Annotated in this window: 101 protein-coding genes (2 of these 101 running past the window's edge); 35 read left to right on the top strand and 66 right to left on the bottom strand. The window is 73.9% G+C overall.

Features of this window, described 5'->3' with window-relative positions:
- The 4 genes from BSZ37_RS20915 to BSZ37_RS20900 form a co-directional block, all read right to left on the bottom strand.
- Positions 1 to 2,887: the 5' portion of an efflux RND transporter permease subunit gene (locus tag BSZ37_RS20915; RefSeq protein WP_095512621.1), read on the bottom strand. It extends 467 nt beyond the left edge of the window; only the first 2,887 of its 3,354 coding nucleotides appear in the window; its start codon is at positions 2,885 to 2,887; the stop codon falls past the left edge of the window.
- The gene (locus BSZ37_RS20910; protein ID WP_095512620.1) at positions 2,887 to 4,323 is read right to left on the bottom strand and encodes an efflux RND transporter periplasmic adaptor subunit; all 1,437 of its coding nucleotides are present in this window, start codon (positions 4,321 to 4,323) and stop codon (positions 2,887 to 2,889) included. Before BSZ37_RS20910 ends, BSZ37_RS20915 begins: the two co-directional genes overlap by 1 nt.
- The gene (locus tag BSZ37_RS20905; RefSeq protein ID WP_095512619.1) at positions 4,320 to 5,603 is read right to left on the bottom strand and encodes a TolC family protein; all 1,284 of its coding nucleotides are present in this window, start codon (positions 5,601 to 5,603) and stop codon (positions 4,320 to 4,322) included. Before BSZ37_RS20905 ends, BSZ37_RS20910 begins: the two co-directional genes overlap by 4 nt.
- A gap of 82 nt (positions 5,604 to 5,685) precedes the next feature.
- Complete coding sequence (locus tag BSZ37_RS20900) at positions 5,686 to 6,048, bottom strand: hypothetical protein (RefSeq protein WP_095512618.1); 363 nt, start codon at positions 6,046 to 6,048, stop codon at positions 5,686 to 5,688.
- A gap of 183 nt (positions 6,049 to 6,231) precedes the next feature.
- Between BSZ37_RS20900 and BSZ37_RS20895 the strand changes: the two genes are divergently transcribed.
- Together BSZ37_RS20895 and BSZ37_RS20890 are read left to right on the top strand one after the other, a co-directional pair.
- A complete protein-coding gene (locus BSZ37_RS20895; protein ID WP_281253053.1) occupies positions 6,232 to 8,817 on the top strand; it encodes a heavy metal translocating P-type ATPase in 2,586 nt (861 codons plus the stop codon).
- 46 nt (positions 8,818 to 8,863) lie between these two features.
- Positions 8,864 to 9,676, top strand: a complete 813-nt coding sequence (locus BSZ37_RS20890) for a sigma-70 family RNA polymerase sigma factor (protein WP_095512616.1) — start codon at positions 8,864 to 8,866, stop codon at positions 9,674 to 9,676.
- Between the two features lie 164 nt (positions 9,677 to 9,840).
- Here the strand turns inward: BSZ37_RS20890 and BSZ37_RS20885 are convergent, their stop codons facing one another.
- The 23 genes from BSZ37_RS20885 to BSZ37_RS20775 form a co-directional block, all read right to left on the bottom strand.
- Positions 9,841 to 10,203, bottom strand: a complete 363-nt coding sequence (locus BSZ37_RS20885) for a ferredoxin family protein (protein WP_095512615.1) — start codon at positions 10,201 to 10,203, stop codon at positions 9,841 to 9,843.
- 59 nt (positions 10,204 to 10,262) lie between these two features.
- Positions 10,263 to 11,321: a type II glyceraldehyde-3-phosphate dehydrogenase gene (locus BSZ37_RS20880; protein ID WP_095512614.1), complete on the bottom strand. Its 1,059-nt coding sequence runs from the start codon at positions 11,319 to 11,321 to the stop codon at positions 10,263 to 10,265.
- A 42-nt stretch (positions 11,322 to 11,363) separates the two neighbouring features.
- Positions 11,364 to 13,037, bottom strand: coding sequence for an ABC1 kinase family protein (locus tag BSZ37_RS20875; RefSeq protein WP_095512613.1), 1,674 nt, complete (start codon positions 13,035 to 13,037; stop codon positions 11,364 to 11,366).
- A 3-nt stretch (positions 13,038 to 13,040) separates the two neighbouring features.
- Complete coding sequence (locus BSZ37_RS20870; protein ID WP_095512612.1) at positions 13,041 to 15,449, bottom strand: phosphoketolase family protein; 2,409 nt, start codon at positions 15,447 to 15,449, stop codon at positions 13,041 to 13,043.
- A 37-nt stretch (positions 15,450 to 15,486) separates the two neighbouring features.
- Positions 15,487 to 16,488, bottom strand: coding sequence for a prolipoprotein diacylglyceryl transferase (locus BSZ37_RS20865; protein WP_095512611.1), 1,002 nt, complete (start codon positions 16,486 to 16,488; stop codon positions 15,487 to 15,489).
- Between the two features lie 48 nt (positions 16,489 to 16,536).
- A complete protein-coding gene (locus BSZ37_RS22265) occupies positions 16,537 to 16,710 on the bottom strand; it encodes a hypothetical protein (protein WP_179299811.1) in 174 nt (57 codons plus the stop codon).
- A gap of 16 nt (positions 16,711 to 16,726) precedes the next feature.
- The gene (locus BSZ37_RS20860; protein ID WP_095512610.1) at positions 16,727 to 17,002 is read right to left on the bottom strand and encodes a cold-shock protein; all 276 of its coding nucleotides are present in this window, start codon (positions 17,000 to 17,002) and stop codon (positions 16,727 to 16,729) included.
- 201 nt (positions 17,003 to 17,203) lie between these two features.
- Positions 17,204 to 18,289 carry a phospholipase D-like domain-containing protein gene (locus tag BSZ37_RS20855; RefSeq protein WP_179299810.1) on the bottom strand — a complete coding sequence of 362 codons (1,086 nt, stop codon included), beginning with the start codon at positions 18,287 to 18,289 and terminating at the stop codon, positions 17,204 to 17,206.
- Between the two features lie 121 nt (positions 18,290 to 18,410).
- Positions 18,411 to 19,688: an MFS transporter gene (locus tag BSZ37_RS20850; protein ID WP_095512608.1), complete on the bottom strand. Its 1,278-nt coding sequence runs from the start codon at positions 19,686 to 19,688 to the stop codon at positions 18,411 to 18,413.
- Positions 19,689 to 19,694: 6 nt separating this feature from the next.
- Positions 19,695 to 20,732: a cation diffusion facilitator family transporter gene (locus BSZ37_RS20845; protein WP_095512607.1), complete on the bottom strand. Its 1,038-nt coding sequence runs from the start codon at positions 20,730 to 20,732 to the stop codon at positions 19,695 to 19,697.
- A gap of 52 nt (positions 20,733 to 20,784) precedes the next feature.
- Entirely contained in the window at positions 20,785 to 21,099 is a 315-nt protein-coding gene (locus tag BSZ37_RS20840; RefSeq protein WP_095512606.1) for a DUF5676 family membrane protein, read from the bottom strand.
- Positions 21,100 to 21,311: 212 nt separating this feature from the next.
- Positions 21,312 to 22,262, bottom strand: coding sequence for a patatin-like phospholipase family protein (locus BSZ37_RS20830; RefSeq protein ID WP_095512604.1), 951 nt, complete (start codon positions 22,260 to 22,262; stop codon positions 21,312 to 21,314).
- 14 nt (positions 22,263 to 22,276) lie between these two features.
- Positions 22,277 to 23,668, bottom strand: coding sequence for a site-2 protease family protein (locus tag BSZ37_RS20825; protein ID WP_143537785.1), 1,392 nt, complete (start codon positions 23,666 to 23,668; stop codon positions 22,277 to 22,279).
- A 10-nt stretch (positions 23,669 to 23,678) separates the two neighbouring features.
- On the bottom strand, positions 23,679 to 24,317 hold the full coding sequence (locus BSZ37_RS20820) for an SLOG cluster 4 domain-containing protein (protein WP_218830616.1): 639 nt from the start codon (positions 24,315 to 24,317) through the stop codon (positions 23,679 to 23,681).
- A gap of 2 nt (positions 24,318 to 24,319) precedes the next feature.
- Complete coding sequence (locus BSZ37_RS21695) at positions 24,320 to 25,498, bottom strand: NAD(P)/FAD-dependent oxidoreductase (protein ID WP_143537784.1); 1,179 nt, start codon at positions 25,496 to 25,498, stop codon at positions 24,320 to 24,322.
- Between the two features lie 4 nt (positions 25,499 to 25,502).
- Positions 25,503 to 27,698, bottom strand: a complete 2,196-nt coding sequence (locus BSZ37_RS20810; RefSeq protein WP_218830615.1) for a copper-translocating P-type ATPase — start codon at positions 27,696 to 27,698, stop codon at positions 25,503 to 25,505.
- A 42-nt stretch (positions 27,699 to 27,740) separates the two neighbouring features.
- A complete protein-coding gene (gene cfa, locus BSZ37_RS20805) occupies positions 27,741 to 28,913 on the bottom strand; it encodes a cyclopropane fatty acyl phospholipid synthase (protein WP_095512628.1) in 1,173 nt (390 codons plus the stop codon).
- 95 nt (positions 28,914 to 29,008) lie between these two features.
- Positions 29,009 to 29,746: a hypothetical protein gene (locus BSZ37_RS20800; protein WP_143537783.1), complete on the bottom strand. Its 738-nt coding sequence runs from the start codon at positions 29,744 to 29,746 to the stop codon at positions 29,009 to 29,011.
- A 14-nt stretch (positions 29,747 to 29,760) separates the two neighbouring features.
- Complete coding sequence (locus tag BSZ37_RS20795; RefSeq protein WP_095512601.1) at positions 29,761 to 30,510, bottom strand: SDR family NAD(P)-dependent oxidoreductase; 750 nt, start codon at positions 30,508 to 30,510, stop codon at positions 29,761 to 29,763.
- Positions 30,500 to 31,141: a hypothetical protein gene (locus BSZ37_RS20790; RefSeq protein WP_095512600.1), complete on the bottom strand. Its 642-nt coding sequence runs from the start codon at positions 31,139 to 31,141 to the stop codon at positions 30,500 to 30,502. Before BSZ37_RS20790 ends, BSZ37_RS20795 begins: the two co-directional genes overlap by 11 nt.
- Positions 31,134 to 31,841 carry a methyltransferase family protein gene (locus tag BSZ37_RS20785; RefSeq protein WP_095512599.1) on the bottom strand — a complete coding sequence of 236 codons (708 nt, stop codon included), beginning with the start codon at positions 31,839 to 31,841 and terminating at the stop codon, positions 31,134 to 31,136. The genes BSZ37_RS20790 and BSZ37_RS20785 overlap by 8 nt, the downstream gene beginning before the upstream one ends.
- Before the next feature lie 81 nt (positions 31,842 to 31,922).
- A complete protein-coding gene (locus tag BSZ37_RS20780) occupies positions 31,923 to 32,543 on the bottom strand; it encodes an RNA polymerase sigma factor (RefSeq protein WP_095512598.1) in 621 nt (206 codons plus the stop codon).
- A gap of 236 nt (positions 32,544 to 32,779) precedes the next feature.
- Positions 32,780 to 33,193 (bottom strand): hypothetical protein, encoded by a 414-nt coding sequence (locus BSZ37_RS20775; RefSeq protein WP_095512597.1) that lies wholly within the window; start codon positions 33,191 to 33,193, stop codon positions 32,780 to 32,782.
- Positions 33,194 to 33,586: 393 nt separating this feature from the next.
- Between BSZ37_RS20775 and BSZ37_RS20770 the strand changes: the two genes are divergently transcribed.
- From BSZ37_RS20770 to BSZ37_RS20765, 3 genes are all read left to right on the top strand, one after another.
- On the top strand, positions 33,587 to 34,453 hold the full coding sequence (locus tag BSZ37_RS20770) for a DUF305 domain-containing protein (protein WP_095512596.1): 867 nt from the start codon (positions 33,587 to 33,589) through the stop codon (positions 34,451 to 34,453).
- A 156-nt stretch (positions 34,454 to 34,609) separates the two neighbouring features.
- Entirely contained in the window at positions 34,610 to 34,975 is a 366-nt protein-coding gene (locus tag BSZ37_RS22260; RefSeq protein WP_218830613.1) for a hypothetical protein, read from the top strand.
- A gap of 44 nt (positions 34,976 to 35,019) precedes the next feature.
- Positions 35,020 to 36,555: an FAD-dependent oxidoreductase gene (locus BSZ37_RS20765; RefSeq protein ID WP_179299808.1), complete on the top strand. Its 1,536-nt coding sequence runs from the start codon at positions 35,020 to 35,022 to the stop codon at positions 36,553 to 36,555.
- 49 nt (positions 36,556 to 36,604) lie between these two features.
- Here the strand turns inward: BSZ37_RS20765 and BSZ37_RS20760 are convergent, their stop codons facing one another.
- From BSZ37_RS20760 to BSZ37_RS20705, 12 genes are all read right to left on the bottom strand, one after another.
- On the bottom strand, positions 36,605 to 37,018 hold the full coding sequence (locus BSZ37_RS20760) for a four-helix bundle copper-binding protein (protein ID WP_179299807.1): 414 nt from the start codon (positions 37,016 to 37,018) through the stop codon (positions 36,605 to 36,607).
- 190 nt (positions 37,019 to 37,208) lie between these two features.
- Complete coding sequence (locus tag BSZ37_RS20755; protein WP_095512594.1) at positions 37,209 to 38,189, bottom strand: potassium channel family protein; 981 nt, start codon at positions 38,187 to 38,189, stop codon at positions 37,209 to 37,211.
- A 10-nt stretch (positions 38,190 to 38,199) separates the two neighbouring features.
- Positions 38,200 to 39,114, bottom strand: coding sequence for a patatin-like phospholipase family protein (locus BSZ37_RS20750; protein WP_095512593.1), 915 nt, complete (start codon positions 39,112 to 39,114; stop codon positions 38,200 to 38,202).
- Between the two features lie 9 nt (positions 39,115 to 39,123).
- Positions 39,124 to 40,011, bottom strand: coding sequence for a glucose 1-dehydrogenase (locus BSZ37_RS20745; protein ID WP_095512592.1), 888 nt, complete (start codon positions 40,009 to 40,011; stop codon positions 39,124 to 39,126).
- Between the two features lie 27 nt (positions 40,012 to 40,038).
- Positions 40,039 to 42,246: a copper-translocating P-type ATPase gene (locus tag BSZ37_RS20740; protein ID WP_218830612.1), complete on the bottom strand. Its 2,208-nt coding sequence runs from the start codon at positions 42,244 to 42,246 to the stop codon at positions 40,039 to 40,041.
- Between the two features lie 72 nt (positions 42,247 to 42,318).
- Positions 42,319 to 43,989, bottom strand: a complete 1,671-nt coding sequence (locus BSZ37_RS20735) for an FAD-dependent oxidoreductase (protein WP_218830611.1) — start codon at positions 43,987 to 43,989, stop codon at positions 42,319 to 42,321.
- 114 nt (positions 43,990 to 44,103) lie between these two features.
- Complete coding sequence (locus BSZ37_RS22255) at positions 44,104 to 45,153, bottom strand: DUF4440 domain-containing protein (RefSeq protein WP_179299806.1); 1,050 nt, start codon at positions 45,151 to 45,153, stop codon at positions 44,104 to 44,106.
- Positions 45,150 to 45,791: a hypothetical protein gene (locus tag BSZ37_RS20725; protein ID WP_095512590.1), complete on the bottom strand. Its 642-nt coding sequence runs from the start codon at positions 45,789 to 45,791 to the stop codon at positions 45,150 to 45,152. The genes BSZ37_RS22255 and BSZ37_RS20725 overlap by 4 nt, the downstream gene beginning before the upstream one ends.
- A gap of 3 nt (positions 45,792 to 45,794) precedes the next feature.
- Positions 45,795 to 46,574 carry a copper resistance protein B gene (locus tag BSZ37_RS20720; protein WP_095512589.1) on the bottom strand — a complete coding sequence of 260 codons (780 nt, stop codon included), beginning with the start codon at positions 46,572 to 46,574 and terminating at the stop codon, positions 45,795 to 45,797.
- 102 nt (positions 46,575 to 46,676) lie between these two features.
- Positions 46,677 to 48,599, bottom strand: coding sequence for a copper resistance system multicopper oxidase (locus BSZ37_RS20715; protein WP_095512588.1), 1,923 nt, complete (start codon positions 48,597 to 48,599; stop codon positions 46,677 to 46,679).
- Between the two features lie 121 nt (positions 48,600 to 48,720).
- Positions 48,721 to 49,107, bottom strand: a complete 387-nt coding sequence (locus BSZ37_RS20710; RefSeq protein WP_095512587.1) for a hypothetical protein — start codon at positions 49,105 to 49,107, stop codon at positions 48,721 to 48,723.
- Positions 49,108 to 49,154: 47 nt separating this feature from the next.
- Positions 49,155 to 50,189, bottom strand: a complete 1,035-nt coding sequence (locus tag BSZ37_RS20705; RefSeq protein ID WP_095512586.1) for a DUF2231 domain-containing protein — start codon at positions 50,187 to 50,189, stop codon at positions 49,155 to 49,157.
- Between the two features lie 230 nt (positions 50,190 to 50,419).
- On the opposite strand from BSZ37_RS20705, the gene BSZ37_RS20700 reads away from it, so the two are divergent.
- The 9 genes from BSZ37_RS20700 to BSZ37_RS20660 all read left to right on the top strand — a co-directional run bounded on the left by BSZ37_RS20700 (position 50,420) and on the right by BSZ37_RS20660 (position 59,386).
- Entirely contained in the window at positions 50,420 to 51,178 is a 759-nt protein-coding gene (locus BSZ37_RS20700; protein ID WP_218830610.1) for a response regulator transcription factor, read from the top strand.
- Between the two features lie 23 nt (positions 51,179 to 51,201).
- Positions 51,202 to 52,626, top strand: coding sequence for a sensor histidine kinase (locus BSZ37_RS20695; protein WP_095512584.1), 1,425 nt, complete (start codon positions 51,202 to 51,204; stop codon positions 52,624 to 52,626).
- Between the two features lie 327 nt (positions 52,627 to 52,953).
- Positions 52,954 to 53,691, top strand: coding sequence for a bacteriorhodopsin (locus BSZ37_RS20690; protein ID WP_095512583.1), 738 nt, complete (start codon positions 52,954 to 52,956; stop codon positions 53,689 to 53,691).
- 89 nt (positions 53,692 to 53,780) lie between these two features.
- Positions 53,781 to 54,494 carry a hypothetical protein gene (locus BSZ37_RS20685; protein WP_095512582.1) on the top strand — a complete coding sequence of 238 codons (714 nt, stop codon included), beginning with the start codon at positions 53,781 to 53,783 and terminating at the stop codon, positions 54,492 to 54,494.
- A gap of 4 nt (positions 54,495 to 54,498) precedes the next feature.
- The gene (locus BSZ37_RS20680; RefSeq protein WP_095512581.1) at positions 54,499 to 54,831 is read left to right on the top strand and encodes a hypothetical protein; all 333 of its coding nucleotides are present in this window, start codon (positions 54,499 to 54,501) and stop codon (positions 54,829 to 54,831) included.
- Positions 54,824 to 55,693, top strand: a complete 870-nt coding sequence (locus tag BSZ37_RS20675; RefSeq protein WP_218830609.1) for a gluconate 2-dehydrogenase subunit 3 family protein — start codon at positions 54,824 to 54,826, stop codon at positions 55,691 to 55,693. Before BSZ37_RS20680 ends, BSZ37_RS20675 begins: the two co-directional genes overlap by 8 nt.
- Before the next feature lie 39 nt (positions 55,694 to 55,732).
- Positions 55,733 to 57,490: a GMC family oxidoreductase gene (locus tag BSZ37_RS20670; RefSeq protein WP_095512579.1), complete on the top strand. Its 1,758-nt coding sequence runs from the start codon at positions 55,733 to 55,735 to the stop codon at positions 57,488 to 57,490.
- A gap of 25 nt (positions 57,491 to 57,515) precedes the next feature.
- On the top strand, positions 57,516 to 58,391 hold the full coding sequence (locus BSZ37_RS20665; protein WP_095512578.1) for a class I SAM-dependent methyltransferase: 876 nt from the start codon (positions 57,516 to 57,518) through the stop codon (positions 58,389 to 58,391).
- Positions 58,388 to 59,386: a hypothetical protein gene (locus tag BSZ37_RS20660; protein WP_095512577.1), complete on the top strand. Its 999-nt coding sequence runs from the start codon at positions 58,388 to 58,390 to the stop codon at positions 59,384 to 59,386. The genes BSZ37_RS20665 and BSZ37_RS20660 overlap by 4 nt, the downstream gene beginning before the upstream one ends.
- Positions 59,387 to 60,378: 992 nt before the next feature.
- Here the strand turns inward: BSZ37_RS20660 and BSZ37_RS22250 are convergent.
- Positions 60,379 to 61,410: a class I SAM-dependent methyltransferase gene (locus BSZ37_RS22250; RefSeq protein WP_095512576.1), complete on the bottom strand. Its 1,032-nt coding sequence runs from the start codon at positions 61,408 to 61,410 to the stop codon at positions 60,379 to 60,381.
- A gap of 367 nt (positions 61,411 to 61,777) precedes the next feature.
- On the opposite strand from BSZ37_RS22250, the gene BSZ37_RS20650 reads away from it, so the two are divergent.
- The 11 genes from BSZ37_RS20650 to BSZ37_RS20600 all read left to right on the top strand — a co-directional run bounded on the left by BSZ37_RS20650 (position 61,778) and on the right by BSZ37_RS20600 (position 73,577).
- Positions 61,778 to 62,596 (top strand): ParA family protein, encoded by an 819-nt coding sequence (locus BSZ37_RS20650; RefSeq protein ID WP_095512575.1) that lies wholly within the window; start codon positions 61,778 to 61,780, stop codon positions 62,594 to 62,596.
- Positions 62,597 to 62,627: 31 nt separating this feature from the next.
- Entirely contained in the window at positions 62,628 to 63,041 is a 414-nt protein-coding gene (locus BSZ37_RS20645) for a hypothetical protein (protein ID WP_095512574.1), read from the top strand.
- The gene (locus BSZ37_RS20640) at positions 63,038 to 63,568 is read left to right on the top strand and encodes a S26 family signal peptidase (protein ID WP_095512573.1); all 531 of its coding nucleotides are present in this window, start codon (positions 63,038 to 63,040) and stop codon (positions 63,566 to 63,568) included. Before BSZ37_RS20645 ends, BSZ37_RS20640 begins: the two co-directional genes overlap by 4 nt.
- Positions 63,569 to 63,714: 146 nt before the next feature.
- Positions 63,715 to 64,305, top strand: coding sequence for an ECF-type sigma factor (locus BSZ37_RS20635; protein WP_095512572.1), 591 nt, complete (start codon positions 63,715 to 63,717; stop codon positions 64,303 to 64,305).
- A gap of 464 nt (positions 64,306 to 64,769) precedes the next feature.
- Complete coding sequence (locus tag BSZ37_RS20630; protein WP_179299805.1) at positions 64,770 to 67,175, top strand: serine/threonine-protein kinase; 2,406 nt, start codon at positions 64,770 to 64,772, stop codon at positions 67,173 to 67,175.
- A gap of 205 nt (positions 67,176 to 67,380) precedes the next feature.
- Positions 67,381 to 68,382 (top strand): P-type conjugative transfer ATPase TrbB, encoded by a 1,002-nt coding sequence (gene trbB, locus BSZ37_RS20625; protein WP_179299804.1) that lies wholly within the window; start codon positions 67,381 to 67,383, stop codon positions 68,380 to 68,382.
- 121 nt (positions 68,383 to 68,503) lie between these two features.
- Positions 68,504 to 68,854: a TrbC/VirB2 family type IV secretion system protein gene (locus BSZ37_RS20620; protein ID WP_095512569.1), complete on the top strand. Its 351-nt coding sequence runs from the start codon at positions 68,504 to 68,506 to the stop codon at positions 68,852 to 68,854.
- Positions 68,855 to 68,944: 90 nt separating this feature from the next.
- Positions 68,945 to 69,316, top strand: a complete 372-nt coding sequence (locus tag BSZ37_RS20615; protein WP_095512568.1) for a VirB3 family type IV secretion system protein — start codon at positions 68,945 to 68,947, stop codon at positions 69,314 to 69,316.
- Between the two features lie 24 nt (positions 69,317 to 69,340).
- Positions 69,341 to 72,058, top strand: a complete 2,718-nt coding sequence (locus BSZ37_RS20610) for a VirB4 family type IV secretion/conjugal transfer ATPase (protein ID WP_095512567.1) — start codon at positions 69,341 to 69,343, stop codon at positions 72,056 to 72,058.
- 81 nt (positions 72,059 to 72,139) lie between these two features.
- Positions 72,140 to 72,946 (top strand): type IV secretion system protein, encoded by an 807-nt coding sequence (locus tag BSZ37_RS20605; protein ID WP_143537782.1) that lies wholly within the window; start codon positions 72,140 to 72,142, stop codon positions 72,944 to 72,946.
- A 136-nt stretch (positions 72,947 to 73,082) separates the two neighbouring features.
- Positions 73,083 to 73,577 (top strand): hypothetical protein, encoded by a 495-nt coding sequence (locus BSZ37_RS20600; RefSeq protein ID WP_095512565.1) that lies wholly within the window; start codon positions 73,083 to 73,085, stop codon positions 73,575 to 73,577.
- A 241-nt stretch (positions 73,578 to 73,818) separates the two neighbouring features.
- Here the strand turns inward: BSZ37_RS20600 and BSZ37_RS20595 are convergent, their stop codons facing one another.
- The 3 genes from BSZ37_RS20595 to BSZ37_RS20585 form a co-directional block, all read right to left on the bottom strand.
- Positions 73,819 to 74,106, bottom strand: coding sequence for a helix-turn-helix domain-containing protein (locus tag BSZ37_RS20595; protein ID WP_095512564.1), 288 nt, complete (start codon positions 74,104 to 74,106; stop codon positions 73,819 to 73,821).
- 39 nt (positions 74,107 to 74,145) lie between these two features.
- The gene (locus BSZ37_RS20590) at positions 74,146 to 74,508 is read right to left on the bottom strand and encodes a type II toxin-antitoxin system RelE/ParE family toxin (RefSeq protein WP_095512563.1); all 363 of its coding nucleotides are present in this window, start codon (positions 74,506 to 74,508) and stop codon (positions 74,146 to 74,148) included.
- Between the two features lie 129 nt (positions 74,509 to 74,637).
- A complete protein-coding gene (locus BSZ37_RS20585; protein ID WP_095512562.1) occupies positions 74,638 to 75,153 on the bottom strand; it encodes a DUF2306 domain-containing protein in 516 nt (171 codons plus the stop codon).
- A 283-nt stretch (positions 75,154 to 75,436) separates the two neighbouring features.
- Between BSZ37_RS20585 and BSZ37_RS20580 the strand changes: the two genes are divergently transcribed.
- The 5 genes from BSZ37_RS20580 to BSZ37_RS20560 are packed head-to-tail and all read left to right on the top strand — an operon-like array spanning position 75,437 to position 82,199.
- Positions 75,437 to 76,522 (top strand): TrbG/VirB9 family P-type conjugative transfer protein, encoded by a 1,086-nt coding sequence (locus BSZ37_RS20580; RefSeq protein WP_095512561.1) that lies wholly within the window; start codon positions 75,437 to 75,439, stop codon positions 76,520 to 76,522.
- Between the two features lie 48 nt (positions 76,523 to 76,570).
- Positions 76,571 to 78,154 carry a TraB/TrbI/VirB10 family type IV secretion system protein gene (locus BSZ37_RS20575; protein ID WP_095512560.1) on the top strand — a complete coding sequence of 528 codons (1,584 nt, stop codon included), beginning with the start codon at positions 76,571 to 76,573 and terminating at the stop codon, positions 78,152 to 78,154.
- Positions 78,155 to 78,172: 18 nt separating this feature from the next.
- Positions 78,173 to 79,129, top strand: coding sequence for a P-type conjugative transfer protein TrbL (gene trbL, locus BSZ37_RS20570; protein ID WP_095512559.1), 957 nt, complete (start codon positions 78,173 to 78,175; stop codon positions 79,127 to 79,129).
- A gap of 25 nt (positions 79,130 to 79,154) precedes the next feature.
- Positions 79,155 to 80,081, top strand: a complete 927-nt coding sequence (locus BSZ37_RS20565; protein WP_095512558.1) for a VirB8/TrbF family protein — start codon at positions 79,155 to 79,157, stop codon at positions 80,079 to 80,081.
- Positions 80,082 to 80,084: 3 nt separating this feature from the next.
- Positions 80,085 to 82,199, top strand: a complete 2,115-nt coding sequence (locus BSZ37_RS20560) for a type IV secretory system conjugative DNA transfer family protein (RefSeq protein WP_095512557.1) — start codon at positions 80,085 to 80,087, stop codon at positions 82,197 to 82,199.
- 9 nt (positions 82,200 to 82,208) lie between these two features.
- On the opposite strand, the gene BSZ37_RS20555 is transcribed toward BSZ37_RS20560, so the two are convergent.
- The 10 genes from BSZ37_RS20555 to BSZ37_RS20510 form a co-directional block, all read right to left on the bottom strand.
- The gene (locus BSZ37_RS20555; RefSeq protein ID WP_095512556.1) at positions 82,209 to 83,567 is read right to left on the bottom strand and encodes a dihydrolipoyl dehydrogenase family protein; all 1,359 of its coding nucleotides are present in this window, start codon (positions 83,565 to 83,567) and stop codon (positions 82,209 to 82,211) included.
- A gap of 4 nt (positions 83,568 to 83,571) precedes the next feature.
- Positions 83,572 to 85,383: a mercury(II) reductase gene (gene merA, locus BSZ37_RS20550; RefSeq protein ID WP_095512555.1), complete on the bottom strand. Its 1,812-nt coding sequence runs from the start codon at positions 85,381 to 85,383 to the stop codon at positions 83,572 to 83,574.
- Between the two features lies 1 nt (position 85,384).
- The gene (locus tag BSZ37_RS22830) at positions 85,385 to 86,038 is read right to left on the bottom strand and encodes a mercuric transporter MerT family protein (RefSeq protein WP_095512554.1); all 654 of its coding nucleotides are present in this window, start codon (positions 86,036 to 86,038) and stop codon (positions 85,385 to 85,387) included.
- Positions 86,019 to 86,432 (bottom strand): MerR family DNA-binding protein, encoded by a 414-nt coding sequence (locus tag BSZ37_RS20540; protein WP_095512553.1) that lies wholly within the window; start codon positions 86,430 to 86,432, stop codon positions 86,019 to 86,021. Before BSZ37_RS20540 ends, BSZ37_RS22830 begins: the two co-directional genes overlap by 20 nt.
- Before the next feature lie 4 nt (positions 86,433 to 86,436).
- Positions 86,437 to 86,691: a thioredoxin family protein gene (locus tag BSZ37_RS20535; RefSeq protein WP_095512552.1), complete on the bottom strand. Its 255-nt coding sequence runs from the start codon at positions 86,689 to 86,691 to the stop codon at positions 86,437 to 86,439.
- Positions 86,692 to 86,791: 100 nt separating this feature from the next.
- A complete protein-coding gene (locus BSZ37_RS20530; RefSeq protein ID WP_095512551.1) occupies positions 86,792 to 89,338 on the bottom strand; it encodes a heavy metal translocating P-type ATPase in 2,547 nt (848 codons plus the stop codon).
- Positions 89,339 to 89,464: 126 nt separating this feature from the next.
- Positions 89,465 to 89,914: a hypothetical protein gene (locus BSZ37_RS20525; RefSeq protein ID WP_095512550.1), complete on the bottom strand. Its 450-nt coding sequence runs from the start codon at positions 89,912 to 89,914 to the stop codon at positions 89,465 to 89,467.
- A gap of 28 nt (positions 89,915 to 89,942) precedes the next feature.
- Positions 89,943 to 90,680, bottom strand: coding sequence for a ZIP family metal transporter (locus BSZ37_RS20520; RefSeq protein WP_095512549.1), 738 nt, complete (start codon positions 90,678 to 90,680; stop codon positions 89,943 to 89,945).
- 13 nt (positions 90,681 to 90,693) lie between these two features.
- Positions 90,694 to 91,464 (bottom strand): SpoIIAA family protein, encoded by a 771-nt coding sequence (locus tag BSZ37_RS21685; RefSeq protein ID WP_143537781.1) that lies wholly within the window; start codon positions 91,462 to 91,464, stop codon positions 90,694 to 90,696.
- A gap of 20 nt (positions 91,465 to 91,484) precedes the next feature.
- Entirely contained in the window at positions 91,485 to 92,297 is an 813-nt protein-coding gene (locus BSZ37_RS20510; protein ID WP_095512548.1) for a cation efflux transmembrane domain-containing protein, read from the bottom strand.
- 132 nt (positions 92,298 to 92,429) lie between these two features.
- On the opposite strand from BSZ37_RS20510, the gene BSZ37_RS20505 reads away from it, so the two are divergent.
- Positions 92,430 to 93,437 carry an FTR1 family iron permease gene (locus BSZ37_RS20505; RefSeq protein WP_218830608.1) on the top strand — a complete coding sequence of 336 codons (1,008 nt, stop codon included), beginning with the start codon at positions 92,430 to 92,432 and terminating at the stop codon, positions 93,435 to 93,437.
- Positions 93,438 to 93,816: 379 nt separating this feature from the next.
- On the opposite strand, the gene BSZ37_RS22245 is transcribed toward BSZ37_RS20505, so the two are convergent.
- The 11 genes from BSZ37_RS22245 to BSZ37_RS20440 form a co-directional block, all read right to left on the bottom strand.
- Positions 93,817 to 94,977, bottom strand: coding sequence for a sodium:calcium antiporter (locus BSZ37_RS22245; protein ID WP_179299803.1), 1,161 nt, complete (start codon positions 94,975 to 94,977; stop codon positions 93,817 to 93,819).
- Positions 94,974 to 95,747 carry a class I SAM-dependent methyltransferase gene (locus BSZ37_RS20485; protein WP_095512545.1) on the bottom strand — a complete coding sequence of 258 codons (774 nt, stop codon included), beginning with the start codon at positions 95,745 to 95,747 and terminating at the stop codon, positions 94,974 to 94,976. The genes BSZ37_RS22245 and BSZ37_RS20485 overlap by 4 nt, the downstream gene beginning before the upstream one ends.
- Positions 95,748 to 95,751: 4 nt before the next feature.
- Positions 95,752 to 96,981, bottom strand: a complete 1,230-nt coding sequence (locus BSZ37_RS20480) for an efflux RND transporter periplasmic adaptor subunit (RefSeq protein ID WP_095512544.1) — start codon at positions 96,979 to 96,981, stop codon at positions 95,752 to 95,754.
- 37 nt (positions 96,982 to 97,018) lie between these two features.
- The gene (locus tag BSZ37_RS20475; RefSeq protein ID WP_095512543.1) at positions 97,019 to 101,569 is read right to left on the bottom strand and encodes a CusA/CzcA family heavy metal efflux RND transporter; all 4,551 of its coding nucleotides are present in this window, start codon (positions 101,567 to 101,569) and stop codon (positions 97,019 to 97,021) included.
- Positions 101,570 to 101,751: 182 nt separating this feature from the next.
- Entirely contained in the window at positions 101,752 to 102,117 is a 366-nt protein-coding gene (locus tag BSZ37_RS20470; protein WP_095512542.1) for a hypothetical protein, read from the bottom strand.
- Positions 102,114 to 102,530: an ArsR/SmtB family transcription factor gene (locus BSZ37_RS20465; protein WP_095512541.1), complete on the bottom strand. Its 417-nt coding sequence runs from the start codon at positions 102,528 to 102,530 to the stop codon at positions 102,114 to 102,116. Before BSZ37_RS20465 ends, BSZ37_RS20470 begins: the two co-directional genes overlap by 4 nt.
- A gap of 130 nt (positions 102,531 to 102,660) precedes the next feature.
- Complete coding sequence (locus tag BSZ37_RS20460) at positions 102,661 to 103,032, bottom strand: DUF3147 family protein (RefSeq protein WP_218830607.1); 372 nt, start codon at positions 103,030 to 103,032, stop codon at positions 102,661 to 102,663.
- A complete protein-coding gene (locus tag BSZ37_RS20455; protein WP_095512540.1) occupies positions 103,029 to 106,199 on the bottom strand; it encodes an efflux RND transporter permease subunit in 3,171 nt (1,056 codons plus the stop codon). Before BSZ37_RS20455 ends, BSZ37_RS20460 begins: the two co-directional genes overlap by 4 nt.
- 26 nt (positions 106,200 to 106,225) lie before the next feature.
- A complete protein-coding gene (locus BSZ37_RS20450; RefSeq protein ID WP_095512539.1) occupies positions 106,226 to 107,707 on the bottom strand; it encodes an efflux RND transporter periplasmic adaptor subunit in 1,482 nt (493 codons plus the stop codon).
- A 76-nt stretch (positions 107,708 to 107,783) separates the two neighbouring features.
- On the bottom strand, positions 107,784 to 108,044 hold the full coding sequence (locus BSZ37_RS20445; protein WP_095512538.1) for a hypothetical protein: 261 nt from the start codon (positions 108,042 to 108,044) through the stop codon (positions 107,784 to 107,786).
- Entirely contained in the window at positions 108,041 to 109,468 is a 1,428-nt protein-coding gene (locus BSZ37_RS20440) for a TolC family protein (protein ID WP_095512537.1), read from the bottom strand. Before BSZ37_RS20440 ends, BSZ37_RS20445 begins: the two co-directional genes overlap by 4 nt.
- Positions 109,469 to 109,562: 94 nt before the next feature.
- On the opposite strand from BSZ37_RS20440, the gene BSZ37_RS20435 reads away from it, so the two are divergent.
- The 4 genes from BSZ37_RS20435 (at position 109,563) to BSZ37_RS22240 (ending at position 112,503) form a co-directional block, all read left to right on the top strand.
- Complete coding sequence (locus BSZ37_RS20435) at positions 109,563 to 110,336, top strand: response regulator transcription factor (protein ID WP_095512536.1); 774 nt, start codon at positions 109,563 to 109,565, stop codon at positions 110,334 to 110,336.
- Positions 110,329 to 111,693 (top strand): sensor histidine kinase, encoded by a 1,365-nt coding sequence (locus BSZ37_RS20430; protein ID WP_095512535.1) that lies wholly within the window; start codon positions 110,329 to 110,331, stop codon positions 111,691 to 111,693. The genes BSZ37_RS20435 and BSZ37_RS20430 overlap by 8 nt, the downstream gene beginning before the upstream one ends.
- Before the next feature lie 6 nt (positions 111,694 to 111,699).
- Entirely contained in the window at positions 111,700 to 112,017 is a 318-nt protein-coding gene (locus tag BSZ37_RS22825; RefSeq protein ID WP_095512534.1) for a GrpB family protein, read from the top strand.
- Positions 112,018 to 112,284: 267 nt separating this feature from the next.
- Positions 112,285 to 112,503, top strand: a complete 219-nt coding sequence (locus BSZ37_RS22240) for a hypothetical protein (protein WP_095512533.1) — start codon at positions 112,285 to 112,287, stop codon at positions 112,501 to 112,503.
- A gap of 8 nt (positions 112,504 to 112,511) precedes the next feature.
- Here the strand turns inward: BSZ37_RS22240 and BSZ37_RS20415 are convergent, their stop codons facing one another.
- Positions 112,512 to 113,363, bottom strand: coding sequence for an alpha/beta fold hydrolase (locus BSZ37_RS20415; protein WP_095512532.1), 852 nt, complete (start codon positions 113,361 to 113,363; stop codon positions 112,512 to 112,514).
- Positions 113,364 to 113,602: 239 nt separating this feature from the next.
- On the bottom strand, positions 113,603 to 113,661 hold the end of the coding sequence (locus tag BSZ37_RS20410; protein ID WP_179299802.1) for a relaxase/mobilization nuclease domain-containing protein. The gene runs 1,936 nt beyond the window's last position; the window shows 59 of its 1,995 coding nt (coding positions 1,937-1,995); its start codon lies off the right edge, out of view — the gene reads right to left on this strand; the stop codon is at positions 113,603 to 113,605.

The following is a 113,661-nucleotide window of genomic DNA, read 5'->3' as shown; positions in this document are numbered from 1 at the left end:
AGAAGTTGAACCCGAGCGCCAGCATGAGCCAGACGGCGCCGACGACCGCGAACGGGAGCGGGATCATCAGGAGCAGGGCCTCCTCGGCGCTCCGGAAGTGGAGGAACAGCAAGAGGAACACGACGGCGAGCGTGATGGGCACCAAGACCGCCAGCCGCCGGTTGGCCCGCTCCATGTACTCGTACTGCCCGCTCCACCGGATCGAGTAGCCCGGCGGGAGGTCGACGGCCGCCTCGACGGCCGCCTGGGCGTCCTGGACGTACGAGCCCACGTCGGCCCCCTCCTCCAGGTCCACGTAGACCCACGCGTTGGGGCGGGCGTTCTCGGACTTGATCATGGGCGGGCCGCTCACGAACGCGAACGTCGCCAGCTCGCCGAGCGGGACCTGGGCGCCGCCGGGCGTCGGCACGAGGACCTGCTGGAGCGCCGGGAGGTCGTCGCGGAGGCCGCGGGGGTAGCGGACGTTGACGCCGTAGCGCTCGAGCCCCTCGACGGTCGTCGTCACGTTCATCCCGCCGACGGCCGCCTGGAGCACGTCCTGGACGTCGCCCGACGTGAGCCCGTAGCGGGCGGCGGCGAAGCGGTCGACGGTGACGTCGAGGAAGCTCCCGCCCATGACGCGCTCGGCGTAGGCGCTCCGCGTGCCGGGGAGGGCCGAGACGGCCCGCTCGACCTGCTCGCCGAGCCGCTCCAGCGTCTCGAGGTCCTCGCCCGCGATCTTGACCCCGACCGGCGTCCGGATCCCGGTCGCGAGCATGTCGATCCGCGTCTTGATCGGCATGGTCCAGGCGTTGGTGAGGCCGGGGAACCGGATGGCCGCGTCGAACGCCCGCGTCAGGCTGTCGCGGTCGACGCCGTCGCGCCACTGGTCCTCGGGCTTCAAGATGATCGTCGTCTCGATCATCGAGAGCGGGGCCGGGTCCGTCGCCGTCTCGGCCCGGCCGATCTTGCCGAACACGCGCTCCACCTCGGGGAACGAGGCCAGGATCCGGTCGGTCCGCTGCAGGATGTTCTTGGCCTCCTGGGGCGAGACGCCCGGGAGCGTCGTCGGCATGTAGAGCATGTCGCCCTCCCAGAGCGGCGGCATGAACTCCGATCCGATCTGGGGGAACGGGACGTAGGTCTCACCCAGGAGCAGCCGCTGGACCGGGAGCACGGTCACGAACAGGAGCGAGAACCCGACCAGGAGCACGGCGCGCGGGTGCCGGAGTGTGCCCCGGATGACGGGCCGGTAGGCGGCGATGAAGAACCGGGCGACGGGGTTCTTCTGCTCCGACCGGATTTTCCCCTTGACGAAGACGGCCATGAGCGCCGGGACCAGGGTCACGGCGAGGATGGACGCCGCCGCCATCGAGAACGTCTTGGTGAGCGCGAGGGGCCGGAACATGCGGCCCTCGACCTGCTCCAGCGTGAACACGGGCAGGAACGAGACCGTCACGATCAGGAGCGAGAAGAACAGCGACGGCCCGACCTCTTTCGCGGCCTCGATCACGGCCCGGACGCGCTCGCCCTCCGCCAGCGGGGGCGGCTCGTCTGGGGCGGCCCCGCTGGCGGCCCCATCCCCCGTCCCGTATCCCTCCCTATCCCTCTTCGCCTCTCGCGCCCGCTCGATGTGCTTGTGGGCGTTCTCGACCATGACGAGCGAGGCGTCCACCATCACGCCGATGGCGATGGCGATCCCGCCCAGGCTCATGATGTTGGCGTTGATCCCCAGGAGCCGCATGACCCCGAGCGCGATCAGGATGCCGACCGGGACCGTCACGAGGGCGACGAACGCGCTCCGGACGTGGAGCAGGAACACGATGACCACGAGGGCCACGACCAGCATCTCCTCCCAGATCGTCGTCGAGAGCGCCGAGACGGCGCTCGCGATGAGCTCGGAGCGGTCGTACTCGGTGACGACCTCGACGCCAGGGGGCAGGCCCGGCGAGACCTCGGCGATCCGCTCCTTCACCGCGTCGATCGTCGCCTGGGCGTTCTCGCCGCTCCGCATGACGACGATGCCGCCGACGACCTCGCCCTCGCCGTTCACGTCGGCGATCCCGCGCCGGATCTCGGGGCCGAGGCGGACCTCAGCGATCTGCCCGACGGTGACGGGCGTCCCGCCCTCGGCCTTGACGACGACCTGGCGGATGTCGTCGAGGCCGGTGAGGTAGCCCTTCCCGCGGACGATGAACTCGCGCTCGCCGAGCTCCAAGAGCCGCCCGCCGACGTCGCGGTTGCTCCGACGGAGCGCGCTCGCGACCTGGCCGATGGGGACGCCGTAGGCCGCGAGCCGCTGGGGGTCGACGACGACCTGGTACTGCTTCTGGAACCCGCCGACCGTCGCCACCTCGGCCACGCCCTCGACGGCCTGGAGCTCGTAGCGGAGGTAGAAGTCCTGGACGGCCCGGAGCTGGGCGAGGTCGTACGTGCCCGTCGTGTCGCGCAGGCTGTACTGGTAGACCCAGCCGACGCCCGTCGCGTCCGGCCCCAAGGCGGGCGCGGCCTGATCGGGGAGCCGGTCCTGGACCTGGGAGAGGTACTCGAGGACGCGCGAGCGGGCCCAGTACAGGTCGGTCCCGTCCTCGAAGATGACGTAGACGAAGCTCGTCCCGAACATGGAGTACCCCCGGACGGTCCGGGCGCCCGGGACGGAGAGCATGGCCGAGGTGAGCGGGTAGGTCACCTGCTCCTCGACGATCTGCGGGCCCTGGCCGGCGTACTCGGTCCGGACGATGACCTGGACGTCGGAGAGGTCCGGGATCGCGTCGACGGGCGTCGTGAGCGCGGCCCACGCGCCGAGCCCGGCGACCATGAGCGTGACCAGCCCGATGAGGAGCCGGTTCTCGGCGCTCCACTCGATGAGGCGCTCGAGGGCGCCGTCTTTGGCTCTGGAATCTCGCATCACTCGGTGGGGAAGTCGTCGGTGTCGGCCATCTCCATCCCGCCGGTCATGGCCCCGAGCGACGCCGCGAGGCGGGCCTCGGAGTCGATCAAGAACTGGGCGCTCGTGACCACGCGGTCGCCGACGGCGAGGCCGGACAGGACGCGGACGACGCCGTCCCCCTCCTCCCCGATCGTGACGGGCTGGGGCCGGAAGCGGCCGTCGCCCAGGGCCAGGATCACGGCGGCCTCCCCGACGCCCTCGCCGCCCGTCCGGACGATGGCCTCGGTCGGGACGACCGGCCCCGACGCGCTCGCGGCGCCGAAGAGCGTGGCCGTGGCGTACATGCCCGGCCGGAGGCGCCCGCCCGCGTTGGCGAGCGTGATCCGGGCCGTGCCCGTCCGCGTCGACGGGTCGAGCGTGTCGTAGACGTAGTCGACGCGGCCCCGGAGCTCGTCGCCCGGCAGCGAGGTCACGGCCACGACGGCGCGCGTGCCGGGCGCGACCCAGCCGAGGTCCTGCTCGGGGACGTCGACCTGGAGGTAGAGCGCGCCGAGGTTCACGATGTCCATGAGCGGCATGCCGGGCGTGGCCTGCATGCCCTCGACGATCCGCTTGTTCTGGACCGTCCCGCTCGCGGGCGCGAAGAGCGTGATCCGCTCCTGGATCGTGCCCGAGCGCTCGACGGCCGCGATCTGCCCGGCCCCCAGCCCGAAGAGGCGGAGCCGGGTCCGGGCCGCCTCGACGAGCCGGGCCGCCCCCTCCCCGCCGCCCAAGAGCTCGCGGTTGCGGACGGCGAGGAGGAGCTCCTGCTGCGTCGAGACGAGCTCGGGGCTGTAGATCTCGAGGAGCGGCTGGCCCTGGCGGACGCGCTGGCCCTCGGTGTCGACGTAGAGCCGCTCGACGAACCCGCCGACCCGGAGCGTGACCGTCTCGCGCCCGGCGTCGCGGGCCTCGAACGTGCCCGTCGTGCGCAACGTCCGCTCGATCTGGCCCGTGGCGACGAGGGCCGTCCGGACGCCGATGTTCTGCAACGTGACCGGGTCGATCTCGACGGTCCCGGCCGGGGCGCCGGACACGGGCACGGGCTCGAGGTCCATCCCACAGATCGGGCACGTCCCCGGCTCGTCCTCGACGATCCACGGGTGCATCCCCGACTGGTAGACCACGCCGTCGCCGTTGGCGTCGAACTGGGCGAGACCGCCCGGGGAGCCGTCGCCGGAGGCCGCCGCGCCGCCGGGCGCCTCGGCGGGCGGGGCGTCGGCGACGGCGTCGGACGAGTCGCCCCGCGTGAGCGCCCACGTCAGGCCGACGGCCGCCACGAGGGCGAGGAGGGCGAGCATGACCCAGCGGGCGCGGCGGGGGCGACCGTCGCGGGGCGCCTCGTCGTAGGGATCGGCCGGGTCGGGCGCGTCCACCGGGGGCGGGGCGGGCGGGGTCTGGGTGTCGGGGGTCATCGGTCCTGGAGGGGAGAGACGGCGGGGGTGGTGAGGCCGACGGCGCGGGCGAGGTCGGCGGCCGCGTCGAGGAGCCGGGCGCGGGCGTCGACGAGGCCGAGCTGGACCTGGAACCGGGCGCGCTCGGCGTCGAGGAAGGCGAGGAAGTCGACCGTGCCGGTCGTGTAGCCCGCGAGCGCGGACTCGACGGTCGTGAGCGACTGCGGGAGCAGGACGTCGCGGTACAGCGCGACGGACTCGGCGGCGCGGCGGGCGTCGGAGAGCGCGTCGGCCACGTCGGCCTGGACGGCGGTCTCCGTGGCCTGGAGGCGGGCCTGGGCGGCCCGCTGGCGGAGCCGGGCCTCGTCCACGCCCGCGCGGAGCCGGTCGCGCCCGAGCGGGATGCGGACCGAGGCCATCAGCCCGAGCGCGTCGCGGCCCGTCGCCGTCGGCGGCGCGTCGGCGGGCGCGACGTCGGTGTAGACGACGCCGACGCCGAGGTCCGGGTAGTAGGCCCGCTCGGCGAGCGCCACGTCGGCCTCGGCCTGCACGATGCGGGCCTGGGCCTGGGCCACCTCGGGGCGGAGGCCCAGGGCGAGCGCGTCGAGGTCGAGGTCTGTGGGGAGCGCGGGCGGCGGCGTGACGACGCGGCCCACGGTGAGGCCCGGCCGGTCGAGCACGCGGGCGAGCGCCTGGACGGCCCGGTCGCGCTGGCGGCCCAGCTCGATGAGCCGCTCCGCCAGCCGCTGCCGTTCGAGCTGGACCTGGAGGACGGCGCCCTGGGGACCTCGCCCGACCTCGTAGCGGACCGCCGCGGCCTCGGCGAAGGCGTCCAGCCGCGCCTGGAACGAGCGGACGACCTCGGCCGCCTCCTGCGTCCGCACCAGGTCGGCGTAGGCCCGCGTCGCGCGCTGGCCGAGGTCGAGGGCCGTCACGTCGGCGCCGATCCGGGCCGCCTCGGCGGCGGCGTCGGCCGCGTCGCGGCGGAGGCCGAGCGTGCCGGGCCAGGGGAGCATCTGCTCGACGCGCCACTGGCTCCGCTGCGTGCCCCGCGCCGTGAGGATGGGGTACGGGGCGACCATGACCGACGCGGTCGGGTCGGGGAGCGCGCCGACCTGGTCGCCGCGGCGCGCGAGCGCACGGGCGTCCAAGCGGGCAGCCTGGAGCGTGGGGTTGTCCGCGTAGAGGGCGCCGAGGACGGCGTCGAGGCGGAGGGTGTCGGGGGCCTGGGCGCGGGCGTGGGGTGCCGCGGCGGCCAGGCCCGCCAGCAGCGCGAGGCGCGCTACGGATGCGAGGGTCATGGTCTGGAGCAGATCGACGACGGTGTGGGAGGACGCGGGCGCGTCCGTGGACGCCAGAGGCGTCGCGTCACGTCGGATCGGCTCAGACCAGGAAGACCGAGAGGGCGAGGTGCCGGCGGGGGCCGGGCGGCGGGCCGGCGTCACGCGGCGGCGCGTGGGCGCGCGGCGCCGCCCGAGGCACCACCGTACCCGCCACGACCGCCGCCAGCGCGGCGTCGGTGACCGGCGGCGGCGGGGCCGTGGCCACGTCGTGCCCCGCGGCGGGGGCCTGGGCGCAGCACGTCGCGCCGTCGTCCGGGGCCTCAGGGGGCGGGCAGGACTCGCTGCAGCAGCGGTTCACCAGGGCGTCCGCGACGGTCGCCGCGGCGGGGCCGGCGGCGAGGACCAAGAGGGCGACGGCCAGGAGGGACGCCAGCCCGAGGGACGGGGGTGCGGAGCGAGTCACGTGGGGGAGATACGCACCACCCCCGCCGTTCGCTCCTGGTCAACCTTAAAAGGCCTTCAGGTAGGGCCATATGCGCCGTCCGTTCACGGACGGTCGGCGTTGGACGCATCCCGACCGGGCGCGCGTCGGCTGCGGTAACGCCGACACAGCCGCTGCGTTTGTCTGGGAAAGCCCCCTCTTGCGATGCCTGCCCCCTCCCCTGCCCTGCTCTCCGATCCCCCCGTCGCCGACCCGTCCGGCGACGGGGCCGGCGGCCTGCCGCCCGAGGCCCGGTCCCGAGCGATACTAGGTGTCGAAGGGATGACGTGCGCCGCGTGCTCGGGGCGCGTCGAGAAGGCGCTGAACGCCGTCCCGGGCGTGCATCGGGCGACGGTCAACCTGGCGACCGAACGGGCCACGGTCGAGTTCGACGCCTCCGAGACGACGCCGCTCGCGCTGGCCGAGGCCGTCCGCCAGTCGGGCTACGACGTGCGGACCGAGGAGGTGAGCTTCGCCGTCGGCGGGATGACGTGCGCGGCCTGCGTCGGGCGCGTCGAGAAGGCGTTGCAGGGCGCCGACGGCGTGGTCGAGGCGAGCGTCAACCTGGCGACCGAGCGGGCGCGCGTGCGCTACGCGACTGGGACGGACGTCGAGGCGCTCTACGAGGCCGTCCGCAAGACGGGCTACGACGTGGTCGAGGCCGTGGGTGGCGCGAGCACGGAGGACGCCGAACGTACAGCGCGCGAGCTCGACCGCCAGAGGCTGCGGCGGCGTCTGCTGTGGGCGGCCGGGCTGTCGCTGCCGCTCTTCCTGATGGAGATGGTGCCGATGGCGATCCCCGGCGGGATGGCCTTCGTGGATGGGCTCGTCCCGATGCACACGCGCTGGCTCGTGGCGTTCGTGCTGGCGACGGCCGTCCAGTTCGGGCCGGGCTGGCGGTTCTACCGCGCCGGGTGGGCCGCGGCGCGCCACGGCGCGCCCGACATGAACACCCTCGTCGCGCTCGGCACGTCGGCCGCCTACGGGTACTCCGTCGTGGCGACGTTCCTGCCGGGCGTGCTCCCCGCCGGCGCGGTCCACGTGTACTACGAGGCGTCGGCGACGATCATCACGCTGATCCTGCTTGGCAAGTGGTTCGAGGCGCGGGCGAAGGGCCAGACCTCGGACGCGGTCCGGGCGCTCCTGGGCTTGAAGGCGGAGACCGCTCGCGTCGTCAAGGACGGCCAGGAAACGGAGGTGCCCATCGACGACGTGGCCGTGGGCGACGTCGTCCGCGTGCGGCCGGGCGAGAAGGTGCCCGTCGACGGCGTCGTCGTGGAGGGCACGAGCTACGTCGACGAGTCGATGGTGACGGGCGAGCCGGTCCCGGTCGAGAAGACCGACGGCGACGAGGTCGTGGGCGGGACGGTGAACCAGGCCGGGTCGCTCTTGGTCGAGACGACGCGCGTCGGGGCCGACACGGTCCTCGCCCAGATCGTCCAGCTCGTCGAGGAGGCGCAGGCGTCGCGGCCCGCGATCCAGGCCCTCGCCGACCGCGTGGTCGCCGTGTTCGTGCCCGTCGTGCTCGTGATCGCCGCGCTCGTGTTCGCCGTGTGGCTCTGGGTCGGCCCGAGCCCGGCGCTGACGTACGCGCTCGTCGCCGCCGTCTCGGTCCTCATCATCGCGTGCCCGTGCGCGATGGGCCTCGCCACGCCCGTCTCGGTCATGGTCGGGACCGGCAAAGCGGCCGAGTTGGGCGTCCTGTTCCGCAAGGGCGAGGCACTCCAGACGCTGAGCGAGGCCGACGTCGTCGCCCTCGACAAGACGGGGACGCTCACCGAGGGACGGCCGACGCTGACCGACGTCGCGCTGGCAGACGGGGCCAACCCGGACGAGGCCGCCCTGATTCGTCTCGTCGCCTCCGTCGAGGTGCCCAGCGAGCACCCCGTCGGCGCGGCCATCGTGCGCGCCGCCGCCGAGCGAGGCCTCGACGTGCCCGCGGCGTCCGAGTTCGAGGCCGTGCCCGGCTTCGGCGTGCGCGGCACGGTGGAGGGCCGCCGCGTCGAGGTCGGGGCCGACCGGTTCATGGCCCGCCTCGGCGTCGAGGTGGGGCCGCTGGCGGAGGCGGCGCGACGGCTCGCCGAGGAGGGGAAGACCCCGCTCTACGCCGCCATCGATGGACGGCTGGCGGCGGCGATCGCGGTCTCCGACCCCGTCAAGGCGACGACGCCCGCGGCCATCGACGCGCTGCACCGGGCTGGGCTCCGCGTGGCGATGGTGACGGGCGACAACCGTGCCACCGCCCAGGCCGTGGCGCGGCGGCTCGGGATCGACGAGGTCCTCGCCGAGGTGCTCCCGGCCGACAAGGCCGAGGCCGTCCGCCGGCTCCAGGCCGAGGGCGGCCGGGACGGCGGGGCCGCCCACGTCGCCTTCGTGGGCGACGGGATCAACGACGCGCCGGCGCTGGCGCAGGCCGACGTCGGCGTCGCCATCGGGACCGGGACCGACGTCGCCATCGAGGCGGCCGACGTGGTCTTGATGCGCGGGGACCTCACCGCGCTCGTCGACGCCCGCGCGCTCTCGGCGGCGACGCTCCGGAACGTCAAGCAAAACCTGTTCTGGGCCTTCGCCTACAACGTCGTCCTCATCCCGGTCGCGGCGGGCGTGCTCTACCCGGCGCTCGGCGTGATGCTCTCCCCCGTCCTCGGGGCGGCGGCGATGGGACTCTCGTCGGTCTTCGTCCTGACCAACGCGCTCCGGCTGCGCCGCTTCACGGCGCCAGAGATCGGCGCGTCCTCGGCCGCTCGGTAACGCTTGGCCGCCGACTGCGTTTGTAGCGGCGAACGCCCTCCGTACCATGTCCCTCTCCCCCACCCTGCTCGAAGCCGCGCTCGCCGCCCATGGCGAGCCGCTCCTCGCCTACGTCCGCCAGAGGCTCGGCCCCGACGTGGCCGAGGACGTGGTCCAGGACGCGCTCTTGAAGGCGGTCGAGGGCGCGCCCGCGATGGACGACGAGTCCGACCTCACCCGGTGGCTGTGGCGCGTCGTCCGGAACGCGACCGTCGACGCCCACCGCCGACGCGACGCCGCAGGCCGACGCGAGGCGGCGTGGTCGGGCAAACAACCGGACGCCGAGATGCCGCCCGAGGAGGCGCCCCGGCTATGCGCGTGCTACCGCCCGCTCCTGGCCGACCTCGCGCCGGACGCCGCCTACCTGATCCGGGCCGAGCTCAACGGCGAGCCGTCGGCCGCGCTGGCGGGGCGGCTCGGCGTCTCGCCCGGCGCCCTCCGCGTCCGCCGTCATCGGGCGCGGGGCGCGCTCCGCGAGCGGCTCGAAGACGCCTGCCGGGCCTGCGCCGGCTGCCTCGACTGCACGTGCGACACGCCCGGCTCCCCCGTTTCACACGCTTCCCTTTCACCACCCTCCCCCAGTCCCATGAACACGAACACCCAGAACGACGAGACCCTCCGCTTCGGCATCGAGGGCATGACCTGCGGCGGCTGCGTCGCCTCGGCCACGCGCGCGCTGGAGCGCACGCCCGGCGTGACCGTCGAGCAGCTCACGCTCGACGGCCCGGCGGTCGTCCGCCTCTCGGACGGCGCCGACCGCCACGCCGTACGCGGCGCCGTCGAGAGCGCGGGCTTCCGGCCCGTCTTCGACGCCGCGTAGGCCCCCGTTGCCCTGGTGTGATACCAGGTCCGGTTGATCTGTGGGGGTAGTCGTCGGGGCCGTCGACCCGGCACGGTGCTACCGGACTCGGGTTGACGCGGCTCCTCGTACGAGGGCCGCGTCAACCCAGGGCGGGTCAGGCTACGTTGCCAGACGGCGTCGCGTCAGGCGCCGGGGTCCCCCTCCCACGTGAGGATGTCGGCTTCCGAGCGGGGGCGGTCGGCGCATGAGAGGTCCGTCGCGGGGGGCGACCCGGGCCGCTTCTCGACGAGGTTGTGGCCGAGGGCCTGCCAGCGGGGCGCGAGGTACGCGTTCCACTCGGCGTAGTGCGCCCACTTCTCGGGCAGCTCGTCCTCCGGGTAGATGGCCTCGACGGGGCAGACCGGGACGCAGGCGTTGCAGTCGATGCACTCGTCGGGGTGGATGGCGATGAAGTTCGGCCCGACGTAGAAGCAGTCGACGGGGCAGACCTCGACGCAGTCGGTGAACGTGCAGCCCACGCAGGGCTCGGCGACGACGTAGGCCATAGGTCTTCGAGCGAGTTGAGAGAACGAACAGGGCGCGGCCGCCGCGCCCCTGACAGCGACTACGCGGCGACCGGTTCGGGCACCAGCCGCCCGGTGATGCCGAGGGCCTCGTTGGTCTTCTCGATGGACGTGGCCCCGTCCGCCTCGATCTCCGTCAGCGCCCGGATGGCGTCGATAGTCTCGGGGATGACGATGGCCTGGTTGTCGACCATGTAGGCGTAGAACGCCTCGTCGCCCTGCACCGTCAGCATGTCCTCCCAGACGGCGACCTCGTAGAGGTTGTCGTGCGGGCGGCCGAGGTCGGCCATGAGCTCCTTCACCGAGTTGAGCGCGACGAGGCCGTCGGCCATGCGGATGAACGCGATGCGAGACGAGGCGCGGAGGGCACCCAGCACCTCGTCCTTCGAGGCCTCGCGCGTGAGCTGGACCGTCCAGTAGTGGAGGTGGCTGAGGGTTTCGGGCGCCTTCACGGCCATCGTCACCACGTCGAGCTCGGGGTCCACGGTCTGCGCGTCCGGCCCCTGGTGGCTGGGGATGTCGGCCTCGGGGACGAGAGTGTTCATGATGCCGCCGAGGTGGCTCTCCCACGGGTCGGTGGCGCGACGGATGAGCACGCCGCGAGCCTTCTTCAACAGCCCGGCCTGTTTGAGCGCGGAGAGCGTCCGTACCGTCGAGGTCGTGTTGCACGAGACGACGCGCGTGCTCTGGCGGCCGAGCGCGGTGTCGTAGTTGTTCTCGGCGGTGAACGAGTGCCCGGTGACGGCGTGCTTCTCGCCGCCCTGCACGATGAACTTGATCCCGCGCTCGCGGTAGCGCTCGACGTTGCCGGCGGCCACCTTTTTCGGCGTGCAGTCCACGACGACGTCGGCGGCGCCGAGGAGGTCGTCGAGGGAGCCGGCCGGGTCGAGACCGGCCTCGGTCATGGCGCGGACGTGCTCGAGCGTCGCCCCGAAGAGCGGGTAGCCCTTCGCGCGGGCCACGGCCACGCGCCAGTCCGTCGCCACGTCGGCGACGCCGGCGAGGGTCATGTCGTCCTGCGCCGCCACGGCGGCGGCGACGCGCTTGCCGATGACGCCGTAGCCGTTGACGGCGACGCGGGTGTTTTCAGTGTGGGTCATGATGGGGTCTCCAGTGGATGGGTTTATGAGAGGGAACGAGCGTCACAGCCGGCCGCGACGCCAGAGCGCCGCGACGAGGCCGAGGACGAAAAGGACGGCGAGGACCGCGACGGCCACGAGGGCCGGGTGGCCCCCCGTCGGGTGGTAAGCGAGGGCGAGCAGGCTGCCCCCGACGACGAAGGCGGCCGTGAGCACGCTGACGGCGACGCGGTTGGCCGCCCGGTCGATCCGCTGCAGCGTCTCCGGAGAGGGGTCGGCGGCAACAGTGAGCGGCAGCGCGCCCTGTTCGAGCCGGTGGGTCAGGCGGCGGAGCTGGCGTGGGAGCGCCTCTCCGAGGTCGGCGAGGTCGGCGAGCGACCCGCTCAGGCGCCGGGCCTGTGCGCGCGGCGAGAGCGTGCGGAGCCAGAACCGCCGGACGTAGGGGAGCGAGAAGGCGAGGATCTCGAAGTCGGGGTCGAGTTGGAGGGCGGTCCCCTCGGCCATCGCCGTCACCTTCGCCAGCTGGACCAGCTCGGCCGGCAGGCGGAGGCGGTGGCGGCGGGCCACGTCCATGATGTCCTGGAAGGCCTCGGCGGCGGCGATCTCCTTGAGCGGGCGCGTGGCGTAGCGGCGGCGGAGCCGCTCGAGGTCCTGCTTGAGCGGACCGCGCGCGACCGCCTCGCCGGTCACGCCGAGCGCCGTCAGCTCGTCGACGAGGCGGTCGGTGTCCTCGGCGGCCAGGGCGAGGACGATGCGGAGGAGGGCCTGGCGCGTGGCTGCGTCGAGCGCGCCGACCATCCCGAAGTCGAGCAGCCCGATCCGGCCGCCGGGCAGAACTAGCACGTTGCCCGGATGGGGGTCGGCGTGGTAGAACCCGTTGCGCAGCACCATCCGGAGCATGACGCGGGTGGCCGTGCGCGCGAGCTCCTGGCGGTCCACGCCGGCGGCGGCGAGGGCCGCCGCGTCGTCCACCTTGACCCCGTCGAGCCGCTCCATCGTGAGCACGCGCCGGGCGGAGCGCTCGGGGAACACCGCCGGGACGTGGAGCGCCGGCTCGTCGGCGAAGTCGCGTCGGACCTGCTCGGCGTGCCGGGCCTCGGCGGCGTAGTCGAGCTCGTCGCGGAGGGTGAAGGCGAACTCCCTCACCCACCCCACGATGTCGTAGTCCTGTCCCCACGACGTGCGCGCAGCGGCGGTACGGGCGAGGGCGTCGAGGAGGGCGAGGTCGGCCTCGGCCTGGGCCTCGACGCCGGGCCGCCGCACCTTCACCACGACGGCCGTGCCGTCGGGGAGCGTCGCCGCGTGGACCTGCCCGATAGAGGCCGCCGCGAGCGGTTCGGGGTCGAACGCCGCGAAGAGCGCCTCGAGCGGCTGCCCCAGCTCCGCTTCGACGACGGCGCGGACGGCCTCGAAGGGCACGGGCGGCACGCGGTCCTGGAGCCGGGCCAGCTCCGCCGCGAGGTCCGCCGGGACGAGGTCGGGGCGCGTGCTGAGCACCTGCCCCAGCTTGACGGCCGTGACGCCGAGGTCTTCGAGCGCGAGGCGGAGGTGCTCGGGCTTGGTGTACGGGTCCTCCTGCGCGGCGTGCCGGAGGACCCCGCGGTGGAACGGGACGAGGCGGCCGAGACCGAGGTCGAGCACGAGCCAGCCCAGGCCGTGCCGGGCGAGGGCGCGGGCGACCTGGCGGAGGCGCTTCTGCCGCGACGGCGGGTACGCAGGGGCGATGGCCGTTGCCACGGCTCAGGCTCCCTGGACGCCCGACGGCGAGGCGGGCTCGTGCGGCCAGACCCAGTCGCGGACCTCCGGCATGTCCTGCCCGTGCCGGGTGATGTACTCCCGGTGCTCGACGAGCCGGTCGCGCATCGTCTGGTGCACGTGGGGGCCGTGCGGCCCGACCGTCGGCACCCGCTCGGCCACGTCCATCACGAGGTGGAAGCGGTCGAGCCCGTTGCGGACCACCATGTCGAACGGGGTCGTGGTGGAGCCCTCCTCGACGAACCCGCGGACGTGGAAGTTGGCGTGGTTCGTCCGGCTGTAGGTGAGCCGGTGGATGAGCCACGGGTAGCCGTGGTAGGCGAAGATGACCGGCTTGTCCGTCGTGAAGAGCGCGTCGAAGGCGCGGTCGGAGAGCCCGTGCGGGTGCGTGCGCTCGGGCTGGAGCCGCATGAGGTCCACGACGTTGACGACGCGGACCTTGAGCTCCGGGAGGTGCTGGCGGAGGAGGTCCACGGCGGCGAGCGTCTCCAGCGTCGGGACGTCGCCGGCGCAGGCCATCACCACGTCCGGCTCGGCGTGCTGGTCGTTGCCGGCCCACTCCCAGATCCCGATCCCGGCGGCCGTGTGCGTGATGGCCGCGTCGAGGTCGAGGTACTGGGGCTCGGGCTGCTTGCCGGCCACGATCACGTTGACGTAGTGGCGGCTCCGGAGGCAGTGGTCGGTGACCGAGAGGAGCGTGTTGGCGTCGGGCGGGAGGTAGACCCGGACGACCTCGGCCTTCTTGTTGACCACGAAGTCGATGAAGCCGGGGTCCTGGTGGCTGAACCCGTTGTGGTCCTGGCGCCAGACGTGCGAGGTGAGGAGGTAGTTGAGCGAGGCGAGGGGCCGCCGCCACGGGATGTCGCGGGTCACGTCGAGCCACTTCGCGTGCTGGTTGAACATCGAGTCGACGATGTGGATGAAGGCCTCGTAGCAGGAGAAGAGGCCGTGGCGCCCGGTGAGGAGGTAGCCCTCGAGCCAGCCCTGGCAGAGCTGCTCGCTCAGGACCTCCATCACGCGGCCGTCCGGCGCGAGGTGGGCGTCGGTCTCGAGGGCGGGCTCCATCCAGGCACGGTCCGTCACCTCGAAGAGGGCCGAGAGCCGGTTCGAGGCCGTCTCGTCCGGGCCGACCACGCGGAAGGTCTCGGGGTTCATCGCCATCACGTCGCGGAGGAGCCGGCCCATCACGCGCGTCGCCTCGGCCGTGACCGCGCCGGGCGCGGGGACCTCGACGGCGTAGTCGCGCCAGTCGGGCATCCGGAGGTCCTTCAGGAGGAGGCCCCCGTTGGCGTGGGGGTTCGAGCCCATGCGCCGCTCGCCCTCGGGCGCGAGTCGGGCCACCTCGGGGACGAGGCGGCCCGACTCGTCGAAGAGCTCCTCGGGCCGGTAGCTCCGCATCCACGCCTCCAGGGCGGCCAGGTGCTCGGGGTCGTCGGCGAGCCCCGCCAGCGGGACCTGGTGCGAGCGGAACGTGCCCTCGACCTGGACGCCGTCCACCACCTCCGGGCCGGTCCACCCCTTCGGCGAGCGGAGCACGACGAGGGGCCAGCGCGGGCGCTCCGTGACGCCGTCCTCGCGGGCGTCCCGCTGGATGCGCTGGATCTCGGAGACGGCGTCGTCGAGCGCCGCCGCCATCCGCTGGTGCATCGCCTCCGGCTCGTCGCCCTCGACGAAGACGGGGGCGTAGCCGTAGCCGACGAACAGGCTCTCGAGCTCCTCGCGCGGCATCCTCGCCAGCACGGTCGGGTTGGCGATCTTGTAGCCGTTGAGGTGGAGGACGGGGAGGACGGCCCCGTCGCGGGCGGGGTTGAGGAACTTGTTCGAGTGCCAGCTCGCCGCGAGCGTCCCCGTCTCGGCCTCGCCGTCGCCGACGACGCAGCACGCGACGAGGTCCGGGTTGTCGAAGACGGCCCCGTAGGCGTGGGCGAGGGCGTAGCCGAGCTCGCCGCCCTCGTTGATCGAGCCGGGCGTCTCGGGCGAGGTGTGGCTCGGGATGCCGCCGGGAAACGAGAACTGGCGGAACAGCTTCCGCATCCCCTCGGCGTCCTGCGTGATGTCCGGGTAGTGCTCGGTGTAGCTCCCTTCGAGGTACGTGTTGGCGACGATCCCGGGGCCGCCGTGCCCCGGCCCGGTGACGTAGAGCACGCTCAGGTCGCGCTCCCGGACGAGCCGGTTGAGGTGGACGTAGACGAAGTTGAGCCCGGGCGTGGTGCCCCAGTGGCCGAGCAGGCGCGGCTTGACGTGCTCCAGCGTGAGGGGCTCGCGGAGGAGCGGGTTGTCGAGGAGGTAGATCTGGCCGACCGAGAGGTAGTTGGCCGCGCGCCAGTAGGCGTCGAGGCGGGCGAGGGCCTCGTCTGTCAGGGGAAGCGGGTCTGTCTGGCCGTCGATGGTCATGGCGGTGGGGAGGCGAGGGCGTGGTGTGAGAAGGGCGTCAGAGGGACGATCCGGTGGAGACGGCCTCCGGGACCGGCCGCGACACGGGCGCTCCGAGGGGTGGCCGTCGGCGCGTCGTGATGGCGAGGCCGACGAGACCCGCGACGACGAACCCGATGGAGATGATCTGCGACTGCGGGAGGCCGAACGCGGCCTCGGGGTTGACGCGGATCTCCTCGATGAGGAACCGTTCGGCCCCCGCGAACACGGCGTAGAGCGAGAACAGCCAGCCGGCCTTGAACGGGTGCTTCCGGAGGAGCCACAGGGCGCCCGCGAGGGCCGCCGCCATCGCCAGCTCGTAGAGCATCGTCGGGTAGACGCCGTCCGGTGCCGCGAGCGCGCACTCGGCCCCCCGGTACTGGGCGTTGAAGACGACGGGGTCGATGGTCGTCCGCCCCGGACCGACGATGTTGCGGGGGAACGTCTCGCTCCAGAGGAAGGCCGGGATCCAGCCCGGCTTGTCGGCGAGGCTGGAGCAGACGCCCCAGTCGCCGTCGCCGGAGAGGTAGCAGCCGACCCGGCCGATCCCGTACGCCAGCAGCATGCCCGGCGCGGCGGCGTCGGCCAGGCGCGGCACGCGGAGGCCCTTGCGGTAGGCGTACGCCGCCACGGCGACCGTCGCCACGACGAGGCCGCCGTAGAACGTCAGCCCCGACGTCGAGACCACCATCCCGACCGGGTCCTGGGTGAACTCGTCCCAGTAGTCGACGACGTGGAACAGCTTGGCCCCGGCGATGCCGAAGCCGGCTGCGAGCAGCGCCATCGTCCAGACGAGCGCGGAGGGGCTCTGCGCCGTCGTCCGGGGCCTGCCCTTGGCGTCTTTCCCTCGCACCTGCACCGAGCCGACGAGGCCGAGGCCGTACATCCGGTCGAGCTCTCGCTGCGTCATCCACGCCGCCGCGAGGATGGCGAGGGCCACCATCAGCCCGAACGAGTAGAACGGGAGGGCGACGTCGACCCCGAGGAGGTACTGAAAGAGGTCGCTGATGCGGGGGTACATGCGGAGAGCGACGAGGCCGGGTCATTTCGGCCGTAGGAGGCACGGCGGTCAGGGGCCGGATCGAGGCAGGCCGTCGGTGTCGGGGTCGTCCGTTGGCCCTGACGGAGGCGACGCGGCGCGCTTCCGGCGCGCCCGCCACCAGGGCACGACGTAGAGCACGACGACGATGAGGAGGATGAGGCCGCCGAGCCAGATGGCCAGGCCGAAAGGGACGTCATGCATGGGGTCGTGGGATATGTCAGGCGCTGGGGTTGACGGCTCCGCCCTCGTTCTCCCACCGCTGCACAGCGGGGAGCAGGGCCAGGTCGGTCGCGGTGCGTTTGCCCCCCTCAGTCCGTACCTGGAACCGCACGCGGTCCCCGGCCGCCAGCGAGGCGACGCCGCAGGCGCGGAGCGTGCCGGCGTGGACGGCGCAGGGCGCCGCGCCGTCGTCGGACGAGATGAGCCCGACGCCGCGCTCGGCGTCGAACCACTCGACCGTCCCCGTGGCGTGGGTGGTGGCTTCGTCGGTCATGGGTCGTGGCGGCTTCAGGTTGGGTGTGATCTCGGCGAGACACGGGCCGCGTGCCCGCCGAACGAGACGGTCACCGTCGGCGGGCCAGAAGGCCCCGTAGCCGATGGCCGGGTGGCGGACGGGCGCGTCGAGGCGCGCACGTCCCGTGCTGGCATATGTGGCGGTGTCCTCATGGCGATGTCGAGAGGGGGTTGGCGTCGGTCACAGCCAGCGCCGAGCGGTCCAGCCGACCGCCTCGGCGGCCATCCCGCCCCACGGGCGCCTCGACCAGCCACGGGCGGTGACCTCGACCGCATCGCCCAGGTCCGTCCTGAACTGTTCCTCCAGGGCCGTGCACAGGGCGCGGTTGGCAGAGAAGAGGTTGATCTCGTAGTTGACGAAGAAGCTGCGGTAGTCGAGGTTGGCCGTGCCCACGGTTGCCGTCATGCCGTCCGCGACGGCGGTCTTGGCGTGGAGCATGCGCGGCTGATACTCGAAGACCCGGATGCCCGCCGCCAACAGCGTCCGGTAGGCGGCCCGGGCCGCCCACCGGGTGATGGGGACGTCGCTCTTTCCTGGCAGCAGCAGACGGACGTCCACACCGCGTTTCGCAGCCTGGACGAGTTCGCCCTGCGTGCCGCGATCAGGCACGAAGTAGGGGGTCGTCACGAAAAGACGGCGGTCAGCGCTCTGAAGCAACCGGGTGAACAGGCAATGCACCTGGTGCCGACAGATGCGGGAGTGGTTGGGGACAAGCGCGTCTCCGCTCGGGCGGCCCGCCAGTGGTTCCCCACGATGGTTGCCGCTCCAGGCCACCTCGAACAACGCTGACGCCCGCTCCGCCAGAGCACCGTCCAGCCTCACGTGCGTGTCCCGCCACCGTCCCGGTCCGTAGGCCGACCGGGAGCTCTCCCGGTGGATGTTGAACCCGCCCACGAAGGCCTCGTGGCCGTCGACGACGAGGAGCTTGCGGTGGTCGCGCCGGTAGAACCGGAGGGGCTGACGCCAGCTCCACCGGTGGAAGCGCCGGACCGCCACGCCGTGCTGCCGCAGGTAGCGCTCGATCTCGCGCGAAAACGAGAACATCGAGCCCGCCGCGTCCACCATCAGGCGCACCTGCAGGCCGGCGCGCGCCTGCGCCGCGAGGGCTTCCCCGAGGCGCCACCCCACCTCGTCTGCGGCGAAGATGTAGCTCTCCAGGTCTACCCGCCGCCGGGCCGCCTCGATGGACGCGACCATCGCGTCGTACAGGTCGTCCCCCTCGGTGAAGAGCGTGTACTCGTCGGTACCGCCCGTCGGCCAGGGCACGCACTCGGCCCCCGGATGCTTTCCGCACGGGGGCAGAGCGTCCGTCGCTGCAGAGGGTGCGCCGACGGGCGGCCCGCTGGTAGGGGAGACGTGAGCTGACATGGGGTCCCCTCCGAGGGGGCTAGCAATCAGGAGAGTCTGGCGTTGCCGAACCGAGCACCGTGGGCAGGACGGGCGAGAGGTGGGGTCTGCGGCGCAGGACCACGGTCCCGGCCGCAACGGCGAGCGCGACCAGCCCGGCGACCCGGAAGGGCAGGTCGGCCTGCCAGGCGAAGAGGAGGCCGCCGACGAGCGGACCGAGGATCTGCCCCAGGCCGACGGCGGCGTTGAGCAGCCCGAGCCCGGCGCCGGCCTGCGGACCGCTGCGGTCGGCGGCGAGGGTGAGGAGGTTCGGGGTGACGAGCGCGACGCCGAGCGCGAGCACGCTCACCGCCGCGAGGACGATCGGCACCCGGCTCAGGAACGGGAGCGCGAGCAGCCCCACGCCGAGCAGGCCGAAGCCCAGCGCGACCTGGACCCGCACCCCCACCCGTCCGCTCAGCCACCCGACGGCCCCGCCCTGGAACACGGCCATGACCAGCCCACACAGCGCGAAGGCGACACCGATCTCCCGCAGGCCGAAGCCGAGCTCGCGGTCGGCGTAGAGCGCGAAGACGGCCTCGAAGAGCGTGAGCGCCGCCATGCTGATGAGCGCGAGCGCGAGCACGCCACCCAGCCGCCGGGCCAGGGGCCACCACGGCACCGGCAGCCGGGCGACCCGCGCCGACGCGGCCGTCGGCGTCGAGTTCGGGGTCGAGTTCGGGAGGGAGTGGCCCACCAGCGGCACCACCGCCAGCGTCAGGCCCGCCGCCACGAAGAAGGGGACCGAGAACCCGTCGAAGACGAGGTGCCCCAGCGTGAGGGTGACGTGCCAGGCGCCCCGCGCCAGGAGGCCGCCGAGGGCGGGCCCGGCCACGAAGCCGAGGCTGACGGCCGTGCCCAGCCACGCCATCGCCCGGCCTCGCTCCCCCGCCGGGACCGCATCGGCGACGGCGGCCGTGGCCGCCACGACCAGGGCCGCCGCGAACGCGCCACCGACCAGGCGTGCCCCGTAGAGTAGCGCGAGCGAGGTCCCCAGCCCGAAGGCTACGTGCGAGAGGGCGACCCCGACGAGGCCGAGCACGACGAGCGCCTTCCGCCCGTGCCGGTCCGACCACCCTCCCCACAGCGGGGCCAGCACGAGCTGCGCGAGGGCGTACGCACTCGTGAGCGCGCCCACGTGGAGGGCCACCCGCCCCGGCGTCGCCGCGCGCCCGAGGGCGAGCCGCTCGACGAACGCCGGCAGCACCGGGAGCGTGAGGCCGAATCCGATCATGGCGAGGAAGAGGGCGAGGAAGAGGAGGAGCAGGTGACGTGGCACCGGGGGCTACCGCGACGAGCCGGGCTGGTGGTTCGGCGGTACCCAGTTAGGCCCGGTGACCACCAGGGCGGAGACCGGGCGCGTCGCCTCGGCCCGCGGCTTCGGGACATCCCACGTCGCGTCGATCTCGCGGGCCGCTCCCCGCTCAAGGCAGGTCGTCTCGACCTGGACCGTCGAGAAGTACACGTCGAAGTCGTCGCGGAGGAGTTCGAAGACGCGGCGCTGGAGCGCCTGCGTGTCGGTGCCCTCCTCGACGAGGACGTGCAGCGAGACGACGTTCTTGCCTGAGGTGAGTGCCCAGGCGTGGAGGTGGTGCGCCTCCGTCACGCCGCCGAGGCGCTCGACGGCCTCCTTGACGGCGCCCAGGTCGAGGTCGTCCGGTACGGCCTGGAGCAGGATCCGCAGGGACCCGCGGATGATCCCCCACGAGGCCCACACGAGCACGAGCCCGAAGCCCATTCCCAGGATGGGGTCGATGGCGAGGAAGCCCGTGAACCGGATCACGAGGGCCGCCACGATGATGAGGATGCTCCCGACGAACGTCTGCATCACGTGCCAGAAGGCCCCCTGCATGTTGAGGTTGCCCTTCTGCCGGGCGTAGAGCAGCCGCAGCGCGATGACCTCGGTGATGAGGCCGCCCGCCGCCGCCCACAGCATCGGCCCGGTCTCGACCTCCATCGGGTCGCGGAGCCGCATGGCGCCCATCCACAGCACGAGCACGGCCATGCCGAGGAGGAAGAGTCCGTTGAAGAGCGCGCCCACGATCTCGGCTCGGATGAGCCCGTAGGAGGCGCGGTCCGTCGCCGGGCGCTCGGCGAAGCGGCCCGCCACGAGGGCGACGAGCACGCCGCCGACGGCCGAGAACGTGTGGAAGGCGTCGGACGTGACGGAGACCGACCCGGTCCAGAGCCCGATCCCGAGCTCGACGACGAAGTAGACGCCGGTGAGGAGGCCGGAGATCTTGAGCGCGCGGGCGTTCCCGGCGGTGACGGACGGGACGCCGTGGCCGGCGGAGCCGCCAGAGGATGTGTGAGAGGGGGTCATGGCTTGGAGGGGGGCCGCAGAAGGGGACACGGCACCGGCGGCGAGCCGGAGGTCACCGCGACGGATCGTAGAGGCCGCTCGGCGCTGGCCGACCGAGCCCCGCCGCGTCTCGGGTCCCCCACCGGCGGTAGAGCGCGTTGTAAATGAGGGCGAACCCGCCCCCGAGGTAGACGCCCCAGAGGAAGCTCTCGGCCAGCCCCAGCAGGAAGCTGCCCACGCCGATCCACTCGAACGCCGGGAGGACGATTTCCAGAAACTGGTGCATATGGACGCTCTCGGGCGTGACGAGCCCGTAGACGACGCAGAGCAGGTAGCTCAGCGTCGTGAACAGGGCGGCTGCCCAGGTGGTCAGGCGCAGGTTGAGCATGGCGGTCTCGGTCGGGTGGAAGGAGGAAATGGGGCGCGGGTCAGTGTGCGTGCCGGGCCGTCTCCCCGATGGCTCGAGGCGAGTCCTCGGGAGGAGGCCCCGGCCGGTCGCGACCGTGGCCTCCATGCCCCCCATGGCCGTGCCCACCGTGGCCGTGGCCGAACAGGTGCATCGCGATGAAGGCGACGAACAAGAGCACGAAGAACCAGTTTTCAGCGAGCCAGTCCATGGCGGTTCACCAGGTGATGGGCAGAGGGCGAGTCCGCCGGGAGCGGCGGGGCCTCGGGGTCGAGAAGGGCCGCGAGGACGGCGCGGTGACCGCGGACGACGCGGGCGCCCGCTGCCACGCACTCGCGGCGGGCCGCGAAGTCGAGCGTGTCGATGGTGCGGCGGAACGTGGGCCGGAGCACCAGGTCGGCCTGCTCGAAGCCGGCGTCGGCGTGGCTGAGGTTGCAGACCTCGGTGGCGCGCCGGAGCGCTTGCAGGCCGTTGCGGACCTCGGCGCCCGCGAGGGCCTGCCCCGGGTTGACGGCGATCACGACGGGGGGACCCATGTCCCGGGCGACGCCCACGGGGGCGAGATCCGCGTAGGCCCCGTCGGCCAGCAGGAGGCCGTCGCGCTCCAGCGGGGGGAGCACACCGGCGAGGGCCACGCTCGCGTAGACCGCCTCGGCGGCGTCCCCGGTGCGGATCACGTGGCGCCGCCCGCCGCGGAGGTCCGTGGTGCTGACGGCGACGGGCACCCGGGCGTCTTCGAGGGACTGGCCGAGCGTGAGCGTGCGGAGGGCCTGGAGCCCGGCCTCGCGCGCGGGCGTGCCGATACCCCAGCCGGTGAGGAGCCGGTAGGCGAACCGGAAGCCGAGCCGCCGAGCCCGGAGCCGCTGGCGGAGCGAGTCGCGCTGCTGCTCGGCCGTGGGCATGGGGGCCGGGAACGCCCCCGTGTCCATCGCCAGGAGCGCCGGGTACCAGTCCTCGCGGAGCGCGTAGCCCACGCTCACCGCCGCCCCCATCGAGACGCCTACGAGGGCGGCCGGACGGTAGCCGTCCGCCTCCAGCGCGCGGAGCACGCCGACGTGGGCGAAGCCGCGCGCGCCGCCGCCGGCCAGCACGAGCGTAAAGGGCCGGTGGGAGGGCGTGGAGAGTCGGGAAGTGCGAGGGGGCATGAGAGAGGGCCGACCTACAGGTAGGGGCTGTGGATGCCGAAGGCCTCGTAGAGCGCGCGCGGAACGGGCAGGAGGATCAAGAGGAGGAGCGCGAGGGCGACCGCCCCGAGCGCCATGCGGCCCTGGCCGACGCGGCTCACGTCGTTGAGCGGGGGCACGTCGGTTGTCCCGGCGACGAGGACGATGAGCAGCGCCCACACCAGGAGCCCGCTCCACACGAAGAGCCCCAGCACGACGAGCGTCCCTAGCGCGACGACGCCCACGACGCGGGCCGCCCGGTGCCCCAGCATGGCGTGGACGAGGTGGCCCCCGTCGAGCTGGCCGACGGGGATGAGGTTGAGCGCCGTGACGAGCAGGCCCAGCCAGCCGGCGAAGGCGACGGGGTGGAGCACGAGCCGGTGCCCCTCCAGCACGGCCCCGCCGAGGGCCGCCTTGGCGAGGAAGGCGAAGAGCACCGACGAGCCCACGTCGGCCCCGCCCATCATCATGCCCGGCGCAGACGGGCCCGTCACGACGGTGGAGTGCTGGAGGCCAATGAGGAGCGCGGGGACGGCGATGGCGAGGCCCGCCAGTGGCCCTGCCACGGCCACGTCGAACATCTGCCGCCGGTCGGCGGCGAGCGACCGCATCCGGATGAAGGCCCCAAAGGTCCCGAGCGCGAACGGGATGGGGATGAAGTACGGGAGCGAGACGGCGATGCCGTGGCGCCGCGCGGTGAAATAGTGCCCGAGCTCGTGGGCGCCAAGGATGAGGAGCAGGGCCAGGGCATAGGGCAGTCCCACGGCGAACCGACCGGGCTCGGCGAGGAGGTCGACGCCCCCGTGCGCCGCCCCGGCCCACGTCGTCGTCGCGAGGGTGGCGAGCAGGAGGGCGAGGTGGACCCACGCCCGGCTGGGCCGCTGGGCGGGGGCCGGGAGCGCCCCGACCGGGAGCGCCCCGACCGGGGCCAGCACGAGGCGGGGGCGGCCCTCGCCGGTCTCCTGCAAGAGCGGAACGAGCGCGCTGCCGTCGAAGCGGCGGCCGAGCTCGGCGTAGGCCGCGTCCGGCTCCATCAAGAGGGTGCCTTCGATGACGTAGTGGTCCTCCAGCCGGTACTGCGCCAGCGGGTAGATGACGTCGACCGTCTGGAGGATGAGGTCTTCGGGCACGCCTCGCTCTGGCCCCCTCCCCTCTCGCACCACCTCAACGGAGTCGTGCGGCTCCACCCCGGTCTCCGCCGGCTCACGCGCAACGAACAGCATGACGGCGACGCACAGCGCGAGCGCCCCGAGCACGAGCCACGCGGGGACGGCCACGGCGCTCGTGAGGACGAGGGCGAGGAGCGCGAAGGGAAGCACGCACAGCACGACCATCAGGAGGGCGTGGCCGCGGGCCGGCGGGCGCTCGGAAGGATGTGGGTGCGGCATGGGGGCGGCGTCAGCGAGACGGGGCGGCGGTTGGGGCGCTCGCGGCCTGGGCGAGGTAGCGCTCCAGGAGGCGGTCCACGAGCGTGGCCGGGTCGTCGTCGTAGAGCACCTCGGCGCCGGTGGCCTTGAACAGCGTGGTCTCGAGAGCCGGGAGCACCTCCGTGATGCCGCCGGTCCCGGTCAGGACCCCGATCAGCTTCCCCTCCTCGTAGGCGATGGCGAACTCGCCGAGGGTTCCCGAGCGCCCCCCAACCACCACCACGATGTCGCTGCTGTGGATGTTGACGAGCTCGCGGCCCATGAGCCCCAGCCCGGTGTAGACGAGGACGCCGTACTCGCGGAACGGCGAGGCGAACGTCTCGACGTGCTCGCGGAGCGACGTGGCCGGCGAGATCCCGACGACGTGGCCGCCTGCCTCGTAGGCTCCGAGGACGGCCTCGTGGGGGAGGCCGGGGCAGGCCCCGGTGAGCAGGCACGCCCCCCGCTCGGCGAGGACCCGCCCGATCGTCCGGCACTGGGCGGCCACGGCCGGGTCTTGCACCTCGGCCGCCGAGCCCATGACGCCGACGCGGACCTGCGCGCCCGTGGCGGGGTCGCGCAGCACGGCGCCGACGGGGGCGTGGGGGTTCGGGGGGGGTGTGGCAGGCATCGTCATGGCGTGGCAGGCGCCGGGTGAGCACCGAGGTCGTCCGCCACAGCGGCGTCGGGGCCGTGCTCGCACCAGAGGCACGGGCAGTCCTCGCCGTGACAGGCCGGCTCGGTGAGCGCCGGGTGGGGTTCGAAGCGGGCGAGCTCGTGGAGCACCGCCGTGGTGCGGGTCGGCAAGTAGAGCCGTCGGAGGGTGGCGACGGGATTGCCGGACGCTGCGCGGCCGAGCGCCGCCTCGTAGCGCTCGGGCGGGAGCTGGCCGAGGAGGACGCGGTTCGCCAGGGCCACCTCGAGGCCCGGCACCAAGAGCTCCCGGCAGAGGGCGTCGTAGTCCTCGCCCATGACGATGGCGCGGGCGGCCAGCACCCCCGACAGCAGCGCGTGGCGGAGCCCGAGGCCCCAGAGCGCGTCCTGGAACCCGGCCCGCTCGCCCACGAAGCGGAGCCGGCCGTTGCGGGTCCAGGGCGGGGCCACGCTGAAGCTGGCGACGCCCCCGCTCCGGCGGGGCGCGCGCACGTCGCACGCGGTCACCTGCCGGACCGCCTCCAGGGTCCGGTCGAGGTAGGTCCCCGGCTTACTGGCCTGGGCGGCCGGGTCGAAGAGCCAGGTCGAGAGCGTCGCCCGGCCGTCGCGCACGAGGAGCGAGGCGTAGCCGCCGGGGGCGAGGCGGTCGTCGAGGAAGCCGAGCACGGCGTCCGGGTGGTCGGTCTCGAAGGCCACGCGCTCGACGCGGGCGTCGGCCGTGCGCGGGCCGGTCGCCACGACGACGTGCCGGGCGTCGCTCTGCGTGACGCGCTCGCCGAAGCGGAACTCGGCCCCGGCCGAGAGCGCCTGGTCCCTCAGACTCCGGTCGAGCGCGCCGACGCGGTGCCCGCGCTCGACGAGGTAGAACAGCGGTCGCGACCCGGAGAGCGCGTGGGGACGGCGCTCGGGACCGTAGAACGTGACCTCCCGGGCCGCCTCGAAGCGGACGCCGCTCGTGACGCCGAACCCGGCCAGGGCCGCCGCCGCGTCCTCCTCGGACGACCAGTTCTCGAGCACCTGCAGCTCGCCGTCGAACCGGCCCCCGACGTCGGCGGCCTGCTCGAACACGACGGGGCGCAGGCCCGCGCGGGCGAGGTAGAGCGCGGCGGCCAGCCCGGCGGGCCCGGCCCCGATGACGTGGACGGTGGGGAGTGCCATGGGATCAGCGCTCGATCTTGAGCAGGCGCGCGTTGACGGCGACGATGACCGTGCTGGCCGACATGAACACGGCGCCCATCGCCGGGCCGAGCACGATGCCGGCGCTGTAGAGCACGCCCGCCGCCAGCGGGATCGCGACGATGTTGTAGCCGGCGGCCCACCACAGATTCTGGATCATCTTGCGGTACGTCGCCCGCGAGAGCTTGACGATGGTGGCGACGTCCTGGGGGTTGCTCCGTACGAGGATGATGTCGGCCGTCTCGACGGCCACGTCCGTCCCGGCCCCGATGGCGATGCCGACGTCGGCCTGGGCCAGCGCCGGCGCGTCGTTGACGCCGTCGCCCGTCATGGCGACGGCGAGCCCGCTGGCCTGCACCTCCTTGACCTTGTCCGACTTCTCGTTGGGGAGCACCTCGGCGAACACGTCGTCGAGGCCGATCTCCTCGGCCACCCACGCGGCCACCTTCCGGTTGTCGCCGGTGAGCATCATGGTCTGGATCCCCATCGCCTTGAGGTCGGCGATGGCGCCGCGCGCCTCGGGCCGGATCACGTCGGCCAGGGCGACGGCCCCCGCCAGCTGGCCGTCGAGGAGGACGAAGACGACGGTCTTGCCCTGGGCCGAGAGCGTCTCGTAGCGCGGGTCGTCGATGGCGATCCCCTGGGCGCGGACGTAGCCGGGGCTCACGACCTGCACGAAGCGGCCCTCGACGGTCCCCTCGACCCCCTTGCCGGGGATGGCCCGGAAGTCCTCCACGGGCAGGGGCCGCTCGACGGCGGTGGCGACCCCCTGCGCGATGGGGTGCTCGGAGAGGGCCTCGACGGCGGCGGCGAAACGGAGGACGGCCGCCTCGGTCAGCGACTCGTCGAAGACGAGCGTGTCGGTGATCCCGAAGCGGCCCTCGGTGAGCGTGCCCGTCTTGTCGAAGATGACGGCCTGGAGGTTGCGGGCCGCCTCGAAGGCCGTCCGGTCGCGGATGAGGAGCCCGTTGCGGGCCGAGATCGCCGTCGAGACGGCGACGACGAGCGGGATGGCGAGCCCGAGCGCGTGGGGGCACGCGATGACCATCACGGTCACGGTCCGCTCGATGGCGAAGGCGAAGCTCTGGCCCATCACGAGCGACCAGACGAAGAGCGTCAGCGCGCCGCCGCCGAGCGCAACGACGGTCAGCCAGAGCGCGGCGCGGTTGGCGAGGTCCTGCGTCTTCGACTTCGACTCCTGCGCCTCGCGCACGAGGTCGATCACCTGCGAGAGGAAGCTCTCGGCCCCCGTTTTTTGGACCTCGACGGTGATCGCGCCCTCGCCGTTGATCGAGCCGCCGATGACGGCGCTCCCCTCTTTCTTCGAGACCGGGACGGACTCGCCCGTCAGCATCGACTCGTTCACCGACGTCTGGCCGTCGACGACGGCGCCGTCGGCGGGGACCTTCTCGGTGGGCTTGACGAGGACGCGGTCGCCGTGCTGGAGCTGGTCGAGCGGGATGTCCTGGACGGTCCCGTCGGGCATCAGCTTGTGGGCCTCGGAGGGCATCAGCCGGGCCAGCTCTTCGAGCGCCTTCGAGGCCCCCATCACCGACTTCATCTCGATCCAGTGCCCCACCAGCATCACGTCGATGAGGGTGACGAGCTCCCAGAAGAACGGCATCCCGTCGAGCCCGAACACGACCGCGGCGCTGTAAACGTAGGCCGTCGTGATGGCGACGGAGATCAGCGTCATCATGCCCGGCCGCCGGCTCTTGACCTCCGAGACGAACCCCTTGAGGAAGGGCCAGCCGCCGTAGAAATAGACGACCGTCGAGAGGGCGAAGACGACGAGGCCGTCCCCCGCGAACCGGAGCGAGTCGCCGAGGCGGAGGAAGGCCTGGATGGCCGGGGAGAAGAGGAGGACCGGGACCGAGAGGACGAGCGACACCCAGAAGCGCCGCCGGAAGTCGGCCACCATCATGGCGTGGTGGTCGTGCCCCATCTCGCCGTGGCCGGGCTTGTGACCTTCGTGCCCGCCGTGCCCCCGTCGGGCGTGCTCCACGGGGCCGCGGCGGCCGTCGTCGTGGCTGCCGTGGGGGCCGTCCTGGGCCGCGTCGCGGAGCTCCTGCTGCTTGAGGCCGGGCTTCTCGCCCGACGGTACCGGGTCGGCGAGGTCGTGCTCGTGGCCGGCGTGCTCGGGGGGCGACGGCGTGTGCTCGTCGTGGGAGGGATCGGTCATGGGAAGATGGGTGGGGTGAGAGGAGGCACTGGGGGGTTATGGTCAGCGGACCGACGCGAAGCCCCCGGGGACCCCGTTCTTGGAGAGCACGACCTGCCAGAGCTGGGCGCCACGCGCCCGGAACAGGCCGGCGCACTGAAGGAGGTAGTACGTCCACATCCGCCGGAACCGCTCGTCGTAGCGGTCCTGGAGCGACGGCCACGCCCGCTCGACGTTCTCGTGCCACGCCATCAGCGTCCGGTCGTAGTGGGCACCGAGGTTGTGCCAGTCCTCCACCACGAACAGCCCCTCCGTCGCCCGCCCGATCTGGCGGATGGAGGGGAGCATCGAGTTCGGGAAGATGTATTTCCCGATCCACGGGTCAGTCGAGCGGACGGAGTGGTTGCCGCCGATGGTGTGGAGCAAGAAGAGCCCGTCGTCCTTGAGGTGGCGCGCGACGACCCGCATGAACGTCCGGTAGCTCTCGACGCCGACGTGCTCGAACATCCCGAGCGAGACGACGTGGTCGAACGACTCGGACGGGTCGATGTCCCGGTAGTCCTGGAGCCGGACCTCGACGGGGAGGCCCGCCAGCCGCTCGCGGGCGAGGGCCACCTGCTCCTCCGAGACGGTGACGCCGACGCCGTGCGCGCCGTAGCGCTCGGCCGCGAAGGCGAGGAAGCTCCCCCAGCCGCACCCGACGTCGAGGACGCGGTCGCCCGGCCTCAGCCCGATCTTGCGGCAGACGAGGTCGAGCTTGGCCTCCTGCGCCGCGTCGAGCGTGTCGGCCCCGCCCCAGTACGCGCAGGTGTAGACCATGCGGCGGTCGAGCATGGCCTCGAAGAGGTCGTTGCCGAGGTCGTAGTGGCGCTCGCCGACCTCGAACGCCTTCGACGGCCGTGCCCTGCCCGCGAGGGCCGCCGCGATCGCCGGGAGGAGCACCCGCGGGCTGCGAATCGCCCGCCGGACGGCCGCGCGGGCGTCCGGGCGGAGCAGGCGGCAGAACGTCTCGTCGAGGCGCTCGGCGTCCCACCACCCGTCCACGTAGCTCTCGCCGAGGCCGAGCGAGCCGCCGCGGACGACGCGGCGGTAGAAGCGGTCGTCGTGGACCTGGGGGTCCCACGGGTTGGGGCCGTCGATGGTGAGGCCCGTGTGGGCCGCCAGCTCGAGGACGACGCAGTGGGCCGGGGAGGTGCCCCGGTGGCGGACGGGACGGGTGGGTTCGAGGGTTGGCAGTCGAGATCCACCGTCCGCCCGTACGGGGGCGACCACGGCACGGTCGGCGGCGGAGCGGCCAGACCCGTTGGAGGGGTAGGTGTGAGAGGTGGGCTTCACGGGAGGGACTGGCGGGGTCCGTCCGCGAGGGCGAGCACGACGGAGCCCCCGTCCGAGGACGTGAGGACCTGCCGGACGAGGCCGCCGCCGGGGAGGAGCGTCTCCTCGGCCCGGTAGCGGGCGTTCTTGACCCGGACCCCGAGGACGTAGGCCCGCAGGCGGACCGTCTCGGTGACGGTGTAGGCCCCGGCAGGCGCGTCGGTGGCCGAGGGCCGGGCCACGCGGCTCTGGAAATCGACGCGGCTCCTCCCGCCGAGGAAGCCGAGCGTGCCGCGCACGACGTCGGCCTCCAGCGTCACGTCGTCGAGGGCGACGCGCTCGGCCGGCGGGCCGGGGTAGAGGAGCGCGTCGCCCGTCACGCGCAGCGCGAGGTCTCGGCCCTCGGGGCCGAGGAGCGCGACGACGTTCATCACCATGCCCGCCTCGTCGACCCGGCACCGAATCGTGGTCTCGGACGCGTCGGCGGCGTCCCCGTCGCAGGGCCGCACCGTGAGCGTCGCCGCCATCTCCTCGCCGGTGACGACGACGGCGCCGACCTCCAGGGTCTGGCACGCGCCCTCCGCTCCCTGGGCGTCGACGGTGCGGCGCGTGTAGCGGCTGCCCTCGACGAGGGCGAGCGGCATCTGCTGAGCGGCCACCGCCGACGCGCCCAGGCTCAGCGCGAGGGCGGCGAGCGCGGTCCGCGTCGCGCGGGCCGGGGGCCGGCAGAACGGGTTCGGGGTGAGCGGCGTCATGAGGCGGAGGGGGTTCACCGTGCGAGGTACCCGCCGTCGACGGGGTAGTAGGCCCCGGTGACGAACGAGGCCTCGGCGGACGAGAGCCACGCGACGAGGGCCGCGACCTCGTCCGGCGTGCCCAGCCGCCCCGCGGGGTGGAGGCCGACGAGCATGGCGAGCGTCTCGGGGTCCTCCTCGAGCGCCGAGATCATGGGCGTCTCGATGAAGGCGGGGCCGACGGCGTTGACCCGGATGCCCTCGGCCGCCAGCTCGATGGCGGCGGTCTTGGTGAGCCCCACGACGCCGTGCTTGGCGGCGACGTAGGCCGGGGCACCGGCGAACCCGACCTGCCCGAGGATCGAGGCCACGTTGACGATGGCCCCGCCGCCGGCCTCGCGCAGCGCCGGGATCTGGGCCTTCATGCCGTAGAAGACGCCCGAGAGGTTGACGGCGAGCACGCGCTGCCACGCCTCGACGGGGTAGTCCGCCGTCGGGGCCTGCTCCCCGCCGATGCCGGCGTTGTTGCAGGCGACGTCGAGCCGGCCGAAGGCGCGGACGGTCTCGGCGACGAGGGCCTCGCAGGCGGCCGGGTCCGACACGTCGGCCGAGACGAAGAGGGCCCCTCCCCCGCCCTCCTCGATCTTCTGCACGGTCTCCCGTCCACCGGCCTCGTCCACGTCGGAGACGACGACGCGGAACCCGTCGCGGGCGTAGCGGAGGGCGATGGCGCGGCCGATGCCGGAGGCGGCACCGGTGACGAGGGCGACGGAATCACGAGTCATGGGAGGCGAGGCTGGGGGTGGACGAAGGAGGGGTCGGTCGCATGCGGGCGGCCTTTTCGAGCATCATCAGGAACCCGAGCGCGGGGTCCCGCGACTGCGCGTGGTGGAGGACGTCCCAGTGCGCGCGGAGGTGGTCCTGGACGAACCCGGCCATGTGCCCGAGCGAGAGCGCGAGGGGGGCCGGGTGGCTGCGCGCGCCGTCGGAGGAGAAGACGGCCAGGCGGACCTGGTGGCCGGCCGTGAGCTGGGCGGTGCCCCGGCGGAGCAGCTCCTGCGCGGCGGGGGCGGCCTCGTCCGGGCCGGCGCACCCGAACCGGGCCAGGGCCGCCTCGATCACGGCCGCGTCGAGCGTGGCCTCGTTGAAGCGCCCCCGCCCCTCCTTCACCTCCGCCACCAGCATGTCGGGGCGGTCGGCGGGAGCGCGCAGGGCCGGGTCCGTCTCGAACCGGTGCCGCCCCCCCCGCCCGAGCACGCGGCGGCCCGCCCCGGGGAACCGGACGGCCAGCACGTCGAGGTCGGTGACGGTGCGGTAGCCGCCGTGCCGGGCGGCCTCGAGGACGGGGTACTCCGTGACGGTGAAGTAGCCGTTGACGTGGAGGTAGGCTCGGACGAGGGCGACGGCGTTATCCATAGGTCACCTCGGGCTGGCGCTCCTTGCCGGGCGGCTCCGGCGGCGGCCCGTCGTAGCGGACGCCCGGGCGGGGGACGAAGCGGGGGACCTGGGCCGCGTAGGCGTCGTAGGCCGCGCCGAAGCGCTTGCGGACCTCGCGCTCCTCGATGCGCGCGAGCCGGGCGTACCTCCAGACCAGCACGGGGAACATCGCCAGCGTGAGGAGGGTGGGCCACTGCACGAGGAAGCCGAAGAGGACCGCCACGAACCCGACGTACTGCGGGTGGCGGACGCGCGCGTAGAGCCCCGTCGTCGCCAGGCGGCCGTCCCGCTGCGCCTGGTAGAGCACGCGCCAGGCGCTCATGACCACGAGGACGCCGCCGCCGATGAGCACGTTGCTCAGCACGTGGAGCACGTTGAAGTGGGCCGCCCACGGGCTCCCCTCCCCGATCCCGAAGAGGGTCTGCCAGAGGTGCCCGCTGTCGTGGGCGAAGAGGTCGAGGCCGGGGTACCGGCTCCCGAGCCACCCCGAGAGGAGGTAGATCGTCAGCGGGAACCCGTACATCTCCGCGAAGAGCGCCACGACGAAGGCCGAGAACGCCCCGAAGGAGCGCCAGTCGCGCCAGTTCTTCGGGCGCGTGAAGCTGAAGGCGAAGGCGACGAAGACGGCCGACATCACGACGGCCACCAGCCAGTATCCGTAGTCGTAGGGTCCGTTCATGCGTGGGGGCGCGGTGGAGCGAAGGGCTTAGGATCCGGTCCGAAGGGGCCGACGGGCGCGAGGGGGCTGGGGGTGGCCCCGTCATGGGGAGGAGGGCGGCGGTGCGGGGGCGGCCCCTACACGGTCGCCGGGCGACACGCCCGGTGCGGGCGGGCAGTCGCAGGCGTGGAAGCCGTGGTCGGGGCACGCCGTGCACAGCGCCTCCAGCCGCTCGCGGAGCTGGCGGCGGGCGCGGTGGCGCCGCACGTTGAGGTTGCCTCGGGTGATGCCGAGCTCGCGGGCGACGGCGTCGGGGTCGCGCCCCTCCAGCTCGAGCGCCTCGATCAGCACGCGGTACTCGGCCTTGAGCGTCGGGAGGAGCGCCTGGAAACAGAGGCAGAGCGCCTCGTCCTCCGTGGGAGGCACGGCGCCTTCCCGCTCGTGGCGGTAGCGTTCGAGAGACGCGGCCTCCCGCTCACGCCTCCGGTACACGTCGGCGATGGCGTTCTGGACGATGCGGCGGAACCACGGGACGAGCTTCTCCTCGTCCCGGAGGTCGGGGGCGGCGCGGAGGGCTCGGAGCAGGCTGTCTTGCACGACGTCTTCGGCGAGGGCGGGGTCGTTCACGCGGGAGGCGACGTAGGCGAGCAGGTAGGCCCTGCCCGCGACGAGGTGGGCCTCGACGAGCGCGTGAGGAGCGGCGTCTGTCTGCGGTTCGGTCATCGTCTACCTGTAGGGACGCCGGGAGGCGCGAGTGATTACAGTTGCGAGCCCCGGGGGCCGGTCTCGCCACGAGGGGCCGGAGCTGGCGGGGGACCAGACCGGGGTGGGCGCGCTGATCTCCCTGTAGGACATCGGGGGACGGGCTGGAGGGTGCAGAGGACGCTCCGCAGCGGGGTAGGCACCGGGAGAGGGCGTGGTGGAGCCCTCCGGCCGCCGCACGGCCCCGGCCGCAGGCGTCACATCGCGTCGTAGATCGCGCGGTCTACCAGGCGCACGGTCTCGCCCGGACGCAGGCACGCCACCTCGTTCATGCGGTGGGGGTGCCACACCGCCACCTCGCGGCCGGCCACGACGAGACGGTTGAGGCACCGGGAGACGCCGACGGTGTCGGGGGCGCAGTCCTCGTCGGTGAGAACTCGCGCCTCTACGGCAGAGGGCGGGACGACGCCCTCGACGAGGGTCACCGCCAGCACGCCCGGCTTGTGTGGGAGGCGCTCGGCGTCGGGCGTGACGAGCACGGCGCGGGGCTCGGCGGGCCGGGCGCGGGCGGTCCTGTCGGGGGCGGGAGCGTCGTTGGTGCCCAGGAGGAGCCAGGCGACGGCCGCGACGAGGAGACCGAGAAGGAGGAGGCGTGTGATCCGGACGCGCATGGGTCGGTCGGGGCTGCCGAGGCTCCTCCGTGAGGGCAGGCAACAGAGGGCGCCTCCCCGAAACGACGCCCCAGCGTGGAGGTCGATCTGGTGCCTCCAACATCAGGCAACGCACCCGTACGGAACCTGAGTGCGCCCTTAAAATCCACTCAGGTCGCCCGCTGAATCGTCGGGGCTCGGGGGAAGCCCTGTCGTCGAGACGCTGGCGCGGCGCGGTGGCGCCGGGTCCCACACGGCGACGCACCGGCCTCGTGGGGGCACCTTAAAAGACGCTCAGGTTCCCGCAGCCGGTCGATCCGATCCGCCCACAGTGGGTTTGCAGGGGTAGACCCCGCTTGCGGTTTCGGCCCCGCCGCCGAGTCCCCTCTCCCCTCTCCCGACCCTACACCTACCATGTCTTACGGACGGTTCTTCGCCATGATCGCCGCGTCGACGCTGGCGATGTTCATCCTCATGTACTCCACGGTGTTCAGCCTAGACCACGTCTGGTTCAGCAGCACGAAGACCCTCATGGCGATCTACATGGGCGCCACGATGGCCGTGATCATGCTGGCGTTCATGCTGAAGATGTACAGCGACAAGAAGAAGAACGTCGCCATCTTCGCCGGGAGCGCCGTCGTGTTCATCGCGGCGCTCTGGGTGTTCCGGGCCCAGGCCGTCGTGGGCGACGTGGCGTGGATGGAGCAGATGATCCCGCACCACTCGCTCGCCATCCTGACGAGCGAGCGGGCCAACATCTCGGACCCGCGCGTCCGACGACTGGCCGACGAGATCATCCTGGCCCAGCGGCGCGAGATCGCCGAGATGGAGGCGCTCATCGGCGACCTCGAGGGCTCCGACTACGAGAGCGCGGACCTGGAGCCGGACGTCCCCCCCGTCGAGGGCGGGTCGGTGGACAAGACCGGGCCGGTCCCCGGCGCCCCGGCCCTCTTCACCTCGGGCGCCCGGCTCGTCGGCGACGTCCTCGTCGTGGACTCGGTCAAGGTCGTCTCCGACGGGTGGGTCGTGGTCCACCCGGCCGGCGGCGACGGCGGTCCGGACGTGTCCCGGGTCCTCGGGCGCGCGTTCGTCCAGCACGGGACCACGGAGCGGGTGCCGGTCGACCTCGGCGGACCGGTCTCGTCTGGCACGGCGCTCGCTGTCATGCTCCACGACGACACCGGCGAGATCGGCCGGTTCGAGTTCGGGGGCGCTGGGACGCCCGACCAACCCCTCGCCGAGGGGGGCCGCCCGGTGACCGAGTCCGTCGTGGTGCGGTAGCCCTCCTCGACGTCCCCCCCCTCTCATCAGCCCCTGAGGTCTCCCCATGAAGAACGTCACGAGACCGGCCGCCCGACCGTGAACCCGCCCGCGAAGCTGACCTCGGCCTTCGAGCCGGTCTGCCCCGGCCCGGCGGGGGCGAAGGAATGGATGCACATGGTGTTCTCGCTCCAGACCGGGATGGTCTGCCTCCCAGTCATCGAGAACTGCGCCGTCTTCCGGTCGGGGCAGGCGTTCTACCGCGCAGGGCTCCCGTTCTGGGGCAGCGCCGCCGACGCGGCGGCGATGGGGCCGGGCGAATCGCACGGGTCCCTCCGCGCTCTCAAAGGGCACTGTGTCGAGAGCGGGTTCGGCCTCGTCTCGGAGGACGGGCGTGTCGCCCTCCTCGACCCCACGGCGACCCCGCTCGTCCTCGACGCCGTCCGCGCCAGCAGTCGCGCTGCGGGCATCCGGCTCCGCGTCTTGCGGGAGCCGGACGGGGAGGCGATGTCCACGACGCGCGTCGAGGAGGTCACCCGCTGAGGCTCTCTCGCGTCGGTTCCGCTCTCCCCTCACTCTGGCCCCTTATGTCCCGCACCGACGTCCCCAACCCCTCCCTCTGGCTCGCCACCGCCTCCGGCGTCGGGTACCCCGCCCTCGCCCCCGACGAACGGGTCGAGGTGGACGTCGCCGTCGTCGGTGCGGGGATCGCTGGTCTCACGACGGCGCTCCTCCTCAAGCGGAGCGGCGCGCGCGTGGCCCTCGTCGAGGCGGGCCGCGTCTGCGCCGGCGTCACGGCCTACACGACGGGTAAGGTCTCCTCGCTCCACGGCCTCACCTACCGCGAGCTCCGCGCGGACTTCGGCGCGACGACGGCGCGCATCTACGCCGAGGCGAACGAGGCGGCGATCGCGCTCGTGGCCGGGTTCGTGGACGAGCTCGGGATCGAGTGCGACTGGCGGCGCGGGCCGGCCTACACCTACACGACCGACGAGAAGACGCTGCCCCGCGTCGAGGAGGAGGTCGAGGCGGCGCAGGCGGCGGGGCTCCCGGCCTCGTTCACGACCGAGACCGAGCTCCCGTTCGAGGTCCTCGGTGCGGTCCGGGTCGAGGGGCAGGGGCAGTTCCACGCCCGGCGCTACGGGCTCGCGCTCGCCGCGGCCGTCGACGGCGACGGCAGCCGGGTGTTCGAGCACAGCAGGGTCGTGGACGTCGACGCCTCGGCCGGGGTCTGCACCGTCGAGAGCGGCGGGGCCGTAGAGGCCAATCAGGTCGTCCTTGCCACGCAGATCCCGTTCCTCGACCGGGGCGGGTTCTTCGCGAAGGTGTCGCCGTCGCGCTCCTACCTCCTCGCCGTCGAGGTCGGGGACGAGGCCCCCGTCGGGGCGCCAGAGGGGATGTACCTCGGCGTCGGCGGCCAGACGCGGACGCTCCGCAGCGCCGAGGGCGGGCGCTACCTCGTCCTCGGCGGGGCGAGCCACAAGGCGGGGCAGGAGCCCGACACGACAGGGTGCTACGACGAGATCGAGCGGTGGGCGCGCGAGCACTACGCGGTCGAGACCGTCGCCTACCGCTGGAGCGCGCACGACTACGTCCCCGTCGACGGCCTGCCCTACGTCGGGAAGCTCCCCTTCGGGGACGGGCGCGTGTGGGTCGCGACGGGGTTCAACAAGTGGGGGCTGTCGAACGGGACGGCCGCCGCGGCGATCATCGCCGACGGCATCGCCGGCGTGCCGAACCTGTGGGCCTCGACGTTCGACGCGAACCGCGCGGAGTCGGCGGCGACGTTCGTCGAGGAGAACCTCAACGTGGCCGCCCGCTTCGTCGGCGACCGCATCCGGCACCTCGTGGGGAAAGACCCCGCCGAGCTAGGGCCGGACGAGGGGGCCGTGGTGGACGTCGGCGGCGAGCGCGTCGGGGCGTACCGCGACGCGGAGGGGCAGCTCCACGCCGTCTCGCTCACGTGTACCCACCTCGGCTGCCACGTGACGTGGAACCCGGCCGAGCGCTCGTGGGACTGCCCGTGTCACGGCTCGCGCTTCGACGTGGACGGCCGCGTGCTCCACGGCCCCGCCCTCCAGCCCCTCGAGCGGAAGGCGCTCGGTGGAAGCGAGGCGCGCTAGCTCGGCGCTCCCCCGTCTGCCCTGAGGCCGTCGGGGGAGCGCCGGGGGCTTAGGCCATCGCGCCCTGCGGCATCGCGCTCAGGAGCGACTGGCAGGCCTTCGAGCACTCGCGGCAGCACTCCATGCACACGCGGCAGTGGTCGTGCATGTCCGCGTGCTTGGCGCACTCGTCGGCGCAGGCGTCGCATGCCACGCGGCAGGCCTCGAGCTGAGACCGGAGGAGTTGGGTGTTCGGCTCGGTCATCCGCGAGACGGCCCGCCCCGTCGTCGCGCAGATGTCGGCGCAGTCGAGGTTCGTCCGGATGCAGTACGTCAGGTCCATGTCCGAGTCCTCGCCGAGGCAGGCGTCAGCGCAGCTCGTACAACACTGCTCGCAGGCGAAGGCGGCGTTGACGAGGGCGACGATGGCGTCGAGGTTCTGGGACGGGTTCGGGTGGGTGGAGAGGATGTCCTGGGTGCGCATGGGAGCGTGAGGTGTGGGATGAGAGGGGACCCGCAGAGTGTGCGGAGCGACGATCTACGGTCGGCGCTTTCACGGCCGACCGCCCCAGACGTTCGCGTGAGTCACCTGAAATCGGGCTCAGGTTTCCATCAGCGATCGCTCTCTCGGGGCCGCCACCGGGCCGCTCCGGGGTCGGGGCGGCGCTCCGGGGTCAGGACGAGCTCACGGGCCAGTCGTGGCCGGTTTGTCGGACGACGGCCCAGAGGATCCGGCGCTGGTCCGCGCGGTCCTGGTTGGCCGCGAGGAGGGCGCGGTCGGCGTCGGCCGCGGCGCGCGGGAGCCCGCCCGCCGTCGGCGGGGGCGGGGCGTCCTCGGACGGGCTCGCGAGCATGTCCCGGACGGTGCCGAGGTAGTCGTCGAGCGCGCCCTCGACGGCGCCGAGGGCGACCGGGTCGGGCCGGGCCGCCTCGGGGAGCCCGTGGCGGAGGAGCAGGAGCGCGTCGCTGAGCGCGGCGAGGCGGGGGGCCAGCGCCGTTCGGGGCCCGTCGCTCTCGAAGTAGTGGAGGACGGGGTAGACGAGGTGGCGCTCGGCGTGGAGCGTGAGGTCCGAGGCGACGGCCTCGAGCTGGCGCTCCAGGCTGGACCCCGGGCCGCGCGCGCCGCCCGCGACCTCGGCGCCCGTCGAGCCCAGCGCGTGGATCCGCCCGGCGAGCGAACGCTTCTCCGCGACCGCCTGGACGACGGGGAGGACGTAGGTGATGGCGAGGGTGACGAGGAAGAGGCCCGTGAACGAGGCCACAGCCGTCAGAACCTGCCACGTGGCGCCGACGGGGACGTAGTCGCCGATGCCGAGCGTGAAGGCCGTGAACCCGACGAAGTAGACGCGGGCAGGGAGGTCGGCCGGCACCTTCGTCGTGGCGTCGACCACGGCCCCCTCGACGCTGGAGAACACGAGGGTCCACCCCGCCCACAGGAGGAGGGTCCACGCGACGGGGATCGCCGCGAGGGCGACGCCGCCGGCCGCGCGGCGCGGGAGGCCGTGGGCGGGGCCATGCCCGAGGAGGGCCCAGACCCCGGCCGAGAGCGCGCTCGTGAGGGGAGCCCCGCCTTGCGCCGAGAGGGCCGTCTTGAGGCCGTCGTAGAGGGCGACCAGGACGAGGGCCGTGCCGAGAGCGGCGAGGAGGGCGGGCATGGGGCGGGGGTCAAGCGGCGGGGCGTCCGCCCTCGCGCAGGAGGCCGTCTAAACGGGTCCGGGCCGCCCGGGCGGCCCACGCGCCGGCCGCCGCGCACTCGCGCCGGGCCTCGAAGTCGAGCGTGTGGATGGCCCGGGAGAACCGGGGGCGCAGGACCACGTCCGCCTGCGCGAACCGGGCCTCGGCGTGGGCGCGGCTCGTGATGACCGCCGCCCGTTGGAGCGCGGTGTACCCGTTGTCGATGGACGGCGCCGCTGCCGACTGGCCGACGTCGACGGCGACCACCCGCGGCGGGCCGAGGTCGCGGGCGAGGTCGACGGGGGCGGGGTCGGCGTAAGCCCCGTCCGCGAGGAGGAGCCCGTCGCGGTCGAGCGGCGGGAGCACGCCCGCGAGCGCGGAGCTGGCGTAGACGGCGTCGGCCGCGTTCCCCTCACGGATCACGTGCCGCCGCCCGCCTACGAGGTCGGTCGCCGTAATCGCCACCGGGAGCCGGGCCTCGGCGAGGTCGCGCCCCTCGGTGAGCACGTCGAGCGCGCGTCGCCCCGCGTCGTAGGCCGGGACGCCGACGCCCCACCCGGTCACGAGACGGACCGCGAACTCGGCCCCGAGGCGGCGCGCGCGGAGCCGGGCGAACAGCGAGCGCTCCAGTTCGTCGCCCGGCGGGAGCGGCGGCGGGAACGCCCGCGTGTCGAGGGCGAGCACGGCGTCGTACCAGTCGTCGCGGAGGGCGTAGGCCGCGGTCACGGCCGCCCCCATCGACACCCCGACGAGGGCCGAGGGCCAGAGCCCGTCGGCCTCGAGCGCGCGGATCACGCCGACGTGGGCGAACCCGCGCGCGCCGCCGCCGCCCAGGAGGAGCGTGAACGGGCGGTGCGGGCGCGTTCGGGGCGTCGAGGCGGCACGGGCAGGCGGGCGGACTCGCAAGGGCGGCGTTCAGGCGTGGAGCTGCCCGCCGGTGACCTCGACCAGCGAGCCGGTCACGAACGAGGCGTCCTCGGCGGCCAGGAACACGAAGGCCGGCGCGAGCTCCTCGGGCTGGCCGGCCCGGCCCAGCGCGTTGTCCGAGTCGTAGCCCTCGACCATGTCGGGCTCCATCGTGGCCGGGATGTTCGGGGTCCAGACCGGGCCCGGGACGACCGCGTTCACGCGGATCCCGCGGTCGGCCAGCATCAGCGCGAGGCTCTTCGTGAACGTGTGGATGGCGCCCTTCGACGCCGTGTAGTCCAGCAGGAACGCCTTGCCCGTGAGCCCGATGATGCTCCCGGTGTTGATGATCGCGCTGCCGGCCGAGAGGTGGGGCATGGCCGCCCGCGTCATGTAGTACGTCCCGTAGAGGTTCGTCTTGACGGTCCGGTCGAACTGCTCGGGCGTCACGTCCTCGAACGCCCGCTGCATCATCTGGTACGCCGCGTTGTTGACGAGCACGTCGAGCCGGCCGTAGGCCGCGACCGTCTGGCGGACGGCCTCCTCGCACTGGTCGGGCTCGCGGACGTCGGCCTGGACCGTGAGGCACCGGCCGCCCTTTCCCTCGACGAGCCGCTTGGTCTCGGCCGCGTCGTCGAGGCGCTGGTCGTTGAGGATCGCCACGTCGGCGCCCTCCATGGCGTACGCGATGGCGACGGCCCGGCCGATCCCGCTGTCGCCGCCCGTGATGAGCGCGGCCTTGCCCTTCAGCTTGCCAGCGGGCTTGTAGTTCGAGAGGTCGGAGTCCGGGGGCGGGTCGAGGTCGTCCTGCGACGCGGGGTAGGCGTATTGCTGAGCGTGGATGTCGTCGGGGCGCGGGCGGCGCTCGTCGGAGGCGGAGGTGCGGGCGTCGGTCATGGGAGGGGACGTCAGTCAGGGGAGGCGCTAGTCGACACGGAGGCGGCGGGCGTTGACGGCGACCACGACCGTCGACAGGCTCATCAGGACGGCGCCGACGGCGGGGCTGAGCACGACGCCCCACGGGGCGAGGACCCCGGCCGCGAGCGGGATCGCGACGACGTTGTAGCCGGCGGCCCACCACAGGTTCTGGACCATCTTCCGGTATGTCGCGCGGGCGAGCGCGATCACGCGGACGGCCGCGCGCGGGTCGCTTTCCACGAGGACGATGTCGGCCGTCTCGACGGCCACGTCCGTCCCGGCCCCGACCGCGAGGCCGACGTCGGCCGTCGCGAGGGCCGGTGCGTCGTTGACGCCGTCGCCGGTCATGGCGACGACGTGGCCCTCACGCTGGAGCTTTTGGATCTCGGCGCTCTTCCCGTCGGGGAGCACCTCGGCGATGACCCGGTCGATCCCGAGCTGGCGGGCCACGTGGTCGGCCACCTCCCGCTTGTCGCCCGTGAGCATGACGGCCTCCAGGCCGAGCTCGTGGAGGCGGTCGATGGCCTCCCGGCTCTCGGGCCGGACGATGTCGGCGAGCGCGAGCGCTCCGAGGGGACGGGCCGTGGCGCCGTCGCCCTCGACGACGTAGACGACCGTCTGGCCCTCCCGGCCGAGGCGGTCGGCCGACGCGCGGATGGAGTCGGGGAAGCGGACGCCCTCGGCCTCGATGGCCCCGGGGCTGAGGATCTGGACGGTCCGCCCCCCGACCGTCGCGCGGACGCCCTTGCCGGTGATGGCCTCGAAGTCGGAGACGTCGGGGAGCCCCAGCCCGCGGTCCCGTGCGGAGCGGACGACGCCCGCCGCGATGGGGTGCTCGCTCCCGCCCTCGACGGCGGCGGACAGCGCGAGCAGCTCGGCCTCGGCGACGCCCGGGGCCGGGAGCGTCTCGGTGACCCCGAACCGGCCCTCGGTCAGCGTCCCCGTCTTGTCGAACACGAGCGTGTCGAGGTCGCGGGCGCGCTCGAACGCGGCCCGGTCGCGGACGAGGAGCCCGTTCCGGGCCGAGATCGCCGTCGAGACGGCGACGACGAGCGGGATGGCGAGCCCGAGCGCGTGGGGGCACGCGATGACCATGACGGTCACGGCCCGCTCGATGGCGAACGCGAGCGGCCCGTCGGACAGGAGCCACCAGCCGAAGAACGTGAGCGCGCCGACGGTGATGGCCGTGATGGTGAGGTAGAAGGCCGCGCGGTTGGCGAGGTCCTGCGTCCGCGACTTCGACGCCTGCGCCTCGCGGACGAGCGTGACGACCTGGTTGAGGTAGGCGTCAGCACCCGTCTTCGTGACCTCGACCGTCAGCGCGCCGGACCCGTTGACCGAGCCCGCGATCAGCTCGTCGCCCACGCCCTTCTCCACCGGCACCGACTCGCCGGTCAAGGCGGCCTGGTTGACGGCGCTCCGGCCGTCGACGACGGCGCCGTCGGCGGGCACCTTCTCCGACGCCTTGACCAGGATCGTATCGCCGGGGCGGAGCTGGTCCGTGGGGACGTCCTCGACCTCGCCCGAGGCCGTGAGCCGGTGGGCCTCGTCGGGCATGAGCCGGGCGAGCTCCTCGAGCGCGCGGCTGGCCCCCATCACGCTCCGCATCTCGACCCAGTGCCCGACGAGCATGAGGTCGACGAGGGTCGCCGTCTCCCAGAAGAAGAGGTTGCCGTCGAGGCCGAGGACGACGGCGACGGAGTACACGAACGCGACGGTGATCGCGAGGGCGACGAGCGTCATCATGCCCGGGCGCCGCTCCGCCAGCTCATCGCGGGCGCCCGCGAGGAAGGGCTTGCCGCCGTAGAGGTAGACGACGCTCGCCAGCGCCGTGAGGACCCAGACGTCGCCGGGGAACCGCCACTCGACGCCGGCCCACATCTGGAGCATCGGGCTGAGCGCGAGGATGGGGACCGTGAGCGCGAGGCAGACCCAGAACCGGCGCTTGAAGTCCTCGACCATCATCGCGTGGTGGTCGTGGTGCCCCCCTCCCCCGCCGCCCATCTTGGAATGGTCCATCTTGGAATGGTCCACGCCGTCGCTCGGGGCCGGGCCGTGGTCGGCGGCCTCGTGGGCGTGCTCGCGGGCGTCGTGCTCTTCGACGGGGCCCTCGCGGCCGTCGTCATGGGACCCGTGGGGTCCCTCGTGGGCGGCCTCGCGCAGCTCGGCCTGCTTGAGGCCGGGGAGGTCGGCGGGGTCGTGCTCGTGGTCCATCGGGCGGGGCGGCTCGTTCCGGAGCGAACGCCGCTCTGGCTCCCAGGGTCGCGCGCTAACCTTAAATGGCGTTCAGGTTGCCCGCCCCGAACGCATGTGGCTGAGGCCGAGGGCCAGCCCGGCCGCCGCCGCCGCGCCGAGCACGTGCAGGGCGTGCGGGAGCCCGCGCGCGTAGAGGGCGTCGTCGAGCCGGGCGGTGGCCCGGAGCAGCGCGGGCTTGTGCTGCGGCTGAACGACGACGTCGGGCTCAAAAACGCGGGCCGCCCGTCGACCGCTCTCGACCGCGCCCTCGATGCTCCAGATGTCGGCCTCGGTCTCGGTGTGGGCGCCCGCGAGCACGAGGTTGGGGACGGACGTGGCCTGGGCGGGGCGGTGCGCCCGCGTGTTCGTCGTGGTGACCCACTTGGGCTGATCGGGCGTGATCCCGTCCGGGGAGAAGTGCCACTCGGGCCAGACCTCGGTCCGGAGGACGGGGAAGTCGCGGAGCCCGCGCCCGTCGTTCGCCTCCCGGATCATGAGGTCGAGCGCGTCGGACGCGTAGATCTGGGCGAGGACCTCGTCGAGGAACTCGTCCTCCGTGCAGGTCCGCAGCGGCTTGCCGTGGACCGGGCCGGGCACGGTCGACACGCAGGCCGTGCCGGTCCAGAGCGACCGGACGCCCCGGCCGAGGTCGACGCTGGCGGGCCACGCCTGCTCGTTGGCGAAGAGCGTGACGTTGAACGCGGAGTCGGTGAGGGCGATGGCCGTCCGCTCGCGCGGCCACGCCATCCGCTCGTCGAACGCGATCCGGAACGAGACCTGGGTGTGGGGGCCGTCCTGGACGAGGGGCCGGAACTTCGCGAGCTGCTCGTCCCGCGCCAGCTCCGGCGTCCGGGCCACGACCTCGGCCGCCGCGAAGGGGGTCGTCGCCAGGACGTAGACGTCGGCCTCGACGGACGTGCCGGCCCCCACCGTCGCCCCGCTGACGCGCCCGCCGTCGACGTGGAGCTGGTGGAGCGGCGTCTCCCAGTGGAACGCGACGCCACGGCGGCCGAGGTCGGCGACCCAGCGGTCGAACCACCACTCGTTGCTCGGCCCGCGCAGGAGCGACCAGCCGCCGCCCGGCTCGTGGGCCCACGCCGGGCCCTCGGCGTCGGCCGGGTGCGGATGCCGCGGGCCGGACCGGACGTTCCGGCCGAAGAACAGCCCGACGTGGTGGAGCGAGGCGTACGGCCAGTCCGACCCGATCCAGGGGCCGAAGAGCGCGCGCCACGTGGCGTGCCCGACCGTCGACATGCGGGGCTCCCAGTAGGCCGCGGCGTTCGTCCGCGCGTAGCGCTCCCTCGACCGGGCGTTCGCGGACCACGCTTTGAGCAGGCCCCACCCCAGCGAGAGCGTGTCGCGGGCGGTCATCCGGAACGCGCGGGGCTTGTCGAACAGGCCGTCCATGTCCAGATCGTCGTCGGCCGTATCGGTCACGACGGCGTACTCCACCGGCCGCGAGAGCACGCGGTCGTAGAGCGTGCCGTCGTCGTCGAAGGGGATCTGCCGGAGGAGGTCGAACGTGTTGTGGTACCACGGGCCGAACCCGTGCCACGAGTACTCGGTGGGCAGATTGTCCTCTGTGCGTCGGGCGCTGCGGAAGAAGCCGCCCGCCGAGCCGTTCCGCTCGTAGACCTCGACGCGGTAGCCCCGCCGGACAAACTCGTGGGCTGCGCTGAGGCCGGCGATGCCGGCGCCGAACACGACGACCTTTCGGGACACTCCGGGGTGGGGGCAATGGGTGACGGGGCCCTCCACGCCTGCGGCGGAGGGTGTCGGATGGGCGCACCTCCGGCTCGGGGGGTGGGCCTACAGGACCTGGCGAGGCCGACGCGGCTAGCGGGCCGACGACCAGTGGACGGCGGCGACGCGCCAGCCGTCGGGGGTCCGCTTCATGACGAGCAGCTCGGCCATCTCCACGTCGCCGAGGCGCTGCGTGGAGGCGACCCAGGCGGCGTCCCCGGCGACGCCGGTGCGGCGGTAGAGCGGCTCGGGCGCGGTGCCGGACAAGAACTCGGCGTCGCGGGCGAAGTGGTGCGAGAGGTACTCGGCGCGCGACTCGTGGCCGCCGCCTTCCAGGACGACGGCGTCGGGCGCGAGGAGCGCCTCCATCGCGGCGCGGTCGCCCGCGGCGAGGGCGGCGTGGAAGCGGTCGGCGGTGGCCGAGGCGGCGAACTCGGCCTCGCCGACGGTCGGCGTGGCCGGGCGCTCGTCGCCGTTTTGGACGCCCGCGTTGCGGCGCTGCATCGCGACGCCCTCGGCGTGGTCCATGCCCGCCATCTGCGAGTGGTCCATCCCTTCCATCTGACTATGGTCCACCGAACCGTGGTCCATGCCCTCCATCTGACCGTGGTCCATCGAGCCGTGGTCCATCTGGCCCATGCCCGGCATCCCGCCCGGCATGGCCTCCATCATCCGGCGCATCTCGGGGTCGGCCATCATGCGCTGGTGGACGGCGGGGGTCGCCATGAGACGGGCGTGGGCGGCCTGCATTCGGGCCATGAACGCGGCGTGGGCCTCCGGCGTCATGGCCTGCATCCGCTCGCGCATCCGGGCCATCATGGCGGCGCGGGCGTCGGCGTCCATGGGCATCTCGTGGTCCATGCCCTGCATCTGGCCGTGGTCCATGCCCGAATGATCCATCCCAGGCATCACCTCGGCCATGAGCGCCTGCATCTCGGCGTCGGCGCGCATGGCGGCGTGGATCTCGGGGTCGGCCATCATGCGCATGTGGAGCGCCATGAGGGCGTCGTGGTCCATCGCGGCGCGGTCCATCCCCTGCATTTGGGAGTGGTCCATCTGCGAGTGGTCCATGCCGCCGTGCTGCTGGGCGAGGGCGGCGGGGGCTGCGAACAGCACCGTGACGAGGAGGAGAGAGCGTTTCATGACGGTAGGGGAACGGGGTACGAAGGGGCGACCGCGCGGTGGGCGCGGTCGCGGAGCGGGAGGTCAGCGAGCACGGGGAGACCCTGGATGATCGCGGCGATAGGGAAAGCCGCAGCCTGCGTGGACGGCGCCAGCACGAGCACGACGACCATGAGACCGTTGAGGGCGGCGGCCACGCCGTAGAGCGCTTTTCGGCCCCGGCCCTCGACGGCGAGGGCGCTCGCGGCGAACCCGGCGGCGCCGAGCGCGAACCAGAGGTGGTAAAAGCTGGCGTCCTGGTCGAGGCTCGCGAGGAGGCCGTCGCCCTCCCCCGCGGCGGTGCCCACCGCGGCGCCCTCGCCGTGCCCCCCCCCGGTGCCCGGGTGCGTGCCCCCGGCGAGGACGACGTAGGCGTTCTGGGCGAGGCCCGCGAGGACGAGCCCGACCCAGACCCACCCGTGCGCGCTCGCGCCGGGACCGCGGGCGAGGACGGCCGACAAGGCGATCGGCACAGCCATGAGCCCGGCCCAGAGGGCGACGATCGTCGCGTGGACCTCGAGCCCGAAGAGGCCCCGGTCGGCGGCGCCGAGCGCGGCCGTCGCGAGCCACCCGACGGTCGTGGTGAGGCCCCAGGCTGCGAGGAGGTGTTGGCGGGTCATGGGCTAGCGCCAGAGGCGGATGCCGAAGACGACGTTGGCCTCGGAGGCCGAGCCGCCCTCGGCGCGGGCGAAGTCGGCGGCGGCCCCGTAGCGCTGGGTCCAGTTCACGCCGACGTACGGGGCCACCTCGCGGCGGACCTCGTAGCGGAGACGGAGGCCGACCTCGGTGTCGTTGAGGCCCGACCCGACGCCCCAGTCGGCCACCTCCTGGAGCGCCGCGTTCACCTCCAGCCGGGGCTGGGCCACGAGCCGCTGTGTGAGCAGGAGGTCGTAGGACCCGACGAACCGGGCCGAGAGATCGCCCGCGGCCGAGAGGAACACGGCGGGCTCGACCTCGAAGAAGTAGGGCGCGAGCCCCTCGAGCCCGACGACGAGGTGGGGCCGGGCGCGGACGTCGCCGTCGCCGAACTCGGTGTCGAGCCGGAGGCCCGCCTGGGCCTCGAAGTACGACGTGATGAGGCGGCTGTAGAGCGCCTGGCCCTCGACCTCCCCCTCGGCGTCGGCGATGAGCCCCTCGCCCTCGCCCTTGATGTAGAGCCGGGTGTAGTCCGTCCCGATCCGGTACAGGCCCTCGACGCGGGCGGGCACGCCGGAGGCGGCCGGGGCGGCCTCGAAGAGGTCGAGGAGCGCGAGGGAGTAGAGGTTCTGGTCGGCCGCGGCGACGGCGCCGGGCCGGAAGTCGGGGTACTCCGGGAACGGCGGGGCGTCCTGGGCCGAGGCCGGGGCGCCGGCGGCGAGCGTCAGTAGGACGGCGACGAGAACGAGGGGGACGGTTCGGAGCATCGGAGAGGGTCGATCGGGAGCAGAAGGGGCCGCCCCCCTCCCCGTCGCTCGGAGGGTCGGGGGGCGGCGTCGGGCGGCCGGAGGTGGGGCCGCCCGGGTCGGTCAGCCCTGGGGCACGTACGAGGCGGCGAGCTCGGGCGGGAGCGTCTCGCCGGGGCGCTGGACCATGGCCACCCTGAACATCCCGAGGTCCATGTGGTAGAGGATGTGGCAGTGGAAGGCCCACGGCCCGAGCGCGTCGACCTCGACCAAGAGCGAGACCCGCTCGGCGGGCTTGACGACGATGGTGTGGACGCGCGGGATGTAGTCGCCCTGCCCGTTCTCGAGCTCCATCCACATGCCGTGGAGGTGCATCGGGTGGTTCATCATGGTGTCGTTGACCATGGTGAGCCGCAAGCGCTCGCCGAGGGTCATCGGGATGAGCGGCTCCTCGGCGTAGGTCTTCCCGTTGATCCCCCACATGTAGCGCTCCATGTTGCCGGTGAGGTGGAGCTCGATCTCGCGGTCGGGCGCCCGGCGGGGCTCGGGGTGGAGCGCCTTGAGGTCGGTGTAGACGAGCACGCGGCGGCCGTCGTCGCCCAGCCCGACGCCGGGCTCGTGGAGGCGCGAGCGCGTCTGCATGGGCGCCATCGCGTTGGCCTTGCCGTGATCGTCGGGCCCGTGCATCGTGGGCTCCGGGATCGTGCCTGGCGGGCGGAGGCCGGTGCGGTCGACGCCGGGCATCGCCATCTCGCCGCTGGCGGCGCCCATCGCCATGCCGGAGTGGTCCATGCCTTCCATCGAGGCGTCGGAGGCTGGCATGTCCATCGCGCCGTGGTCCATCCCGGCCATCGCGCCGCCCGAGGCCGCGCCGCCGGACATGTCCATGCTGCCGTGGTCCATTCCGTCCATGCCGCCCATCGCGCCGTGGTCCATCCCCATGTCCATCATGGTGAGCGACGGGCGCTCGCGGCGCTCGGGGACGGGCGCCGTCATGCCGACGCGCGGCGCCAGCGTGCCGCGCGCGTAGCCGGAGCGGTCCATGGCCTCGGCGAAGACGGTGTAGGCCCGGTCGCCGGGCTCGACGACGACGTCGTAGGTCTCGGCGATCCCCATCCGGATCTCGTCGGTCTCGACGGGCTGGACGTGCTGGCCGTTGACCTGGACGACGGTCATGGGGAGGCCGGGGATGCGGACGTCGTAGAACGTCAGCGCGCTCGCGTTGACGAACCGGAGCCGAACGCGCTCGCCGGGGCGGAACAGCCCGCTCCAGCCCGGGTCGGGGGCCTGCCCGTTCATCAGGAAGGTGTACGTCGCGCCGGTGATGTCGGAGATGTCGGTCGGGTCCATCCGCATCCGCTCCCACGCGAGGTAGCTCGACGGGCTGACGTCGCCGCTCAGGACGTCGCCGAGCGTGTTCCGCTGGTAGTTGTAGTAGTTCGCCCGGTTCTTGAGGTTGTCGAGCACGTCGTGGGGGTCCTCGAACGTCCAGTCCGACAAGACCACGATCAGCTCGCGGTCGAAGGCGTACGGCTCCGGCCCGGCCGGGTCGATCACCAGCGCGCCGTAGTGGCCGAGCTGCTCCTGGAAGGCGGAGTGGCTGTGGTACCAGTAGGTCCCGTACTGGCGGATGGGGTACCGGTACTCGAACGTCGACCGTGCCGCGATGCCGGGGAAGTTGACGTGGGGGACGCCGTCCTGGTCGTTGGGGAGGATGAGCCCGTGCCAGTGGACCGACGTCATCTCGTCGAGACGGTTGTGGACGCGGATGACGGCCTCGTCGCCCTCGGTGAACCGGAGGAGCGGGCCCGGCACGCCGCCGTTGATGGTGACGGCCGTCCCGCGCTCGCCGCCGAACAAGAGGGGGGTCCGGTCGATCGTCAGGTCGTACTCGACGAGGCCGGGGCGCCGGACCGTGGGCGCCAAGCCCTCGACGCGGGCGGGGCCGAGGGTGAGCGCCGAGCGCGCCCAGGCCGGGGTCATCGCGCTCAGGCCCGCGAGGGCGCCGAGGGCGGAGGCGTTGCGGATAAAGAGTCGGCGGTCCATTAGGATGGGGCGTGGGTCGTGGGTCTCTAACGGGGCGTGCGTGCGGAAGTGCGGCCCCACACCTTAAAAGACGCTAAGGCCGCACGCGAAGAGGGCGCGAAGCGACGCCGCGCCCCCCCCGTCACTGGTCGTGGTCCATCTGGTCATGGTCCATCTGGCCGTGGTCCATGGGGGCCTCGCCGTCCATTGTGTGGTCCCCGTCCATCATCATGCCGTCCTCCATCGTGTGCTCGCCCTCGGGGTGGTCCTCGGCGGCCTCCGGGCGCTCGCTCGGCGGCACCGGCGGGGCTGGGGCGGGCCGGGCCGGCTCAACCTGGGGGACCCCGAGCGGGTCGCCGGGGTCGAGGGAGCCGTCCTCCAAGGCGCCGTCCTCGGCGGAGAGATCGTCGTCGACGGAGAGCTCGTCCTCAACGGCGGCCCCCGGGGGCGCGTCGGGGACGGCGGGGGGGTCCTCGGAGGCACACGCGGCGAGGGCGAGGGGGAGAGCGAGGAGCAGGGAGACGCGCATGGACGTGGGCGGCGGGGCGCCGCGGGGTGTAGGGGTGTAGGGGGGCGCTACTCGACGGGGGTCGCCGAGAGCGCGAGGACGCGGGCCGTGCCCGCGCCGTCGAGACGGAGCCCGACGCGGCCGGGCGGGGCGGCCGGGCCGTGGGGGTGCGTGAGCTGCTCGCCGCCGAGGTAGCCCCGGAAGTGGGTGCCCACGGCGTACGCCTTGAGCTCGGCCGGGCCGTCGAGCGGGGCCGCCCCCTCGTCCATGGTCGTCTCGCGGCCGTCTTCGACGCGCCCCTGGCGGAGCATGACCTCGCCGGAGGCGGGCTTGTCGAGCGCGAGGAAGTCGTAGTTCCGGGCGTCGCGGACGTGGTGGACGAGCATGGCCGTGCCCGTGAACCCGGAGAGGTCGAGCGTGGCCTCGGCCACCACGTCCCCGACGGGGCCGCCGGTCGCCACGAACGCCGGGCGGCCCGGCGCGGCCGTGAGCGTGGCCCCGTCGGGCGGGGCGCCGGAGAGGACGTCGAGGGCGGGGAGGCCCGCTGGGGCGTCGGCGCCCGGGCTGTCCGCTACCGAGTCGTCCATGACCATGCCCGAGTGGTCGCCCATCCCGCCCCCGCCGGGAGCGTCGGCTTGGGCGGCCGCCACGGCCACGCCGTACTGGTACACCATCTGCCCGCCGCGCTCGGCCGTCTGCTGGACGAGGAACAGCCCGACGAGCCCGAGCGCCGCCAGCGGGGCGTGGACGGCGAGCCGACCCGGCTCCCGGCCCCGCCCGTCGAGCCACAGGGCCGCGACGCGGACGGCGGCGTAGAGCCCGGCGAACCACACGAGGTAGAGGGCCCAGTCGGCGTGGGCGTTGAGCGTGGTGAGCGCCTGGGCCGGGAGGTCGACCTCGTCCGAGGCGTCGCGGCCAGTGAGGAACCCGGCCGCGGCCCCGAGCGCGCCGAGCGCGTAGAGCCCGACGGCCGAGGCCCGGACCCACGGGTACGTCCGCCGGACGACGAGGGCGACCGCGTCCACAAGCGCAGCCACGACGAGGAGCGCGATGGGGAAGTGGACGACGAGCGGGTGGACGTTGGGGAGCCAGTCGGGAAGCATCAGCGGGGGAGGCGGAGGGTGGCGTCGAGGACCCGGACGGCGGGCGGCGCGAGCGCACGCCCGACGGCGGCGATGGCGGCGACGAGGGCGGCGAAGTAGAGCGCGACGGCGATGGCCATGGGGGCAGAGTGGTGGCGTGCCCATGAAACGGGGCGCCGGCTGAGGTAGGGCTGAGCGGGACCTGAAAAGGCGTTAAGGTGCCCGCCCCCACCGCGATCCGTGAGTATCCCGTGCCTGACCCGTTCCCCTCCCCCGACGCCCCCATGTGGGTCCTCCTCATCGAAGACGAGGCGCGCCTCGCCGACTCCGTCCGCCGCGGGCTCGAGGAGGAGGGGTACCGCGTCGACGTGGCCGGCGACGCCGAGGTCGGCGAGCGGCTCGCCCTGGAGAACGCCTACGACGCGTTCGTCGTCGACTGGCGGCTCCCCCGAGGCGACGGCAAGACGATCGTCGAGCGGGTCCGGGCCGCGGGCAAGGACCAGCCGGTCCTGATGCTGACGGCGCTCTCGGACGTGGAGCACCGCGTGGCCGGGCTCGACGCCGGCGCCGACGACTACCTCCCCAAGCCGTTCGCCTTCGAGGAGCTCGTGGCCCGGCTCCGTGCGCTCCTCCGGCGGCCCCCGCTCTCGGACCAGAAACGGACCGTCGCCGTCGGCCCCCTCGTGCTCGACGGCGAGCGACGGAGGGTGACGATGGCCGGGCCGCTCCGCGAGGCCGTCCTCAACCTCCGCCCCAAGGAGCACGCCATGCTCGAGGTCCTCATGCGGAGCGCCGACGCGGCCCTCTCGCGGACGGTCCTCGCGGAGCGGGTCTGGGGCGACCCGCTCTTCGTGACCGACAACGCGCTCGACGTGACGGTCAGCGGGCTCCGCCAGCGGCTCGCCGACGCCGAGAGGGAGTCGGGGGCCTCGGGCGCTCCGTCGATCGAGACGATCCGGGGCGTGGGCTACCGGCTCGCCCCCGCCGACGGCGCCCCGGGCGCGGAGTGAGCGCCGACGAGCGTTCGTCCCCCATGAGCCCGCTCCCCCCCCTCCCGATCTCGGCCCGGCTCGCGCTGTGGTACGCGCTCACGCTGCTCCTGCTGCTCAGCGCGTTCGCCGTGTTCTGCTACGTCGGGTTCCACGCCGCCGCGCACCGCTCGTTCGACCGGCACCTCGACCACGAACTCGAGGCCGTCGTCCCCCTCCTGGCCGTCGGCGAGGGCGGCGTCGACGCGGGCGCGCTCGCCTCGACGGCGGCCGTCGCGACGCGGCTAGACGGGCCGAACGCGACGTTCGTCCGCGTGCTGACGCCCGACGGCGACGTGGCCTTCGCCTCCCAGAACGTGCGCGGGCGGCCCCCACTCGGCGTCGCGCTCCCCGAGGGCGGCGACGCGCTCCGGGCGAGCCGGGAGTGGGCGGGCGAGCCGCTCCGGTCGCTCGTCGAGCCGCTCCGGGCGCCGTCCGGCGCGCTCGCGGGCTACGTCGAGGTCTCGGGCGTCGAGTGGAGCCGGCACCGCGAGCTCCGCGACCTCGGCCGGACGCTGGCGCTCGGCGTGGCGCTCGGCGTGTTGTTCGCGCTGGGGGCCGGGTGGTGGCTCGCGCGTCGGGCGCTCCGCCCGGTCGCCGTGCTGACTGACGCGGCCGGGCGGCTCGCGGCCGACGGCGGCCGACTCGGCGGGCGGCTCCCGTCAGACTTCGAGACGCGCGACGAGCTGACGGACCTGGCCGAGACGTTCAACGGGCTCCTCGCCCGCCTCGAAGCGTCGGTCGCGAGGGAACGGCGGTTCACCGCGAACGCGGCCCACGAGCTCCTGACGCCGCTCGCGACGCTCCGGAGCGAGGCCGAGGTCGCGCTCCGCCGAGAGCGCGAGCCCGAGGCCTACCGCGAGACGCTGGGCCGGGTCGTCGAGGACGTGGCCGAGATGACGGGGACGGTCCAGGGCCTCCTCCACCTCGCCCGGGCCGAGTCGCTCGAGAAGACGCCCGACGCCCGGCTCGACCTCGGCGCGCTCGTCCGCCAGCGTGCCGGGCGGCTCCGGCCCGAGGCCGCCGCGCGCGGGCTCGCGCTCGACGTGTCGGCCGAACCCGACGTCCGGCTCGCGGCCGAGGCCGGGCCGCTCGCCGAGGTCGTCGACAACCTGGTGGGGAACGCGGTGAAGTACACGCCCCCGGGCGGGCGGGTCTCGGTCCGGCTGGGGCACGTCGACGGGTCGGCGCGGCTGGAGGTCGAGGACACGGGCGCCGGGTTCGACGAGGCGACGTGCGAGCGGCTGTTCGACCGGTTCTTCCGGGCCGACACGCCGGAGGTCCAGGCCGAGCCGGGGAGCGGGCTCGGCCTCGCCATCGTCAAGGCCATCGTCGAGGGGTACAGCGGGGAGGTCGGGTGCGCGAGCCCGGGCCCCGGCCTTGGCGCGACGTTCTGGGTCCTCCTCCCCTGCCTGCACGGGTCGGACTGACCGGCGCTGGCCCGTCTCGCCCCGACCGCCCACCGGCGAGCCGGTGCGTCCCGCGCGGGAGCCCGGGCGCGCGGCGTCGGGCGCCCGGAGGGGGGGGCGCATCGTGAGGGCTGGGGATGGAGCGCGCGGGCCAGGCCACTGACGGGTCGCTAACGGGCCGCCGGGGACGCCGCCGGGGACGCCGCCGGGGACGCCGCCGGGGACGCCGCCCAGGACCCGCGCTCGGGAAAACCATGATCCAAGTCAACCTGAGCGCATTTTCAGGTTGAGGACGAGACGCGACAGGAATGGGCTCAGTAGCTATGGGCCTCCCCTCTCCACTCCCCCATGACTGCGACGACTTGGTACTGGATCGGCACGGCGGCGATGGCGCTCGGCTCCGTGCTCTTCGGGGTCGGCGCGGCGAAGGCCGATCACCGGCCCCGCGAGATCCTCTACACGCTGAACTTCTTCATCTGCCTGGTCGCCTTCGCCCTCTACCTCACGATGGCGATGGGGTACGGCGCCTACGTCTCGGCCGACGGGACGCGGACGACGTGGGTCCGCTACGCGACGTGGTTCCTGACGACGCCGCTGCTGCTCCTCGACCTCACGCTCGTCGCGTCGAGCCGGAACGTGCTGGCGGCCCAGCTCATCGGGGCCAACGCCTTCATGATCGGGACCGGGTTCATCGCGACCGTGCTCCCCGAGGACGCGACGGCCATCACGTGGTACCTCGTCTCGTGCGGGGCCTACCTCGCCATCGCCTACATGCTCCTCGGGCCGTACCGGCGGAGCGCCGTCGCGGCCCACCCCCAGTCGGCGGGCGCGTTCCGGCGGCTGGTGGGCGTCCACGTGTTCCTGTGGACGATGTACCCGCTCGTCTGGATCCTCAGCCCCGAGGGGCTCGACGTGGTCGGCGACGCCTGGGAGGCCGGGCTGTTCACGGTCCTCGACGTCGTCGCGAAGGTCGGGTTCGGGTTCCTGGCGCTGAGCACGCTCTCGACCGTGATGCGGAACCGTGAGTTCTTGGGCGACGAGGCCGTCCCGGAGCGGACGACGGTCCCGCGCCGCCCCCTCGCCTGACGTCCGCCCCGATGTGTGCCCGTCTACACGCTGCCCCTCGCGCGAGCGCCGCGCTCGCCCCCCCTCTTGCCGCCCGCTGGCGGGGGTCCGTGGCGGCCCTGCTGCTCGCCGCCCTGGCGCTCTCCCCCCAATCCGCCGCCCAAGACGACGGGTGCGGCGGGCTGCTCTGCACGCCCTCGGTCACGTTCGAGCCGAGCGTGGCGGCGGGCAACGCCTTCGGCGGGCCTCGCGTGCGCGACCTCGCGACGGGCGAGGTCCGCGAGCTGGACCCCGACGCCCAGGTGCTCCTGGTCGCCACCGTCGCCGTGCCGACGCGGCTGCCCCGGACGTCGCTCGGGCTCCAGGTTCTCTGGACGCCGTTCGCCGACACCGACTCGAACCCGTTCACGGGGTACAGCGCGGAGTCGCTCGGCGAGGGCGCCGTGGCTGCGAACGCCCCGCTGGTCGAGGTCTCCCTCGACCTCGCGCTCGTGGAGCGGGCACAGCTCGGCGGCTGGGCCGCCGTGGGCCTCGGCGTGGTCGACCAGTTCGGCCCGGCCGCCCGGCCCGACGACGACGGCACCTACGTCCAGCGGTTCAACCTCGAGCTCGCCGCGACGGGCTACCCGCTCGCGGGCCTGCCGGAGGGGCGGCCGGGGGCCTCCTTCCTCCGCGACGTCGGCGTGTACGTCCTGCTGGACTACCTGACGGGTCTCCCGGACGCGGGCGACGAGGTCCGCCGCGGCGGCCGGCTCTACCTCGACGACGCGAGCCCGTGGTCCGTCATCGGCGGCGTCGTCATCCCCCTCGCCCCGAACCTCTAGTCCCATGCATCCCGAAACCGCCGAGGGCTGGGTCCTCGACATCGCCTGCCTCCGGAAGTACCCGCGCGACGAGTACGCCGAGCGCGCCCGCGCGCACACGACGGCGTGCTCTCAGATGGGCCACTGCCTCGAGAGCGGCTACGCGCTCGTCGACGCTGACGGCCGGGTGACGCTCTTGGACCCCAAGGCCACGGCCCCCGTGCTCGACGCGCTCCGCCGCTCGGACCGCGAGGCGGGCGTGTGGCTCCGCGTCCGCCGCGAGCCCGACGACGGCGCGCTGGCGACGGTCGAGGTCACCGAGTCCCCCTCCCCTCTTTCCTCCGCCTCCGATGCCTAGACCCGACTCTCGCCGTTCGTTCCTCAAGTCCATGGGCGTGCTCGGCGCCGGGGCCGCCGTGGCGGTCGTGCCCGCCGAGGCCGCGCCCCGGCCCAAGCGCCGTGCGCGGGGCGGCGCGCTCGGCGAGGACCAGGCCTACGTGTTCCTGACCGAGCCCGAGGCCGCCTTCGTCGAGGCCGCGGTCGCGCGGCTCATCCCGGCCGACGAGCTCGGGCCGGGCGCGAAGGAGGCCGGCGTGGCCTACTTCATCGACGGCCAGCTCGACGGGGCCTACGGGGCGTTCGCCAAGAACTACGGCCAGGGGCCGTGGGCCGACGGCACGCCCGAGCAGGGCTACCAGCTCCGGCTGACGCCGCGCGAGGTGTACCGCCTCTCGATGCGCGAGATCGACGACTACTGGGTCCGGCGGACCGGCCTCCCGTTCGCCGAGATCGGCCCCGTGCTCCAGGACGAGTTCCTCCGCGACCTCGAAGCCGGGGACGTCCACCTCGCCGGCGTGCCCGACGCCGTGCTGGCGCGGTTCTGGGAGCTGCTCCACGCGAACACCATCGAGGGCTACTTCGCCGACCCGGCCTACGGCGGCAACGCCGACATGGCGGCTTGGAAAATGATCGGCTTCCCCGGTGTCGTGGGCGAGTACGAGGGCATCATCGAGGACTACGGCGTCGACCACGCGCCCGGCCCGACGAGCCTGGCCCAGGTGCAGCAGGGCGAGGTGAGCATGGGCCACGGGCACGACCACGGCGGCGGGCCGAAGGGGATGGCGACGGTCACGCCCCAGCCCCGCGGCGACGGTCACGGGGACGATGGCGATGGCCACGGCGGCTCGGACGACGGCCACTCCCACGACGGCGGCCACTGACCGTCGCCCCCCTCTTTCACACTTCAGACCTCCCCTCTCATGGCCCACCGACTCCCCCCCGTCGACGCCGTCACTGTCGGCGTCGGCTGGACGGGCGGCATCCTGGCCCACCAGCTCGCCGAGGCGGGCCTCACGGTCGTCGGCCTGGAGCGCGGCGGCTACCGCGCGACGAAGCCCGACTTCCAGCCGCCCCACGTCCACGACGAGCTGCGGTACGCGGTCCGCTACGAGCTCATGCAGGACCTCTCGCGCGAGACGCTGACGTTCCGGAACAACCGGAGCCAGCGGGCGCTCCCGATGCGGACGCTGGGCTCGTTCCTGCTCGGCGAGGGGCTGGGCGGCGCGGGCGTGCACTGGAACGGGCAGACGTGGCGGTTCCTGCCGTACACGTTCGAGGCGCGGAGCCGGGCCGTCGCGCGCTACGGCGAGGGCATCCTGCCCCGGGACAACACGATCCAGGACTGGGGCGTGACCTACGACGAGCTCGCGCCGTTCTACGACCGGTTCGAGCGGACGTGCGGCGTCGGCGGCGTGGCGGGCAACCTGGGCGGCGCGGTCCAGCCGGGCGGCAACCCCTTCGAGGGGCCGCGCGGGCCGTACCCGAACCCGCCGATGAAGACGAGCTACGCGCAGCACCTGTACAAGGAGGCGGCCGAAGGGATGGGACTGCACCCGTTCCCCGGGCCGTCGGCCAACTCGACGACGGAGTACACGAACCCCGACGGGATGCAGCTCGGCGCGTGCCACTACTGCGGGTACTGCGAGCGGTTCGGGTGCGAGATCTACGCCAAGGCGAGCCCGCAGGCGACCGTCATCCCAGCGGCCCTGAAGACGGGCAACTTCGAGCTGAGGACGGGCGCCCACGTGACGCGCGTGCTCATGAGCCCGGACGGGACGCGCGCGACGGGCGTGCTCTACGTGGACGCTCAGGGCCGCGAGGTCGAGCAGCCGGCCGAGATGGTGCTCCTGACGGCGTACGGGCTCCACAACGCGCGGCTGATGATGCTCTCGGGGATCGGCGAGACCTACGACCCGGCGACCGGCCGGGGCACCGTCGGCCGGAACTACGCCTACCAGGCGGTCACGAGCGCGACGGTCTTTTTCGACGACAAGGACCTCAACACGTTCGCCGGCGCGGGCGCGATGGGGACGGTCGTGGACGACTTCAACGGCGACAACTTCGACCACACCGGCCTGGGGTTCGTCGACGGCGCCTCGCTGGGCCTCTACATCACCGGCCACCGGCCGATCAACACGCACCCGATCCCGGACGGGACGCCGTCGTGGGGGCCGGAGTGGAAGCGGGCCGTCGCGAAGTACTTCAACCGGGCGGCGACGATCGTGAGCCAGGGGGCGGTGATGAGCTACCGCGGCAATTATCTCGACCTCGACCCGACGTACCGCGACGCCTATGGGCAGCCGCTCTTGCGGATGACGTTCGACTGGGGCGGGAATGAGCGCCGGATGACGGAGTACCTCACCGACCGGGCGGCCGAGATCGCCCGCGCCATGGACCCAACGCACGTCAAGGTGAGCCGGCTCTCGGACCACTACAGCATCGTGCCCTACCAGACGACGCACAACACGGGCGGCACCGTCATGGGGACCGACCCCGAGACGAGCGTGGTCAACCCGGACCTGCAGGTGTGGGGCGTCGACAACGTGTTCGTGATGGGCGCGGGCGTCTTCCCCCAGAACGCGGGCTACAACCCGACGGGGACGGTCGGCGCGCTGGCCTACCGGGCGGCCGACGCCATCGTGAACCGCTACGTGCCCTCGCCGGGGCCGCTCCACTAACCACGGCCGACCGGCCCCACCGCCCATGCCCCCTCCCGACCCCGCCGACGCCGTCCGCGACCACTACGACCGGATCTCCGTCTTCTACCGGACCTTCTGGGGCGACCACATCCACCACGGGTACTGGGAGGAGGGCGAGGACGTACCGGCCCGGACGGCCCAGGAGCGGCTCGTGGCCCTGCTGGCGGAGCGGGCTGGCGTGCCGGAGGGCGCCCGCGTGCTCGACGTGGGGTGCGGCGTGGGCGGGTCGGCCCGGTGGCTCGCCGCCCACCTGGAGTGCCGCGTCGACGGGATCACGCTGAGCCCCGTCCAGGTGGACATGGCGACGTCGGGAGCCCAGGCGGAGGGGGTCGGCGACCGGGTCCGGTTCCAGGTCCACGACGCCCGTGACCTCGACGCGCTGGGCACCGACTACGACGTCGTATGGACGGTCGAGTGCACCGAGCACCTCGAGGACAAGGCCACCTTCGTCGAGGCCGCCGCGCGGCGGCTCCGCCCCGGTGGGGCCCTCGCGCTCTGCGCCTGGCTCCGGGGCGACGGCGGGGTCGCCGACGGGACCGCCGAGGGAGCCGCTAGCGGGGGCGGCCTCGACGCCGAGGGCGAGGCGCTCGTGGCGTCGGTGTGCGAGGGGATGCTGTGCCCCTCGCTCGCGACGGCGGCAGAGTACGAGGGGTGGATGCGGGCGGCCGGATTCGGAGACCTCCGGACGTGGGACCTCACGCCGCGCGTGGCCCGGACGTGGGACCTCTGCGCCGCGATCGCTCGGCGTCCCGAGGTCCGCGCGATTCTCGCGGTGAGCGACGGGCGTGCCCGGCGGTTCGTCGGGGCGTTCCCGGCCATGCAGCGGGCCTACGCCGACGGCGCCATGCGCTACGGGATGCTCGTCGGGCACCTCTCGTGACCGGGGCTCTGGTCGCCGTCGGAGGCGGGGCGCTCGTCGCGTTCGCGCTCGTCGACGCGCTCTGGACGACGGTGGCCCCGCGCGGGGCCGGGCCGGTCGCGGGCCGGGTCGGGCGCGGCGTCTACGCGCTGGCGAAGGCGCTCGGAGGCGGACGCGCGCCGGGGTGGACGGGTCCGGCCACGCTCGTCGCCGCGTTCCTGTGGTGGACGGGCGCGCTGTGGCTCGGGTGGTGGCTCGTGTTCTCGGCCGACCCCGCCTCTGTCGTGGACCCGAAGACGAACGCGCCCGCCGACGCGCTCTCGCGCGCCTACGCCGTCGGGACGTACCTCTGGACGCTCGGGCTCGGGGCGCTCTGGGCGCCCGGTTCCGGCGGCTGGGGCGTCATCGCGAGCGCCGTCGCGCTCAACGGCTTCGCCGTCGTCACGCTCGTCGTGACCTACGTGCTCCAGGTGGTCGGGGCCGTCACGGGCGCGCGCCAGCTCGCGGGCGTCGTGGACGGGCTGGGCGCGACGCCGCACGAGGTCGTCGCGCGGGCGTGGACGGGGTCCGGCTTCGACGGGCTGGGCCAGCACCTCGCGAACCTCACGCCGATGGTGGAGGCGCACGGGCGGCGACACGAGGCGTACCCGGCCCTCCACTTTTTCGGGAGCCGCGAGCGGCGGACGTCGGCGCCGGTGATGCTGGCCGTGCTCGACGAGGCGCTCCTGCTGCTGGCGGAGGGCGTGACGCCCGCGGCCCGGATGGCGCCCGCCGAGGTCGAGCCGCTCCGGCGCGTGCTGGGCGACTACCTCGACACGCTGAGCGCGTCGTTCGTGGACGAGGCGGACGGCGCGCCCGAGGCCCCGTCGCTCGCGCCGCTGGCGGCGGCGGGCGTGCCGACCGTGGAGGACGAGGCGTTCCGCCAAGCGGCCGAGGCGGAGGGGGCCAGGCGGCGGTGCCTGCTCGGGCTGGTGCGGGACGCGGGGCGGGAGTGGAACGCCGTAGACCACCCCTAGCGGCCCGGGTACGCCCTCGCGCACGGCACGAGGTTCCAGGACGCGTCGCCAGCCCCTGTCGGCGTCGCAATCGTAACCCCTCGGCGTCGCGGTCGGCGAGCCGACGGGCCGCCGCGTTCTGGTCCGGCTGGGCGTCGGCGGGCACGTAGCCCACGAGGCAGCCCGGTGCCCCCTCGCGCCCCACCGTGACGACGGCGAGGTCCGACCGGCGCTCGGCCGCCGTCCCGCCCGTCCCCTCGACCTCGTACCGGACGATGGCGGGGAATGGCCGCCCGTCGCGGAGACGCCACTCGACCGTCTTCCGACCGACTTGAACCCAGCGGGCGTGTCCCACGAGCCGTTCGGGACGCCCGCGTCGACGTCGGTGCGGAGGTCGCCTTCGGAGACGAAGAGCGCGACGCCGCCGTAGCCGGGGCACCGCTGCTCCGTCGTCCCGGCCTCGACCTCCGCCTCGCGGAGCGTCTCGCAGTTCTCGGTCTGGGTGTACGCGCTTGGACGTCGGCACGAGACGCGGCCGTCCCGCTGGCGACACCCGTCTGCGCGTCGGCACAGCGGACGAGCGCCGACGCGCCCGCGTAGGCCGACTCGATGCGGAGCCCGTCGGCCGTCCGCTCGATCCGGTACGAGGTCGGCTCCGGGACGACCTCGACGGCCCCCTCCGTCTGGTACAGCGTCGTCTCGACCTGGTAGCCCCCGTCGTGCGCCGAGACCTCATCGACGACCGCGAAGCCGTAGAAGAAGTCGAGCGTGTCCGTCCGGACGGTCAGTCGGCCGGAGGTCATCCCCTGCGCGCAGGCGTCGGCGTCGGCGTCGTAGGTGCCGAGGAGCGCGGCGGGCAGCCCGTCGCCGGTCGTAGCCGCCTCGGGCGGGTCGGCGTCCGGCCCGCTGGCGGTTGGAGAACGACCCGACTCCCCGCACGCGGCGAGCCCGATGAGAGCGAGGGCGAGGGCTGGGACCCGGGGGAGGCGCGTGATGGGCAAGGCAGGCACGGGCTAGTCGACTCGGAGGGTGACAGCGCGACGGGCTGGAGTCAAGGCCGCCGCCGCGTCCGCCAAGGTCTCCACGGCGACCTCGATCCGGTCTCCCCGGCCGCTCGACTCGCCGCCTGAGACTCGGTCTACGACGAGGACCCGCGTGCGCACGGAGGTCCCGTACGGCCGGTACACGGCCTCGCCGACCTCGACGTCGGCCCGGAGACGGAAGGGGTTTCGGTCGACGGCCCCGAAGAACGCCCGGTGCGTCGGCTTCCCCCGCCGCACGCCCGCGCTCAAGACGGCCACGAGCCGCCCGCCCTCGTCGAGCCTCCGGAGTGCCTGGAGCACGTGGTCCGTCCCGACCGTCGGGACGCGGCGGTGGCCGAGCCGCCCGGCCGTCTGGGAGAAGGGTGGATTCATCAGGAGCACGTCCGCTCTGACCCCGGGGGGGAGGATGGCGTCGAGGTGGTCGGCGTTCTCGCGCGTGAGGGTCCGGCTCGGGTCCTGACCGGCCTCCGCGAGGAGCGATGCCAGGAGGTCCGCCCTGCGACCACACAGTTCGTTGGCATGAACCGAGGCGCCCGCCGCGAGTGCGAACGCGCAGAGCGCGCCGGTCCCAGCTGAGGGCTCGATCACACGGTCCCCCTCCCCCACTCCACTCACCCACGCGCACAGCGCGGCGTAGGCGGCGGGCGTCGAGAACTGCTGGTAGTCGTTCTGCGCCGTCGTCCGGCGCGTCTGGCTCGGCAGGAGGCCCGAGAGTCGTTCGACCTCAGCGAGCGCGGCGGCGGGGTCGTCCCCGAGCGGGAGCCTGAGCCGGAGCAGGTGGAGGTGGAGCCCGAACTCGGCGGCGTCGTAGGCGTCGCGGGGCGAGAAGGCGCCCTCGGAGAGCGTCCCGCCGAAGGCGTCGGCCGCCAGCGCGAAGAGGTCAGCGGGCGTTGTCGAGCGGGACGAAGCGAGCGCGGACTCGACGAGACGGGCGAGCCGTTCGGGGCGGGGCGCGCCGAGAGCTGTGGGAACGTCGGGCTCTGGTCGGTCGAAGAGGGTCATGAGTTCGTCAGGGTGAGTGGGAACGGCGCTCCCCCCTGTGCGCCCGTTCCCACGCAGACCGGACGCCTCTCCTCCTGGCCTTTCGCTGGCCTGCGTGCCCCAGCGTCCGAGGCTCTACAGGCCCTCTCGCCGCGCCCCCCTCCCCGCCCGACCGGAAACACTCGGGGCGTACTTGCTCGCAGCAGCGGGCACGCCAGGGGCCTACACGGGCACCTCCCCCCTTCGATGACCGCCCCCGCATCCAGTCTCGACCTGACGGCCCGCTTGTACGACTTCCTGTGAGTGCTCAGGCACTTGTTAAAGTGCCTGAGCACTATTGAAAAGTGCCTGAGCACTAGTACCTTTGCACTCCCCTCCCCCCGGCCCCATGAAGACGATCGCGTTCACGAACCAGAAGGGCGGCGTCGGAAAGACGACCTCCGCCGTCACCATCGCCGCCGTCGCGGCCGAGCGCGGGGCGTCCGTCCTCGTCGTCGACCTCGACTCGCAGGGGTCGGCCACCGAGCTGTTCCTGGGGAGCGATCCCCCGAGCCCCGGGCTCAGCGACGTCCTCTCCGGCGAGGCCCGGTGGGCCGACGTCGTCCGGACCGGCCGGGAGCCCGGCGCCCTCGGACCGGGCTCGGGCCGCGTCGACGTGCTGGCGGCGACGGAGGGGCTCACGCTCTTCGAGGAGTCCATCGCCGAGACCGGCGACCTCTGGGCCGTCGGGACGCTCGTCAGCGGCGTCCGGAAGGCCGACCGCTACGACCTCTGCGTGGTCGACTGCCCCCCGGCCATCGGCCGGCTGAGCCTCAACGCGGTCGCGGGCGCCGACCTCATCGTGGCGCCCGTCACGCTCTCGTCGCTCTCGATGCGCGGGGTCGTCCGGCTCCGCCGGATGGTCGACGCCGTCGAGGGCGCGCTCGGCGAGGTCCCCCGCGTGCTCTACCTCCCGTGCGCCGTCGACGCCCGGTACTCGGAGACGGCGGAGTTCCTCGGCGTGCTCCACGAGGCGTTCGGGGAGTACCCCGAGGGCGCCGTCCTCCCCCCCGTCCGCACAAGCTCGGCCGCGAGCCGGTCGTACGCCCGCGCGCTCACGGCCGTCGAGTACCGCCCGGACGGCCGACTCGCCGAGGACTACCGAGCGGTACTCGACGCGCTCGTCCAGCGCGGCTCCCTCGCCCTCCCGGTCCAGGCCACAGCGTAGCCCCCTCCCCCATTTCCAGCAGCACCGAATCATGGCTGACGACGAACGCAAGATCGACTTCCTGGGGATGCTCACGCAGCCCCGCCGCCCGACCACGACGCCGGAGCGGACGGACCGCTCGCCCCCCCCGGCCAGCCGGGCAACGCCGACCGAGCCCGCCCCGGCCCCAGCGAAGCGCGCTGCCGCCAAGAAGCCCTCGAAGGGCGGCACCAAAGGCTCCAGTTCGAAAGGAAAGAAGGCCACGCCTAACCGAGGCAACTACCTCGGAAACGGGCTCTACCTGCACAAGGGAGGCGAGAAGCGGAAGATGACCTCGTACATCGATCCCGCCATCCACAAGGAGGTGAAGGTGGCCGGGGCGAGCGGCGACGACTCACGCGGCTCGGACATGAGCGAGATCGTGGAGAACGCGCTTCGGGCGTTCGGCTTCGGCGGGGAGGCGTGAGCGGTCGGCTCGGGACGGTCGCGCGCGCGTCGCTGGGGCTGGGGGCCGTACTCCTCGCCGTCGCCATTGCGGCCCACGCCGTCGGCGTCCGGTTCAACTACACCGACAGCCTCCCCCGCGGGCTCTACCTCGCCTCCGACTTCGACCCGTCCGACGCCCGGACCGGCGTCCTCGTCGAGGCGTGCCCCGACCAAGAGGCCGCCGAAGCCGTCGCCGACTACCTCCCGAACGGGGCGTGCCCCGGCGGGGTCATCCCGCTCGGGAAGGAGATCGCGGGGCTCCCTGGAGACCGGGTCGTCGTAGACAGCGCGGGCGTCTCCGTCAGCGGCACTCGGCTCCCGAACAGCGCCCCCCTCTTCCGTGATCGCGCAGGCCGTCCGCTCGTCCCGCGTCTGGGAGAGCACGTCCTCGGTCCGGGCGAATACTGGCTCCACTCCAGCCGAGTCCGAACGTCGATCGATTCGCGGTACGTAGGACCCGTCTCCGACATCAGATCCAGGCTCCGCGCGCTCCTCGTAGAGGACTGATTCCACGGCCGGTACGTCCTCGGGCGGAGGAGCCATCGTCGGTCCACTGTGCACAATCGGTGAAGGAAATGCTCTGTCGGGCTTGACCCGAGCACCGGCGTATTACAAATTGAACCACGCGAATACGGCCCGCCCCGCCCCTACAGATGGCCCAGCAGCACGACACCCCAAGGCGCGACGAGGACTCGGCTACCCGGAGGGTCCCCCTCCTCCACGGCCGTAAGCGGACCGCCCCCGACGTCTACCAGAGACTCCGAGAGGTCGCCGACCGGGTCCACCGGCGGGAGCGCGTGTGCACCGTGGGGCCGACCGGGCTGGCGCACGAGGCGTACCTCCGGCTTCCCGACGAGGTCCGCGACGACCCCGACGCCCACATGGGCCGGGTCTACCGCGAGATGAACCACGTGGTCGTCGCCCGAGCCCGCGCGCGGAACCGGCAGAAGCGTTGGGGCTCCGCCGTCCGGGAGACGCTCGTGGAGGAGCGTCTGCCCTCGGACGTAGACGCCGACCCTGAGTCGGTCGTCCACGGCGCCATCGACCTCGGGGCGGTCCTCGACCGCCTGGGCCAAGTGTCGCCCCGGCTCCGGGAGGTGGTCCGGCTCCGCTTCGAGGTCGGGCTCACCGTCGGTCAAGTGTCGGCCACGCTCCGGGTCCCGCTCCGGACGGTCGAGCGGGACTTGACGAAGGCCCGCGGGCTCCTCGGGGTCCTCCTCCGGCCGGACACCCCTCTCGACTGAACGACGCGGCCCGCCGCCCCCGTTTCGGGCGTTGGAGACGGCGTCCCGATCCCTAGACGAGGGCTATGAGCGACGACGACGAGACGCCCCCCGTCTCACGAGGTGACGGCTCCTCCACCGACGCGGCTTCTTGGCTCGCGGAGCACTGGGAGGACGTAGAGCAGTCCTTCGACGATGTGTTCGCACTCCCCGAGGAGGAGCGCCGTTCGGCCATCGGACGGATGCCGCCCGGTCCCGTTCGCCGGGGAGTCGAGGACCTCTTCGAGGCGGCCGACTGGGGACAGACGGGGGACCGATCGGTAGGGGGACAAGGTGCGGGCGACTATAAAGTGAGTGCCCAGGCACTTTCAAACCATAGTGCCCAGGCACTCGACCCGAACGAAGCTCGCTCTTCTGACGATTTCGCTGCCCGCCCGTCTCCCCGAACGTCCGGCGACCTCATAGGAACACAGGCCGGATGCTACGTGGTCCGGCGCAAAGTGGGGGAGGGCGGGATGGGGGCCGTGTACCTCGCCGACGATCCGAGGACGGGTCAGCGAGCGGCCGTCAAGGTGCTGACCTCGACGGCCCCCAACGCACGCGCGAGGTTCGCGAGGGAGCAGCGCCAGCTCGCGGCGCTCAGACACGAGTCGATCCCCAAGCTCCTCGGCTCCGGAGCGACGGAGGACGGGCGGCCGTTCTTCGCGATGGAGTACGTGCGCGGCGCCCCGATCACGGACTTCGCCAGGGCGCACTCGCTGAGTCCGACGGAGCGGCTCGGGGCCTTCGCGATCCTCTGCGACGCCGTCCGCCACGCCCACGCCAACCTCGTGGTCCACCGCGACATCAAACCGTCGAACGTCGTCGCATCGAGGGGGCCCGACGGCGAGTGCCGCGTCCACCTTCTCGACTTCGGCGTCGCGAAGCCCCTCGACGACCGCGATTTCGGGACCTCGTGGGGCAGGGGAGGGGACACGACCGGGCCGGGGTTCCGGCCGATGACGCCGGCCTACGCTGCCCCTGAGCAGGCCCTCCCTGCGGGAGCGGGGCGGGCCGCGGAGACGACGACGGCGACCGACGTGTTCGCCCTCGGCACCCTCCTCTACGAGCTCCTGACCGGCCGCCGGCCGCTCGACGGATGCGCCCCACCCTCGAGGGTGGTCGAGCTCGACTTGAGCCGCCAGGGGCGCTGGGCCATCGACGCCATCGTCGAGCGGGCCATCGACCCCGACCCGGATCAGCGGTACGGTTCGGCCGACGCCCTTCACGTCGACGTGCGCCGGGTGTCGAACGGGCGTCCTCCCGCCGGGGTCGGTGTCAGCTTCACCCGTCGCGCCGCGTGGTTCGCCGCCCGGCACCGCGGAGGGCTCGTCGCGGCGTCGGCCTGCGTGCTCGCTGTGGTGCTCGCCTTCGCCGCCGCCGAGCAGCGCTGGCGGGCCTCGACCGGAGGCGCTGAGGCGAGCGCCGGTCAACTCGCGCTCGTCGTCGAGGACGTGATCCGGTCGGCGCCCACCGAGGCCCGCGCGGGGCGGGCCTTCCTCGTCCGGGCCGCCGAGATCGTCGAGGGCGGCGTCAGCCAACCGACCGTCGGCGCCGACCTCTCCCTCACGCTCGCCGAGCAGCTGTCCGAGCGGGGAGACCTCGACGAGGCGCTCCGTCTCTACAGCCGAGCGGTCCTCCTCCGCGCGGCGAGCGGCCCGGACCACCCCACCGTCATCGCAGCGCTCCGGGGTCAAGCCCGGTGTGCGGCCGGGTTCGCCGGGCGCGAGATCGCCGGGACCCCGACCTCGGACGGTCTCCGGCGAGCCACCGAACTCGCCGTAGAGGCTCGCGCCCTGGCGGTCTCTCGTTACGGCGAAGGCAGCGCAGTTGCCGCGTCCATCGACACCGACCTCGCGCTCTACAGCGTGTACGCGGGGGAACTAGAAGGGGCGCTCGACCTATCGCGACGTGCGAGCGCCGTGTTCGACCGGCTTGGCCTGGACCCCGAGGCCGAACGGGGGGGAGGAGGCCTTGCCGGGGTCGGGAGTACTACCGATGCGTTCCCACTCATGAAGAGCACAGTGGGCCTCGGCTTGTTGGCGGCTCGAGCCGGGACGGTCGCTGCGCTGGCGCTCACCGCACAGGGCAAGCACGACGAGGCTGCCGAACGAGCACGGAGCGCGACCGCGGCGCTCCGTGCTCTCGGCCGGCCGAACGGACCCGTGGAGACGACCGAGGCTTGGGCCGAAGGCGTTGCCCTCGGGCTCCACGTCGAAGCCCTCGCCCTCCGGCGGGCGGGTGCCCGTTCCGAGGCGCTGGAGGTCACGGGCCGGGCCGTTCGGGTCTTGTCAAACCAGTTCGGCGAGGGCGACCGCCGGTCCGTTCGTGCTCGGACGCATGACGCCGTTCTCACGGCGAACAGGGGACCGCAGGCCGCCGCCGTCTTCTCTGACGTGGTCGCTGACGCGGAGGCCACGGGAGACCCGGCCATCCTCGCGTACGCGCTCACGGAACAAGGCCGAACGCTCTACCAGTGGGGGAGCAACGCCGCTGCTGCGGTTCCGCTCCGGCGGGCGGTCGCCATGAGGCCGGAGGACGCGGGGCCGGGGACCGCGGCGGTGGCGCGAGCGGCTCTCGCCGAGATCGCGCTCGAGTCCAGCGACGTCGCCCGTGCGCTCGAACTCAGCGAGGCCGGTCTTCAGATCGCTCGCGACCATTTGCCATTGTTTGGACCGTACTTCGACGCTCTCTTGACGGCCGCTTCTGTGCACGCCGAGGCCCTGGTTGCCGACGGGCGCGGGAACGAGGCCGTAGTCGTCCTGAAGTCCGCCGTGTGGGGCACGAGATCGGAGGGGGGCAGAGCGTACGAGCGCGTCGAGCGTCTGCTGGGGACACTGGAGGGCCAATAGAACCGAGGCTCATATTTAAGTGCCTGGGCACTTACTATTGTAGTGCCCAGGCACTTGAAGGTCGGCCATGGTGGACGCCACCAGTCAGGCGGGGAGGGGGGGAGGGGGACGTCCGAAAAACTGCGGAGGAGGGTGGCGGGATCGGAGGCGGTCCGGCACCTACCGGGATGAGCACTCTGCCGCAAGGCGCTCAGACCGACTTCCTATGACCTCGCTCGCCGCAACGTCGTCCGGCCAGGACCTCTCGAAGGAGTCCCGCTACCGTGGGCTCATGGAGCGGTACCTCGGCCCCGAGGTGGTCGCCACGTTCGCCGACGACGACGTCACCGAGGTCTACGTCAACGCGGGCGACGGCGTGCTCCGAGCCGACACGCACTCGCGCGGCAAGGTCTGCCTCGGGGCCGCCGTCCGCGGCGACCAAGTCGAGCAGTTCCTGGGCACCGTCGCGGCCTACCGGGGAGACACGCTCGGTCCGACGACGCCCTCGGTCCAGGCCGAGCTCCCGGCCGAGACGTTCGGGGGCGCCCGGCTCCAGGGGTTCGTCCCGCCGCTCGTCCCCCGCGCCTGCTTCGTCATCCGCAAGCCCGCCCGGCGCGTGTTCACGCTCGCGAGCTACGTCGAGCACGGGACGATGACGTCCGCCCAGTGCCAGGCGATCAAGGACGCCGTCCGCGACCACGAGAACGTCCTCGTCTGCGGCGGGACCGGCTCTGGCAAGACGACGCTGTGCAACGCGGTCCTGCTAGAGATGAGCGAGCAGTACCCCCGAGAGCGGGTCGTCGTCCTCGAGGACACGGCCGAGCTCCAATGCCGGGCCGACGACCACCTCGCCCTTCGGACGGTGCCAGGGACCGGCACCGGCGAGGGCGTCTCGCTCTCGGACCTCGTCCGGTTCACGCTCCGCTGCACGCCGGACCGGATCGTCGTCGGCGAGGTCCGCGACGGGGCCGCGCTCCACCTCCTCGACGCCTGGGCCACGGGCCACCCCGGCGGGTGCGCGACGGTCCACGCGACCGACGCCCAGGGCGCGCTCCGACGCCTCGACCGCCTGGCGCAGCGGGCGGGCGTGCCCTCTCAGCGCGCGCTCGTGGCCGAGGCCGTCGGAGTCGTCGTCGTGATCGAGGGCGGGAACGAGGGCCGACGTGTCCGCGAGCTCGTCCGGGTGGACGGGTACCGCGACGGGGCCTACGCGCTCCACCCCATCTGACACCGGGGACGCCCACTCGGGCACGGGGCCGACGGCGGCCCCTGCCCGACCAACCCACACGCTGGGGACGCCCGGCTTCACCGGCGGACCGACTCCGCCCACCGCCCTCAAGGGCAGCACCATGAACTCACTCTCTCCCTCCACGTCCGGGGCTGCCCGGTTCCTCGCCCGCGTCCCGGTCCGCCTCCTCGGCCTGTTCGCGCTCACCGTCCTCATGGCCGCCGAGGCCTCGGCCTCCGGCGGCGCGGCCATGCCGTGGGACGGCCCGCTCCAGACCCTCGCCGACGCGCTCACCGGCAACACGGTCCGCCTCGTGGCCGTGATCGCCATCGCGATGGGCGGCATCATCTGGGCCTTCACGCGGAACGAGGAGGGCGCCAAGCGGATCGGCCAGGCCGTCCTCGGGCTTGGCATCGCGATCGGCGCGACGACGTTCGCGGCCACGCTCGGGATCTCCGGGGCCTCCTTCTAGACCGCCCCGTCCGGGCCGGTCGAGGACCTCCACGCGCCGACACGCGCGCTCCATCGGCCCGGTCGCTGGGTCCACGCCACCCGATCCCCCATGTTGTCCCCCCAGACACGCCGCCGCGACCGCGCGGACGGGCTCCAGGCCGCCGAGCGGCTCCCCGAGCGCCCGGTCCACCAGTCGCTCGTCCGCGTCCCCCGGTTCGCCGGCGTCGACCGCTCGTTCCTCATCCTCGAGGTCACGCTCGTCGTCTGCCTCGTGTACCTCCTGGGCCTCTCGGTCGGCTCAGGACTCGTCGTCCTCGCCGTCGTGGCCGGGGTCCACCCGCTCATGGTCAAGCTCTCGGACGTGGACGAGCTGCTCCCCCAGTTCGCCGCGCGGACGCTCACGCAGGCCGACGCCTACGACCCGCTCCCCCCCGCCTCGACAGGCTCGCGGAAGCCGACCCCGTCGGTCCCTAGCCGATAACAACAGCCCTCCGCCCACTCCGCCATGAGCCTCCTCGCTGCCGCCGCTGGACTCACCGCGGGCGCCCTCGGCGCCGCCGGACTCGGCCGCCTCCGTGAGCACCGGGCGGCCCCGCGCGGGCTCTCCGACCTGCTCGGTTGGGGGTTCCTGGTGGGGGAGGGGGTCGTCCTCACGAAGGACGGCTCGTTCCTGGCCGCGTGGCGCGTCCGGGGCCGCGACCTCGCCTCCTCGACCGCCGCCGAGGTCGTGAACCTGGCGGGCCACGCGAACGCCGCCCTCGCCGCGCTCGGCGACGGGTGGATGGTCCACGCCGACGCCGTCCGCCGCGACGCGACGGGCTACGCGCCCCCCGAGCGCTGCCACTTCCCGGACCCCGTGAGCCGGGCCATCGACGGCGCCCGCCGCGCCCGGTACGCCTCCGTCGGCGAGCACTACGAGACCGAGGCCGTCCTCACCGTGACCTACACGCCGCCCGCGGGGCTCGCGAGCCAGCTCCAAACGCGGCTCGTGAGGGGCCGCGAGGACGGGTCCGCGTCCGAGGTCTGGGACCGGCTCGTAGGTCAGTTCGAGCGCGACCTCCGCGGCGTCCGCGACCGGCTCTCGTCGGCCATGCGCGTCGAGCGGCTCGGGAGCGCCGCGCTCCTCTGTCACCTCCACGAGTGCCTGACCGGGCTGGGTGACGCCGTCGGCGTGCCAGGCCGGGGGGCGTACCTCGACCACGCCCTGAGCGACCAGCCGTTCGTCGGCGGGTTCGAGCCTCGCGTCGGCGCCAAGCACGTCCGCGTCGTGGCGGTTCAGGGCTACCCGAGCGCGACCCGGCCCGGCCTCGCCGACCCCGCCCTCCGCCTGCCCTTCCCGTACCGCTGGAGCGTCCGGTTCCTCCCGCTCTCGCCCGCGACGGCCGTAAAGGCCATCGGGAAGGCCCAGCTCGGGTGGTTCCAGAAGCGCCGGGGCGCGGGCGACTGGGTGAAGGACCTGGCCTCGAAGCAGAAGCGCGAGACGACCGAGATGGACCTCGCCTTCCAGGACGGGAACGCGACCCAGATGGTCCACGACGCCGGGAACGCCCGCGCGGCCAACTCGGGCGGCGACGTCCGGTTCGGGTACCTCACGGTCTCCGCCGTCGTCATGGCCGACACACGGCGCGAGGCCGACGACCGCGCCGCCGCGCTCCTGAAGGTCGCCCGGGACCTCGGGTTCACGGGGCGCGTCGAGGACGTGAACGCCGTCGACGCCTTCCTAGGAACGCTCCCGGGCCACGGCCACCCCAACCTCCGCCGTCCGCTCTTGACCACGGAGAACGTCGTCGACGTCCTGCCGCTCACGGCACCGTGGGGGGGCCACGAGGCCGTCCCCTCCCAACTGTTCCCCCCGGACAGCCCGCCGCTCCTGTGGGCCAAGACAGACGGCTCGACCCCGTTCCGGCTCTGCCTCCACGAGGGCGACGTCGGCCACACCCTCGTCGTCGGGGCCACAGGCGCGGGGAAGTCGGTGCTCGTCGGGCTCCTCCTCGCGCAGTGGCGACGCTACGAGCGCGCCCGGACGGTGACGTTCGACGTCGGCTACAGCCACTACGTCTCGGGCCGCGCGATGGGCGCGGCGCACTACGACCTCGCGGGGCCGCTGGCGGCCCGGAACCCGGTCGAGATGCAGCCGCTCCGCGACGTGGACCGGCCCGAGGTCCGGACGTGGGCCGTCGACTGGGTCGAGTCGCTCGTCGAGCTCCAGGGCCAGGCGCTCACGCCGGAGGAGCGGGGCCGGCTCACGCACGCCGTCGGCCTGCTGGCGGAGAACCCGCCGGAGGGCCGGACGCTGACCGCGCTCCTCGTAAACCTCGGGACCGAGCGGCTGAGGGCGCTCGTCCGGCCGTACACGCTGGAGGGGGCCTACGGCGCGCTCTTCGACGCGGACCGCGATTCGTTTGCACGTGCGGACGTGCAGGCGGCCACCGACGGCCGCGGTCGGGGAGAGGGGGCCGTCCGGCACCAGGTCGTCGAGCTCTCGCACCTCGTCGGGATGTCGGACCGCGTCCTCGTGCCGGCCCTGACCTACCTGTTCCGCCGCGTCGAGGAGTCGCTCGACGGCTCGCCTACGCTCATCGTCATCGAGGAGGCGTGGGCCGCCCTCATGCACGGCCGCTTTGCCGACCGGCTCCGCCAGTGGCTCCTCACGCTCCGCAAGCGGAACGCGGCCGTCGTCGTCGTGGCCCACAGCCCGGCCCAGTTCCGCGACGGCGTCGAGGGCGCCCAACTCCTGATCGAGAGCTGTCCGACGCGGATCTTCCTGCCCAACCCCGACGCCACAGAGCCCGACACGGCCGCGCTGTACCAGTGGCTCGGGCTGAACGGGGCCGAGGTGTCTCGGCTCGCGCGGGCGCGGAAGAAGCGGGACTACTACGTCCGCTCGCCGTCGGGCGCGCGGATGTTCGACCTCGCCCTCTCGGACCTCGAGCTCGCCTTCCTCACCGCGCTCCCCGGCCGGTCAGCCGACGAGACGGTTCGGGAGGCCGCACGGCTGGCCGAGACCGAGGGCGCCCGGTGGCCGCAGGCGTGGCTTCGGCTCGCCGGCCTCTCCGGCCGCGCCGACGCGCTGGCCGAGCCGTGCGGCTCGGGTGGCCGACGCGACGAGAGGGCAACGAGCGGTCCGGCCGCCCACCCTCACGGGCCGGGTCTGGTCGGCCGGGCGTCGGCGACGCACGCCGACGTCTCTCCACCGTCGGCGGTCGGCCCTACGCGGCCATGACCCCGGCGGTCCAACCCTCAACGGGACCGGCCGGCTCTCGCCGTCGGGCGTCGGGCCTCCCGCTCCCACAGCCCAAGCACCATGCTCAGGCACTCTCTCTCCGGCCCCCCAGCGGTCCGGTCACGCCGCCACGTCCCCGGACGCGGCGGACCTTCCCCGACGAGCACGCGACGGGTCCGCTCCAGGACCCTCGCCCCGCTCGCCCTCCTCTTCCTGTTCGCCCTGCCCGCTCAGGAGGCGAAGGCGCAGTGGGCGGTCGTGGACCCGGCTCACATCGCCAAGAGCGTCTGGAACGGTCGGAAGATCGTCGACCAGCTCCGCACGAACCGCGACCAGCTCCGGGCCTTCACGGAGAACCTCCGGCGGCTCGCGCGCTACAACCTCCGCGACGTCACCGGGTTCGTCTCGGCCGTGGACGCCACGCTCGTCTCCGGCTCGAACGTGGCGTACGCCTCGGCCTCGCTCGTGAGCGACTTCGACTCGTTCTACCGGGGGGCCGACCCCACGGCCACCGCGACGACGACGGACGCCTGGCTCGACGACGAGCTCGACTCGGCCCTCGGGACGCTCCGCTCGATCCGCGAGCACGCCGTCCAGATCCAGGCGGCGCAGGCGGACCTGGCCGAGTTCCAACGCCAGATCCGGGGCGCCGACACGGCCCAACGGATCGCCGAGGTCCAGGGGACCGTCCAGGCCTACCAGGCCCAGGAGTCCCAGCTCCTCCGGCAGACGGCGCTCCTCCAGATCGACCAGGAGGCCCGGACGCAGGCGGCGGTCGCCGCCCGACGGGCCTACGTGGTCGACGTCGGTCGGAGGGCCGCCGCGCAGGCCGCCGCGAACTCTTCGGGCATGGGCGGAGTGGACTACAACACGACCGGGATCTTCTAGCCGTCCCGATCTACCGAAAAGGTCCCCGGCCTATGCGTCGGCCGGGGACCCTCCCAGAATTACCGGCCCCATGCGCTCCACCGCTCCCCTTTGCACTCCTCGCCCCATCTCTCGGACTCGACAGCCGCTCTTCGCCATGATCCTCGTCGGCCTCCTCGCCGCCGGGTGCGGATCGGAGACCGACACGGCGCCCTCTGGTCCTGCTGCCGACGGGATGGCAGAGTCGGTCGCCCACCTCGCCGCCTGCATCGATGACGCCCCCGACGAGCCGTGCGCCCCCCTCCCCGAGTACGGCGCGGCCTACTGGCTGTCCGAGGGGGAGGGGAGGTCCGAGACCTACCTCGACGGTGCCGCGCTCTGTCTCGAAGCGCTTCTCGAAGGGGCCGTCGTCGGCCGACGGGGCGCCTGCACGGACGTGTACGAGGCCTACGTACCCGAGGCGCGCGGGGGTAGCCGCGACCTCGACGGGCGGCTCGACGAGGCCCAGTCGGGCCGGGCGTTCGGGCTCGCCTATAGCGCCCTCGTCGCCGAGCGAACCCGCCGGAGCGCCGAAGGGATGACCGGGCGGGATTACAACACCGGCTCCATCTTCGACGCCCCCCCGGCGGACTCTACTCCACCACGCCGGTAGCGGCGACACCACCACGACCGCCCCCCCCTTACCCCGGCACGATCACACGCTCGCTCTGCTCCCTCTGTCCGCCGGGTGCGGTGACGGCCCCGATCCATACGCCGGCGGACCGCCCCCAGGCGCCGATACCGACGGACGCCCGCGCCCATAGCCCACCTCCAAGACTCCGTCGAGGACGCGCCCGACCGGCCGTGCGAGCGGCTCGCGGGCACCGACGTGGCGTGCCGGGTCCGGCAGGGGGTCACCTCGCCGGGACGAGGTCGAAGTCGGGGACGCGGAGCCCGGCCCGGTAGCAGAGGCCGATGAGGTTGTCGGTCGAGAACTTGTCGAGGTGGCCGTTCTTGATCTCGGAGACGCGCGGCCGGGAGACCCCGAGGGCCGCGGCGGCGTCGGCCTGGGTGTCGAACTCGGCCACGAACGACGCGAGCGACGAGAGCAGGCGGCTCTTGACGCGGAGGAGTGCGGCCTCCTCGGACTCGAAGCCGAGGTCCTCGAACACGTTGCCGGTGGAGCGGGTGGGACCGGGCATGGCGGTGGGGGTCTAGGGTGCGGGTGGCGACAGTCGGGTTCAGCGGAGGCCCTCGGACGCCCGCCACTCGACGATCTCTCGGTACCGGGCCGCCGCCAGCTTCTTCTGACGCTCGGGGAGGGCCTTCCCCGTCGTCGCCTTCTTGTGGACGACGTAGAAGCAGTAGACGGCCTCGGCGAAGCGGGCGACGTAGAACGTCCGGTAGGTCTCGGAGTCGCGGTCCGTGGTGATGGCGTAGACGCCCTTCCCGACGTCGTTCCGGGGCTTCGCGCTCCCGGACGTCTTGCCGCGCTGGGCCTCGTCGAGCGCGAACCCGACCCGCTGGCGGACGGGGGCCGGGCAGCCTCGGAGGACCTCGCGGGCGTCGGCCCAGAAATCGAGCGGCTTGCGGGAGTCGGACACGGCGTGTGGGTGACTCCTTCATTGTACGAAATTTCGTACATCGTGTTCCAGCACAGCGACCATAACTCTTGAGGCTGACCCGAGGGTGGCGTGGACCCGTGCAGTGGCCGGCGGTCGTGTCGTCGACCTTCAGGGCGGCTGAGGTCCGTACAGCGGACCGCCAGGGCGCACCTCCTTGCGGGCGAAGCCTGAAAGGACCCTGGGCACACGGCCGTGGATCAGCAGGGCGCCGACCAGCACGATCAGGACCGATGGGAGCACGACCGGGAGCGCGCCAGGTCCCGCGACCATCGTTCCCACCTGGGCGACGCCCGCGGCGACGAGCCCGACGTACGACCAGCTCATGAAGTAGGCGTGGGCCTCCAACCAAGACCCCCCCGGCCGGCGCAGGAGGGCCGGGACGAGCCCCGCGCTCAGCGTGGCGAGGCTGACGAGCGCGAGGACGTGGAACGGCCCCGGGCCCGAGGACTCCTCGTAGACCAACAGCGCGCTCACGTTCACGAGCACCAGTGCGCCAGCGTAGAGGCGGCCGAGGAGACGATGGCGCCGGCCGCCCTTCGGCTGGAGGAACACCATCGCTCCCAGAGTCAGGGAGGCGACAGCGAGTGCGATGTGGGCCGTGCCGAGCATTGGCGCGCTTCCCATCTAGCTCCCTCGCACAGCGAGGACATCGACGGCGGCAGCGAGACGGACGAGCACGAGGGGCGGTGTCTGGGGGCGAGCCCCCTACGGGACCCCGCTCCCCAGGTTGCGGTGTGAGGCCGCAGAACGGGTGTTGGGAGACGCAGGGCCGGTTAAGCGTCGGCCAGTCACCGGGCGGCAGTGCCGCTCTGTCCAGCGCGGCCCAACCAGCGAGGGAAATCAGATGGGAGTGGCGGGGTCGAGCACGGTCCGGCACCTACCGAGGTGAACCACACTCCGCCCGCCGATGCCTCGCACGCCCCGCCCCGTCCTCGCCGCCGCGCTGGCGGCGCTCGTCGTCGCCTCTGTCCCCGCCGCCCTCGCGCAAGCCGACGCCGGGCCGTCCGCTGCGGACCCCGAGACCATCGTCCTCGCCTCCGGCGCTACGGCTACCGTCGCCACGCCCGGCCCCGACGGCACCCTCGTCGGCGACGGGTTCACGTCGGGGTCCGTCGTCGTCACGTCGGCCCAGATGGAGCAGGCCCTCGGCGAGCTCGTGGCGGAGTACCAGCGGACCGGGCGCGCGGGCGTCCTCCGCCAGTCCACGGTCATGGTGTTCCCGTTCGGGCACAGCCAGCCCGTCCTCGCAGCGGCCCCGCTCCGGGCCTCGGTCATCGAGCTCCAGCCGGGTGAGACGGTCTTGGGCATCGTCGCCGGCGACACCGAGCGGTTCGCCATCGAGCAAACGCAGACCGGACCGGCGGGCCGTGTCCCCCTCGTCGTCGTGAAGCCCCTCGCCCACGACGTGACGACGAACCTCGTGGTCTCGACCGACCGACGGGTCTACCACGTCACGCTCGACTCGGCCCCGGCACCTCGGCGCGCGCGGTCCCGACGTGCCCGGCGCGCCGAGGCGCAGAACCCGCAGCCCCGCTACGCCCGGCACATCCGGTTCTACTACCCCGACGACGCCCTCGCCGGGACCGCCTACGGTCCCCGCGCGGCCGAGGCCGCCGCGGTGGCCGCGCGCTCGGCCGAGCCGACGCTCGAGGACCTGGCCTCGCTCGACGACCTCTCGTTCAACTACCAGACCGTCGGCGACCGCCAGGCCCGCGAGATGGTCGCGCGGGTGTTCGACGACGGCGTCCACACCTACGTCCAGCTCGACCCCGCGCAGCTCCGGGGCGGGACGGTCCCCGTCCTCTACGTCCAGGGGCCGGGCGGTGAGCGCGAGGTCCTCAACTACGCCTACGACGACGGGACCTACGTGACAGACCGGACGGCCGACGTGTTCGAGCTCGTGCTCGGGGCCACAGTCCGCACCGGCTTCCTCGGGCTCGGAGGGACGCGCCAGGTCGAGCGCTCCGTCCGAATCCTCCGCGCCAACGACTAACCCGTCCCGCCCTCGACCGGCGAGGGTGGCCCAGCGCAGAAGCACGCCATGTTCCCCCACGACGACGATCTCCAGCCGTTCGGTCCCCCCGACGTGGACTCGCCCATCCTCGATCCCGAGGTCTCCGCGCCGTCGGCCCCGCCCGGTGCGTGGACCGCCTCTGGCGACGGCGCTCCCGGCGATGGCCCCCAGCTCGACGACGGCCAACCCGAGGACGACCGGGCGACGCCCAGCGCGCTCACCGATGAGCGCCGGGTCGCCGACGTTCTGGAGCCCGAGCCCGACGAACGGAACGAGCCCGTCCGGATCGACCGGAAGTTCGCGATGGCGGGCGTCCTCATCGCCGGGACCGTCCTCTGCCTGCTCCTCGTCGTGTTCGGGGGCGGCGACTCGGCTGCACCGGACGCTCAGGCCGCGCCCGCCGGCCCGCCCCCGGGCGCGTACGTCGACGAGGCGACGGCCGGGTACTACGACGAGACGGCCCTCGACCCGGCGGCGCCCGTGGACCCAGCGTACCCGGACCCCTACGGGTCCAACCCCTACGGCGCTCAGGCGTACGGCTCCTACGGCGGGGGCGGCTCCGCGGCCCCGGCGCACGGCTACGCCACCACGCAGGCGTACGGAGCGACGGGGAGCGGTCAGGGCGCCGGCAGCCGCCCGGCGTCGGGCGCCCCCGCTCGGACGCCCGACCCGGCACGGGAGTCGTACGAGCGCGCCGTGGCCTCGCCGCTCATGGCGGGGTCGTCCGCGAGTGGACCGCAGAGGCCGGACCCGCCCGCCGACCTCGGGCCAGAGGTCGCCGAGGAGCTGGCGTTCATGCGCGAGGTGGCCGGGATGTTCTCGTCGAACGACGCCCCGCCGCCGACGGCGCGTGTCCCCGCCGCTGTGGCCCACCCGACGGCCCTGACTTCGCAGAGCACGGGGGCGACTCCCCAGAGCCGAGCCTCGGCGACCGCCAGCGCCGGGCGCGGCACGGAGTACGAGGTCGTCGCCAGACCGGCCAGCGGGCGCCCAACACTCCGGGCCGGGTCCGTCATCCCGGCCGCGCTCGTGACGGGGATGAACTCGGACCTGCCCGGCCCCGTCGTCGCCCAGGTCACCCGAAACGTCTACGACTCGGTGACCCAGCGCGACGTACTGATCCCGGCCGGGACCCGCCTCGTCGGCGAGTACGACGACCAGATCGCGACGGGCCAGAACCGGGCGCTCGTGGCCTGGACACAGATGACCTTCCCCAACGGGACAACGGTCGAGCTGCCGGGCCTGCCCGGCGCCGACCTCGAAGGCAACGCGGGGCTCTCCGACCGGGTGGATCGCCACTACGGCCGCGTGGTCGGCTCGGCGTTGCTGCTGGCCGCCGTCGGCGCCGGGGTCGAGATGGCGGCGCCGTCCAACCGGGGCATCGGGTTCGACGTGTCGCCCCAGGAGGTGGCCTCGCGACAGGTCGCCATCGAGCTCTCGCGGATCGCGACCGAGACGGTCCGCCAGGATCTCCGCGTCCAACCGACGGTCCGGGTCTCGCCGGGGTACCGGTTCTACGTCCTGCTCGCGCGCGACCTCCCGTTCGCCAGCCCGTACCGGGCTCGGGCGGCCGTGGGCCGGTTCGCACGGGGGGCGTCCTCCCGCCGGTAACACCGCTCTACAGCCGCCATGCCCACGCCTGCCCCCCGGACCCGCGCCGTCGGCCGAGCCGCCCGCGTGGTCGGACGCTGCGCCGCCGTCGCCGCGGTGGCCGCGCTCGCGGCTCCCGAGGCCGCCGCCCAACTCGCCCCGGTCCCCGTCGTCCCCCCGCCCGTCCTCGACACGATCGTCGACGACTTCCGCACAGCCGTCCAGGCTGCCCGGCCCGCGCTCCTCGGGATTGCGGCCGGGACGTTCGGGGTCCTCGCCGTCATCGAGATCGCCCTCTCGGCCATCGTCTGGACCCTCCGCGAGAGCGGCCCCGACCGCATCCTGAGCGCGCTCGTCTTGAAGCTGGCGTGGCTCGCGTTCGCGTTCGGGCTCATCGCCTCGTTCGGCGTGTGGTTCCCGCCCATCATCGACGGGTTCCTCGCGGCCGGGCAGACGGTCGCGCCCGGCGTCGTGAGCCCGGGCGACGTCCTGGGCCTGGGCGTCCAGCTCTCGACCTCGATGGTCAACGGGTTCTTCGACGGCGTGAGCTTGATCGACCTCTCGTTCTCGCTCATGGCGACGGCCATCCTCGTCGCGCTGGCGGCCTTCTTCGTCGAGCTCATGTACGCGGTCATCGCGGCAGCTCTCGTCGTCGTCATCGTCGAGTCGTTCATCGCGCTCGCGGCGGGCGCGCTCGTCCTCGGGTTCGCCGCCTTCCGCGGGACGGCCAACCTCGCCGACCGGTTCGTGGCCTACGTGTTCAACCTGGGCATCCGGCTGTTCTCGCTGTTCCTCCTCGTCGGCGTCGGGTACAACGTGGCCCAGACGTGGCTCCCGCTCGTTTCGGGCGGGTCGAGCGACGTGACGGCCGCGCTCACCGTCCTCGGGGGCTCGCTCACGTTCACGCTCCTCGTCGTCGTCATCCCCTACAAGGTCTCGACGCTCCTCACGCGCGACCTCACGGTCGGGTTCGAGCGGGCGCTGAGCTCCGTCTAGCTGCGCCGTCTGCGGCGCACAAGCCATGTCGATCCTCGACCGCCTCACCCGCCGTCCCCGCTCTGCCGCCCCCTCGGGCGACGGCCATGCGGGGAGCCTGCCCCCCGCTCTCGCCGCTGAGGCCCCGCCCAAAGGGTGGGCGCGGGACGAGAAGGCGCCGCCGGAGGTGCTGCGGGGCCGGTACGAGTTCACCCGCCAGTTCTCCGACCTCGCGAAGGGGAAGCGGAACTGGCAGCTCGTCGCGTTCGGGTCGCTCGCGCTCCTCGCCCTCTCGGTCGTCGGCCTGGTCACGCTCTCGCTCCAGAGCCGCGTCGTCCCCTACGTCGTCGAGGTGGACCGGCTCGGCCGCGCGGAGGCCGTCGCTCCGGCCGACGCCGTCCCCGCCGCCGAGGACCGCGTCGTGACGTCGGCCGTCGCCCGGTTCGTCGCCGACATCCGGACGGCGTACCCGGACCCGGTCGCCCAGCGCGACGCCGTCTATCGGGCCTACGCCCACGTCGCCGGCGACGCCCGGGGCTACCTCGAGGGGTACTTCTCCGACCCCGCCAACGACCCTCGCCAGCAGGGGAGGGGGTACCGCCGGGCCGTCGAGGTCACGAACGTGCTCCCGGTCCCCGGCGCCGCCGAGGGCGGGCCGGCGACGTACCGGGTCCAGTGGAACGAGCGCGAGGAGTCCCCGCGCGAGGGCGTGCGGGAGCGGGCGTGGGAGGGGTACCTCTCGGTCACAGTCGCGCCACCGACGACGACGGAGGCCGTCGAGCGGAACCCGCTCGGGGTCTTCGTGACCGACCTCTCGTGGAGCCCGCTCGCCCCGACGGCAGGCGACGCCGCGCCCTCCGACTCCGACACCGAGGTGGAGGAGCGCCCGGCCCAGCGGGAGACCGAGACGCCGCCCGTCAGGCGGCCGGTGAGCGCCCCGCCCCGCCGCCCGGCCGCTGCCGAGGCCCCGTAGCCCGTGCCCGCGCCGACACCGCCCGGCTCCCGGTCGTCGGTCACGCTCGTGGCCGTCCTCTTGGGCTCCGTCGTTGTCGGCGCGCTATACGCCGCCGCCGCGCTCGCCAACGCCGCCGGGTACGGCGCCCACCTCGGCCCCCCCGCCGTCCGCCTCGTGGGAAGCGGCCTGGTCGTCGTCCGGTGCGCCCTCGTCCTCGGCGCGGGCGCCGGACTGGGGCTCGCCGTATACGGCCGCTGGCGTCCGGCGCTCGCAGTCCTCCTGGCCGTCGTCGTGTGTGCGCCCGCGTGGGCCGGGCCGGTCTACGCCCCCTCTGACGGGGCGCTCTGGACGTCCCAAGCAGCACGGACGCTCGGGGCCGACTCCGCCGAGGTCGGGCTGGCCGTGAAGGCGGGTGCGGTCGGCGGGCTCCTCGCGCTCACGCTCCTCGCCGCGCTCACGGCGCCCCGTCCCACGCGGCCGTCGTCCGCCCACGGGACGGCCGCGTGGGGCGAGGGCCGGACCCTCCTCGACGCCCCGGCCGGTCTCGTCCTCGGGCGGTCGAACGGGCGGCCTCCCGAGGCGGGGCACGCCGTCGAACGGTCGCGGGCAGCAGGGGAGGGGAGAGGCCGCCGGCCGCTCGGCGGCCGTAAGCCCGGGGGCCGGTCTACCGGCCCGCTCCTCCGCTACGACGGGCCGGGCCACGTCCTCACCGTCGCGCCGACCCGGGCGGGGAAGGGCGTCGGGGCCGTCGTCCCGAACCTCCTCGACCACCCCGGGCCGGTCGTCGTGACCGACCCGAAGGGGGAGAACCTCGCGCTCACGGCGCGCTATCGGGCGGGCGTCCTCGGCCACCGGGTCGTCGCGCTCGACCCGTTCGGGCTCGCGCCCCGGGACCTGTTCGGCGACGTCGGGCGGGGTCGGATCGAGCGCGGGCGGCTCAACCCGCTCGACCTCGTCGGCCTCGGATCCGCCGACGCCGCGGACGACGCCGCGCTCCTCGCCGAGATGTTGGTCGTCGAGGACGGGGGCGCGGGCGAGAGCCGGTTCTGGTCGGACGAGGCCAAGGCGCTCCTCGCCGGGCTCGCCCTCTACGTCGCCCTCGACTACGACGGGCCGGGCCGGTCGCTCCTCACGGTCCGCGAGCTCCTGACCGGCGACGCGCGGACGTTCAAGGCCCTCCTCGGCACGATGATGGGGCACGACGACCCGGTCGTGCGGCGGACGGGGAACCGGATGGACCGGAAGCACGAGCGCGAGCTCTCGGCCGTCGTCTCGACCGCCCAGAGCCACACGCACTTCCTCGACTCGCCCCGGATGGAGGCCGTCCTCGGCCGGAGCACGTTCGACCCGGCCGACCTCCGACCCGGACGCCCCCGCCGCGCCGGGCACGTGTGGGGCGTCGGCGACCACGCGCTGCCGGACCCCGAGGGCGGGGCGGGGCGGCTCCCCCACCCGGGTCCACTCTCGGTCTACCTCCTCCTCCCGCCCGACCGGCTCGACGCCTTCTCGCGGTGGCTCCGGCTCTCGGTCGCGACGACGATCTCGGCCCTCGCGCGGCTCGGGCCGCTTCCGGGCGGGGCGCCGTCGCCGGAGCGGCGCGCGCTGTTCCTCCTCGACGAGTTCGCCCAGCTCGGGCCGATGCCGCCCGTCCGCCGGGCCGTCTCGCTCATGGCCGGGTACGGCGTCCAGGTCTGGCCCTTTTTGCAGGACCTCGGCCAGCTCCGGCGGCTCTACCCCCGCGACTGGGAGTCGTTCGTCGCCAACGCCGACGTGGTCCAGGCGTTCGGGACGACGGACCAGTTCACGGCCGAGTACCTCTCGAAGATGGCCGGGACGGCGACGGTCTTCCACCAGTCGCAGTCGTCGGGGCGGAGTCGGGGGAAGCACTCGTCGCGGTCGTCGTCGGCCGGGGCGACGGAGACGGGCCGGCCGCTCGTGACGCCGGACGAGCTCCGACGGCTGGGGCGCGACGACCAAGTCCTCCTCGTGCGCGGGGAGGACCCGGTGCTGGCCCGCCGGATCGCGTACTACGAAGACCAAGCGTTTGGACCACGCGCTCGGACCAGGTCATCTACTGGCCCCCCGAACCCCAGTAGCAAACCCCAAAGGACAGCTCGACCTGCCGCGAAGGTGTGATAACCGCCCTCACACCATGTAGGGCACGTCGGAGGCGTGCGTGGGGTAGGCCCAGATCGTCTCGCGGAGCGCGCGCGCCGAGACCCCGTGGCGGATCGCGAGCGCGAACACGTTGACGAGCTCGCCCGCGCCCGGCCCCAGCAGGTGCGCGCCCACGACGCGGTCGCCGGCCGTGAGCACCTTGTAGCACGCGACCTCGGCCCGGACCCGGCGGTAGGTGTACCAGTCGGTCGTGTCGCCCGTGTGTACCTCGATGTCGAGGCCCCGCGCGTCGGCCTCGGCCTCGGTCAGCCCTACGCGGGCGAGGGGCGGGCCGGTGAAGGCGACCGAGGGGACGCCGTCGTGGTTCGGCGTCCGGTGCGGGCCCTTGAGGAGGTTCGACGCCACGACGTGGGACTCGTGGGCGGCGACGGGCGTGAGCGGCGGGCCGCCCGAGTCGGCCGCGTCGCCGGCGGCCCAGACGCGCGGGTTCGAGACGCTCCGGAGGTGGTCGTCGACCGTCACCCCGCGCTTCGAAGACTCGACGCCCGCGGCCTCCAGGTCGAGGTCGGCGAGGGCGGGGACCCGGCCGGCCCCGTGGACGACGAGGTCGGCGTCGACCGTCCAGCGCTCGCCGCCCGTGGTCTCGGTCGTCACCCGGAACCCGTCGCCGTGGCGCTCGACGCCGACGACGGACGTGCCCAGGCGGAGGTCGACGCCGATCTCACAGGTGTGGGCCGCGAGGCGGTCGACGAGGTCGGGGTCGAAGGCCTCGAGCGGCCGCTCGCCGCGGTGGACGACCGTCGCGCGGGCGGCCGTCCGGGCGACGACGTGGGCGAATTCCATCGAGACGTAGCCGCCGCCCACGAACACGACGTGCTCGGGGAGCGCGTCCAGGTCGAGGAAGTCGGTGCTCGTGGCGACGTGCTCGGCGCCGTCGAACGGGAGCGGGGCCGGCTCGGCGCCCGTCGCGACGAGGAGGTGCTCGAACGTCAGGCGACGCTCGCCGTCCTCGCCGTCGACCACGAGCGCGTCGGGGGCGACCAGGCGGGCGCGGCCATGAAGCGTGTCGATCCCCTTCTTCTTGAAGGCGGCCTCGCGCTTGTCGGGGACGGGCTCGGTGAACGTCCGCTTGAAGGCCATCAGGTCGGCCCAGTCGATCGAGGGGGGCGCGTCGACGCCGTGGCCGGCCATCCGACGGCCCCAGTCGACGAGGTGCTCGGCGCCGACGAGCACCTTCTTCGGGTCGCACCCACGGAGGGCGCACGTCCCGCCGTAGGGGCGCGAGTCGACGACGGCCACGCGCCAGCCGGCGGCGGCGCACTTGTGGGCGGCCGTCGAGGCGCCGGAGCCGGTGCCGAGGACGACGAGGTCGTAGGGGTCGGGCATGGGCTCAGGCGGCGCAGCAGCTCAGCTGGCCGACGTCCTTCCGGAACGTGATGGCGGCGAGCTTGACGGCCTCGGAGAGGGTGAGGTACGGGTGGAAGGCGTCGGCGAGCTGCCGGGTCGTGATCCCGTGGCGGACGGCGAGGGCCACCTCCATCAGGAGCTCCGAGCCCTCGGGCGCCAGGACCCGGGCGCCGAGGACGGCGTCGGTCTCGCGGTCGCGGACGAGCGTGACCGAGCCCCGCGTGTCGCGCGCAGCCAGGGCGCGGGGGACGTGCTCCATCGCGAGCGTCGAGGCCTCGGCGTCGAAGCCCGTGGCCTGGGCCTGGGCGAGGTCGAGGCCGACGCCGGCGAGCTGGGGGTCGGTGAAGACGACCCAGGGGAGCGCCGTGTAGTCGGCCCCGGCGTAGAGGCTCTGCTGTGCGTTTCGCGCGGCGAGCGCGCCCTCGTACGCCGCCGTGTAGACGAACATCTTGTCGCCGAGCACGTCGCCGGCCGCGAACACGCCCTCGGCAGATGTCCGGAGGGTGGCGTCGACGGGCACGAAGCCCCGTTTGTCGGTGTCGATGCCGAGCGCCTCCAGGCCCAGGCTGTCGGTGTTGCCGCGGCGGCCCGTCGCGAGCAGGAGGTGCGAGCCGCGGACCGTCTCGGTGCGGCCGTCGACCTCGATCTCGACGACGGTCTCGGCGCCCCCGCGGCGGACGGCCTGCGTGGCGACGCCGGTGCGGACGGTGACGCCGTCGGCCCGGAGGAACCCTTCGAGCGCGTCGGTGAGCGCGGCGTCTTGGCGGGGGAGGACGCGGGCCGAGCGCTGGAGGAGCGTGACGGGCACGCCGAGCCGGGCGAACGCCTGGGCGGCCTCGACGGCCACATATCCACCACCGAGCACGACGAGGTGGTCCGGTGCGGCGCCCAGATCCCAGAGCGTGTCGTTCGTCAGGAAGCCCGCGTCGGCCAGGCCCGGGACGTCGGGGACGAACGTCCGGGCGCCGGTGGCGACGAGGACGGACCGGGCGCGGAGCGTCGGGCCGCCGGCCACCTCGACCGTGTGGAGCCCGCCCCCCGCGAGAGGGCCGCCGTCACGGCCCGCCAGCCGGGCGCGGCCGGCGACGAGGTCGATGGCGTCGTCGCCCGAGACCACGTCGACGTACTTGGCCTGGCGGAGGTCGGCGACGAGGGCGCGGACCTGGGCGAGCACGGCGCCGAAATCGGCCACGCGGCCCGTCGTCTCGACGCCGTCGAACGCCGTCCGCTGGGCGCGGTGGACGGCCTCGGCCGCGCGGATGGTCGCCTTCGAGGGCACGCAGCCTACGTTCACGCACGTCCCGCCGATGGGGAGCCCGTCGTTGACGATGGCCGTGCGCCCGCCGAGCTCCGACGTTTTGAGCGCGGCGGCGAAGGCGGCCGAGCCCCCACCGATCACGACGAGGTCGTAGGTGCCCTCGGGGAGGGACTCGAGCGCCTCGGGCTGGACGGCCGAGGCCGCGCCGTCGCCTGAGGGGACGGCCGGGGGCTCGGTGGGGGCGCCGTAGCCGGCCGCGGGACCGGAGGCGGGGGCGGCGGGCGCCTCGCTCGGTGCGGCGCCTTCGAGGGCGGCGCCTTCGAGAGCGGCGCGGTAGCCCGCGGCCTCGACGGCGCCCACTAGGTCGGCCGGGCTCGTGGGCGCGTCGTCGTCGAGCGTGACGTCGGCCCGGCCGGACTCCCAGCCGGGGACGTCGGCCGAGGCCACGCCGGGGAGCGCCTCGAGCGCCTTGGTGACGTGACGGGCGCAGCCCGAGCACGTCATCCCGCCGACGGTGAGGGTCAGGGTCTCGGACATGTCAAGCGTCGGTGGCGGGCGTCGTGGGGTAGCCGGCGGCAGCGGTCGCGGCCATCAGGTCGGCGACCGTCGCCCGCGTGGGGTCGAAGGAGACGACGGCGCGGGGCGGCGCAAACGAGACGTCGGCCGCGTTCACGCCGTCGACGTTCAGGAGCGCGCGGCGGACGGTCGCGTCGCACGAGGCGCACGTCATGCCCTCGACGGTGAGCGCCACCTGGGCCGTCGCGAGCGGGGCACCTGTGGGGAGCACGGCCGAGTCCGGCGGCCCGCTGGCGGCGCGGACGAGCCACGGGGAGGCGAGGAGCAAGACGGCCGCGAGCGCGCCCACGCCCAGGATCGCGCGGCGCGTGCGGGGCTGGACGGCGTCCTCCTCGCAGTCGCAGTCGGCGGCGTCGCTGCCCGAGGCGGCGAGCCGGGCCGCGCGCCACTCGCGCCAGGCCACGAAGCCCAGCGCGCCGACGGCGAGGACAATAAAGAAGGGCCGGTAGGGCTCGAAGGCGGTGAGCGAGCCGACCCAGGCGCCGCCGACGCCGAGGGACACGAGCAATAGCGGGACGGTGCAGCAGGCGCTCGCGGCCACGGCCGCGCCGATCGCGGCGGCCACGCCCCAGCGGGCGCCCCGGTCGGCGGGGGGGTCAGGCGGAGGGGTCGTCATCGTGGCGGAGGGCGTCGAGGATGGGGCAGGGGTCGGTCGGGGCGTGGTCGCGGCACGCCGCGATGAGACCGTCGAGGGTGTCCCGGATCCGTTCGAGGTCGCGGACCTTCGCGGCGACGTCGGCATGGTGGGCCTCGGCACGGGCGCGGACGTCGTCGCAGGGGTCGCCCTCAGAGACCGCGAGGTCGAGGAGCCCGGCGATCTCGCCGAGCGAGAACCCGAGCTCCTGGGCGCGCCGGACGAACCGGAGCCGCTCGACGTCGCCGGGTCCGTAGGCGCGGTACCCCTTGGCCGTCCGGGCGGGCTCGGGGAGGACCCCGGCCCGCTCGTAGTAGCGGACGGCCGATGGGGCCACGCCGGCGGCGCGGGCGAGGGCGCTGCGGGTGAGGGCCACGGCCTCAGGCGCCGAGCGCGGCGTGGAGGCCGGCCTCGGTCACGCCGCCCGCCCGGCAGCACGACGCGAGCTCGCCGTCGACGGCGACGGCGGGCACGGACCGGACGCCGAGACGGGCGGCCTCGGACGCGACGGCCTCGGCGTTGACGGAGCGGACCGTCACCGTGTCGTCGGGTCGGGCGAGCCGTTCGACGAGCGCCACGGCGTCGGCGCAGAGGGGGCAGTCGGCGGAGTAGACGTCGATGGTGCGGGGCGTCATGGGGGCGCGGGGCGGGTTCGGAGGCAGGGTAGGGCCTGCACCGTGGTGCAGGGACCTTCACGTGACGCGGTCTTCACCCTGGGTCCGGGTCCCGCCCGCGTCATGCGTCGGCCTCCCGGTACGCGAGGAGCCGGAGGGCGTTGAACACGACGACGAGCGTGGACCCCTCGTGGAGCGCGACCGCAGGTCCGATCCCGAGCCCGAAGAGCGTAGCCGGAACGAGGAAGGCGACCATCCCGAGGCTCATCCACAGGTTCTGGCGGATGATCCCGCGGGCCTTCCGCGAGAGCCCGACGGCGAACGGGAGCTTCGAGAGGTCGTCGGCCATGAGCGCCACGTCGGCGGTTTCGAGGGCCACGTCCGAGCCCGCCGCTCCCATCGCGATGCCGACGGTTGCGTTCGCGAGCGCGGGCGCGTCGTTGACGCCGTCGCCGACCATCGCGACCTCGCCCGACCGTCGGAGCGCCTTGATGGCCTCGACCTTGTCGTCGGGGAGGAGGTCGCCGCGGGCCTCGTCGATCCCGACGGCGCGGCCGACGGACGAGGCGACGGCCTGGGCGTCGCCCGAGATCATGATGGTCTTCTCGATGCCGAGCGCGTGGAGCCGGCGGATCACGTCACGCGCCGACTCGCGCGGCGTGTCCATGAGTCCCACGACGCCCAGGAACCGGTCGCCCCGGCGGACGAGCATGGTCGAGCGGCCGTCGGCCTTGAGCGCGCGGTCGCGCTCCAAGAGGGCCTCTGGCGCGGCCGTGCCGCCATCCAGCGTAAACAGGTCGGGTTTGCCGACCTCGGCGGGCTCGCCCGCCAATGTGGCGCGGACGCCGTGGCCCGTCACGCTCTGCAAGTCCTCGGCCGCCACGCCATCCGAGGCCCGCTCGCCCAGGTCGCGGACGATGGCGCGCGCGAGCGGGTGCTCGCTCAGGCGCTCGACGGCGACGACGGCCTCGACCAGCTCGGCCTCGGTCGCGCCGTCGGCGGGCACCACGTCCGTCACGCGCGGCTCGCCCTCGGTGAGCGTGCCGGTCTTGTCGAAGGCGATGGACGTGAGCCCGCCCAACGCCTCCAGCGGGCCGCCGCCCTTGACGAGCACGCCGGAGCGCCCGGCGCGGGCGACGCCCGAGAGCACGGCCGAGGGCGTGGCGATGGCGAGCGCGCACGGGCTGGCGGCCACGAGCACGGCCATCGCGCGGTAGAACGAGACCGCGAACGGCTCGGAGAACCACCCGAGCGCGTCCAGGGCCGGCGGCCCGACGAGCAGCAAGACCACGAACACGAGCACGGACGGGACGAACACCCGCTCGAAGCGGTCGGTGAACTTCTGCGTCGGGCTCTTCTCCGTCTCGGCCTCGGCCACAAGCTGGACCACGCGGGCCAGCGTGGACTCCGACGACGTCTTGGTGACCACGATGTCGAGCGCGCCGGACCCGTTGAGCGTCCCCGCGAACACGCGGTATTCGGGCTCCACGCTCGCGGGGTCCGCCAGCGCGGCGTCGGGGTCGTCGGCGGGCCGCTTGTCGACGGGCACACTCTCGCCCGTCACGGCCGCCTGGTCCACGGCGCTCGTCCCCTTCACGACCACGCCGTCGGCTGCGATCCGCTCGTCGGGCCGGATGACGACCGTGTCGCCGACGCGGAGGTCCTCGACGGGCACCTCGGTCTCGGCGCCGTCACGGCGGACGCGGGCCGTCGCCGGGGCCAGCTCCGCCAGCGCCTCGATGGCCCGGCGTGCGCGGCCCATCGCGTAGCCTTCGAGCGCGTGGCCGATGGAGAACAGGAAGAGCAGGAGCGCGCCCTCGAACCACTCGCCGAGCGCGGCGGCGCCGGCCGCGGCCACCAACATCAAGAAGTCGATCTCGAAGCGGCCCGCGCGGATGGAGTCGACCGCCTCGCGGACGGTGAACCACCCGCCGAAAAAGTACCCGCTGACAAAGAGAGCGAGCGGGATCCACTCGGCCACACCCGTAAACGCCTCCAGCGCCCACCCCACCGCGACGACGACGCCGCATAGGACGGCGAAGACCAGCTCGGTCCGCTCGCCGAAGATGCCGCCGTGGTCGTGCCCGCCGGGGCCGTGGTCGTGGCCGGTGTGGTCCTCCTCGGCCGGCTCGACGGCCCTCGGCTCGCCGGGGAGCGGGCCTCGGCCCTGGGGGTGCCCCTCGGCGGCGGCCACCTCGGATGGCTCCGGCGCCGTGACGGTCACGCCGAGGTCGGCGAGCGCGCGGCGGAGGTCGGCCTCCGTCGTCTGGTCGCGGTCGAACTCGATGCGGACCGGGCCGGTCGCGTTCGCCTCGGCCTCGATCACGCCCGGCCGCTGGCGGAGCCGCTCGGCGACGGTCCGCGCGCGGCGCTGGCGGGGCAGCCCGGTGACCTCCCAGAGCACGTGGCCGTACCGCTCGGTGATCCGTGCGCCGGCCCGCTCGGCCGCCCGCCGGAGGCGCGGGAGCGCGACGGCGTCGGGGTCGTAGTGGAGGCAGAGCTGGGCCGGGCGCTCGCCGTCGGGACCCCGCTCGGGCGGGACCACGTGGGCGCGCTCGACGCCGAGGACGGCCGCCAACTCGTCGGTGAGCCGGGCGACGCAGGCGTCCTGGGCGTCGGGCGCGTCGGGGAGCAAGACGTCGAGGTCGAGGCGGAGAGGGTCGGGCATGGGAGTCGGATCGGAGAGGGTCAGGAGGGGAGGCTCCACGGGCTGTACAGGGTGTGCGCCGGCGCGGCGGCCCAGAGCAGCGCGGGGGCTGCCAGTCCCCGCGAAGCCCACCGCAGGAGCGACGGCTTACGCATCGGCCGGTCCGGGCAGGTCGGTCACGACCTCCTCGATGGCCGCGCGGACGGCGGCCTCGGTCGTCCGGTCCCGGTTGTACTCGACGTGGAGTGTCCCGTCGTCCGTCGTCTCGACCCCCCGTACGCCGGAGACCCGCCGGGTCCGCTCGGCGGCGGCGCAGGCCGCCGCCGCGTCGGCCACGCGGGCGTGGACGTGCCCGAAGTGGGTCCGCTGGCTCTCGGAGAGGACGCAGACCGTGTCCCGGACGTCGTCGGCCGGGGCCACGGCCGGGTCGTGGTGGACGCACAGCCGGACCGGCGTCCCGGCGATGCCGGTCACCACGTGGGCCAGGACGACCCCGTCGTGGGCCTCGAGCGTGGCGACGAGCCGGACCACGCAGGGGTCGTGGGCCTCGTCCACGTCCGGGAACACGTCGGCGAAGGGGAGGCAGAGCGTTGCCATCGGGGTGTGGGGTTGGGGGAGGGGACCGTCAGCCGAAGTAGACGGCGACGAGGGCGAACAGGGCGAAGCCGCCCACGAGGGCGAGCGAGTCCCAGCGCGAGTCCGGCGTCTGGTGGGCCTGCGTCACCATCTCCTCGACGGCGATCGTGAGGAGGATCCCGGCGGTGAGTGCGAGGAGCGAGACCTTGTAGAGGTCCGGGAGCCCACGGACGGCCCAGTAGCTCAGCGTGGCTCCGAGGAGGATGGGGAGCGCGAGCGAGGCCGACAGCAGGAGCCGCCGCCGACGCGGGACGCCCTCGCGGCGGAACGTGGCGATCGTGGCGAACCCCTCGGGTACGTCGGCCGGGACCTGCCCGAGCGCGAGGAGGAGCCCCAGCCCCAGGCTGAGCGTCGAGCCCGCCCCGATGAGGACGCCGTCGGAGAAGAGGTCCACCGAGACGCCGAGGTAGATCATCCACGCGCCCGCGTCGGCGGCGGCGTCGGCCCCGCCGAACCGGCCCCGGACGTACCCGACGGCGGCGTCGAGCGCGACGGCGACGGCGCCCCCCGCCACGAGTGCCAGGATCGGGATCCACGGTCGGCCCACGCCGAGCACCTGCTCCATCAGCTCGATCCCGACCACACCGATGACGATCCCGGCGGCAGCGTGGAGCGCCAGCCTCAGCACGCGGTCGCTCTGAGGGACGACCTCAGCGAGGAGGCCCCCCGCGAAGTTGGCCGCCGCCGGGAGGGCCGTGAGCGCGAGGACGGTGAGGTACTCGTTCATGGGGCCGAGCGGGTCAGGAGGCCGTGGCGAAGTGGAGGCCGAGGTCGGCCGTGAGGGCGGTGAACAGCCGGTGGACGTCGGCCTCTACGGGGGGGTCGCCGGGCGTCGTCGCCAGGCGGAAGCGGTCCTCGAACTCGGCCCCGTCCGAGACGGCGAGGGCGGCCCGCCCCGCCCCGGTCTCCACCGAGAGGACGTAGCGCTTCTCGACGCCCCGAGCGACGCGGACCGTGACCGGGAGCGAGCACCGGGCGGGGCCGTCGGGGCGGGGCGCGCCCGCCTGGACGTCGTCGATCCCGGTCCGCTGGGGGTACGGGAGCCCCCCGTTCAGCCGGGGCGCGGCCTCGCGGAGCGCCTCGACGAGGCCGAGCAGGAGGGGGCAGGGGTCCGGGTCCGTCACGGCTTCGGGGGGTGAAGCGGGAGAAGTGTCGCCCTCGCGGAGCCAGGCCCACGCCTCGGCGAGCAGGGCCTCGGAGAACGACCGGACGGCGTCCGGGGCGAGGAGCCGGTCGAGCCACGCCGTCCACGTGTGCCACTCGCCGTCGCCGACGAGGGCCAGCCGCCCCACGGCGACGGGCCGGACCGGCGCGTCGGCGGGGTCGGCCCACGCCGCCCCGGGCTCGGCCGGGCCGTGGTGGTCGTCGGCGAGGACGAGGAGGTGGACCGGCCCGTCCCGGCCCGCCCGCTGGAGGGCCGCCCGGAGCGCCCGGTAGTCGTCGCCGGTGAGGGCGCCGCCGAGGCGGACGCCGAGGACGTCGTTCTGGGTCTGCGGGAGGAGCTCGTACATGGGGTGGCGGGGAACGGGGCCTACTTCGAGAGCGCGAGGATGCGCCGGGCGCCGTTGGCGACGATGACGAAGACCAACGCGCCCGCGATCAGGTCCGGCGCGGCCGAGCCCGTCGCCCAGACGACCAGGGCCGAGAGGATGACCAGGCCGTTGACCTTGATGTCGTTCGAGGTAAAGATCCAGCTTGCCTCGACGTGGGCCTCGCCCGGGCTGCCTCCCCGCGCCCGGCGGAGCACCAGGAGCGTCGCGACGTTGCCCAAGAGGGTGAGGCTCGCCACGACGATCATCGTCGCCACGTCGGGCGCCTCGCCGCCGACCGCGAACCGGCGGACCACCTCGGCGAGCCCGAACACGGCGAGCCCGCCCTGGAGGTAGGCGCTGTACCGCGCGAGCTCCTTCTTCCGGGCCACGGCGCCGCCGACGGCCGCGAGGCTGAGCGCGTAGACGAGGGCGTCGGCGAGGTTGTCCAGCGAGTCGGCGACGAGCCCCATCGAGCCCGAGACGAGCCCGGCCGTGAACTCGACCACGAAGAACGTGGCGTTGATGCCGAGCGCGATGCGGAGCGGGCCGCGCTCCTCGGTCCCGGTCGTCTCGGGGACGAGGTCCGCTTCGGTAGCGGACTCCGTCTCGCCCGACGGGCGGGCGCCGAGTCCGAGGCCTGTGAGCGCGTCCGTGACCGGCGCGGCGTCGCCCTCGTGGACCACGACCACGCGGCGGGCCGTGAGGTCGAACCGGAGCGGGCCGACGCCCTCGACGTCGGCCAGCGCCATGCGGACGAGCCGCTCCTCGGCGGCGCAGTCCATCTTCTCGACGTGGTAGGCGGTGCGGTTCATTGAGGGGCGTGGGTCTGACGAGCGGCGCCCACAGGGAGGACAGGCCGCGTGTGAAATAGAAGGGAGGCGGACGAATCAGGGCCATGAGGCCAGACTTCGCGCTTATCTAGATCGAGTCTAAACTGACTGACCATGAGACGGATCATCACGGCTGGGCTGGCGCTCGGGACCCTCGGCGTCCTCGGCGCGATGGTGTGGCAGGGGGTCACCTCGGCCGGCAACCCCGACCCGCTCGCGGCCGACCTGAGCCCCGGGGCCGTCGTCATGAACACGGGGCTCATCGTCTTCAGGGAGGGGCTGGAGGCCATCCTCGTGTTCGCGGCGGTGACGGCGAGCATGATGGGCGCGCACCGGGTCTACCGCCGGCCGATCACGTGGGGGGCCGCCAGCGCGTTCGTGGCGAGCGTGGCGACGTGGTTCGTCGTCGTCGCCCTCATCGACGCCGTGAACGCGCCGGCCCTCGACGTCCAGGCGGCGACGGGCCTGCTGGCCGTCGTCGTGCTGCTGGTGATCATGAACTGGTTCTTCCACAAAGTCTACTGGACCGGGTGGATATCGATGCACAACAAGCGCCGCCAGCGGCTCCTCGCCGAGGCCGGGCGCGAGGGCTCGCGGACGGCGTGGGGGTTCGCGCTCCTCGGGTTCTCGGTCGTCTACCGCGAGGGGTTCGAGGTCGTCCTGTTCCTCCAGAACATGCGGCTCCAGGCGGGCTCCGGCGTCGTGTCGCAGGGGGTCGCCATCGGGCTCGCGTTCACGGCCGTCGTCGGGGTGCTCACGTTCGTGGCCCACCACCGGCTGCCCTACAAGAAGATGCTCGTGTTCACCGGCGTCATGCTGGCGGGCGTCCTCGTGGTGATGGTGGGCGAGAGCGTGCAGGAAATGCAGCAGGCCGCGTGGGTCGGCGTCACGCCCGTGCCCCTCGCGATCCCGGCGTGGATGGGGATGTGGTTCGCCGTCTTCCCCACGGCCGAGTCGCTCGGCGCCCAGGCGGTGGCCGCCCTCTTGGTCGGCGGGTCGTACGTCGTCTCGCGGTACCTCAAGGTGTGGCGGCCCCAGCGGAGGGGCCAGCGGCCCGCCGTCCGGCCGTCGGTGCCGCCGCCGTCCCTCGCCGTCTCCTCCCGACCGGAGCCGGTCGTATGAGACGGGACCCTGACCGGCTTGGAGGCTCGCGCCCCCGGCCACCGGGGTCGCCCCCTCTTCGTGTCCCGCCCCGTTCACCTGCCTCTTGGGCGACGCCGTCTTCTCCACCCCCCCACGGCGCCTCAGACCCCTTGGAGGACGACAGCGGCGGAGCGCGCGGGCGGCGGAGCGCGGTCTGAGGCCGCCGCCGAGCTCGGCGGCGGTGATCCCGGCGTTGAGGACGAAGGCGATGAGGAGCCGTCGGCCCGTGCTTCCGTCTACGCTGGCGCTTGGGGCGTGGTCGTGGCTCATGGCGTCTCCGGCGTGAGCCCGCCGCCTCCGCAGTGGATGGGGCGACGGCTCCAACTTCTCGTCTGTGGGCTCATGGGCTCGGTGGGGGCTAGAGGACCCACAGGAACATGACGGCGAGGTAGACGAGGTACGTCGCGTCGAGGGCGACGACCTGACCCCTCGTGAACCCGTGCTCGTCGCTGCCCCAGTGGATGAGCGCGGCGTAGACCGCCGGGAGGAGGGCGACGAAGGCGAGGTTCACCGAGAAGAGCCGGAGGTCCTCGATCGGGAGCGTGACCAGGGCGAGCGGGACGAGGGCGACGGTCATCGTGACGGCGTGGTCGCCGATCACGCTCGACGTGGCCGCCGTGACCTGCCCGCTCCGGGCGATGCTCCACGCCCCGAACAGCTCCGGGAGCGCCGTGGCGAGGGCCGTGATGAACAGGCCCGTGACGATCTCGGAGAGCCCGAGGCCCGAGGCGATGTTCTCGCTGGCGCGGACGACGAAGTAGGCCCCCACGCCCATCGCGGCCACGCCGGCCACCGCCAGCGCGACCTCCTTGCGCGACCACGAGCCCTTCTCGCCCTCCTCCTTCCCGCGTTTGAGCGCCTGCGCGAGGTAGAGGGCGTACCCGGCGAGGAGGAACACGGCGTCGATGGGTTGGAGCCCGCGCCAGGGCGCCGGCAGCGTGAGCACGGCCACGAGCGCGAGCAGCCCGAAGTACGGCAGCGTGAGCACGGTGACGGTCTCCTTCGCGACGGGGAGGAAGTGGTCCTCGACGTGGCGGCGGTGCTCGTCGGCGCTTTCCCCCGCCTCGCTGCCCGAGCCCGAGTCGTCGGAGCCCGAGTCGTCGGAGCCCGAGTCGTCGGAGCCCGAGTCGTCGGAGCCCGAGTCGTCGGAGCCCGAGTCGTCGGAGCCCGAGTCGTCGGAGCCCGAGTCGTCGGAGCCCGAGTCGTCGGAGCCCTCTTCCTCTCCGAGCCGCCGCTTGCGCGTCGCCAGGTAGACCACCGTCACGGTGAGCGGGATGGCGAGCACGTTGGACCCGAGCGACATCCCGAGCCCGATGTCGGTCACGTCGCGGAGCGCGCTCGTGGTGTTGATCCCGATCTCGGAGCCGGCCGTGACGAGGGCGACGAGCGCGCCGCCCGCCGCCGCGGTGAGCCCCCACTGGCGGGTCAGCTTGTGCAGCGGCTTGGCGAGGCGCTCGGCCCCCCAGTGAGAGACCGTCGCGGCCACCAGCAAGACGATTCCCCAGACCCAGGTGCTCATGCGTACGGTTCTTGACGTTGACGGGATGACCTGTCTGGGGACGGCGCCTCGCCGACGGAGAGGTAGACGGCGCCGAGCACGGCCTCGCGGTACGCGACCTCGCGGGCGTGGCGGCGGACGGCCTCCCAGGGCCGGAACGACTCGTAGGCCCGGCTCACCCCGAACGGCCGGTTGACGAGCTCGCCGAGCCGGACGGCCCACTCGGGCCAGCCGTCGGGCCGGCGGAGCCCGGAGACGGCGATCCGCCCGCCGGGCCGGAGTGCGGCGACGGCCCGCTCGACGACGGCGTCGTAGCCCGGGACCATCTCGAGCGCGAACACGGCGAGGACGCCGTCGAGCCCTTCGGGGAACGCGAACTCGCGGACGTCGGCCCGGACCAGCTCGACGTTGTCGAGGCCGAGGCGGCGGACGCGGTCGCGGGCCTGGGCCAGCATTCCGGCCGAGAGGTCCACGCCGACGACGCGGCCGGTCGGGCCGACGGCGCGGGCGAGCGGTCCGAGGTTCGGGCCGGTCCCGCAGCCCAGGCTGACGGCGGTGTCGCCCGGCCGGAGGCGGAGCGCCCCGACGGCGCGGTCGTGGAGCCGCCGGGCGCCGAGGAGCGCGTAGGCGCCCGCGACGCCGTCGTAGACGGGCGCGAGGCGGTCGTAGAGCGCGCGGGCCTCGTCGGCGTCGAGGACGCCCCCGTCGGGGTCGTCGGCCGTGCGCCGGGCGCGGCGCCAGAGGAGCGCGCCGCCCGCGGCAGCCAGGAGGAGGGTGGTAGTCCGCTTCATCGGTTTAGTGGTCGTGTTCTGTGAGCTCGCCGCGGCTCTGGAAGCTCTTGAGCGCGAAGACCCCCGCCGTCACGACGGTCTCGCCGGGCTCGAGCCCCGAGAGGACCTCGACGCGGTCGCCGGTCGCCTCCCCGAGCCGGACGGCCCGGCGGGCGTACGTCCGGGGCTCGCCCTCGACCGGGACCCAGACGTAGGCGTCGCCGCCGTCGCGGTCGACGGCCTCGGTCGGGACCGTGACGGCCGTGCGGCCCTCGGCGGTGCCCTCCCCGGCCTCGACGTCGAACACGACCGTCACGAACGTCTCGGGCCGGAGCTCGCCCGTCGCGTTCGTGACGCGGAGCCGGACCGTCGCCGTCCGCGTCTCGCCCGCGACCTCGGCCCCGACGAACTGGACGACGCCCCGGAACCGGCGCCCGCCCGGCGCCTCGATGACGGCGGCGTCGCCGGACCGGATCGAGGAGGCGAGGTCGGGGTCCACGCTCGCGTCGGCGTAGACCTGGCCCGGCGCGACGACCTCGTAGAGCGGGGCGCTCGCCTGGACGAAGGCGCCCAGCTCGGCCTGGCGCTCGGAGACGACGCCCGAGATGGGTGACGTGACGGTCACGCGGCCCGTGACGGCGCCCGGCCCCGACGGGGTGGCGCCCCCTTCGGCGCGGATCTCGCCCGCGATCGCGGCGGCCTCCGACTCCGACGCCCGGGCGTCGGCGACGGCCTGCTCCAGGAGCGTCTGCGAGATCAGGTTCTCGGCGGCGAGCTGGCGCGAGCGGTCGAGCTGCTGGCGGGCCTGCGTCACGCGGGCCTGCGTCCGGAGGTATTCGCCCTGGAGGCGGGCCACCTCCGGGCTCTCGATGACGGCAACGGCCGCGCCGCGCCGCACGGACTGGCCTTCGGCGACCAGGAGCCGGACGACCCGGCCGTCCACGAGCGCGCCAACCTGGGCCTGGCCCGTCTCGGTCGGGACGATGCGCGCGGGGACGCGGACCTCGGCCGCGAGCGCCGAAGACCGGACGACCTCGGTCGTGATCTCGGTCGCGGCGGCCTGCTCGTCGGTCAGCGTGAGTTCGTCGCCGTGCTCGTCTTCGGCGCCTTCGCCAGCGCCCTCGTCGGCGTGGGCGCCTGGGGCCTCGCCCGCGTGGTCGTCCTCGCCAGCGGCCGCTTCGGAGTCCGAACCGCAGCCCGCCAGCGGGGCGGCGAGGAGCAAGAGGAGGAGGGAGTAAATGGGGAGTCGATTCATCGGAGTTGGGGGGTGGACCGTAGGGGGGACGGTCGGTCTAGAAGTCGGGGTTGAGGAGGGCGTCGGCCTCGGTGCGGAGGCGGGCGGCGTTCGCGCGGGCGTCGAGCGCGGCGGCCCGCGTCTCGATCAGCGCCGTCTGGGCCTGGAGCACCTCGAGGTAGCTCGCGGCCCCCTCGCGGCGGAGCCGGAGGGCGATGGCGTAGGCCCGCTCGGCCTGGGGCACGAGCCGGTCGCGGTAGAGGGCGACCTGGGCGACGGCCGCCCGGAGCGACGCCACGCGCTGGCGGAGGTCGGCCGCGAGCCCGACGACGAGCCGGTCGCGCTCGCGCCGGGCGACCTCGACGGCCGCGGCGGCGGCCCGGTCGGGCGCGTCGTTGGCGAGCCGGGCAAGCGGGACGGCCACGCCGACGCGGCCCCCGAGGAAGCCGACGGCGCCGCCCTCGGTCTGGAGCGCGGCCTCGGCCCCGAACGACGGGAGCCGCTCGGTGCGCACGGCGCGGGCCTCGGCCTCGGCCACGCGGACGGCCGCCTCCGCCGCCGCGACCCGGGGGTTGGCCCGGGCGAGGAGGGAGTCGAGCGCGCCCGTCGCCGCGAGCCGGTCGAGGTCGGGGAGGTCGGCCGCCGTCACCGCGGGGAGCGCGTCGGCGAGCGCGATCTCGCCGGTCCGGGCGAGGTAGGTCGCCAGCGCCGCGCGGGCGCGGTGGGCCTCGCCGGCGGCCTCGGCCTGGACCCGGACGGCCTGGGCGAGCGCGACCTCGGCCTGCAAGGGCTCGAGCGCGCCGGTCGCGCCCAGCTCCTGCCGCCGGTTCGAGGCGGTCGCGAAGCTCTCGGCCACGGCCACCGACGAGTCGGCGAGCGCGAGCCGGGCGTCGGCGGCGACGGCCTCGACGTAGGCGAGCGCGGCCCTCAAACGGACGCCGCGCCGGAGGGCGCCCTGCTCGACCTCGGCCTGGCGCAGGAGCGCGTCGGCCGCCCCGCGCTGGGCGCGGTAGTACTGGGGCAGCCGGAACGACTGGCTCGCACCCAGGCTCGTCTCCGTCCCGCCGAACCCGCCGTCGATGGTGGGCACGCGGTCGACGCCGAGGAAGAACTCGGTCGCGGGCAGGATGCCCGCGCTCTCGCGCCGGGCCGCCTCACGGGCGACGGCGGCCGTCCCGAGCGAGAGCTCGGGCGCGACGGCCTCGGCCTGCTCTAGAGCCCCGGCGAGCGTGAGCGGCGTGGCCGGGCCGCCCACGTCCTGGGCGCGCGCGGACCCCGCCCCCAGTAGGAGCGCGAGGACCAGCCCGAGCGCCGGTCCGGCCCCCGGTCGGCGCCGGGTTTCGGACGGCTCCGGCGCGTCGTGGCCGTCGCCTGCGTGCCCGTCGTGGCCGTGCGCCTCCGCGTCGGCCTCGCGGACGGCGGGCGCGTTGGGCGCCCAGTCCGAACCGATCTCGGCGTCGATCGAGCGGTCGAGGTCGGCCTGGACGTCGTCTGCGCCAGGGAGCTTGTCGGGGGCGTTCCCCGAGCCGAACCAGGCGTAGACCGTCGGGAGCACGAAGAGCGTGAGGACCGTGCTCGTGACCAGCCCGCCGATCACGACGGCCGCGAGGGGCCGCTGGACCTCGGCGCCCGCGCCGCTGCCCAGGAGCATCGGCGTGAACCCGACGCCTGCGAGCGTGGCCGTGGTGACGACGGCGCGGAGCCGCTCGTCGGCGCCGGCGAGGACGGCCTCGCGGCGGGGGAGCCCGTGGATCTCGAACTTGCGGATGGCCCCGACCATTACGAGCCCGTTCAAGACGGCGATCCCGAAGAGGGCGATAAAGCCGACGCCCGCCGAGATCGAGAACGGGAGGCCGAGGAGGTAGAGCATCCCCACCCCGCCCACGACCGAGAGGGGGACGCAGAGGTAGATGATGGCCGCCAGCCGCATCGACCCGAACGTCTGGAACAGCAAGACGAAGATGAGGACGAGCGCGAGCGGGACCACGAGCGAGAGCCGGGCCGTGGCCGCCTCGAGGTTCTCGAACTGGCCGCCGTAGTCGACCCGGTAGCCGGGCGGGAGCGCGACCTCGGCGGCCACGCGCTCCTGGACGTCCTCGACGAACGAGGCGAGGTCGCGGCCGGTCACGTTCGACTGGACCGAGACGAACCGGCTGCCCTCCTCGCGCGAGACGGACACCGGCCCGGACGTGACCTCGACGGCCGCGAGCGCGCCGAGCGGGACCTGCGCCCCGGTCGGCGTCACGACCGGGAGGGCCTCGACGGCGGCCGGGCTCGACCGGGCGCCCTCGGCGAACCGGACGACGAGGTCGAACCGGCGCTCGCCCTCGTACACCTCGCTCGCGACGGCGCCGCCGACGGCCGTCTGGACGATCCGGTTCAGGGCCTCGACCGTGAGCCCGTAGCGGGCCAGCGCCGCGCGGTCGGGCCGGACGACGAGCTGGGGCGAGCCGGTCGTCTGGTCCATCGAGACCGACGTCGCGCCGGGCGTCTCCTGGACGATGGCCTGGACCTGCTCGGCGAGCGGCGTGAGCTCGTCGTAGCTCTCGCCGAAGATCTTGACGACGACGTCACCGCGGGCACCCGCGATGAGCTCGTTCGTCCGCATCTCGATGGGCTGGTAGAACTGGACGCCCGCCGGGATGTCCTCGACGGCCTCCTGCATGGCGGCCACCAGCTCGGGCTTGGTCCGTTGGTCGCCGTCGACCTCGGGCCACTCGTCCTTCGGTTTCAGGATCACGTAGGCGTCGGTGATCTCGACGCCCATCGGGTCGGTCGAGATCTCGGCCCGGCCCGTGTTGCCGACGACGGTCTCGACCTCGTCGAAGGCCATGAGCCGCCGCTCGACGTCGCCCGCGATCTCGACGGACTCGGTGAGCGACACGCTCGGGAGCCGGATGATCTGGACGGCGACGTCGCCCTCGTCCAAGCGCGGGACGAACTCGGCGCCCAGCCCGCCGAAGCTGGCGATGGCAATGGCGAAGAGGACGGCCGACCCGCCGACCACGACGGCCCGCATCGCGAGCGCGCGGTCGAGGAGCGGGCGGTACACCTTGTGGAGCCAGTCGACGATGGGCGAGTGCTTGACCGGCTTCTCCGGGTCGAACACCAGCGAGCACATGACGGGCACGTAGGTGATCGACAAGATCACCGCGCCGATGAGCGCGAAGCTCACCGTGAGCGCCATCGGCGTGAACAGCTTGCCCTCGATGCCCCGGAGGAACAGGATGGGGAGGTAGACGACGAGGATGATGACCTCGCCGAACTGGGCCACCTTCCGGACCTCGAGCGTCCCCTCGTAGACGAGGTCCCGGAACGCCTCCTTGGACAGCCGGCCGCCGCCCTCCTTCTGCATCACCCCGATCCGTCGGAGGACGTTCTCGACGATGATGAGCGAGCCATCGACGACGAGCCCGAAGTCGATGGCGCCGAGGCTCATGAGGTTCGCGCTGGTCCCGGTGATCCACATCCCGATAAAGGCGAACATCATGGCGAGCGGGATCACGCTCGCGAGCACCAGCCCGGCCCGGAGGTTCACGAGCAGGATGAGGAGCACGACGATGACCAGGAGCGCGCCCTCGGCCAGGTGCTTCCCGACCGTCTTGATGGTCCGGTTCACGAGGGCCGTCCGGTCGTAGTACGGCTCGATCGTGACCCCTTCGGGGAGCGCCCGCTGGATCTCGTCGATCCGGTCCTTGACGGCCGAGACCACGACGCGGGCGTTGGCGCCCTTGAGCTGCAACGCGAACCCGGTCACGACCTCGCCCTCGCCGTCCTGGGTGGCGGCCCCGAACCGGATGGCCGGGCCGAGCGTGATCTCGGCGACGTCGCCGAGCGTGACCGGCGTCCCGCCGCGCGTGGCGACGACGGTGTTGCGGAGGTCGTCGAGGCTCTGGACGAGCCCGTCGGTGCGGACCGAGAGCTGCTCCGGCCCGGTCTCGATGTAGGCGGCGCCCGCGTTCCCGCTCGCCTCGGCCGTCGCGTCGAACACCTCGCGGAGCGTGAGCCCGTAGCCCGCGAGCCGCTCGGGGTCGACGAGCACCTGGTACTGCTTGAGGGTGCCGCCGATGGAGTTGACCTCGGCGAGGCCGGGGACCCCGAGGAGCTGGCGTCGGACGATCCAGTCCTGGATCGTGCGGAGCTCCATCGGCGAGTAGGTGCCCGTCGTGTCGCGGAGCGTGTACCGGAACACCTCGCCGAGGCCCGTCGAGACCGGCCCGAGCTCGGGCGTCTCGGTGCCAGGGGGCAGCTCGGACTCGATCCCCCTCAGCTGCTCCAGGATGAGCTGGCGCGCGAAGTAGGTGTCGACGCCCTCCTCGAAGACGACGGTGATGACCGAGATCCCCTGGCGCGAGAGCGAGCGGAGCTCGACGAGGTCGGGGAGCGACTTGAGCGCGAGCTCGACGGGGACCGTCACGAACCGCTCGACCTCGAGCGGGCTGAGGGCCGGGGCCTGCGTCAGGACCTGGACCTGGTTGTTGGTGACGTCGGGGACGGCGTCGACGGGCAGCCGGGTGGCGGCGTAGAGCCCGGCGGCGACGAGCCCGGCGGTGGCGAAGAGAACGAGGACCCGCTGGCGGAGCGAGAACGCGACGATGCGATCGAACAAGACGGAGGACCGGCTACAGGAGGGGACTCCCGACGGGCGGCCCGGACGGCACGGGAGCGTGCGCGTCCGGCGGCGGCCGGGCGGGGCGGGATAGCGGCCGTGTCTCCACAGACACGGCGGGTCCACACGGGGCGGCGCTGGCGGCTAGCCGAGCGCGCCTACGTCAGGCGTGCGGACGGTCCTCAGGCGAGGGGGACGTGGTCGAGCCCCAGCGGCTCGACCTCGGGCGGGGCGGCGCCGACGTAGACGTACGCCGCGGGCTCGGAGGCCGGACGGACGCCGGCGTCCGGGACGATGCCGGTCGGCGCGAAGACGACGTGGCAGAGGCAGTCGGCGAAGGTGCCCTCCTCGTGCTCGTGCTCGTCGTCGTGGCTGTCTCCGGGCGCGGGGACGGGGTGGCCGCCACTCGCGAGCGCGTCCGTGTGCGTCTCTTCGTGCTCAGTTGCGACCGCCTCGTCGGCGCACGCGACGAGGTCGGTCGTCTGCACGACGACGAGGACCGCGAGGAGCGCGGCGAGCGGGGGCAGGAGGCGGCGGAGCGTGGTCATGCGGCGGGGGCCAACGTCGTATCGGCCGGTCGCGTTTCATCCTCAACGGCCACCTCGGCCACGTGCTCGGCGGCCACGCTGAGGAGCGCGGCGACGTGGTCGTCGTCGAGCCGGTGGTAGACCACCTTCCCGTCGCGGTCGCTCGCGACGAGCCGGAGCGCGCGGAGGCCGCGGAGCTGGTGGCTCACGGCCGACTCGGTCACGCCGAGGGTCGCGGCGAGGTCGCACGTGCAGAGCGGGCCGACCTGGAGCGCGGCGAGGAGCCGGAGCCGGGTCGGGTCGCCGAGCGCGGCGAACAAGGCACGGGCACCGTCCAAGCGCTCGGCGCGGTCCGCCAGCGCGACGCGGGCGGCCTCGACGGCGTCGGGGTGGACGCAGCGGACGGCGCAGGAGTCGGATGACGATTGAACCATGGATCAAACGTACAGACGCAGATCAGGTAGCGCAACCCTGCCGAGGTGGTTCGTGTGGGGTTCACAGGAGTGGGCAGTCGGGGGTCCGCGTCTCTCGCCGAGCGTCCGTGCCGCACGGGAGAACTGCTCCCTACAGTCGGACGCCGAACCGGCCGAGCGCGGCGACCATCGCCGCGTAGGCCACGACCGTCGCTGCGAGCGAGGCCCCGAGGCTCGGCCAGAACGCCCACCCACGGCAGAGGAGCGCCGGGAGCGCGACGAACAGGACGAGCGACGGGAGCACGAGCCAGAACACGCCCGAGGCCAGGTCGGCCACACGGGCCACGTCGCCGGTGTCGACGTAGAGCCAGACGAACGCGAGGACGGAGACGGCCGGGACGGACGCGAGGACGGCGCCCAGGAACGAGCTGCGCTTCCCGGCCTCGGCGATGGCGACGACGAGGACGGCCGAGACCAGAACCTTGAGCACGGTGTACGCCATCGCCTTCTGCCGCGCGCTCACGGATGGGCGGGCTCGACGGGCCGGACGGCCGCGACCGGCGCCCCGGCGAGGCCGTCCCCGAACGCGCCCGCCCCGGGCTCCGGGCGGAGCCGGTCACGGCCGCTGAACCTCGCGAAGAGGGCCGGGACGACGGCCATGTTGAGGACCGTCGAGGTGAGCAGCCCGCCCAGGATCACGACGGCCATCGGCGTCTGGATCTCCTTGCCCGGCTCGCCACCCCCGAGCGCGAGCGGGATGAGCGCGAGCCCGGCCGTGAGCGCCGTCATGAGGATCGGGTTGAGCCGCTCGAGCGAGCCCCGCACGAGGGCCTCGCGGAACGGCGCCCCCTCGGCCAGGAGCTGCTGGTAGTGGCTGACCAACAGAATTCCGTTGCGGACCGCGATCCCGAACAGCGTCACGAAGCCCACGAGCGCGGCCACGTTGAGCTCGCCGCCCGTCAGGAGCAGCGCGAACACGCCGCCGGTCAGCGCGAGCGGGAGGTTGACGAGGAGGAGGAGCGCCGTCCGGGCGCTCCCGAACTGCTGGTACAATAGGAGGAAGATGAGCGCGAGCGACAGGACCGAGAGGAGCGCGATCGTCCGCGTGGCCGACTGGGCGCTCTCGAACTGGCCCCCGTACTCGACGAAGTACCCCTCGGGCACGTCGACGCCTGCGGCCACGGCCTCCCGCATCTCGTCGACGACCGAGCCCACGTCGCGCCCGGCCACGTTCGCCGAGACGACGAGCTTGCGCTGGACGTTCTCGCGCGTGATCGTGTTCGGCCCGCGCTCCGAGCGGACGTCGGCGAGTTGGTCGAGCCGGACGCGCGGGCCGAGCGGGGTGTCGATGAGCGCGGCCCGGACGGCCTCGGCGTCGCCGCGCGCGTCGTCGGCGAAGCGGACGACGAGGTCGTAGGCCTCCTGGCCCTCCCGCACCTGCGAGACGGCCTCGCCCGCGAACGCCACGTCGATGGCCTCGCCGAGCGCGGCGGGCGTGACCCCGTACCCGGCCATCCGGGCGCGGTCGGCGTAGACGCGGAGCTGGGGGACGTCGGCCTGCTGCTCGACGGCGAGGTCGACGACGCCCTCGACGGGCTCGACGGCCGCGCGGACGCCCTCGGCGACCCGGCGGAGCTCGTAGAGGTCGGGGCCGAACACCTTGACGGCGATCGACGCCCGCGTGCCCGAGAGCATGTGGTCGATCCGGTGCCCGATGGGCTGGCCGATCGTGATGTTCGTGCCGGGGAGCACCGCCAGCGCGTCGCGGAGGTCGTCGAGGACGGCGTCCATCTCGTGGCCCGAGAGGTCGAGACGGACGTCGATCTCGGCCGCGTTGGCGCCCTGGGCGTGCTCGTCCAGCTCGGCCCGGCCCGTCCGGCGGCTCGTGCCCGCGACGGCCGGGTGCGCGAGCAGGATCTCCTCGGCCTGCCGCCCGATCCGGTCGCTCTCCTCGATCCCCGTCCCCGGGACGGTCACGGCGCTGATGACGAGGGTGCCCTCCTGGAACTCGGGCAGGAACCCGCGCCCGAGGAGCGGGAACGCCGCGAGCGCGACGACGGCGAGCGCCGCGGCCCCGACGAGGACGGCCCGCGTGTGCCCGAGCACCCAGTCGAGCGTGCGCCGGTAGCGGCCCTGGAGCTTCTCGACGAGCCAGCTCTCGCGCTCGCGCCCGACGGCCGCCGTGTCGGGCAGGAGGAACGAGCACAGGACCGGCGTGACGGTCACGGCCACGAACAGGGACGCCATGATGGACACGACGTAGGCGAACCCGAGCGGGCGGAGCATCCGGCCCTCGACGCCCGAGAGGAAGAAGAGCGGGAGGAAGACGACCGTGATGATGAGCGTCGCGTTGAGGATCGGCGCGCGGACCTCCTTCGAGGCCTGGTAGATCACGGCGAGGGCGGGGTGCCGCTCTCCCTCCGGCCGCTGGCGGTTCTCCCTCAGCCGCCGGAACACGTTCTCGACGTCGATGATGGCGTCGTCGACGAGCGCGCCGATCGCGATCGCCAGCCCGCCCAGCGTCATCGTGTTGATCGTCGCCCCGAGCCCCTTCATCACCAGGAGCGCGGCGGCGAGCGAGAGCGGGATCGCCAGCACCGAGATGAACGTGGTCCGGACGTTCCACAGGAAGAGGAACAGGACGACCACGACGAGGACGGCCCCGTCGCGGAGCGCCTCGACCACGTTGTCGACGGCGACCTCGATGAACCCGGCCTGCTGGAAGAGCGCCGGGTTCACCTCCATCCCGTCGGGGAGCTGGGTCTGAATGGCGTCGAGCTCGGCCGCGATCCGCTCGGTGAGGTCGAGCGTGTTGGCGCCGGGCTGCTTCTGGATCGAGAGGATGACGGCGGGCTCGGCGTCGACCGAGGCCGTCCCGTACCGCGGCTGCGGGCCGACCTCGACCCGGGCCACGTCGCCCAGGAGGACGGGGACGCCGCCGCGCGTGGCGACGACCGTCCGCGCGATATCGCCGACGTCCTGGGCGCGCCCGATCCCCCGGATCAGGACCTCGCGCCCGCTCTCCTGGTAGACCCCGCCCGCCGCGTTGAGGTTGGACGCCGCCGCGGCCTCGACGACCTCGCCCAGCGTCACGTCGTAGCCCTGGAGCGCGGCGGGGTCCACGAGCACCTGGTACGCCTTGACGGCCCCGCCGATGGGGACCACCTGGGAGACGCCCGGGACGGCCAGGAGCCGCCGCCGGACCTGCCAGTCGGCCGCCGCGCGGACCTCCATCGGCGTGTGCGCCTCGCTCGTGAGGCCGACGAGCAGGACCTCGCCCATGATCGAGGTCACGGGCGCCAACACCGGCGGCTCGACGCCCGCCGGGAGCCCGGCCCCGACGAGCTGGAGCTTCTCGCTCACGACCTGGCGGGCGCGGAAGATGTCGGTGCCCCAGTCGAACTCGACCCAGACGATGGAGATGCCCTGCGACGAGGCCGAGCGGACGCGGCGGACGCCGGAGGCCCCGTTCACGGCCGTCTCGACGGGGAACGTGACCAGGCTCTCGACCTCCTCGGCGGCCATCCCGTGCGCCTCGGTGAGGACGGTGACCGTCGGGGCCGTGAGGTCGGGGAACACGTCGACCGGCGTCGAGACGGCGGCCCACGCCCCGAGCGCGAGGAGGACCGCCGCCGCGAACAGGACGACGAGGCGGTTCTGGAGGGACCAGCGGATGAGTCGGTCGAGCACGGCGGCGGTCGGTTACGAGCGGGGCGCTAGTGGGCGTGGCCGTGGCCGATCTCCTGGGCGCCCAGCGAGGCGAGGTGGACGGCGTAGGCCCCGTCGGTCACGACGCGCTCGCCGGGCTCGACGCCCGAGTACACGACGACGAACTCGCCGTCGGACGTCCCGAGCGAGAGCGGGCGGCGCGTGAACGACTCCCCGCCCGTCTGGACGTAGGCGACCGGCTGGCCGTCCTCGAGCTGGACGGCGGCCTGGGGGATCGTCGTCGCGCGCTCGGCCCCGCCGAAGAACACGCGGGCGTCGGCGAGCATCCCGGCCCGGAGCGTCCCGTCGTTCGAGGCCACGGCGAGGTGGACCGGGAGCGTCCGCGTCTCGGGGTCGATGGCGGGGGCGGCGCCGACGCGGCCCGAGGCCCGGTAGGGGCGGTCGCCGCCCTCGACGGTGAACACGGCGGCGTCGGCCCCGAGCCCCTCGCTCGCGAACCGGGCCGGGACTTCGAGCCGGAGCCAGAGGTTGCCCGGGTTCACGATCCGGTAGAGCGGGTCGCCGGCGAACACGCGGGCGCCGGGCGAGAGCATCCGCTCGGCGACGACGCCCGAGATCGGGGCGCGGACGGGCTCGGCGTCGCGCGCCGAGCCGCCGCCGCGCATGGCCGCCAGCTCGGCGCGGGCGGTGCTGAGTGCGTGACGGGCCTCGGTCAACCGGATCTGGGGGACGGCCTCGACGGCCACCAGCCGCTCGGCTCGGGCCGCCTCGCGCTCCAGCTCCTCGATCCGGGACCGGAGCGAGACGAGCCCGGCCGCCGACGCCCCGCCGTCGGGGGCGCCGGGGAGCTGGATGGCCGCGAGCGTCTGCCCCGCGCGGACCGCCTGGCCCTCGCCGGGACCCGAGCCCCGAACCACGCCGCCGACGGGTGCCGTGACGGTCGCCTCGGCGCCCGACGCTGGGGTCACGCGGCCCCGGACCTCGACCGACCGCTCGACCTCGCGGACGCCGGCCTCGGCGGTCATGAAGTCGATGGGCCACTGCTGCTCCTTGAGGAACGCGATCTCGCCGACCGGGTCGGGCGGGTGCGGGGCCTCCGACGAGTCGGCGACGACCTGGACGGCCCCGGCGACGAGCCGGTCCCGGAGCCCCGGCCCGTCGACCTCGACGACGAGCCGGTAGACGCCCGCCTCGGGGACCGTCGTCTGCGGGGTGTAGATGCCGGGCCGGGCGGGGGCCTCCGCCTCGGTGACGTAGGCCCCGCCCTCGCGCCGCTCGAACCGGAGCCGGAGCGCGCCCGAGGTCACCGGCGAGAAGTCCGAGAGCCGCGTGACGTGGACGGCCCACGGGCCGCTCGGCTGGCCCGCGATGAGGACCGGGTGCTCGAAGAACAGCTCGGTCGAGTCGGACCAGACCGTGACGGCCGTGCCGCCGTGCTCGTGGCCGTGGTCGTCGGCCGCGGGCTCGGCGTCGCCGCCGCAGCCGGAGGCCGCCAGCAGGGCGAGGGGGAGGAAGAGGAGGCGCCTCATGGGGGCGGGTCGGGGAGGGTGCCGGGCTCGGAGTCCGGTGGTGGCGCAGTGCGCGGGCTCCGAGCCCGGCGGGGGATCAGTGCTCGTGGGTCTCGCCGTCCGCGTGGGTGTGGGCGCCCGCTTCCTCCGCGGCGGCCTCGGCCTCGTCGAAGAAGCCGGTCGTGTCGGGCGCGGCGCCGGTCGTGTCGAGGACGGTCGCGGTGGCCGGGGCGGCGAGGTCCGGGGCGACCTCGGCGGTGCCCGTCACGGGCGACGGCGTTTCGGCGGGGTCCGGGTCGTCGGCGCAGCCGGCGAGCGGGGCGAGGGCGACCAGGGCGAGGGGGAGGAGGCGCGTCATGGCGTTCGGGGGGTGAGCGTGAGGGCGGGGAGCGCGCCGCCGGCGGCCCGGCGGAGGTCGAGGTAGGCGAGCGCGGCGGCGGCCTCGGCCGCCGCCACGGCCACCCGGGCCTCGCGGTAGGCGTCGGTCGCGTCGAGCAGCTCGACGAGCGAGATCTCGTCGAGCCCGTAGGCCACGCGCGCGATGCGGAGCAGGTCGTCGGCCCCGTCGAGGAGCCCGCCGCGGAGGAGCGCCGCCCGCTGGCGGCGGGCGTCGAAGGCCTCGAAGGCGCGGCGGACGTCGGCCTGGACGGCCCGCTCGGCGAGCGCCAGGCGAGCCCGCGCGCCCTCGACGCGGGCCAGGGCGGCCTGGACGTCGCCCTCGCGGCGGTCGTAGAGGGCGAGGGGGAGCGAGACGCCGACGGCGGGGCCGACGCCGCCCCCGGGCTGCCGCGTGAGCCCGGCCGAGACGGTCGGGGCCGGGCGGGCGCCGAGGCGGACGGCCTCGACACCCGCGAGCGCCGCCTCCAGCTCGGCGCGGGCGGCGAGGACCTCGGGGCGGGCCGCCGCGGCGAGCGCGTCGGTGACGAGGACGGAGGGGGCGGGGCCGGTGAGCGTCTCGGCCGGGGCGAGCACGGCGCCGTCGGCGAGGGCCTCGGGCGAAAGCGCGAGGGCCGAGAGTTGGCGCCGCGCGAGGGCGCCGTCGAGGGCGGCCTCGGCGAGCGCCGTCTCGTACCGGGCCTGCTCGACCCGGAGCCGCCGGAGGCTGAACCCCGACAGCTCGCCCTCGGCGTAGCGGAACTCGGCCGACCGGACGGCCTCGCGGACGACGGCGGCCACCTCGGCGAGCGTGGCCGTCCGGGCCTCGGCGACGGCGGCCTCGACGTAGGCGCGCGCGACGTCGGCCCGGAGCCGGAGCGCCTCGGCCTCGACGCGGGCCTCGGCGGCGCGCGTGGCGCCGGTGGCGGCGTCGAGGCGGGCCTCGCGGAGCGACGGGCGCTCGAGGTACAGGCTGGCGCCGACGGTCGCCTCGACGTCGAACGGTCCCCCGCCGAGCGGGGCGAGCGGGATCAGCTCGCCGGAGACCGTGGGGTTGGGCCGCAGCGTCGTCTGGAGCGCGCGGCCCTCGGCCTCGGCCACGTCGGCGCGGGCGAGCGCGAGCGCGGGGCTCGTCTCGGCCGCGAGCGCGAGGGCCTCGGCGAGCGTCACACGTCGGACCCCGGCGGGGTCGACCGGGACCGGAGGCGGGACCGCCAGCTCGACCGCGACCGAGTCGACGGCGAGAGAATCGACGGGCTGGGCGGTCGCGGCCGATGCCACCGTGGCGACCACGAGGGGGAGCACGCGGCGGGCGCCGGCAGCGGGCCGGGGACCGAGGCTCCGTCCCACGGCGGCCCACGCCCCGAGGAGGGCGAGCCAGACGAGGACGAGGGCGGTGGCGATCACGGGGCGCGGGGGGAGGCCGGTACCTTACCGGACGTCCCCCCGCAGGGACCTGTCGCCCGTCTGTTGGATCTCACAGGTTCACGCCCGTTCGCCCGTGGCCTTCGCCCCTGTTTCGCCCTCCGCCGCCCGGCTCCTCCTCGTCGAGGACGACGCCGACATCGCCGGACCCGTCCGCCGCGGGCTCGAGGAGGAGGGGTACGCGGTGTCCGTCGAGGCCGACGGCGCGCGCGGGCTGGCCGAGGCGCTCGCGGGCGACCACGACGCGCTCGTCGTCGACTGGCGGCTCCCCCGGCTCGACGGCCGGACGCTCGTCGAGCAGTTCCGGGCGGCCGGGCGGACGGCCCCGGTCCTGCTCCTCACCGCGCTCGGCGACGTCGAGCACCGGGTCGCGGGCCTCGACGCCGGGGCCGACGACTACCTCCCCAAGCCGTTCGCCTTCGAGGAGCTGCTCGCCCGGCTCCGGGCGCTCCTCCGCCGCGCGGCCGAGGGCTCCGCAGCCGGGGGTCCGGGCGGGGCGGTCCCGCCGGGGCACCAGGCCGTCCACCTCCGCCTCGGAAAGGTCCACCTCGACGCCGCCCGTCGCGTGGCCGAGGCGGAGGCCGACGGTGGCCCGGTCGACCTCGGCCTCCGCGACAAGGAGCTCCGCCTGCTGGAGCTCCTCATGCGCCACCCCGGCGAGACCGTCTCGCGGACCCGGATCGCCGAGCGCGTGTGGGGCTCGGCGTTCGACGTGACCGACAACGCCATCGACGTCACGGCGTCGGGGCTCCGCCAGCGGCTCGCGGCGGCGGCCTCGGGAGTCCGGCTGGAGACGGTCCGCGGCGTGGGGTACCGGGTCGAGGCCGGGCGGCCAAACGACGGTGCCTAAGCGGCTCCCCATCTCGACCCGGCTCGCGCTGTGGTACGGGCTGAGCCTGACGCTCCTGCTCGGGCTCGTCGTCGCGTTCCTCTACACGGGGTTCCACCTCACGCTCCACCGCGACTTCGACGCCGACCTCGACCGCGAGGCCCGGCGCGTAGCCGAGGCCGTGGGCGGGGCGGCCGACCCCGCCGCCGCGTTCAGGCGGGCCGCCGAGGTCTCCCCCTATGGCGTCCGCCTCATCGCCCCGTCCGGCTCCGTCGTCGCCGCGAACGGCCGCCTCCCCGACGTCGAGGTCCACGCCCCCGACGACGGGGCGGCCGAGCCGCACACGCACGGCCCCGACGACGTGCGGACGCGCTACGCCCCGGTCCCCGGCGGCGGCACCGTCGCCGTGGCCGGGGTCGAGTCCGGGCTCCACCGCGAGACGCACCGGCTCGGGTGGCTCCTCGCCCTCGGGGTCGCGCTCGGCGTGGCCGTCGCCGCCGCCAGTGGGTACGCGCTCGCCCGGCGGGCGCTCCGGCCCGTCGCGGCGCTGACCGAAGCGGCCGGGCGGATCGGCCCGTCCGAGCGGGGCGCGCGGCTCCCGACCGGCCCGGGGCCGCGCGACGAGCTCGGCGACCTGGCGGAGGCGTTCAACGGGATGCTCGCCCGGCTCGACGCGGCGTTCGAGCGTGAGCGCCGGTTCCGCGCCGACGCGGCCCACGAGCTCCTGAGCCCCGTGACGGCGGCCCAGAGTGAGGTCGAGGTCGCTTTGCGCCGCGAGCGCGACCCCGTCGCCTACCGCGAGGCGCTCGGCCGGGTCGGCCGCCACGTCGAGCGGATGTCGGGGCTCGTGACGGGGCTCCTCGCGCTTTCCCGGGCCGAGACCGACGACGCCGGGGGCGAGCCCGAGGCCGTCGACCTCGGCGCGCTGGCGGAGGCCGTCGCCCGCCGGGTGCGGCCCGCGGCCGAGGCGAAAGGCGTCGCGCTCGTCGTCGACGCCGCGCCGGGCACCGCCGCGTGGGCGGCCCCGGGCGACGCCGAGGTGATCCTGGAGAACCTCCTCGACAACGCCGTCAAGTACACGCCGTCGGGCGGACACGTGACGGTCACGGTCCGCGGGGGGGAGGGTGAGGTCGTCGTCGCCGTCGCCGACACGGGCGTCGGGTTCGACGCGGCCGAGGGCGACCGGCTCTTCGAGCGGTTCTTTCGGTCGGACGCACCGGGCGTCCAGGCCGAGCGCGGGCACGGGCTGGGGCTCGCCGTCGCGCAGCAGCTGGCCGAGCGGAACGGGGGGCGGGTCACGGCCGCCAGCGCGGGGCCGGGCACGGGGAGCGCGTTCGCCGTCCGGCTGCCGGTCCCCTCACGCCGCCCGAGCCGCTGACCCCACGTGCGAGCCGTCCAGGTCCTCCCCTACGACCCCCAGTGGCCCGTCCGGTTCGGAGCGACGGCCGCCGAGCTCCGCTCGGCGCTCGGCCCGGCCGCCGTCGCCGTCCACCACGTCGGGAGCACGGCCGTCCCCGGACTCGCGGCCAAGCCCGTCGTCGACGTCTTGGGCCAGCGTCGGGATACGTGTAAAATGTCATCACAGCGCTCTCGAATCGCCCATACTGAGCGGCGTGGCTGTTTTCAGAGTCCCGAACGGGCGCCCTCGGTACCGTCTGTCTCAGAAGGTCCGCCTTCCGGGACGGCGAGCGGTCGGCCCTGAGAGCGCGTAGAAGCCGCTTCCGGCCGGCTCCCGGTGGCCCCCCCCCGGGACAGGTCCGCTAACGTGACATCGAGCACGTATCCCGAAGGTCCCCCAATACGGGTGAACGGTGGTCGCGTGGTCTAGACCACGTCGGGCGCCAGGACCCTGCGATAACGCGGACGCCCACGCTGGCCTAACGTCGCCTTATGCCCCGCCTATCGTACAGTACCGTTCCATTGATTGTCGGACCCCGCGTTGGGGATAGGAGGGGGCGTCCTCTACGCCGTGCTCCGCGACCGCGTCCCCGGGAGCGGCCTCCGCCGGGGGGTCGTCTACGGGGCCGGGTCCTCGCTGGTGGTCGACGAGGGGCTGAGCCCGCTGCTCGCGTTCTCGCCCGGGCCGCTCGCGTTCCCGTGGCAGACGCACGCCCGGGGGTTCATCGGGCACCTCGTGTACGGCGGCGTCGTAGGGGCGGCCATGCGGGTCCAGGACCGGGCGGGGTGAGGGGGGCGTCAGGCCGCAGAGTCAGGGCCTGCGGCCGGGCTCTGAACGCCCCGCGCCTCGCTCGTTCCGGTCGCGGCGTCTCCGGTAGCGGCCAGGATGAGGCGGACCGCCTCCTCCGGGCGGTCCCACTGGGGGAAGTGCCCGCACCGGTCGAGCCACTCGAGCCGCGCGCCGGGGAACCGCGCCGTCGCCCGCTCGGCCTGCGAGGGGAAGCACACCCGGTCCTGACGGCCCCACACGATGAGGACCGGCCCGCGCTGCTCGTCGGCCGGCATCCCCTCCTGCGTCGGCCCCGTGACGAGCGCGCGGAGGGCCGCGTCGAACGAGGGCGCGGCGACGTAGCCCCGGAGCTCGTGGAGGGCGACCCCCGGGTCCAGCGCCCAAGGGCGGGCCGAGAACTGGAGGAGCAGGGCCGTGCGGCCGGCCGGGCTCGCGAGGACGCGCGGGAGCACGGGGTCGAGCACGCGCAAGAGCCGGACCGAGAGGGCGACCGAGGCCCCGAAGACGACCCGCTCGGGGCCGTTCCAGAACCCGCCCGGGTCGAGCGCGACGGCCGCGCCGACGGCCCGCCGCCGCGCCAGCTCCAGCACGAGCCGGGCGCCCATCGACGTGCCGACGGCGTCGACGCCCCGGAGGCCGTGCCCGTCCAGGAACCCCTCGAGGGCGTCGGCGAGCGCGGCGATGGAGACCTCGCCGTCGAGCGGCGGCGTCTCGCCGAAGCCGGGGAGGTCCGGGGCGATCACGTCGCGCTCGGCGGCGAGGGCGTCGAGGACCGTCTCCCAGGAGCGCCACGTGCCGCCGAGCCCGTGGACGAGGAGGAGCGGGGGGCCGGTCCCCTTACGGACGTGGTTCATGTTCATGGGGGTGTCGAGCAGGACCTGAGCTAGAAGTTGTGGCAACAAGCTTTCACGCAGAGGCCGTGCGGACCGTTCCGGGAGGGCGTGAGCGTGCCCCACGCCTCGGCCGGCGTCTCCGGAAAACGGCGCTTTCCCCGGCGCGCCAGGTGAACGAAGTGATCCGGCGCTGGCAGGGCCTCTGTTGTTCGGGAACCCGTCTGGGAAACAGCGCCCTGCAATCCCCCGATAGCCGAACGCTGTAGTCACTCTCGACCGAGCCCACGTCCTGTCGCACGGACGACCCCAGCGACGACGCGGACGC

The organism is Rubrivirga marina (assembly GCF_002283365.1).
GTDB lineage: Bacteria > Bacteroidota > Rhodothermia > Rhodothermales > Rubricoccaceae > Rubrivirga > Rubrivirga marina.
Note: the sequence above shows the minus strand (reverse complement) of the source record. Positions and strands in the feature narration are given on the sequence as shown.

Excerpts from the sequence above, each read along its gene's own strand:
- BSZ37_RS20465 (WP_095512541.1), bottom strand. The coding sequence starts at position 102,530 with ATGGTTCAATCGTCATCCGACTCCTGCGCCGTCCGCTGCGTCCACCCC.
- BSZ37_RS20450 (WP_095512539.1), bottom strand. The coding sequence starts at position 107,707 with ATGAGGCGCCTCCTCTTCCTCCCCCTCGCCCTGCTGGCGGCCTCCGGC.
- BSZ37_RS20445 (WP_095512538.1), bottom strand. The coding sequence starts at position 108,044 with ATGACGCGCCTCCTCCCCCTCGCCCTGGTCGCCCTCGCCCCGCTCGCC.
- BSZ37_RS22265 (WP_179299811.1), bottom strand. The coding sequence starts at position 16,710 with ATGCATGACGTCCCTTTCGGCCTGGCCATCTGGCTCGGCGGCCTCATC.
- BSZ37_RS20565 (WP_095512558.1), top strand. The coding sequence starts at position 79,155 with ATGTCGATCCTCGACCGCCTCACCCGCCGTCCCCGCTCTGCCGCCCCC.
- BSZ37_RS20620 (WP_095512569.1), top strand. The coding sequence starts at position 68,504 with ATGAACTCACTCTCTCCCTCCACGTCCGGGGCTGCCCGGTTCCTCGCC.
- BSZ37_RS20725 (WP_095512590.1), bottom strand. The coding sequence starts at position 45,791 with ATGACCCGCCAACACCTCCTCGCAGCCTGGGGCCTCACCACGACCGTC.
- BSZ37_RS20780 (WP_095512598.1), bottom strand. The coding sequence starts at position 32,543 with ATGACCGAACCGCAGACAGACGCCGCTCCTCACGCGCTCGTCGAGGCC.
- trbL (WP_095512559.1), top strand. The coding sequence starts at position 78,173 with ATGCCCACGCCTGCCCCCCGGACCCGCGCCGTCGGCCGAGCCGCCCGC.
- BSZ37_RS20755 (WP_095512594.1), bottom strand. The coding sequence starts at position 38,189 with ATGCCCGCCCTCCTCGCCGCTCTCGGCACGGCCCTCGTCCTGGTCGCC.
- BSZ37_RS20670 (WP_095512579.1), top strand. The coding sequence starts at position 55,733 with ATGGCCCACCGACTCCCCCCCGTCGACGCCGTCACTGTCGGCGTCGGC.
- BSZ37_RS20645 (WP_095512574.1), top strand. The coding sequence starts at position 62,628 with ATGGCTGACGACGAACGCAAGATCGACTTCCTGGGGATGCTCACGCAG.
- BSZ37_RS20795 (WP_095512601.1), bottom strand. The coding sequence starts at position 30,510 with ATGACTCGTGATTCCGTCGCCCTCGTCACCGGTGCCGCCTCCGGCATC.
- BSZ37_RS20555 (WP_095512556.1), bottom strand. The coding sequence starts at position 83,567 with ATGCCCGACCCCTACGACCTCGTCGTCCTCGGCACCGGCTCCGGCGCC.
- BSZ37_RS21695 (WP_143537784.1), bottom strand. The coding sequence starts at position 25,498 with ATGGCACTCCCCACCGTCCACGTCATCGGGGCCGGGCCCGCCGGGCTG.
- BSZ37_RS20890 (WP_095512616.1), top strand. The coding sequence starts at position 8,864 with ATGTCCCTCTCCCCCACCCTGCTCGAAGCCGCGCTCGCCGCCCATGGC.
- trbB (WP_179299804.1), top strand. The coding sequence starts at position 67,381 with ATGACCTCGCTCGCCGCAACGTCGTCCGGCCAGGACCTCTCGAAGGAG.
- BSZ37_RS20510 (WP_095512548.1), bottom strand. The coding sequence starts at position 92,297 with ATGAACCGCACCGCCTACCACGTCGAGAAGATGGACTGCGCCGCCGAG.
- BSZ37_RS20785 (WP_095512599.1), bottom strand. The coding sequence starts at position 31,841 with ATGAACGGACCCTACGACTACGGATACTGGCTGGTGGCCGTCGTGATG.
- BSZ37_RS20770 (WP_095512596.1), top strand. The coding sequence starts at position 33,587 with ATGTCTTACGGACGGTTCTTCGCCATGATCGCCGCGTCGACGCTGGCG.
- BSZ37_RS20595 (WP_095512564.1), bottom strand. The coding sequence starts at position 74,106 with ATGCCCGGTCCCACCCGCTCCACCGGCAACGTGTTCGAGGACCTCGGC.
- BSZ37_RS20690 (WP_095512583.1), top strand. The coding sequence starts at position 52,954 with ATGACTGCGACGACTTGGTACTGGATCGGCACGGCGGCGATGGCGCTC.
- BSZ37_RS20650 (WP_095512575.1), top strand. The coding sequence starts at position 61,778 with ATGAAGACGATCGCGTTCACGAACCAGAAGGGCGGCGTCGGAAAGACG.
- BSZ37_RS20745 (WP_095512592.1), bottom strand. The coding sequence starts at position 40,011 with ATGACCGACGCCCGCACCTCCGCCTCCGACGAGCGCCGCCCGCGCCCC.
- BSZ37_RS20895 (WP_281253053.1), top strand. The coding sequence starts at position 6,232 with ATGCCTGCCCCCTCCCCTGCCCTGCTCTCCGATCCCCCCGTCGCCGAC.
- BSZ37_RS20790 (WP_095512600.1), bottom strand. The coding sequence starts at position 31,141 with ATGGATAACGCCGTCGCCCTCGTCCGAGCCTACCTCCACGTCAACGGC.
- BSZ37_RS20600 (WP_095512565.1), top strand. The coding sequence starts at position 73,083 with ATGATCCTCGTCGGCCTCCTCGCCGCCGGGTGCGGATCGGAGACCGAC.
- BSZ37_RS20880 (WP_095512614.1), bottom strand. The coding sequence starts at position 11,321 with ATGACCCACACTGAAAACACCCGCGTCGCCGTCAACGGCTACGGCGTC.
- BSZ37_RS21685 (WP_143537781.1), bottom strand. The coding sequence starts at position 91,464 with ATGTACGAGCTCCTCCCGCAGACCCAGAACGACGTCCTCGGCGTCCGC.
- BSZ37_RS20585 (WP_095512562.1), bottom strand. The coding sequence starts at position 75,153 with ATGGGAAGCGCGCCAATGCTCGGCACGGCCCACATCGCACTCGCTGTC.
- BSZ37_RS20705 (WP_095512586.1), bottom strand. The coding sequence starts at position 50,189 with ATGCTTCCCGACTGGCTCCCCAACGTCCACCCGCTCGTCGTCCACTTC.
- BSZ37_RS22260 (WP_218830613.1), top strand. The coding sequence starts at position 34,610 with ATGGTGTTCTCGCTCCAGACCGGGATGGTCTGCCTCCCAGTCATCGAG.
- BSZ37_RS20675 (WP_218830609.1), top strand. The coding sequence starts at position 54,824 with ATGCCTAGACCCGACTCTCGCCGTTCGTTCCTCAAGTCCATGGGCGTG.
- BSZ37_RS20765 (WP_179299808.1), top strand. The coding sequence starts at position 35,020 with ATGTCCCGCACCGACGTCCCCAACCCCTCCCTCTGGCTCGCCACCGCC.
- BSZ37_RS20530 (WP_095512551.1), bottom strand. The coding sequence starts at position 89,338 with ATGCCCGACCCTCTCCGCCTCGACCTCGACGTCTTGCTCCCCGACGCG.
- BSZ37_RS20710 (WP_095512587.1), bottom strand. The coding sequence starts at position 49,107 with ATGCGCGTCTCCCTGCTCCTCGCTCTCCCCCTCGCCCTCGCCGCGTGT.
- BSZ37_RS20740 (WP_218830612.1), bottom strand. The coding sequence starts at position 42,246 with ATGGACCACGAGCACGACCCCGCCGACCTCCCCGGCCTCAAGCAGGCC.
- BSZ37_RS20910 (WP_095512620.1), bottom strand. The coding sequence starts at position 4,323 with ATGACCCCCGACACCCAGACCCCGCCCGCCCCGCCCCCGGTGGACGCG.
- BSZ37_RS20505 (WP_218830608.1), top strand. The coding sequence starts at position 92,430 with ATGAGACGGATCATCACGGCTGGGCTGGCGCTCGGGACCCTCGGCGTC.
- BSZ37_RS20870 (WP_095512612.1), bottom strand. The coding sequence starts at position 15,449 with ATGACCATCGACGGCCAGACAGACCCGCTTCCCCTGACAGACGAGGCC.
- BSZ37_RS20535 (WP_095512552.1), bottom strand. The coding sequence starts at position 86,691 with ATGACGCCCCGCACCATCGACGTCTACTCCGCCGACTGCCCCCTCTGC.
- BSZ37_RS20470 (WP_095512542.1), bottom strand. The coding sequence starts at position 102,117 with ATGACCACGCTCCGCCGCCTCCTGCCCCCGCTCGCCGCGCTCCTCGCG.
- BSZ37_RS20775 (WP_095512597.1), bottom strand. The coding sequence starts at position 33,193 with ATGCGCGTCCGGATCACACGCCTCCTCCTTCTCGGTCTCCTCGTCGCG.
- BSZ37_RS22250 (WP_095512576.1), bottom strand. The coding sequence starts at position 61,410 with ATGACCCTCTTCGACCGACCAGAGCCCGACGTTCCCACAGCTCTCGGC.
- BSZ37_RS20415 (WP_095512532.1), bottom strand. The coding sequence starts at position 113,363 with ATGAACATGAACCACGTCCGTAAGGGGACCGGCCCCCCGCTCCTCCTC.
- BSZ37_RS20610 (WP_095512567.1), top strand. The coding sequence starts at position 69,341 with ATGAGCCTCCTCGCTGCCGCCGCTGGACTCACCGCGGGCGCCCTCGGC.
- BSZ37_RS20695 (WP_095512584.1), top strand. The coding sequence starts at position 51,202 with ATGAGCCCGCTCCCCCCCCTCCCGATCTCGGCCCGGCTCGCGCTGTGG.
- BSZ37_RS22830 (WP_095512554.1), bottom strand. The coding sequence starts at position 86,038 with ATGACGACCCCTCCGCCTGACCCCCCCGCCGACCGGGGCGCCCGCTGG.
- BSZ37_RS20485 (WP_095512545.1), bottom strand. The coding sequence starts at position 95,747 with ATGAAGCGGACTACCACCCTCCTCCTGGCTGCCGCGGGCGGCGCGCTC.
- BSZ37_RS20760 (WP_179299807.1), bottom strand. The coding sequence starts at position 37,018 with ATGCGCACCCAGGACATCCTCTCCACCCACCCGAACCCGTCCCAGAAC.
- BSZ37_RS20520 (WP_095512549.1), bottom strand. The coding sequence starts at position 90,680 with ATGAACGAGTACCTCACCGTCCTCGCGCTCACGGCCCTCCCGGCGGCG.
- BSZ37_RS22245 (WP_179299803.1), bottom strand. The coding sequence starts at position 94,977 with ATGAGCACCTGGGTCTGGGGAATCGTCTTGCTGGTGGCCGCGACGGTC.
- BSZ37_RS20720 (WP_095512589.1), bottom strand. The coding sequence starts at position 46,574 with ATGCTCCGAACCGTCCCCCTCGTTCTCGTCGCCGTCCTACTGACGCTC.
- merA (WP_095512555.1), bottom strand. The coding sequence starts at position 85,383 with ATGTCCGAGACCCTGACCCTCACCGTCGGCGGGATGACGTGCTCGGGC.
- BSZ37_RS20635 (WP_095512572.1), top strand. The coding sequence starts at position 63,715 with ATGGCCCAGCAGCACGACACCCCAAGGCGCGACGAGGACTCGGCTACC.
- BSZ37_RS20845 (WP_095512607.1), bottom strand. The coding sequence starts at position 20,732 with ATGACCCCCTCTCACACATCCTCTGGCGGCTCCGCCGGCCACGGCGTC.
- BSZ37_RS20575 (WP_095512560.1), top strand. The coding sequence starts at position 76,571 with ATGTTCCCCCACGACGACGATCTCCAGCCGTTCGGTCCCCCCGACGTG.
- BSZ37_RS20840 (WP_095512606.1), bottom strand. The coding sequence starts at position 21,099 with ATGCTCAACCTGCGCCTGACCACCTGGGCAGCCGCCCTGTTCACGACG.
- BSZ37_RS20580 (WP_095512561.1), top strand. The coding sequence starts at position 75,437 with ATGCCTCGCACGCCCCGCCCCGTCCTCGCCGCCGCGCTGGCGGCGCTC.
- BSZ37_RS20680 (WP_095512581.1), top strand. The coding sequence starts at position 54,499 with ATGCATCCCGAAACCGCCGAGGGCTGGGTCCTCGACATCGCCTGCCTC.
- BSZ37_RS20605 (WP_143537782.1), top strand. The coding sequence starts at position 72,140 with ATGCTCAGGCACTCTCTCTCCGGCCCCCCAGCGGTCCGGTCACGCCGC.
- BSZ37_RS20865 (WP_095512611.1), bottom strand. The coding sequence starts at position 16,488 with ATGTACCCCCGCATCAGCGACCTCTTTCAGTACCTCCTCGGGGTCGAC.
- BSZ37_RS20830 (WP_095512604.1), bottom strand. The coding sequence starts at position 22,262 with ATGCCCCCTCGCACTTCCCGACTCTCCACGCCCTCCCACCGGCCCTTT.
- BSZ37_RS20665 (WP_095512578.1), top strand. The coding sequence starts at position 57,516 with ATGCCCCCTCCCGACCCCGCCGACGCCGTCCGCGACCACTACGACCGG.
- BSZ37_RS20810 (WP_218830615.1), bottom strand. The coding sequence starts at position 27,698 with ATGACCGATCCCTCCCACGACGAGCACACGCCGTCGCCCCCCGAGCAC.
- BSZ37_RS20825 (WP_143537785.1), bottom strand. The coding sequence starts at position 23,668 with ATGCCGCACCCACATCCTTCCGAGCGCCCGCCGGCCCGCGGCCACGCC.
- BSZ37_RS20715 (WP_095512588.1), bottom strand. The coding sequence starts at position 48,599 with ATGGACCGCCGACTCTTTATCCGCAACGCCTCCGCCCTCGGCGCCCTC.
- BSZ37_RS20615 (WP_095512568.1), top strand. The coding sequence starts at position 68,945 with ATGTTGTCCCCCCAGACACGCCGCCGCGACCGCGCGGACGGGCTCCAG.
- BSZ37_RS20480 (WP_095512544.1), bottom strand. The coding sequence starts at position 96,981 with ATGAATCGACTCCCCATTTACTCCCTCCTCCTCTTGCTCCTCGCCGCC.
- BSZ37_RS20885 (WP_095512615.1), bottom strand. The coding sequence starts at position 10,203 with ATGGCCTACGTCGTCGCCGAGCCCTGCGTGGGCTGCACGTTCACCGAC.
- BSZ37_RS22255 (WP_179299806.1), bottom strand. The coding sequence starts at position 45,153 with ATGAAACGCTCTCTCCTCCTCGTCACGGTGCTGTTCGCAGCCCCCGCC.
- BSZ37_RS20800 (WP_143537783.1), bottom strand. The coding sequence starts at position 29,746 with ATGACGCCGCTCACCCCGAACCCGTTCTGCCGGCCCCCGGCCCGCGCG.
- BSZ37_RS20820 (WP_218830616.1), bottom strand. The coding sequence starts at position 24,317 with ATGCCTGCCACACCCCCCCCGAACCCCCACGCCCCCGTCGGCGCCGTG.
- BSZ37_RS20905 (WP_095512619.1), bottom strand. The coding sequence starts at position 5,603 with ATGACCCTCGCATCCGTAGCGCGCCTCGCGCTGCTGGCGGGCCTGGCC.
- BSZ37_RS20525 (WP_095512550.1), bottom strand. The coding sequence starts at position 89,914 with ATGGCAACGCTCTGCCTCCCCTTCGCCGACGTGTTCCCGGACGTGGAC.
- BSZ37_RS20860 (WP_095512610.1), bottom strand. The coding sequence starts at position 17,002 with ATGACCGACGAAGCCACCACCCACGCCACGGGGACGGTCGAGTGGTTC.